The sequence below is a fragment of the Rheinheimera lutimaris genome (assembly GCF_013283795.1).
Lineage (GTDB): Bacteria > Pseudomonadota > Gammaproteobacteria > Enterobacterales > Alteromonadaceae > Alishewanella > Alishewanella lutimaris.
In genome coordinates, this window is sequence record NZ_JABSOD010000010.1 from 1 (window position 1) to 115,343 (window position 115,343).

At 50.6% G+C, this 115,343-nt stretch carries 98 protein-coding genes, 1 other RNA gene and 1 riboswitch (1 of these 100 running past the window's edge); of the genes, 67 read left to right on the forward strand and 32 right to left on the reverse strand.

Annotated elements, in window-relative coordinates:
* Positions 1–820: 820 nt before the first annotated feature.
* From HRH59_RS11350 to HRH59_RS11380, 7 genes are all read left to right on the forward strand, one after another.
* Positions 821–1,108 (forward strand): hypothetical protein, encoded by a 288-nt coding sequence (locus HRH59_RS11350; RefSeq protein WP_173501383.1) that lies wholly within the window; start codon positions 821–823, stop codon positions 1,106–1,108.
* A gap of 2 nt (positions 1,109–1,110) precedes the next feature.
* A complete protein-coding gene (locus HRH59_RS11355) occupies positions 1,111–1,581 on the forward strand; it encodes a hypothetical protein (RefSeq protein ID WP_173501384.1) in 471 nt (156 codons plus the stop codon).
* A 256-nt stretch (positions 1,582–1,837) separates the two neighbouring features.
* Positions 1,838–2,233 (forward strand): VOC family protein, encoded by a 396-nt coding sequence (locus HRH59_RS11360; protein ID WP_173501385.1) that lies wholly within the window; start codon positions 1,838–1,840, stop codon positions 2,231–2,233.
* Between the two features lie 487 nt (positions 2,234–2,720).
* A complete protein-coding gene (locus tag HRH59_RS11365) occupies positions 2,721–4,706 on the forward strand; it encodes a DUF1129 domain-containing protein (protein ID WP_173501386.1) in 1,986 nt (661 codons plus the stop codon).
* Entirely contained in the window at positions 4,693–5,283 is a 591-nt protein-coding gene (locus HRH59_RS11370; protein ID WP_173501387.1) for a hypothetical protein, read from the forward strand. Before HRH59_RS11365 ends, HRH59_RS11370 begins: the two co-directional genes overlap by 14 nt.
* Positions 5,284–5,727: 444 nt before the next feature.
* Positions 5,728–6,705: a DUF1852 domain-containing protein gene (locus HRH59_RS11375; RefSeq protein WP_173501388.1), complete on the forward strand. Its 978-nt coding sequence runs from the start codon at positions 5,728–5,730 to the stop codon at positions 6,703–6,705.
* Positions 6,706–6,727: 22 nt separating this feature from the next.
* A complete protein-coding gene (locus HRH59_RS11380) occupies positions 6,728–7,777 on the forward strand; it encodes a methionine synthase (protein ID WP_173501389.1) in 1,050 nt (349 codons plus the stop codon).
* A gap of 48 nt (positions 7,778–7,825) precedes the next feature.
* Here the strand turns inward: HRH59_RS11380 and HRH59_RS11385 are convergent, their stop codons facing one another.
* A complete protein-coding gene (locus HRH59_RS11385) occupies positions 7,826–8,257 on the reverse strand; it encodes a hypothetical protein (protein WP_173501390.1) in 432 nt (143 codons plus the stop codon).
* Positions 8,258–8,719: 462 nt separating this feature from the next.
* Between HRH59_RS11385 and HRH59_RS11390 the strand changes: the two genes are divergently transcribed.
* Positions 8,720–9,184 carry a hypothetical protein gene (locus HRH59_RS11390; protein ID WP_173501391.1) on the forward strand — a complete coding sequence of 155 codons (465 nt, stop codon included), beginning with the start codon at positions 8,720–8,722 and terminating at the stop codon, positions 9,182–9,184.
* 91 nt (positions 9,185–9,275) lie between these two features.
* Here HRH59_RS11390 and HRH59_RS11395 read toward each other — a convergent pair whose 3' ends face one another.
* Positions 9,276–9,791 carry a hypothetical protein gene (locus HRH59_RS11395; RefSeq protein WP_173501392.1) on the reverse strand — a complete coding sequence of 172 codons (516 nt, stop codon included), beginning with the start codon at positions 9,789–9,791 and terminating at the stop codon, positions 9,276–9,278.
* A 320-nt stretch (positions 9,792–10,111) separates the two neighbouring features.
* On the opposite strand from HRH59_RS11395, the gene HRH59_RS11400 reads away from it, so the two are divergent.
* From HRH59_RS11400 to HRH59_RS19465, 3 genes are all read left to right on the forward strand, one after another.
* A complete protein-coding gene (locus tag HRH59_RS11400; protein ID WP_173501393.1) occupies positions 10,112–12,907 on the forward strand; it encodes a TonB-dependent receptor in 2,796 nt (931 codons plus the stop codon).
* Between the two features lie 69 nt (positions 12,908–12,976).
* On the forward strand, positions 12,977–14,959 hold the full coding sequence (locus tag HRH59_RS11405; protein ID WP_173501394.1) for a metallophosphoesterase family protein: 1,983 nt from the start codon (positions 12,977–12,979) through the stop codon (positions 14,957–14,959).
* A 196-nt stretch (positions 14,960–15,155) separates the two neighbouring features.
* Positions 15,156–16,451 (forward strand): methyl-accepting chemotaxis protein, encoded by a 1,296-nt coding sequence (locus HRH59_RS19465; protein ID WP_173501395.1) that lies wholly within the window; start codon positions 15,156–15,158, stop codon positions 16,449–16,451.
* Here the strand turns inward: HRH59_RS19465 and HRH59_RS11415 are convergent.
* Complete coding sequence (locus tag HRH59_RS11415) at positions 16,445–17,491, reverse strand: oxidoreductase (RefSeq protein ID WP_173501396.1); 1,047 nt, start codon at positions 17,489–17,491, stop codon at positions 16,445–16,447. The genes HRH59_RS19465 and HRH59_RS11415 overlap by 7 nt on opposite strands.
* Before the next feature lie 119 nt (positions 17,492–17,610).
* Between HRH59_RS11415 and HRH59_RS11420 the strand changes: the two genes are divergently transcribed.
* From HRH59_RS11420 to HRH59_RS11430, 3 genes are all read left to right on the forward strand, one after another.
* A complete protein-coding gene (locus HRH59_RS11420; protein WP_456239049.1) occupies positions 17,611–17,853 on the forward strand; it encodes a ParD-like family protein in 243 nt (80 codons plus the stop codon).
* On the forward strand, positions 17,834–18,619 hold the full coding sequence (map, locus tag HRH59_RS11425) for a type I methionyl aminopeptidase (protein ID WP_173501397.1): 786 nt from the start codon (positions 17,834–17,836) through the stop codon (positions 18,617–18,619). The genes HRH59_RS11420 and map overlap by 20 nt, the downstream gene beginning before the upstream one ends.
* A 108-nt stretch (positions 18,620–18,727) precedes the next feature.
* Positions 18,728–19,729 (forward strand): SMP-30/gluconolactonase/LRE family protein, encoded by a 1,002-nt coding sequence (locus HRH59_RS11430; RefSeq protein ID WP_173501398.1) that lies wholly within the window; start codon positions 18,728–18,730, stop codon positions 19,727–19,729.
* Positions 19,730–19,774: 45 nt separating this feature from the next.
* On the opposite strand, the gene HRH59_RS11435 is transcribed toward HRH59_RS11430, so the two are convergent.
* The 3 genes from HRH59_RS11435 to HRH59_RS11445 form a co-directional block, all read right to left on the reverse strand.
* On the reverse strand, positions 19,775–20,746 hold the full coding sequence (locus tag HRH59_RS11435; protein WP_173501399.1) for a GGDEF domain-containing protein: 972 nt from the start codon (positions 20,744–20,746) through the stop codon (positions 19,775–19,777).
* 151 nt (positions 20,747–20,897) lie between these two features.
* Entirely contained in the window at positions 20,898–23,981 is a 3,084-nt protein-coding gene (locus HRH59_RS11440; RefSeq protein WP_173501400.1) for an efflux RND transporter permease subunit, read from the reverse strand.
* A 13-nt stretch (positions 23,982–23,994) separates the two neighbouring features.
* The gene (locus HRH59_RS11445; protein WP_173501401.1) at positions 23,995–25,182 is read right to left on the reverse strand and encodes an efflux RND transporter periplasmic adaptor subunit; all 1,188 of its coding nucleotides are present in this window, start codon (positions 25,180–25,182) and stop codon (positions 23,995–23,997) included.
* A gap of 171 nt (positions 25,183–25,353) precedes the next feature.
* Between HRH59_RS11445 and HRH59_RS11450 the strand changes: the two genes are divergently transcribed.
* The 6 genes from HRH59_RS11450 to HRH59_RS11475 all read left to right on the forward strand — a co-directional run bounded on the left by HRH59_RS11450 (position 25,354) and on the right by HRH59_RS11475 (position 31,302).
* On the forward strand, positions 25,354–26,163 hold the full coding sequence (locus HRH59_RS11450) for a MipA/OmpV family protein (RefSeq protein ID WP_173501402.1): 810 nt from the start codon (positions 25,354–25,356) through the stop codon (positions 26,161–26,163).
* Positions 26,163–26,849 carry a response regulator transcription factor gene (locus HRH59_RS11455; RefSeq protein ID WP_173501403.1) on the forward strand — a complete coding sequence of 229 codons (687 nt, stop codon included), beginning with the start codon at positions 26,163–26,165 and terminating at the stop codon, positions 26,847–26,849. The genes HRH59_RS11450 and HRH59_RS11455 overlap by 1 nt, the downstream gene beginning before the upstream one ends.
* On the forward strand, positions 26,818–28,188 hold the full coding sequence (locus HRH59_RS11460; protein WP_173501404.1) for an ATP-binding protein: 1,371 nt from the start codon (positions 26,818–26,820) through the stop codon (positions 28,186–28,188). Before HRH59_RS11455 ends, HRH59_RS11460 begins: the two co-directional genes overlap by 32 nt.
* Before the next feature lie 246 nt (positions 28,189–28,434).
* A complete protein-coding gene (locus tag HRH59_RS11465) occupies positions 28,435–29,328 on the forward strand; it encodes a sce7726 family protein (protein ID WP_173501405.1) in 894 nt (297 codons plus the stop codon).
* 7 nt (positions 29,329–29,335) lie between these two features.
* Positions 29,336–30,280 carry a sce7725 family protein gene (locus HRH59_RS11470; RefSeq protein ID WP_173501406.1) on the forward strand — a complete coding sequence of 315 codons (945 nt, stop codon included), beginning with the start codon at positions 29,336–29,338 and terminating at the stop codon, positions 30,278–30,280.
* An 8-nt stretch (positions 30,281–30,288) separates the two neighbouring features.
* Positions 30,289–31,302 carry an RES family NAD+ phosphorylase gene (locus HRH59_RS11475; RefSeq protein WP_178089552.1) on the forward strand — a complete coding sequence of 338 codons (1,014 nt, stop codon included), beginning with the start codon at positions 30,289–30,291 and terminating at the stop codon, positions 31,300–31,302.
* Between the two features lie 38 nt (positions 31,303–31,340).
* Here HRH59_RS11475 and HRH59_RS11480 read toward each other — a convergent pair whose 3' ends face one another.
* The 3 genes from HRH59_RS11480 to HRH59_RS11490 all read right to left on the reverse strand — a co-directional run bounded on the left by HRH59_RS11480 (position 31,341) and on the right by HRH59_RS11490 (position 35,343).
* On the reverse strand, positions 31,341–33,308 hold the full coding sequence (locus HRH59_RS11480; protein ID WP_173501407.1) for an alkaline phosphatase D family protein: 1,968 nt from the start codon (positions 33,306–33,308) through the stop codon (positions 31,341–31,343).
* Complete coding sequence (gorA, locus tag HRH59_RS11485) at positions 33,308–34,663, reverse strand: glutathione-disulfide reductase (protein ID WP_173501408.1); 1,356 nt, start codon at positions 34,661–34,663, stop codon at positions 33,308–33,310. The genes HRH59_RS11480 and gorA overlap by 1 nt, the downstream gene beginning before the upstream one ends.
* Before the next feature lie 104 nt (positions 34,664–34,767).
* Positions 34,768–35,343, reverse strand: a complete 576-nt coding sequence (locus HRH59_RS11490) for a hypothetical protein (RefSeq protein WP_173501409.1) — start codon at positions 35,341–35,343, stop codon at positions 34,768–34,770.
* A 171-nt stretch (positions 35,344–35,514) separates the two neighbouring features.
* Between HRH59_RS11490 and prlC the strand changes: the two genes are divergently transcribed.
* The 5 genes from prlC to HRH59_RS11515 all read left to right on the forward strand — a co-directional run bounded on the left by prlC (position 35,515) and on the right by HRH59_RS11515 (position 40,213).
* Positions 35,515–37,563, forward strand: a complete 2,049-nt coding sequence (gene prlC, locus HRH59_RS11495) for an oligopeptidase A (protein ID WP_173501410.1) — start codon at positions 35,515–35,517, stop codon at positions 37,561–37,563.
* Positions 37,564–37,663: 100 nt separating this feature from the next.
* A complete protein-coding gene (locus HRH59_RS11500; RefSeq protein WP_173501411.1) occupies positions 37,664–38,161 on the forward strand; it encodes a hypothetical protein in 498 nt (165 codons plus the stop codon).
* Positions 38,162–38,249: 88 nt separating this feature from the next.
* Positions 38,250–38,951 (forward strand): DNA-3-methyladenine glycosylase I, encoded by a 702-nt coding sequence (locus HRH59_RS11505; RefSeq protein WP_173501412.1) that lies wholly within the window; start codon positions 38,250–38,252, stop codon positions 38,949–38,951.
* On the forward strand, positions 38,951–39,700 hold the full coding sequence (locus HRH59_RS11510; protein WP_173501413.1) for a class I SAM-dependent methyltransferase: 750 nt from the start codon (positions 38,951–38,953) through the stop codon (positions 39,698–39,700). Before HRH59_RS11505 ends, HRH59_RS11510 begins: the two co-directional genes overlap by 1 nt.
* Before the next feature lie 39 nt (positions 39,701–39,739).
* Positions 39,740–40,213 (forward strand): peroxiredoxin, encoded by a 474-nt coding sequence (locus tag HRH59_RS11515; protein ID WP_173501414.1) that lies wholly within the window; start codon positions 39,740–39,742, stop codon positions 40,211–40,213.
* Positions 40,214–40,262: 49 nt separating this feature from the next.
* On the opposite strand, the gene HRH59_RS11520 is transcribed toward HRH59_RS11515, so the two are convergent.
* Together HRH59_RS11520 and HRH59_RS11525 are read right to left on the reverse strand one after the other, a co-directional pair.
* Positions 40,263–41,159: a glycosyltransferase family 2 protein gene (locus tag HRH59_RS11520; protein WP_173501415.1), complete on the reverse strand. Its 897-nt coding sequence runs from the start codon at positions 41,157–41,159 to the stop codon at positions 40,263–40,265.
* A gap of 19 nt (positions 41,160–41,178) precedes the next feature.
* Positions 41,179–42,090, reverse strand: a complete 912-nt coding sequence (locus HRH59_RS11525) for a glycosyltransferase family A protein (RefSeq protein WP_173501416.1) — start codon at positions 42,088–42,090, stop codon at positions 41,179–41,181.
* A gap of 208 nt (positions 42,091–42,298) precedes the next feature.
* Between HRH59_RS11525 and waaA the strand changes: the two genes are divergently transcribed.
* The 5 genes from waaA to HRH59_RS11550 all read left to right on the forward strand — a co-directional run bounded on the left by waaA (position 42,299) and on the right by HRH59_RS11550 (position 49,302).
* Entirely contained in the window at positions 42,299–44,305 is a 2,007-nt protein-coding gene (gene waaA / locus HRH59_RS11530) for a lipid IV(A) 3-deoxy-D-manno-octulosonic acid transferase (RefSeq protein ID WP_173501417.1), read from the forward strand.
* A 167-nt stretch (positions 44,306–44,472) separates the two neighbouring features.
* Positions 44,473–46,605 carry an SEL1-like repeat protein gene (locus HRH59_RS11535; RefSeq protein WP_231702476.1) on the forward strand — a complete coding sequence of 711 codons (2,133 nt, stop codon included), beginning with the start codon at positions 44,473–44,475 and terminating at the stop codon, positions 46,603–46,605.
* 181 nt (positions 46,606–46,786) lie between these two features.
* Positions 46,787–47,968 (forward strand): BaiN/RdsA family NAD(P)/FAD-dependent oxidoreductase, encoded by a 1,182-nt coding sequence (locus tag HRH59_RS11540; protein WP_173501419.1) that lies wholly within the window; start codon positions 46,787–46,789, stop codon positions 47,966–47,968.
* A 13-nt stretch (positions 47,969–47,981) separates the two neighbouring features.
* Complete coding sequence (locus HRH59_RS11545; RefSeq protein WP_173501420.1) at positions 47,982–48,290, forward strand: hypothetical protein; 309 nt, start codon at positions 47,982–47,984, stop codon at positions 48,288–48,290.
* Between the two features lie 40 nt (positions 48,291–48,330).
* Positions 48,331–49,302 carry a DUF4862 family protein gene (locus HRH59_RS11550; RefSeq protein WP_173501421.1) on the forward strand — a complete coding sequence of 324 codons (972 nt, stop codon included), beginning with the start codon at positions 48,331–48,333 and terminating at the stop codon, positions 49,300–49,302.
* Positions 49,303–49,311: 9 nt separating this feature from the next.
* Here HRH59_RS11550 and HRH59_RS11555 read toward each other — a convergent pair whose 3' ends face one another.
* Together HRH59_RS11555 and HRH59_RS11560 are read right to left on the reverse strand one after the other, a co-directional pair.
* Entirely contained in the window at positions 49,312–50,679 is a 1,368-nt protein-coding gene (locus tag HRH59_RS11555) for a TrkH family potassium uptake protein (RefSeq protein ID WP_173501422.1), read from the reverse strand.
* The gene (locus HRH59_RS11560; RefSeq protein ID WP_173501423.1) at positions 50,676–51,332 is read right to left on the reverse strand and encodes a potassium channel family protein; all 657 of its coding nucleotides are present in this window, start codon (positions 51,330–51,332) and stop codon (positions 50,676–50,678) included. The genes HRH59_RS11555 and HRH59_RS11560 overlap by 4 nt, the downstream gene beginning before the upstream one ends.
* Positions 51,333–51,469: 137 nt before the next feature.
* Here HRH59_RS11560 and HRH59_RS11565 point away from each other — a divergent pair, with 137 nt between their 5' ends.
* The 3 genes from HRH59_RS11565 to HRH59_RS11575 are packed head-to-tail and all read left to right on the forward strand — an operon-like array spanning position 51,470 to position 54,761.
* A complete protein-coding gene (locus HRH59_RS11565) occupies positions 51,470–52,999 on the forward strand; it encodes a TrkH family potassium uptake protein (protein ID WP_231702477.1) in 1,530 nt (509 codons plus the stop codon).
* A gap of 12 nt (positions 53,000–53,011) precedes the next feature.
* Positions 53,012–54,070, forward strand: a complete 1,059-nt coding sequence (locus HRH59_RS11570; protein WP_173501424.1) for a sensor histidine kinase — start codon at positions 53,012–53,014, stop codon at positions 54,068–54,070.
* A 4-nt stretch (positions 54,071–54,074) separates the two neighbouring features.
* Complete coding sequence (locus tag HRH59_RS11575) at positions 54,075–54,761, forward strand: response regulator transcription factor (RefSeq protein WP_173501382.1); 687 nt, start codon at positions 54,075–54,077, stop codon at positions 54,759–54,761.
* A 4-nt stretch (positions 54,762–54,765) separates the two neighbouring features.
* Here HRH59_RS11575 and HRH59_RS11580 read toward each other — a convergent pair whose 3' ends face one another.
* Entirely contained in the window at positions 54,766–56,847 is a 2,082-nt protein-coding gene (locus tag HRH59_RS11580; protein ID WP_173501425.1) for a S9 family peptidase, read from the reverse strand.
* A gap of 254 nt (positions 56,848–57,101) precedes the next feature.
* Between HRH59_RS11580 and HRH59_RS11585 the strand changes: the two genes are divergently transcribed.
* The 6 genes from HRH59_RS11585 to HRH59_RS11610 all read left to right on the forward strand — a co-directional run bounded on the left by HRH59_RS11585 (position 57,102) and on the right by HRH59_RS11610 (position 62,567).
* A complete protein-coding gene (locus tag HRH59_RS11585) occupies positions 57,102–57,659 on the forward strand; it encodes an NAD/FAD-utilizing enzyme (RefSeq protein WP_173501426.1) in 558 nt (185 codons plus the stop codon).
* 70 nt (positions 57,660–57,729) lie between these two features.
* Entirely contained in the window at positions 57,730–59,124 is a 1,395-nt protein-coding gene (gene coxB / locus HRH59_RS11590) for a cytochrome c oxidase subunit II (protein ID WP_173501427.1), read from the forward strand.
* On the forward strand, positions 59,121–60,887 hold the full coding sequence (locus HRH59_RS11595; protein ID WP_173501428.1) for a cytochrome c oxidase subunit I: 1,767 nt from the start codon (positions 59,121–59,123) through the stop codon (positions 60,885–60,887). The genes coxB and HRH59_RS11595 overlap by 4 nt, the downstream gene beginning before the upstream one ends.
* Positions 60,884–61,549 carry a cytochrome c oxidase subunit 3 gene (locus tag HRH59_RS11600; protein ID WP_173501429.1) on the forward strand — a complete coding sequence of 222 codons (666 nt, stop codon included), beginning with the start codon at positions 60,884–60,886 and terminating at the stop codon, positions 61,547–61,549. Before HRH59_RS11595 ends, HRH59_RS11600 begins: the two co-directional genes overlap by 4 nt.
* 8 nt (positions 61,550–61,557) lie before the next feature.
* The gene (locus tag HRH59_RS11605) at positions 61,558–62,235 is read left to right on the forward strand and encodes a heme-copper oxidase subunit III family protein (RefSeq protein WP_173501430.1); all 678 of its coding nucleotides are present in this window, start codon (positions 61,558–61,560) and stop codon (positions 62,233–62,235) included.
* 8 nt (positions 62,236–62,243) lie between these two features.
* Positions 62,244–62,567: a cytochrome C oxidase subunit IV family protein gene (locus HRH59_RS11610; RefSeq protein ID WP_173501431.1), complete on the forward strand. Its 324-nt coding sequence runs from the start codon at positions 62,244–62,246 to the stop codon at positions 62,565–62,567.
* A gap of 1 nt (position 62,568) precedes the next feature.
* On the opposite strand, the gene HRH59_RS11615 is transcribed toward HRH59_RS11610, so the two are convergent.
* From HRH59_RS11615 to HRH59_RS11630, 4 genes are all read right to left on the reverse strand, one after another.
* Positions 62,569–63,129, reverse strand: coding sequence for a CBS domain-containing protein (locus HRH59_RS11615; protein WP_173501432.1), 561 nt, complete (start codon positions 63,127–63,129; stop codon positions 62,569–62,571).
* 87 nt (positions 63,130–63,216) lie between these two features.
* Positions 63,217–63,534 (reverse strand): hypothetical protein, encoded by a 318-nt coding sequence (locus tag HRH59_RS11620; RefSeq protein WP_173501433.1) that lies wholly within the window; start codon positions 63,532–63,534, stop codon positions 63,217–63,219.
* Positions 63,535–63,788: 254 nt separating this feature from the next.
* A complete protein-coding gene (gene cydB, locus HRH59_RS11625; RefSeq protein ID WP_173501434.1) occupies positions 63,789–64,832 on the reverse strand; it encodes a cytochrome d ubiquinol oxidase subunit II in 1,044 nt (347 codons plus the stop codon).
* Complete coding sequence (locus HRH59_RS11630) at positions 64,832–66,238, reverse strand: cytochrome ubiquinol oxidase subunit I (RefSeq protein WP_173501435.1); 1,407 nt, start codon at positions 66,236–66,238, stop codon at positions 64,832–64,834. Before HRH59_RS11630 ends, cydB begins: the two co-directional genes overlap by 1 nt.
* A 279-nt stretch (positions 66,239–66,517) precedes the next feature.
* Between HRH59_RS11630 and HRH59_RS11635 the strand changes: the two genes are divergently transcribed.
* From HRH59_RS11635 to HRH59_RS11650, 4 genes are all read left to right on the forward strand, one after another.
* On the forward strand, positions 66,518–68,416 hold the full coding sequence (locus tag HRH59_RS11635; protein ID WP_173501436.1) for a sensor histidine kinase: 1,899 nt from the start codon (positions 66,518–66,520) through the stop codon (positions 68,414–68,416).
* Positions 68,409–69,791: a sigma-54-dependent transcriptional regulator gene (locus HRH59_RS11640; RefSeq protein ID WP_173501437.1), complete on the forward strand. Its 1,383-nt coding sequence runs from the start codon at positions 68,409–68,411 to the stop codon at positions 69,789–69,791. The genes HRH59_RS11635 and HRH59_RS11640 overlap by 8 nt, the downstream gene beginning before the upstream one ends.
* An 83-nt stretch (positions 69,792–69,874) precedes the next feature.
* Positions 69,875–71,233 (forward strand): sensor domain-containing diguanylate cyclase, encoded by a 1,359-nt coding sequence (locus HRH59_RS11645; RefSeq protein WP_218573504.1) that lies wholly within the window; start codon positions 69,875–69,877, stop codon positions 71,231–71,233.
* A gap of 41 nt (positions 71,234–71,274) precedes the next feature.
* Positions 71,275–72,297 carry a zinc-binding alcohol dehydrogenase family protein gene (locus HRH59_RS11650; protein ID WP_173501438.1) on the forward strand — a complete coding sequence of 341 codons (1,023 nt, stop codon included), beginning with the start codon at positions 71,275–71,277 and terminating at the stop codon, positions 72,295–72,297.
* A 45-nt stretch (positions 72,298–72,342) separates the two neighbouring features.
* On the opposite strand, the gene HRH59_RS11655 is transcribed toward HRH59_RS11650, so the two are convergent.
* The 7 genes from HRH59_RS11655 to HRH59_RS11685 form a co-directional block, all read right to left on the reverse strand.
* Positions 72,343–73,488 (reverse strand): transglycosylase SLT domain-containing protein, encoded by a 1,146-nt coding sequence (locus HRH59_RS11655; RefSeq protein WP_173501439.1) that lies wholly within the window; start codon positions 73,486–73,488, stop codon positions 72,343–72,345.
* Positions 73,485–74,060 carry an LPP20 family lipoprotein gene (locus HRH59_RS11660; protein WP_173501440.1) on the reverse strand — a complete coding sequence of 192 codons (576 nt, stop codon included), beginning with the start codon at positions 74,058–74,060 and terminating at the stop codon, positions 73,485–73,487. Before HRH59_RS11660 ends, HRH59_RS11655 begins: the two co-directional genes overlap by 4 nt.
* A 10-nt stretch (positions 74,061–74,070) precedes the next feature.
* Positions 74,071–75,108, reverse strand: coding sequence for a hypothetical protein (locus HRH59_RS11665; protein WP_173501441.1), 1,038 nt, complete (start codon positions 75,106–75,108; stop codon positions 74,071–74,073).
* Positions 75,109–75,136: 28 nt separating this feature from the next.
* A complete protein-coding gene (locus tag HRH59_RS11670) occupies positions 75,137–76,063 on the reverse strand; it encodes an LPP20 family lipoprotein (RefSeq protein WP_173501442.1) in 927 nt (308 codons plus the stop codon).
* 5 nt (positions 76,064–76,068) lie between these two features.
* A complete protein-coding gene (locus HRH59_RS11675; protein WP_173501443.1) occupies positions 76,069–76,752 on the reverse strand; it encodes an ETEC_3214 domain-containing protein in 684 nt (227 codons plus the stop codon).
* Positions 76,753–77,043: 291 nt separating this feature from the next.
* Entirely contained in the window at positions 77,044–77,649 is a 606-nt protein-coding gene (locus HRH59_RS11680; RefSeq protein ID WP_173501444.1) for a YkgJ family cysteine cluster protein, read from the reverse strand.
* Positions 77,650–77,774: 125 nt separating this feature from the next.
* Entirely contained in the window at positions 77,775–80,624 is a 2,850-nt protein-coding gene (locus HRH59_RS11685; protein WP_178089553.1) for an EAL domain-containing protein, read from the reverse strand.
* A 254-nt stretch (positions 80,625–80,878) separates the two neighbouring features.
* On the opposite strand from HRH59_RS11685, the gene HRH59_RS11690 reads away from it, so the two are divergent.
* Positions 80,879–81,184 (forward strand): c-type cytochrome, encoded by a 306-nt coding sequence (locus HRH59_RS11690; protein ID WP_173501446.1) that lies wholly within the window; start codon positions 80,879–80,881, stop codon positions 81,182–81,184.
* On the opposite strand, the gene recQ is transcribed toward HRH59_RS11690, so the two are convergent.
* Entirely contained in the window at positions 81,154–82,977 is a 1,824-nt protein-coding gene (recQ, locus tag HRH59_RS11695; RefSeq protein WP_173501447.1) for a DNA helicase RecQ, read from the reverse strand. The genes HRH59_RS11690 and recQ overlap by 31 nt on opposite strands.
* Positions 82,978–83,147: 170 nt before the next feature.
* Between recQ and rarD the strand changes: the two genes are divergently transcribed.
* Positions 83,148–84,056, forward strand: coding sequence for an EamA family transporter RarD (gene rarD / locus HRH59_RS11700; RefSeq protein ID WP_173501448.1), 909 nt, complete (start codon positions 83,148–83,150; stop codon positions 84,054–84,056).
* A gap of 37 nt (positions 84,057–84,093) precedes the next feature.
* Positions 84,094–84,771, forward strand: a complete 678-nt coding sequence (locus HRH59_RS11705) for a DUF599 domain-containing protein (RefSeq protein WP_173501449.1) — start codon at positions 84,094–84,096, stop codon at positions 84,769–84,771.
* Positions 84,772–84,828: 57 nt separating this feature from the next.
* Here HRH59_RS11705 and HRH59_RS11710 read toward each other — a convergent pair whose 3' ends face one another.
* Genes HRH59_RS11710 through HRH59_RS11725 form a run of 4 tightly spaced genes read right to left on the reverse strand, consistent with a single transcriptional unit; the run spans position 84,829 to position 88,192 of the window.
* Positions 84,829–85,404, reverse strand: a complete 576-nt coding sequence (locus tag HRH59_RS11710) for a BON domain-containing protein (RefSeq protein ID WP_173501450.1) — start codon at positions 85,402–85,404, stop codon at positions 84,829–84,831.
* Positions 85,401–85,982 (reverse strand): SIS domain-containing protein, encoded by a 582-nt coding sequence (locus tag HRH59_RS11715; protein WP_173501451.1) that lies wholly within the window; start codon positions 85,980–85,982, stop codon positions 85,401–85,403. Before HRH59_RS11715 ends, HRH59_RS11710 begins: the two co-directional genes overlap by 4 nt.
* A gap of 21 nt (positions 85,983–86,003) precedes the next feature.
* The gene (locus HRH59_RS11720) at positions 86,004–86,351 is read right to left on the reverse strand and encodes a YraN family protein (protein ID WP_173501452.1); all 348 of its coding nucleotides are present in this window, start codon (positions 86,349–86,351) and stop codon (positions 86,004–86,006) included.
* Between the two features lie 8 nt (positions 86,352–86,359).
* On the reverse strand, positions 86,360–88,192 hold the full coding sequence (locus HRH59_RS11725) for a penicillin-binding protein activator (protein WP_331460174.1): 1,833 nt from the start codon (positions 88,190–88,192) through the stop codon (positions 86,360–86,362).
* An 86-nt stretch (positions 88,193–88,278) separates the two neighbouring features.
* Here HRH59_RS11725 and rsmI point away from each other — a divergent pair, with 86 nt between their 5' ends.
* The 3 genes from rsmI to HRH59_RS11740 all read left to right on the forward strand — a co-directional run bounded on the left by rsmI (position 88,279) and on the right by HRH59_RS11740 (position 91,420).
* Positions 88,279–89,130: a 16S rRNA (cytidine(1402)-2'-O)-methyltransferase gene (gene rsmI / locus HRH59_RS11730; RefSeq protein WP_173501454.1), complete on the forward strand. Its 852-nt coding sequence runs from the start codon at positions 88,279–88,281 to the stop codon at positions 89,128–89,130.
* 20 nt (positions 89,131–89,150) lie between these two features.
* Positions 89,151–89,519: RNase P RNA component class A (gene rnpB, locus HRH59_RS11735), an RNA gene on the forward strand.
* Positions 89,520–89,740: 221 nt separating this feature from the next.
* Positions 89,741–89,836, forward strand: a riboswitch (cyclic di-GMP riboswitch).
* Between the two features lie 177 nt (positions 89,837–90,013).
* On the forward strand, positions 90,014–91,420 hold the full coding sequence (locus HRH59_RS11740; RefSeq protein ID WP_173501455.1) for a hypothetical protein: 1,407 nt from the start codon (positions 90,014–90,016) through the stop codon (positions 91,418–91,420).
* 103 nt (positions 91,421–91,523) lie between these two features.
* On the opposite strand, the gene HRH59_RS11745 is transcribed toward HRH59_RS11740, so the two are convergent.
* Positions 91,524–94,553, reverse strand: a complete 3,030-nt coding sequence (locus HRH59_RS11745; protein WP_173501456.1) for a TonB-dependent receptor — start codon at positions 94,551–94,553, stop codon at positions 91,524–91,526.
* A gap of 357 nt (positions 94,554–94,910) precedes the next feature.
* Between HRH59_RS11745 and HRH59_RS11750 the strand changes: the two genes are divergently transcribed.
* Together HRH59_RS11750 and HRH59_RS11755 are read left to right on the forward strand one after the other, a co-directional pair.
* Positions 94,911–96,182 (forward strand): NlpC/P60 family protein, encoded by a 1,272-nt coding sequence (locus tag HRH59_RS11750; protein WP_231702478.1) that lies wholly within the window; start codon positions 94,911–94,913, stop codon positions 96,180–96,182.
* Positions 96,183–96,193: 11 nt separating this feature from the next.
* Entirely contained in the window at positions 96,194–97,288 is a 1,095-nt protein-coding gene (locus HRH59_RS11755) for a dipeptide epimerase (protein WP_173501458.1), read from the forward strand.
* A 45-nt stretch (positions 97,289–97,333) separates the two neighbouring features.
* Here the strand turns inward: HRH59_RS11755 and HRH59_RS11760 are convergent, their stop codons facing one another.
* Complete coding sequence (locus HRH59_RS11760) at positions 97,334–98,179, reverse strand: MurR/RpiR family transcriptional regulator (RefSeq protein WP_173501459.1); 846 nt, start codon at positions 98,177–98,179, stop codon at positions 97,334–97,336.
* A gap of 372 nt (positions 98,180–98,551) precedes the next feature.
* On the opposite strand from HRH59_RS11760, the gene mraZ reads away from it, so the two are divergent.
* From mraZ to lpxC, 16 genes are all read left to right on the forward strand, one after another.
* Positions 98,552–99,016, forward strand: coding sequence for a division/cell wall cluster transcriptional repressor MraZ (mraZ, locus tag HRH59_RS11765; RefSeq protein ID WP_173501460.1), 465 nt, complete (start codon positions 98,552–98,554; stop codon positions 99,014–99,016).
* On the forward strand, positions 99,017–99,961 hold the full coding sequence (gene rsmH / locus HRH59_RS11770; RefSeq protein ID WP_173501461.1) for a 16S rRNA (cytosine(1402)-N(4))-methyltransferase RsmH: 945 nt from the start codon (positions 99,017–99,019) through the stop codon (positions 99,959–99,961).
* Positions 99,954–100,262 (forward strand): cell division protein FtsL, encoded by a 309-nt coding sequence (gene ftsL, locus HRH59_RS11775; RefSeq protein WP_173501462.1) that lies wholly within the window; start codon positions 99,954–99,956, stop codon positions 100,260–100,262. Before rsmH ends, ftsL begins: the two co-directional genes overlap by 8 nt.
* The gene (locus HRH59_RS11780) at positions 100,259–102,010 is read left to right on the forward strand and encodes a penicillin-binding transpeptidase domain-containing protein (RefSeq protein WP_173501463.1); all 1,752 of its coding nucleotides are present in this window, start codon (positions 100,259–100,261) and stop codon (positions 102,008–102,010) included. The genes ftsL and HRH59_RS11780 overlap by 4 nt, the downstream gene beginning before the upstream one ends.
* A complete protein-coding gene (locus HRH59_RS11785) occupies positions 102,000–103,457 on the forward strand; it encodes a UDP-N-acetylmuramoyl-L-alanyl-D-glutamate--2,6-diaminopimelate ligase (protein WP_173501464.1) in 1,458 nt (485 codons plus the stop codon). The genes HRH59_RS11780 and HRH59_RS11785 overlap by 11 nt, the downstream gene beginning before the upstream one ends.
* Entirely contained in the window at positions 103,454–104,830 is a 1,377-nt protein-coding gene (locus HRH59_RS11790; RefSeq protein WP_173501465.1) for a UDP-N-acetylmuramoyl-tripeptide--D-alanyl-D-alanine ligase, read from the forward strand. The genes HRH59_RS11785 and HRH59_RS11790 overlap by 4 nt, the downstream gene beginning before the upstream one ends.
* A complete protein-coding gene (gene mraY / locus HRH59_RS11795; protein ID WP_173501466.1) occupies positions 104,824–105,906 on the forward strand; it encodes a phospho-N-acetylmuramoyl-pentapeptide-transferase in 1,083 nt (360 codons plus the stop codon). Before HRH59_RS11790 ends, mraY begins: the two co-directional genes overlap by 7 nt.
* A 3-nt stretch (positions 105,907–105,909) precedes the next feature.
* On the forward strand, positions 105,910–107,232 hold the full coding sequence (murD, locus tag HRH59_RS11800) for a UDP-N-acetylmuramoyl-L-alanine--D-glutamate ligase (RefSeq protein ID WP_173501467.1): 1,323 nt from the start codon (positions 105,910–105,912) through the stop codon (positions 107,230–107,232).
* A complete protein-coding gene (gene ftsW, locus HRH59_RS11805; protein WP_173501468.1) occupies positions 107,229–108,428 on the forward strand; it encodes a putative lipid II flippase FtsW in 1,200 nt (399 codons plus the stop codon). Before murD ends, ftsW begins: the two co-directional genes overlap by 4 nt.
* On the forward strand, positions 108,421–109,521 hold the full coding sequence (gene murG, locus HRH59_RS11810) for an undecaprenyldiphospho-muramoylpentapeptide beta-N-acetylglucosaminyltransferase (RefSeq protein ID WP_173501469.1): 1,101 nt from the start codon (positions 108,421–108,423) through the stop codon (positions 109,519–109,521). Before ftsW ends, murG begins: the two co-directional genes overlap by 8 nt.
* Positions 109,518–110,987 carry a UDP-N-acetylmuramate--L-alanine ligase gene (murC, locus tag HRH59_RS11815; protein ID WP_173501470.1) on the forward strand — a complete coding sequence of 490 codons (1,470 nt, stop codon included), beginning with the start codon at positions 109,518–109,520 and terminating at the stop codon, positions 110,985–110,987. Before murG ends, murC begins: the two co-directional genes overlap by 4 nt.
* Positions 110,984–111,913, forward strand: coding sequence for a D-alanine--D-alanine ligase (locus tag HRH59_RS11820; RefSeq protein ID WP_173501471.1), 930 nt, complete (start codon positions 110,984–110,986; stop codon positions 111,911–111,913). Before murC ends, HRH59_RS11820 begins: the two co-directional genes overlap by 4 nt.
* Positions 111,914–111,915: 2 nt before the next feature.
* Positions 111,916–112,668 (forward strand): cell division protein FtsQ/DivIB, encoded by a 753-nt coding sequence (locus HRH59_RS11825; protein WP_173501472.1) that lies wholly within the window; start codon positions 111,916–111,918, stop codon positions 112,666–112,668.
* The gene (gene ftsA, locus HRH59_RS11830; protein ID WP_173501473.1) at positions 112,665–113,900 is read left to right on the forward strand and encodes a cell division protein FtsA; all 1,236 of its coding nucleotides are present in this window, start codon (positions 112,665–112,667) and stop codon (positions 113,898–113,900) included. Before HRH59_RS11825 ends, ftsA begins: the two co-directional genes overlap by 4 nt.
* Positions 113,901–113,930: 30 nt before the next feature.
* Complete coding sequence (gene ftsZ / locus HRH59_RS11835; RefSeq protein WP_173501474.1) at positions 113,931–115,103, forward strand: cell division protein FtsZ; 1,173 nt, start codon at positions 113,931–113,933, stop codon at positions 115,101–115,103.
* A gap of 154 nt (positions 115,104–115,257) precedes the next feature.
* Positions 115,258–115,343, forward strand: partial view of a UDP-3-O-acyl-N-acetylglucosamine deacetylase gene (gene lpxC, locus HRH59_RS11840; RefSeq protein ID WP_173501500.1) — the 5' portion only. The gene runs 826 nt beyond the window's last position; the window shows 86 of its 912 coding nt (coding positions 1–86); the start codon lies at positions 115,258–115,260; the stop codon falls past the right edge of the window.

The following is a 115,343-nucleotide window of genomic DNA, read 5'->3' on the forward strand; positions in this document are numbered from 1 at the left end:
ACCTAAAATGGTGTCCGGTTTTATTAGACCACTACAGTTCCACCCTGCTTATTGCCTGCTTTTCGTAATTGTAAGGTGTAATAGCTTGCGGGCACCTGAAAGTACCTGAGCGTAAACAAATCCGACAGTCGGCGCTGTGCCAAAAGCGGACATTCCAATCGTCACGCACAACTCCTATTAGTTCTCCAGTAAACGAGAGGAATCTCTATTTAATAGTTATAGTATGGGGGGGGCAGGCTCTTTGAATGAATCATAAGCTTATGAAAATTATGATTATATTGATAAGTGATAATTATTAAATTCGCAATTTAGGGGTGTTGGTTGAAAATAAGTAAATTATAACTATCCTTTATTGGTCCATGTTTCATGGATGACGACGAGAGATGTATTAAGTTCAGTTCCTATGCCATTTTTTTTATTCATTTTTATAGTGATGCGCCTGAAAAATGAGGTTTTGAACGAATAACCTATTAAACAATATTTTGTGGTGTGGATATGAAAGTTATTTGATATTTTGGTGCTGTGGGGGGCTGTAGATTTAGGTTTATTTAAGGATGTTGTAAGGTTTGGTTGGGCTTCGGTAGGGGTGGTGGTGCGGTATTTTTTTTCAATTAATTAGAAGGTTAGTGATAATTTAAAGTTTTTTATCAGCTTGATTTTAATCGTTTTGAATGTGGAGGTTGGAGAGTGTTGAGTGGCATGAATCGTTGTGGAAATAAATATTATTGATATAAAGGCTTTTTAGGTCATAAATTTATGGTTTTCTTAAAAGCCGGTAGTGAGAAATTGGCTTTCCGTACAGGCATGTAGGAGTTCTATAATGGATATTGTATCAAGAGATCCGCCTATAGCTGGCAAATCATTTCATTTTACCGTCGAAGGCGGTGTTGGAATAACTAAAATAAGAGTCTTTGTAGATTCGAGCCTAGAGCTTCAGCATGATTGTGATGACCCTCCTTGTCATGAAATGACAAAGATTCCGCCAAGGACATGTGGGGCAACTCTAAAGATTATCGCGACTGACTCAGATGGAAATAAAACTGAGTTTGAGCATCAAATTGTTGATTTAGATTTGGGTGCTGGTGGCATAATGGAGATGGGCAACTAAACATGTATAATTTCTTAACAGATTTAAATGCCCTGAATCCAGAAACACTAAAATTTCTGGCAACCGTAGTAAAGTCGATTGCAAGTTTAATCGGAATCGTTATTACAGCTTTTCTTGGAAAATTTTTGGCAGGTGTATGGCTCAGTGCAAGAGATCGACAGGATAAAGAAGTAGAGTGGAGAAATCATGCCATTGAACTCACAAAATTAGACCTTGACCGAAAAATCAAAATTAGACCTGAAGGATCTACAAAACCTTTAAGGCCGAGTATCTTAGATTTTCTTGCTAATTATCGAGATCTTCAGGAACTTGGAGAGAAATCACCTAAAGAGCTTTATCTCAAAATTGAGAGAAGTCGCATCATAAAGCCAACTGCAGCAAATTCGTCTCCAGAAGCTATAAGTCAAACCAGAAAGACGCCAGCGAAGCTGGCGCCTCTACTTGAGGCGTTAAAGTCCACTTTTCGCTTATAGTTGCCCTAAGCGTCGCCCAACCCGACAGCTAAGTGCCAGAAGCGGACATGCTTAACCGCCTGCCGGTGCTTGTTAAACGGAATGAGCCGTTTTTTCAGATTCTGCAAGTATCATCTAAACATATAAGTTCTAACTGATCTAAAACGCCTGTCGATCTTTGCCTTCACCATCCGACTAACTACCGTGAATCAATCACTGCTATCTTTACTGCTGCATCAGCTGGCTGACAGGGTATTGCCAATTTTAGGAGAACACGATGAAATTTAACCCGGTAGTACACTTTGAAATTTACGTAGAAAACATGGAACGCGCCAAAGCGTTTTATCAAGCGGTATTCGATGTAAAGCTTGAACATATGCCATCACCGACGCCGGAGGTTGAGATGGAAATGTGGTTCTTCCCGATGGATAAAGAAAACGGCATGAGTTATTACGGTGCCGGCGGTAGCTTGGTAAAAATGAGCGGTTTTACCCCGGGCGGTGGTGGCACCCTGGTGTATTTTGGCTGCGAGGATTGTGCGGTACAGGCTGAGCGCGCAGTAGCCAATGGCGGCAGCATACAGCAGGCGAAAATGTCGATTGGTGAACACGGCTTTTGCGCCGTGGTGCGTGACTCTGAAGGTAACTTAATTGGTCTGCATTCGATGACATAAGTTAGCCAACGCATTTACATACCCTCCGCCCCCTTTTACTTAGGGGGCAATTCCGCTACGTTTTACACTGCTGGCAGCAGCCTCGAACTCAGAACCTTATATAATGTTCATAAGCACCTCCAAACATCATGCCTATATTATCCGTACATAATGAAGATTTTTCTAACTAAAAACTCGGTTAGTTCGATTTGTGCTTAATTTTATGGATAGTGAACTTTGGCAGAAATACAACAAGTGCGCCTTGCAAAGTGTATTTATTGCAATTTAAATGTATGTACTTTATCACGTGCTGACTTCTCAAAGTTTGCTGAGGTAAAAGCTGTGTCAGTTTTAGTCTGTGATGTAGTAAAGAGTCGTTTCGCAAGAGAAACGTACGCTTTGTTCATTGCAGCTCGCGAGACAGAAGCTGTAACTTTTAGATTAAGAGGTCAAAAAGCATTCGTGATTTTGCCTTAGGGTAAGGACGTTGCTGCAAAAGGAGGTTCTAATGCTAGGTACTACCGGCCATAACCATGCCCCGCCGCCCAAAGGGCTGTGTCGCGTGGACAATGCGAACTCGGCTTATTCCCCTTTGGGGAATTGGTTTGCAACAATCAAGTACAACCTACCCCTCTTAAGTTACTGCACCAAAAGCCTCTTGCTGATTATTTGCCTGGCACTTCTGGCTTTTTCGTTGCCCGCCTCATCCCACTGGTTGGAAGATTTAGTTACGGCTACTACAAAATCAAAGTCAGTTGTTAGCAAAACCCAAAGTGCAATTGATGATTTTGTAAAGCTGCAACAGTTCGGCGAAAAGTATCTTGCTGGCCGCCGTTACCTTTATATCGATAATGCTCAACTTGTTATAGATACCGCAGGGCAAAAGCACAGTATTCCGTTCGATGCCATAAAGCAAAATAACTTTCGGGCGTTGATGCCACTGTTTAGCAGTAGTGCCGAAGTAGTTGTGCCTATAGACAACCTTAAATATGGTGTAATCGAAAGCCTTGCAAAAAATTTGCTGTTGCGCAATACGCCGGTTAAGGTTATCCGGCAGGATAGTAGCTTGGGGCAGCTTAAGCTATATGATGCTGTATCAAAAGTTGGGCTGACGGTAGAGATTTTTCCTGCTGTGTTGATTGATGTGCAAGCGATAAAAATCAATATGGACAGGGTGCTTTATCGTAATATTGGATCAGGGAAAAGTCGGGTCGTTTCTATTTTTGATAAGGATGAAGTTTTTATCCTGCCACAGATGGATGCAAGTCTTGGTATGTTGCACCAGTCAACTACCACACTCAGTCATGCCGGTATTATTGATCTGGTAGAAAGCCAAAAGCGCAAGGCTATTTTTTTGATTGGGCATGTAGAGGATGGTCATATAGTAACCCGCAATGCAGAACAGGGCATTACGCAATCCATTCCTATTGCCGAATTAATGGTTGCTGCCAAACGTGCTGAATCTGAACTAATATTGCTCGGCTGCGAGACAGCCGCGATAGCAAACGGCAGCGGTTACATTAGCCATGTTAATGCCTTGGATATTGCCGGCGCATTAAAAGAGGCTTTACAGCAGGAAAGTTTGGGTATGGCTTTGTCGTCCCTTGGGATAAAAACCGGAAACCTGTTTTATATTCCTCAGCAGATTAACTTTGCGTCTGATGGGCAGATTTTTATAGAAAAAGCCTACATCCAAGGCGAAAAACTGGTGAAGAAATCTGCTGCTACAGGAACAACACTTTCACCCAAGTTATACGCTCTGGATAGCAAGATATCCCAAGAGCTGGATAGTCGGGTTATTCCATTTTTGCCCAGTGCCGTATTTACTTCGATAGTGCTTAATCTGGTGTCCATAGCTATATTAATTGTGCCAACTCTGATGTTCCTGCAGGCCAATATTTTGGATGTGCTTTGCGATATTAAAACATTTAAAAAGCCGGTAAGACGATTGATTTGGCTAATGCGCAGTCTGTTTTTTTTAGTATTTTTTTCGCCCTTTGCATCTGGCTTGATTATGCTGTCGATACTGGCTTTTTTTGCTGCGCCAATGACCACCTTAATATTATCGCCAACCGCTTTAATTTTTTGCATTGCCCTGTTGCGGAAACTCTATAGCAAACCTATTTTCCCTGACGGTTTTTTGGGTACTTGGTTAAAGTGCCTGACGATTACCTTGGTAAATATACCTGTGTGGGTGGTAAGTACTTACATTCCCGGGGGGCAGGGCCCATTTTTTCTTAACGATTCGCCAACAATTTATGCTGCAAGCCTGGCAATAAGTGCTATTTACTATGCCGCTGTTTACTTTTTGTTGTTTCACAAAATAGAGAGAGTGCAAAAGAGCGAATATGCGCCGCTGTTATCACGTTTGCTGCTATTACCCCTGACAGTTTTAGACCGGTTGATGTTGGGTGTATTAAAGAAGATTAACTGTTTCACGGAGCCAAATCCCAAGGCCACAGAAAACCCCGGAGCAAAGCATGCAGAATATTGAAACACTGGTTAACTTTTTGGCAAGCGCCAACCCTGATGCACTCCAGCGTATGCGCCAAGCTTTTCCTGAGGCCTTAACCAGCCTAACTCCGGGCAAAATGCTTGGCGCAGAGGTTGCGCCAGAAGCAGAAAACACTATGTTGCAAGCGCTATTTAAAGAAACCTTATCAACCGCCAAACAAACCTTGGAGCCATTGCTGTTCCAGGTAATGCGACGCACTAAATCAATTCGGCGGGTTAGGTTGGCTGGCGGGGTGGTTTCATCCGCTTTATCGGCCGGCCTTATTGCGGCCTTGGCAAAAGGGTGGACACATGAGGCATTAATTATCGCCGCAATTACCTTCCTTTCATCCATGTTAACTTTAACCGCCCAGTATTACGAAGATTCCTTGGGCGGCAATAATTCCCTCAACAACACCCGCATTACACTCAACAGCTTGCAGCGCCAACTCGCTGAAGCTGAAGGCCATTACCAACTAAGCTGCGCTCTAAACGACTTTGTCGGCTTGGTTGATATGGTTAAAAGTCTCAGCAAATTGTTAGTGGAGTTGCAAGTGATTAGGAATAATTATGTTTAGGTTTGTGAGTTCAGGCCATGTAATTAGTCGAAACCGCGATACAAAATTGCTGAATTGGCCCTAATATCATAGACATTCCACAGCAGGCGAAAATGTCTATTGGTGAGCATGGTTTTTGCGCCGTGGTGCGTGACTCTGAGGGCAATTTAATTGGCCTGCATTCGATGGCGTGATCTACACGCTATCTGCGCAAGTGCATACCAGGCGCCCCCTTTTGCTTAGGGGGCGTCACTGCTGCAAGGTTTTACACTGCTGACAGCTGCCTCTGCTATCCCGCCAGCGCGCTGTTAAGCGTTCGATACGCATTAACTATGAATTTATGTCATGGGTTAATGAAATAATATCATTTTTATTCATGCAGTCTTGGGCGTATAACTTACACATGGCTTAACGTCTGGACGTCTGGGTGTTTTGGCGGCAGATTGGCAAAAAGGATAGCACAGCATGAAAAACAACGATTTTAGTTTTAGCATTAAGCGCATTCGGTTTGATGAGCATTATCAGCCGGCGGACAGTACCCGTATCACCACCAACTTCGCTAACCTGGCACGCGGCGAGTGCCGCCAGCAGAATTTGCGTAATGCTTTAACGATGATAAACAACCGTTTTAATGCGTTGGCGCAATGGGACAACCCCAAAGGCGATCGTTACTCTGTTGAGCTGGATATAGTGTCGGTGGCTGTGGATATTGCCGGCAATGGCGCCGGCTTCCCGTCGATTGAAGTATTAAAAACCCATATTGTTGATCATAAAACCAACGAGCGCATTGAAGGCATTGTTGGCAATAATTTTTCCTCCTATGTGCGGGATTATGATTTCAGCGTATTACTGCGCGAGCATAATAAGCAGCAGGCGCAATTTAGCATCCCGGATAATTTTGGCGAGCTGCATGGCAAGCTGTTCAAATATTTTGTTAACTCAGATGCTTATAAGCAACACTTTAAAAAGCCGCCGGTTATTTGCCTGAGTGTGTCGGATAACAAGGTTTATCAGCGCACGGAAAACCAGCATCCGGTATTGGGGGTGGAGTACCTGGCAAACGAGTCGTCGTTAACCGAGCAGTACTTTAACAAGATGGGCTTACAGGTGCGTTATTTTATGCCGGCAAACAGCGTGGCGCCGTTGGCCTTCCATTTTATCGGTGACTTACTGAATGATTACAGCAACCTTGAGCTGATCAGCACCATCAGCACCATGGAAACCTTTCAAAAAATTTACCGGCCGGAGATTTATAACGCCAATGCGGTTGCCGGCATAAGCTATAAACCGGATTTAAAAAATCAGGATCATTCCATTACGCAAATTGTGTATGACCGCGAAGAGCGCAGCACGTTAGCCATAGCCCAGGGCCGGTTTGCTGAAGAGCACTTTATTAAACCGCACCGGGCTATTTTGGAACAATGGTCGGCTAACTACGCTTAATAACCCGGATAAAATACTATTTATGAACAAGCATTTACTACAAAAAGTACTATTGCCGACATCAACCGCCGGCAGTTTACCTAAACCGTCCTGGCTGGCAGAGCCGGAAACACTATGGTCACCGTGGAAATTACAGGGTGAAGAGCTGATTAGCGGCAAACAGGATGCGCTGCGGTTGTCATTGCAACAGCAACAACTGGCCGGCATTGATATTGTCAGTGACGGCGAGCAAAGCCGGCAGCACTTTGTCACCACCTTTATTGAGCACTTAAGCGGGGTCGATTTTAACCAGCGCAAAACGGTCAGAATTCGTAACCGTTATGATGCCAGTGTACCAACAGTGATTGGCCCGGTGTCGCGGCCAAAGCCGGTGTTTGTTGAAGATGCCAAATTTTTACGCGGACAAACTACGCAACCAATAAAGTGGGCCTTGCCTGGCCCGATGACAATGATAGACACTCTGTATGATGACCACTATAAAAGCCGTGAAAAACTGGCCTGGGAATTTGCCAAAATACTGAACCAGGAAGCAAAAGAGTTGGAAGCCGCAGGGGTGGATATTATTCAGTTTGATGAGCCGGCCTTTAACGTGTTTTTTGACGAGGTTAACGACTGGGGCATTAAGTGTTTAGAGCGCGCCATCGAAGGACTTAAATGCGAAACGGTAGTACATATTTGCTATGGCTATGGCATTAAAGCTAATACCGATTGGAAAAAGACCCTGGGGTCCGAGTGGCGGCAATACGAAGCCGTATTCCCTAAACTGCAACAATCCAATATCGATATTATCTCCCTGGAGTGTCATAACTCGCGGGTACCGATGGAGCTGCTTGCGCTGCTGCGCGGTAAAAAAGTGATGGTAGGCGCCATTGATGTGGCAAGCAATAGCATCGAAACTGCAGAGGAAGTGGCGGCTACGCTGAGAAAAGCGCTGCAGTATGTCGATGCAGACAAGCTTTACCCCTGTACTAACTGCGGTATGGCGCCGTTATCGCGCCAGGTTGCCAGCGGCAAGCTGAATGCCCTGGTGGCAGGGGCAGAGATTGTGCGAAATGAACTGGCCGCCGGATAACTGCTGCAAACCCGGGCGTTGGCTGGCTAAAATGAACACGCAGCCGGCTTAAAGCCGGCTAAGCTGATCTAATGTTTGCAGTGCTTGTGTGTAGTCTCCGGCGTCAAACCAAAATTCGGGCAGCTGGCCGTAGGTTTTTAAATACACATCGTTGATATGAAATTGCCAATGTACCCAGTTAGCCTGTTGGGTGGTTTTTACGCAAATTGTTGAACACTCCCACTGCCCACAGGCACACGCCATCAAGGTAATGAAACCAGCATGATGACAACTGTTTTGCCAATCCTTTAGCAGCAGTTCTTGTACTAATGCACTATTGATAAAAACGTCACCTAAGGTTCTGCTGTTGTTTCTTTTTGCAGCCTCTTGCAGCAATTCTTCAATGGAAACGTCATTGATATAAACAGCCAATACAGTTTCCGCTTTAGCTTTTTTATGTCGTGAAGGCCGTGACTCCCAACAGAGTTTCAACTGGTCCATGCTGCTCGCCTTAACAATTGTTTTGCTTAGAATATCGTTGATGCTGTGACACCAAGATACAAAATGCCAGCTATTTCGGTTTGTGGATATTTTTCGTAGTATATTTGCTTAGCAAACTTAAATTAACAGTGTTGCGGGAGGCTGCTATAAAAAAGAAAGCGCGCCGGATAAGAACGCTAACAATAAATAAACATTACGTTCAGTTTGCTTATTTCCACCAAATTTATTGCGAAAATGCGCCGCTTATAGCGGCGGCTGCTTTGCATAGTTTGTGTAAACGTAGCGCTCGGGGCACAGAGCTGGCGGCGTATATAGCAACGCAAACTGAGAGAAATGAACACAGCCTGCTGCCTGATTGGTCAGAGTATATGCAGCAGGTAATGAAGCACTTTAGTCGATTTCAGGATGAATCCGGTCTGGAATGAGTGATTTTTAATAAAGTTTACAATAAGGGAACAAACTATGTCGGCAATGAAAGCTGTCGTGATTCGAATTGTACTTGGTGTCGTTGCATTGTGGGTGGTTGTAGAATTACTTAGTTGGAGTGAGTCGGGAAAAAAGACCAGTGTTGGTTTTTATTTGCCGTATGAATTGTTTTACTACACTGAAGGTAACGAAACTGAAGCAACGGCAACTAAATTTGAAGTACACGCCCGGCCTACATCTGCGCTTCGGGCTGAAGGTTTGCGTGACTGTATTGTGCAGCTTAGTAAGCAACACTACCGGGCGCTTTCTCAACAGGCGCCACATAGCGATAATGCAGACGTAAGATACTTACTGGTAGCGGTGTATTGGGATAAGTTAACCAGGCAGCCTGTCTGCGACACTGGTTATGACAATGTGACGTTAGTTGAGCAAAAAGCCGCGTCGTCTTTCGAGCAGGCCAACAAAGTGCTGATGTCGAAACTTGTTGCGACCAGGCTTTAATAAGCTCAGGCCAGGCTATTGATAACAAAGCACGGGGTTGGCTACGGCAGGCGGCAAACCTGCCGGTTGCGGTTTACTTTGTATAGCGGACCTATAAAAACAGCTTCGGCTCTTTGTCGGTTGCCGCCGTTAGCTGGTATTGCTGTGCGGCATTAATGCTTTGCTGTTCGCGCTCTTTAGCTTCGCGGTTGCGGTTGGCCTCCGCTATTAAGCCTTCCAGCGCTTTACCGAGTTTTTCCAATTTAGCTTCCAATACGGCTATTTTGCCGTCGCGCTCCGGGCTTTGCGGTTGCCGCTTCAGAGCGTCAATTTCTGCTTCTGCTTCGGCTATCTTTTCTTTTATCTCATCATATTTTTGTTTATCCAGCCCAATGCGGTTAGCCAGCATTTGCTCCATTAATTGGCTTAAAAATGCCTGTTGTTGTTTGCTGGTTTCATCCTGTTGTTGCTGTTGCTTTGGCGCTTGCTGCGCAGCCGGTGTTGCCGCAGGTGTGGCAATGGCGGCAATATCTTGCCGCTGTGTGCCGCTATCGGCAACGTCGGTTTCGGGTTTTAACAGCTGATACTGCAGCTGGTAGTTATTAATACTAAGGCCTGACACTGTCATAGGATGCGCTCCGCTGTGAGTAGAATTTTGCCTGTACCTGACTTGTACCCGAGCAAAGCAGAAACTGTGCCAACCCCGTAGCCGGTTACCCCGGCCTGCTGCTGTCGTAAATCATTAATCTTGCTGTAAAAAAAGCATCACATAGCTGCTGTAGTGTGGCCGCGTTCCTGATAGCAGGACGCAGTGCCACGTTACTGAGCGAAGGTTGAGGGCGGTGGCGCAGGAGCATTAATACTAAATCCGATAATAACCGTGCGCGCTACGCCGGGTTGCTGTAACAGCGGCCGGGTGGGCGATAGCTATTAGCAGTGGGTAAACACATGCAGTCCTCTATTAAACACAACGACATCAGCAAATTACACCAAACAACAATAAGCCGTGCCGTACAGCAAATACTGCTGGGCAGCGCACTGGCCGTTGCCGCAGCACCGCTGCTGGCGCAAACAGCAGATAACACTACAGAACAAGCGGTGGAGGTGATTTCGGTAACCGGCAGTTACAGCCGCAGCCTGGAGCAGGCAGTCGATTTGAAAAAGTCCAATATCGGCTTTTCTGATTCTGTTGTTGCTACCGATGTAGCCGATTTTCCTGAGCAAAATCTGGCCGAAGCGCTGCAGCGTATGCCGGGCGTTACCATAGAGCGCAACAAGGGCCTGGGCAGTAAGATTAATGTGCGCAGTTTGCCAAGTGAATTTACTCATGTGTCTATCAACAACCTGGCGACAGCCTCGGGCAGTGGTGGCCGCGATGTTGAATTTGATATTTTTGCCTCAGAAATTATTCAAAGCGTAACGGTGCAAAAGTCACCAACGGCAGCGGATGAAGAAGGCGGTATTGCCGGCTCGGTAATGATCTCTACCGCGCGGCCGTTTGATTACAACGAGCGCAAATTGATAGTGTCAGCCGAAGGGGCGCATAACTCGATTTCTGAAGAAATTGACCCTAAGTTCTCCTTTTTAGCCAGCGACACCTTTGGAGATTGGGGCGCTTTGGTATCGTTCTCTAAAGCCGGCCGCACTAACAGAACCGACTCGAACTCCGGCATTAACTTCCGGCCGATGGGGCGTTTTTTGGAAGCGACAGGGCCACGCTCTGATCAAGCTGCTGCCGTGCTGGAACGTGATGCCGGTGTAGTGGTGAGCGACCGCAGCGATAAAGACGCAACCAACCGGATTATTTTTCAGGATAAAGTTGGCGACCGTTTGTACCTGAACGACCAGGATAAGTGGGGCGCGACTGCATCGCTGCAGTATAAACCCGGCAATGATTTCAGCCTGACCTTTGATGCAATGAAAGGCGGCTATGATGTCACCGAAGATGAATACGATGCCGCAGCGTATACGGCGTCCAGCCGCAGTACGCTGGAAACGATTCACGATTATGACGACACGACGTTGGCGCAGTACGGCATTATTGTGCTGACGGATGTGTCTTACACTGCTACCCAGCACGAGTTTTTAAGCAAACAGCGGATTAACAACACCGATTACTCGCAGTACAGCCTGGCGCTGGATTGGCAAACCCATGGTTGGGATATCAACGGCCTGGTCGGTTTTTCCGGTGCAGAAAAATCTCAGGATTACGCCAATCTGAAACATGTAGCCTATGCGCCGTCACGTTCGCGCTGGACTGCTAACGGCGGCGAAACAGTGGTTAGCGCTAACCCGGCCAGTATTGATATGTACAACTCGCCGGACAGCTACCTGTTTGAAGCATATGAGACTGAGCTGGAGCAGGTTAGCGACGATAAATATGCCGCCCAACTCGACTTTAAAAAAGCCCTGCAGCTGGACTTTATGCCGGCACTGAGCAGTGTGCAGTTTGGTGTGCGTTATACCGATAAATCGAAAAAACGCCAGTTTGGCGCTGCTAAAATTCAGGGACCGGCTGCCGGTGATGCCTCCTGGGTTAATAACCGCACCCTGGCCGACAGTGAGCTGCAATGGGTAACCGATATAGTCCCCGGCGGTGCCTATAAAGCCAAAGATCTGAACTGGATGCAGGTATCAAACGATTACGCCCGCAGCACCTTCCGTTATGCCGGTTTTAGCACGCCGTTTAACGAAGGCGATTACTACCGTGTAGACGAAGAAGCGCTAAGCCTGTATGCCATGGCAAACCTGGATTTTGACCTGGCCGGCAAACCGGTAACCCTGAATGCCGGAGTACGGGCCGTAGATACTTCTGTGCTGTCATTTGGTTATCACCAGGTGCAGAACGAAGATGGCTCTAATGGCTACACCGATACGCCGATCTCAAAAGAAGGCAGCTACACCGATGTGCTGCCGAGCCTGAATATGACGGTAGAGATTTTGGATGATGTGCTGTTTCGCGCTGCAGCGTCTGAAACCTTGATGCGCCCGGCTCTGACCAATATTGCCTATAAGCGCTCAGTCAGTTGGAATGAGTTCCGCTTTACCGACGGCAACCCGGATTTGCAGCCTACCTATGCAAAACAATGGGAAGCCGGAGTGGAATGGTATCTGCAAAACGGCGGTATTCTGGCAGCATCTTACTTCTGGAAAGATATCGAAGGCGTGGTACGGCAAGAGCTGACCGGTGTGGTTGAAAATGTAGAAAAACGCAACGCCAACGGTACCTTGGACGGTTACTATGATTTCGATGTTTATCAGCCGGTTAATGCCGATGGTTCTTATAAAGTCACCGGATTAGAGTTGATAGCGCAACTGCCGCTTAACATGCTGCATCCGCTGTTAGACGGCTTTGGTGTTAATGCCAACTACACCATGCTGGATAACTCTTTAACCGGTTCATCCGGCTTGGATATCCCTACACCACCGGAAGGTTTGGCTGACAGCACGTACAACTTTACACTGTATTATGAGAATGACCGTTTCGATGCGCGTATTTCTTATAACTACAAAGATAAGTATGTTGAAGTAATTGAACGTAACTTATATCCGGTATATCGCGATGCCTATGGCCAAACCGATATCGCCATTGGTTATAACCTGACCGACAATATTAAACTGAGCTTAAAAGGTATTAATATTACCGACGAAGCCACTACCGGTTATACCTTAACACCGCAATTCCCGGTAATGAACGAGTTCTCCGGACGCCGCATCAGCTTAGGCATCCGCGCAGACTTCTAAAACCACGCTGGCCGGTACTGCAGTTTACGCTGCAGTGCCGGCTGTTTTATTGGCGCAAAAGGTTCGTTTATGTCACTTAATCCACGCTTTAGCACTATGCTGGCGCTGTTACTGAGCTTCAGCAGCCTGGCCGCTGCTCCTGTTTCAGAGCACAACGCAGCGCAGCCGCTGCAAATTGCTTTTATGCCGGATATTCATTTTCATGATATTTACGCCAATTTTAACGATAACGCTTTTGCCGGTTTACCTAACAGCCTAAGCGGTAAAAATGCCACTATTCGCACTATGGCGGCACAGCTTCAATCGACGCGATTATTTAACGAAAACTACTTTGCCTTGCTGGCCGCACTGGACGACGCTGCCGCGCGTGGCGTTAAGCTGATAGCGCTGCCCGGCGATTTCAGTGACGACGGCCAACCGCTGCATGTGCGCGGCCTGGCGAAGATTTTGCAGCATTACAGCGACAGTTACGGCATGCAGTTTTTTGCCGCCCCAGGTAACCACGACCCGGTAAGGCCCTTTAGCCGCCCGGCCGGTAAAAGCGATTATTCAGGTGCAGGCGGTTACCCACAGCCGATTTACAGCCAGGGCACTGCAGCGTGCGCTGCTAAAGTACCGGCAGTACAAAGCCATACTCCACTGCGGACTATTTGCAGCGAAGAAGTAAAAGAGCTGGGCTATAAAGAGATTATGGCGCAGTTGGCGCCGTTTGGTTTTCAACCGCAGCCGGACTATCTGTATTGGGAAACACCCTACAGCAACTACAGCGAACTTAATTACAACGTCAAATTAGCCGGCGAACAAGCCACTTACCAACAGCGCCAATACGAAATATGCCGCCAGGGTACCGGCGGGCGCTATAAACAGCCCGGTTACAGCCAGTGCAGCATGGTGCCCGACAGCAGTTACTTAGTGGAGCCGGTGGCTGGTGTCTGGTTGCTGGCGATAGATGCTAATGTGTATATACCCCGGGCAACCGGCGATGGCTACGCCGGGGCCGGTAATGCCGGTTATAACAAAATGTTCAGCCATAAAACTCAGGTAACAGACTGGATAGCGCAGGTGGTGCAACGCGCTGAAAAAGCCGGTAAAACCTTAATTGCCTTTAGCCACTATCCGATGACAGAGTTTTACAACGGCCAATCGGATGCGATAGCCGCGCAATTTGGCGCCGACAGTTTTCAGTTGGCGCGCCGTCCGGCCGATAGCGTGAGTAACTTGCTGGCCGCTACCGGCTTAAAGCTGCATATTGGCGGCCATATGCATATTAATGACACCGGCATCAGCAAAAGCCCGGATGGCAAAGTGTTGGTGAATGTGCAGGCACCGTCGCTGGCTGCCTATGTACCGGCCTACAAGCTGGTAACCCTGCAATCCGGAGCTCAGGTTACAGTGCAAACCGTGGTATTAAACGATATTCCGCGCTATAACGAGCTGTTTGAGCATTATCAGCAGGAACATAACACTCTTAAAGAGCAAGCCGCGCCGCTGTGGAATAAGGCGATTTTAACGGCAAAAAACTACCGTGAATTTACCAACTGGCACCTGAGTGAACTAACGCGGCAGCGCTTTTTACCGCAAGACTGGCCGGCGCCACTGCGCGAAGCTCTGCTGGCCTTAGATGGCCGGCAAATGTTGCTGTTATCACAACTGCAAAATTTACCGCCGTTAGCCCAACTGCCGGTTGAGCTGGCCACCATGCAACAAAGCCCGGATTGGCAGCAGGCGTTACAGGCCGCCGATACCCAGGCACGCGATGCCGGCTTTAGCCTGCAGCAGTTTGCCGGCTGGAGTGGCTTTGATTTAGCGCTGGATTTTTACCGGCTGCGTAATGCCGGCAGCCTGGCGCTACAGGATATCAGCCCGCAGCGGTTGGCACAGTATCAGCTGCTTACCCGTTTGCTGGCAGCGAAAGCTGCAACCGACAGCAGCGGCTTCGCACAGCAGTTTGGCAGCCTGTTTCAACTGTTACAGGCTTTTAGTCACGGCGAACACGATATGCACTTTATGCTGGATTTAACCAACGGCAGCCTTAGCGGGCTTAGTCAATAATTAAACTACGTATATTAAATCTGCTTAAACACTCCGGTGGGATACCCGCCGGTTTTAGCCTTTTTGTTTTTCCTGCTGATCAAAAGTGAAGGTGGCACCGTATTGGTTGCTCACCGCTTACCAATACCATGTTGTTTCTATTTCAACCCAAATTCGATGGTTTGTATCAGAACACGCTGCTTAAATCGGGAAAATCATGTTTAACAAACAGTTAAAAGTTCAGTTGTTGTCTGCAAAAACGGATTTGGCATATAAAACCGCAGTAATCGCTGCCGTACGCAATAGTGTTGCTCTGGTCGAATTTAGCGCCGACGGCGTTATTCAGGATGCTAATCCATTGTTTCTTAATGTTGTGGGTTATCCGCTTGAGCAGATCAAAGGGCAGCATCATTCGATGTTTTGTGAAAGCGCTTATGCCAACAGTGGTGAATACCGGGCATTTTGGCAGTCTTTAAGCCGTGGCGAGGCTAAACAGGGTACCTTTTTGCGTAAAACCAACGGCGCAAAGAAAATATGGCTGGAGGCCACCTATTTCCCGGTGCGGGACGATAGTGGCAAAGTGTGCTCAGTGATGAAAATCGCTTACGATGTGACCCGGCAAACACTGGCTGCTGACGAGCAAAAAGCGATTTATGCCTCGATAGATCAAGCAATGGCGGTGATTGAATTTACACCAGACGGCACTATTGTCAACGCCAATAAAAATTTTCTGCAGTCTATGGGCTATACACTGGAGAAAATTCAACATAAACATCACCGGATTTTTTGTGATGACAGCTTCTACCGGAATAACCCTGACTTCTGGAGTAAACTGGCGCAGGGCAAAGTCAGTTCCGGTAAGTTTAAACGGGTTGATGCCCGCGGCAATGAAGTATGGCTGGAGGCAACCTACAACCCGATATTGGACGCGCATGGCAAAGTACACAAGGTTATTAAGTTTGCTACGTTGATCACCAACCGGGTTGTACAGGCTGAGAAAACCCGCGAAGCTGCACGCATAGCCCATGAAACCGCGACAGAAACTTTTAATGTGGCAGAGCAGGGCAAATTGCATATTGCCTCGTCTACTGCGCTGGCGGCAGAAATTTCCGCCACCGTGCTGCAAACCGATAGCGTGATCCAAAGTCTGAACGAACAAGCGAATGAAATTGCCAATATGGTGAGCATCATCCGCAGCGTAGCAGAGCAAACTAATCTGCTGGCATTAAATGCTGCGATTGAAGCCGCCAGAGCCGGCGAAGCAGGCCGCGGTTTTGCCGTGGTAGCTGATGAGGTCAGGCAACTGGCATCCAGAACCAGCCAGGCAACCAGCGATATCTCCAGTGTTGTCAGCAGAAACCTTGAAGTGACGCAAAATGTGCTGCAGGCCATTAATTCCATCGACGGTTTAAGTAAACAAAACAGCGATAAAATTAACCAGTTGTCGGCGATCATCGACGATATTGAACACGGTGCACAGCGGGTAGTTGAATCGGTATCTGCAATTCAATAAGTAGCCATGACCGGCAATGTTTTACCTATCGTTGCTGAATGCTCAGCCAGCTCAAGCAGTTGCATTACGCTGCAGGATTGCTGCGGTGGTACCGGGTTTGCGCCTTTGCCATTTATAGCCGAAACGATGGCGGCATAATAATGCTGATAACAGCCCATTGCCGGGCTATAGGGCGTTACTTGCTCGTGTTGGTACAGTAAGCCGGGTTGCGGCTCAATGCCCCAGCCGGTATCGGCAGGTGTTAAGCCTTGTTTTAACTGCTCTTCCTGAATATCTAAACCAAACTTTTGCCAGCTGCCATGTTGTGCCTGCAGCGTAAAGCGCGCCGATGGCGCGGCAGCCAACATAGACGCGCCCAGGGTGACGCCAAAGTGGCCGTAATCCAGCAGCACCGAAAACCAGTCTGTTGCTGTGGCATCCGGACGCAGTATTTTTAAGCTGGCGGTAATGCTGTGTGGCAGGCCAAATAACACCAGGCTTTGGTCCAGCAGGTGCGGGCCTAAATCAAACCATAAACCGGCGCCCGGCCCGGCTTGTTCGCGCCAACGCGGCCGCACCTGTGGCCGGAAGCGGTCAAAGCGTGATTCTAAATGCGCCACCTGGCCCAATCGCCCACTACGTAACAACTGCTGCAGGGCAAGAAAATCGGCATCAAAGCGGCGGTTATGAAATACCGATAGCAGTAATTTTTGCTCTGTTGCCAGCGCCGTTAACGCTTTAGCTTCGTTAAAGGTCAGCGCAAAGGGTTTATCGATCACTACATGCTTACCGGCGCGCAATGCCAACTCTGCCAGCGGGGCATGGCTGTCGTTCGGGCTGGCGATCACGACTAAATCAATATCTGCCAGTTGCACCGCAGCGCTGTAGTCAGCCAGCACAGTAACATCGGCGCCCAGCTGTTGTTTAACCTTCGCGGTTTGCGATGAAGCAACATGGCTCAGCTTAATACCCTTGGTTGCCAGCAATAACGGTGTGTGAAAAGTTTGGCCGGCATAACCATAACCGACTAACAGGGTGCGTAGCTCTGACGCTATTGGCATATTAAATCCGCTTTTTAGACCGCAGCTGCTACTTTGCGAAAATAACCGTCGCAGTGCAACTGTAATTGCAGCTACAACTTTACCAAAATATACGTTTTATATATAATTCGTATATTGCAATGTTGCAGCAGCGGAGTATCAGCTTGGGTATCGTTAAAATTGCCGATGAACTACATGAAGAAATTCGTAAAGCCAGTGGCGCTATGTCGCGCTCTATTAATGCCCAGGCCGAATTCTGGCTGAAAATGGGCATGTTGGCCGAGTTACACCCCACACACACTTATCAGCAGTTGGTACAGATGCTGCTGCAGCAGGCAGAATTTAAACTGGCCGGAGGCAGCGATGAGCGGCGTTCAGCTTAAAACCAGCGCGGAGCTTGCGCTGCAGCGTGAAGCCGGGCGTTTATTAGCGCAGGTGTTTGCTATGCTGGACGATAAAATAGTTGCCGGTATGTCGACCTTACAAATTAACGATTTGGCCGAGCGCTATATAATCGATGAGCTGCAGGCACGGCCGGCCAGCAAAGGTCAGTACGGTTTTGCTTATGTGTTAAATACCTCGGTTAATGATGTGGTGTGCCACGGCGTGCCATCCGCTACGCAACTGCTGAAACAGGGCGATATTGTAAATGTTGATATTACTCTGGAAAAACATGGCTTTATCGCAGACTCCAGCAAAATGTATAGCATAGGTGAGCTTAGCTTTGCAGCGCGGCAGTTAGTTGATGATTGCTACCGTGCGCTGTGGTTGGGCATTCAGGCCGTAAAACCCGGTGCCCGGCTGGGTGATATCGGCTTTGCTATTGAGCAGTTTGCCCGCAGCAAAGGCTACAGTGTGGTACGGGAGTACTGCGGCCACGGCATTGGCCGCGAAATGCATGAAGAGCCACAGGTACTGCATTACGGCGCTGCCGGCAGCGGTATGCTGCTTAAACCCGGTATGGTGTTTACCATAGAGCCGATGCTGAACCAGGGCAGTGCCAAAGTGAAAACCAAAAAAGACGGCTGGACAGTGGTCACCCGCGATAAAAAATTGTCGGCACAGTGGGAGCACACCATTGCGGTAACCGACAGCGGCGTTGAGGTGCTGACTCTGCGCACGGAAGAGCAAGCGCAGCTTTTGGCATAACAGATCTGGTTACAGCAAGAAACATAAGCGCCGTAGCGAAATTGCGTATTTATTCAAACGGGTACTAATGTTAGCCTGTAAGTACTTTTCCTGTTCTGGCAGACTTTTATGCGTTTATCAGCTTTTATACTGTGTTTATTGGTTACCCCGGCCGTGGCTGCTAACCCGCCCTGGCCGGCACAGCCGGTGTCAGCAGTTGACACTGCAATGCAGCAAGTGGTGTCGACAGATGCCAGTCTGGAGCAACTGGCAGATGGCTTTCGCTGGGCCGAAGGGCCGGTAGCTGAGCCTGGTAGCGGCGATATACTGTTTTCTGATGTGCCGGAAAATAAAGTCTATCGCTGGAATGAACAACAAGGCTTAACGGTGTATCTTCAGCCGTCCGGTTATACCGGGCTGTACCCACAGAATAATCTGCAGGAAGGCGCCAACGGCCTGATGTTTAATGCCGATAATAAGCTGGTACTGGCACAGCACGGTGATCGGCGTCTGGCAGTGTTGCAGGACGCCTCCGGCAAATTACCGCGTTATCAGACATTGGCCAGCCATTATCAGGGCAAGCTGTTAAACAGCCCGAATGATGTGGTGCAGCATAACAGCGGTGCTTATTATTTTACTGATCCACCATACGGTTTAAAGGGCGGTGACGATTCCGCGCAAAAACAGCAAAGCGTAAATGGCGTATACCGGATTGCCTCAGATGGCATGGTCACGCTATTGGCTGACAACTTAACCCGGCCCAATGGTCTGGCGTTTTCACCGGACGAGCAATGGCTATATGTCGCCAACTCAGACCCTGCCGCGGCTCAATGGTGGCGTTATGCCGTTAACAATGATGGTAGTTTGGCTAAAGGTGAGTTGTTTTTTGATGCCACAGCGGCGACCAAAACCGCCAGCGGTTTACCCGATGGCTTAAAAGTACTGCCATCCGGCATATTGCTTGCCACCGGGCCGGGTGGCGTTTGGGTAATATCGCCACAGGGAGAGCATCTGGGCACTATTCAGACCGGTGTGGCAGCGGCAAATGTGGCATTAAGCGCTGACAATAGCTGGCTGTATATTACTGCCAGTAGTTATCTGCTGCGGATAAAGCTGCAGCCCGGCAAATGATAATCTTGCTTTACGGCACGGTATTTAACTGCGGTTGCAGCGGCTTCAGTCCGGTGCCTGATACACACAATTGCGGCCATTGGATTTTGCCTGATACAGGGCTTCATCGGCACGCTGGATCAGGCTGTGCAAATCGTCAGTGCTGAGACATTGGGCCACCCCTAAGCTGGCGGTGCAGCTTGGTATTGAAGGGTTTTCGGTGGTTTGCTGTTCCAACGCCAGGCGAACGCGCTCAGCAAGAGCGTAAGCGCTGTTTATATCGGTGTCGGGTAAAATAACCAGAAACTCCTCGCCACCGATACGGCCGATAAAATCGGTTATTCTCAGTTGTTGTTTAAAGTTTTCGGCGGCGCTTTTTAAGGCGCGATCGCCGGCCTGATGGCCAAAATTATCGTTTACCGCTTTAAAGTGGTCTAAATCCAGCATCATAATACTCAGTGCAGAACCCTGGCGCTCTGCGCGGGCAATTTCCAGCCCGAGCAGTCGCATAATTTCGCGCCGGTTAAAAAGCTCTGTCAGCTCATCCGTGGTGGCCATTTTCTCCAGTTGCGCTGTGCGTTTTTGTACCTCAGCTTCCAGCCGCTGGTTTGATGCTGCCAGTTCATGCTCTGCCCGCATAAGCTCGACGATTTTAGCCTCCATAGCATGTTTACCGGGCAAACTTATCGCCTGCGGCAGCAAGTACCACAGTAGTATCGCTGTCAGCATAGAGATAATGCCGGTCATCGACTTAATAATGCCGTGAATATAATAATAGCCATGCCAGACATTGATAATGCCGAGAATATGCGTGGCGCCGCAGAAGAAAATAAAACCGGCAAACAGCAGAAATATCCAGTCAAAACGCAGGTCATCCCTGGCTCTGACCAGCTTTATCAGGGCCAGCGGGATCAACATATAGGCGATAAATGTCAGTGTATCGCCACCCACATGCAGTAGCAGTAAATCGGTACGCCATAGTAAACAATGCCCATGCGGCATAAAGTCGCCGTTCAGTAACTCATTGATAAACGCCATTTCTTCTAATCCTGTTTACGGTTGCAGCTGAACATTAGCTTAGTCAACATGGGGCAAAGATGTTGTAAGAACTGAAACAAAGATACCGCAGGTACAGCCGTAAGCGCTACTGGGCTGATACAACGCGATCAGCCCCGTTCATGCTGCAGCCTTAGTGGTTAAGTGGTGAAAAGCGGCGTAAGCGCGGTTTCAGCCACTGCACGGCATCATCTACAACGAGGTACACCACCGGAATTACCAGCAGGCTGAGAAAGGTTGAGGTGATAAGGCCACCAATTACCACTATCGCCATCGGCGCGCGAAAGCTCGGGTCGCCACCCATACCTAAGGCGATAGGCAGCATGCCGGCGCCCATGGCAAGCGTGGTCATGACGATAGGCCTTGCCCGTTTGCGACAGGCATCGATAGTGGCCTCCCAACGGTTTAGCCGGTGCTCACGCCTGGCAATAATGATGTAATCAATCAGCAGAATAGAGTTTTTGGTGGCGATGCCCATTAGCATAATTAAGCCAATCATCGCCGGCAACGACAGCGCAGAGTTGGTTAAAAACAGTGCCAAAAAGGCGCCCGGTACGGAGAGAATCAGCGCGGCAAGAATGGTGAGCGGCTGAACAAAGTCTTTTAGCAGCAGTACCAACACCATATAAATACAAAACACCCCGGTTAACATTGCGATAGCGAAGCCGCTGGCCAGCTCGCCCATCATTTCAGCATCGCCCAGGGTAGTTTGCGACACGCCGGGCGGCAGAGACTGCAGCCCGGGCAGTGCCATCACGGCCTGTTCAACCAAACCCAGTGGCAGGTTATTCAGCTCTACGTCGAAGTTGATATTGCGCATCCGGTCAAAGCGGGCGATTTCTGCCGGGCCGCTGCTTATTTCCAAGCTGGCGACATTTTCCAGCGCGACCGGGCCGCGCGCACCCGGCACCGGCAGGCGTTTAAAGGTGTCAAAATCTTCGCGGGCGATATCGCTCAATCGCACCACTACCGGCACCTGGCGTTCACTCAGATTCAGTTTTGCCAGGTCCTGATCATAGTCGCCGGCAGTGGCAACCCGCAGCGTATCAGCAATGGCAGACGAGGTAACGCCAAGGTCGGCGGCACGGGAAAAATCCGGCTTGATCAATAGCTCCGGCCGCACCAGGCTGGCGCTGGAGGTAACGGCACCTATGCCCGGAATTGCCCGTAACTCGCGCTCAACCTGCAGCGCATGTTGTTGCAATATACGGCTGTCTTCGCCGGCCAGCACCAAACGGTAGTTTTCGCTGTCACCCATACCCACTTTAATTCTGGCGCCGGGCAGGGTGCTTAAGGTGTCGCGTAATTGCTGTTCAATTTGTTGTTTGGCAAAACCGGCGCGCTGATTGCGGTGGCTTAGAGTTAGCGTAAGTACCGCCGAGCGCACACTGGCTGCCGCGCTGCCGCCGTCATCTGATGCACCGGAGTTGCCACTACCGATAGCGGTATAAACTTGCTTTACATGCTGATGTTGTTGCACCAGGTGGCGTGCCTGTTCGGCCAGTGCCACTGTGTCCTGCAGCTTAGTACCCGGCTGCAGTGTAAGCGTAACCTGGGTTTGTTGATCGTCGTTTGCCGGCATAAAGGCGCCTGGCAGAGTCATTGCCAGCATAATGCCGCCAACAAAGAATATGGTGGCAGCACTCAGCGTTATACTTTTGTGCTGTAAACACCAGGTCACCAGATTAAGGTAGTAGCGGATCCAGCCGGGTTCGGCTTTAAGCTTATGCTTCTGCACAGGTGCGCGCAGCAGGTAGGCGGCCATCATTGGCGTAAGCAGCCGGGCTACCAGCAAGGAGAACAGCACCGCTATGGCTGCTGTCCAGCCAAACTGCACAAAGAACTTGCCGATTACGCCGCTCATAAAAGCGGTGGGCAGGAATACCGCTATCAAGGTAAAGGTGGTGGCAACTACTGCCAGGCCAATTTCATCGGCGGCCTCCATGGCCGCCTGAAACGGCGTTTTACCCATCAGCAGGTGGCGCTCGATGTTTTCTATTTCAACGATAGCATCATCTACCAGCACACCAATCACCAGCGAAAGCGACAGCAGCGTAACGGTATTAAGCGAAAAGCCCATCAGATGGATCACTAAAAAGGTGGGAATGATCGACAGTGGCAGTGCCACCGCGGAGATAAAAGTAGCCCGCCAGTCGCGCAGAAACAGAAACACCACTAACACTGCCAGCAAGGCGCCTTCATACAATAGCTGCATGGAACCGGCATAATTTTCTGCTACCGGATCAATCAGGTTAAATACTTCGGTTATGCTGATATCCGGCTGCTGTACTTGCAGCTGTTGCAGAGCTGCCCTTACCCCCGCAGCCACTTCAAGCTCGCCATAACCGATAGCGCGGGTTATCTCAAAACCCACCACCGGCTCGCCGTTCAGAAAAGCGGCAGAACGTTGCTCTGCCACAGTGTCTGAAACGCTGGCTATCTGATCCAACCGGATATGCCGGCCATCGGTTAAGGTGATGTCCATAGCGGCAAATTCTTCTGCCGATTGTACGGTAGCAAGGGTTCTTACTGATTGTTCCATGCCGCCAAAGTGGGCGCGGCCACCGGCGGCTTCCTGCTGCACCAGCCGTAGCTGGCGGGAGATATCGGCGGCAGTAGTATTAAATGCCAGCAGGGCGGCAAAATCCAATTCAACGTGTATTTCACGGTTAACGCCACCCACTCTGCTAATAGCACCCACACCTTTAACGGCCAGCAATGTTTTGCTGATATCGTTATCGACACACCACGACAAGGCTTCATTATCCATTTGGGCTGAGCTGAGGCTGTAAGTCAGAATAGGTGAGCCGGACAATTCTTCTTTTTTTATTACCGGATCGCGCAAGTCTGCCGGCAGATCAGCCCGGATGCGCGACACGGCATCACGCACATCATCAACGGCTTGTTGTATCGGGCGCTCCAGACGAAACTCAACCGAAATGCTGGCTTCGCCATCGGTCAGATTGCTGTAAATGTGTTTAACGCCTTGCACTGTGGCAAGTGAACTTTCTATTTTGCGTACCACATCGGTTTCAAGCTGCGAGGGCGAAGCACCCGGCAATTCGACTGCTACGGTAACTGTGGGTAAATCCAGATCAGGCAGATCCTGCACTTTCATGGCGCGAAAACTAATAATTCCGGCAAAAGTCAGCAGAATAAACAGCAAGATAGCCGGTGTAGGGTTGCGTATGGCCCAGGTAGAGATATTCAAATTCATTTTATAATCCTGCTTACATCACGTCGTCTGACTGAACAGCCAAAGCTGCTGGCGTCCCGGCTGGTTTGGCTGTTGTTGCCGAAGGCTGAGCACCTTGTTGGGGCGGCACAATCTGCACTAAATCACCATCGCCAAGAAAAGCGCCGCCCGTTAGCACCACCTGGTCAGCTGCTGTTATACCGCCGCTGATTTCTACCAAATCCGCAGTGCGCCGTCCGGTGCTGACTTTGATTTGTCTGACTTTGCCATCCTCGCCAACCTGCATCACATAGCTAAAGCCATCGCGCAGCAGTACGGCAGTTTGCGGTAGAGTCAGTACTTTTGTTGTGCCAAGTTCAAACCGGCCACGGGCAAAACTACCGGCACGGAGACTGTTGTCCAAAGGCAAGTCGACATAAACCAAGGCATTGCGGCTTTGGGTGTCCACCACCGGCGCGACCATTCGCAACGAACCGATAATGGTTTCACCACCGACCGGCGTAACGTAAACAACCTGGCCCGGTTGCAGCTTGGGCAGATCTTGGGCTGACACCTCAGCCCGCCATTCCAACCGGCCGCCCCTGATCAGCCGGAACAGCTGCTGGCCTGGCGGCAGCACGGCGCCAACGGTCGCGTCTCTGGCGGAAATAATGCCGTTGTCCGGTGCCAGCACCCGGGTTTGCTCAAGGCGTAAGTGTTGGCTGTGCAGGCTGGCTTGGGCTGAGTTAAGCCGGGCCCGTGCGGTTTTTTCCGCCGTACTGTATTGCTGAATTTGTCGTGCCGACAGGGCACCGCTGGCTTGCAGCTCTGCAGCGCGTTTTACGTCGTCTGTTGCTTCGGTCAGTAAGGCCTCAGCTTCAGCTACTGCAGCCTGGCTTTGCGCCAGCTCAGAGCGCACCGTGTCAGCGTCAAAGCTGGCCAGCAGCTGGCCAGCTTTGACGATGTCACCGACATTCACCAGCACCTGGTCAAGCCTTAAACCATTGGTTTCATTGCCAATGCTGGCTTCCTGCCAGGCGCTGATATTGCCACTGGCCGACAGCGTCAGAGGTAGCACGACTCTTTGCGGCCTGGTGAGGCTAACGCTAAGCGTAGGCCTGGCTGCTGCAACTGCAGTGTTATCTGCTGCTGCGTCAGTGCTGTCTGCGGCGATGATTATGGCGGTGGTAACGGCCACCACAAATACTGTGGCAAGTAATACAACCTGGTGAGACCTCTTCATTTTCTGCTTCCTTAATTCTACCTTGCATCAGTGCTACTGTCGGTTAAATTGCCTTTCCGCAAACTTACTGAGGCAAAAACAGCAAAAAAATGTGTTGGTAAGTTTTAGGTAAGTCAGGCGATGGATGATGGCAGTTCTTTTACATCAATATCATTTGAAAGGAACTGCTCTATGCGCTCGTATATCTCAACCCTGCCTTTTATTGAAGCGACAGCAACACGCTCGCTGGCAGCATTTATGCTGCTTGCTGGATTACCTCTCACTGTTGCGGCGCAGCAGCCGGATGATGATACGTCGTCATGGGGTTTGGGCGTGGCGGTAATCAGTAGCCAGAAAGCCTATGCCGGTATTGATCGTGACAATAGGCTGTTGCCGATACTGAGTTATGAAAACCGTTACATCCGATTGAGAGGGCCTGAGCTGGCGGTTAAATTGCCGGGTTATCAGTTCAGTGAGTCGAATAACGTGAATTTCAGTATTATCGGCAAATACGATTTTACCGATTACAAACAAAGTGATGCGCCAATCCTTAATGGTATGGCAGACAGAGATGGTGGTTTCCGCGCCGGCTTTAAAGCAGAATGGCAAAACAGTATTGCCGATATCAGCGCTGAATATGTTACTGAAGTGTCCGGCGACAGTGAGGGCAGCGAAGTTAATCTTACGATAGAGAAAACCTGGCATTTTGCTCAGCACTATATGTTTACACCCCGTATAGCCTTAAGCTGGCAGGACAAAAAACATATAGATTACTACTATGGTGTACGTAGCAATGAAGTGACCGCAGAGCGGGCGTTTTATCAGGGGGAAGCAGGAATGAACATTGAGACAGGTGCACGTGTCGGCTATATGTTTAAGCAACGACATATTATTTTTCTGGATGTCAGCCTGACCCGCTTAGCGGCAGAAATAAAAGACAGCCCTTTGGTTGACCGCTCCACTGAGAATCGTGTCTTTCTCGGTTATAGCTACCGCTTCTGATGAACCGTATCCTGTTACTTGAAGATCACGAGCGCTTAGCCCGGCTGATATGTGAGGGGCTGGCACCCGCCGGTATTGTTGCTGACGTGTTCAGCCGTATTGATCACGCTTGGGAAGCACTGCAACAGGTGCCTTATCAGGCGCTGGTAATTGACCGCGGCGTACCGGATGGCGATGGCCTGTCGCTGTTGCGCCGGTTACGCGATAGTGACAATACGGTTCCCTGTTTGGTACTGACGGCGCGCACCGCACTGAATGATCGGGTTGAAGGCCTGGATGCCGGTGCCGATGACTATTTGGCCAAACCTTTTGCCATGGAAGAAATGGTGGCGCGGGTGCGGGCGTTGCTGCGCCGCCCTGCAGAGGTGCGTGCGCTGGATCCGCAGTGCGGCGATTTAACCCTGCGCCCGGCAGACAGCCTGATGTGTTGCGGCGGTAAAAGCGAGATCCTGGCGCCGGCAGAGCTGCAAATTATGCTGTTACTGGTGCGCAGATGCAATGAATCGGTGCGCCACAGTGCGCTTGAAGCTGCTGGCTGGGGTTTTAGTGAGGCAGTAACCCCCAACGCGCTGGATGTGGCATTGCACCGCATCCGGCGAAAATTACAGGCCATTGGCTCGCAGCTGCGGATAGTTAATATAAGAGGGATAGGCTATGCGCTTAAAGCTAGCGGACCAGCTAAATAGTATTAGTGTCAAAGTGCTGCTGGCTTTTATTGTCGGCATGGTGCTGAGTGTCAGCCTTATTGCATTGGTTTTGCTGGTTGCCTTGGGATTTCAAAAAAACATATTGTCAGAAAACGATATCAACGATTTTTCCGGCGAATTAGCCGAATCGCTGCAATTTAATGCTGCAGGCGTGCCGGTTCGTATTGCAGATGAAGAATATCTCTGGCTATTCGAAAGTTTGTACAGCGAGATAGCGTTTCGGGTGGTGGACCAATCCGGAAAAGTTGCACTTTCATCCACTGCCGGCCCCGAATTCTGGTCTGCGGTGGATCTTAAGCAGCCAATAAAAGCGGGCCCGTTCGAGTTTATCCAAAATGGCATTATGATGGACGCTGCCAATGGAATGAGGGTGCATGATGAGCGGGTATGGTTTATTCAGGTCGCCGTCAGCAGGCGGTTTATGTTTTTCGCACACCATACTTTTGCCTTACGTTTTATTGAAGACGGGCTGATTTTATTATCTTTAGTGCTGTTTGTTATCTTTGGCGCCTGTGCGCATTTTACCCTCCGACATACCCTTAAGCCACTGCGGCAGCTATCTGAGTCGGCGGCGTTAATATCGCCGCGCTCTTTGCAAGCCAGATTAAAAGATGACGATATTCCTGCTGAAATAGTGCCTTTGGTAAAGAGTTTCAACACTGTGCTTGACCGCGTAGAACATGGTTACCGTGTACAGCAGGAATTTCTGGCCACTGCTGCACACGAGTTAAAAACCCCGTTGGCGTTAATCAGCGCCCAACTGGAGCTGATGCCATCAACAGAGCAGCGCAACTGGCTGCTGCATGATGTGCGTTATATGTCGCGCCAGGTGCAGCAGTTATTGCTGCTGGCAGAGGCCAGTGAGCAGCAGAACTACCGGTTTATAACGCTCGACGTCACTGAGATTGCGGCAGAGGTTGTCGCCTATTTACAGCGTATGGCAGATAACCAACAAGTGACATTGCGGCTGGAGCGGCATATAGCCAGCCTGATACTGCCGGCCGATAAAGGCGCTTTATTTACCCTGCTGAAAAACCTGCTGGAAAATGCCATTCAGCATGCGCCGGCAGATAGCACTGTGGCGGTAGATGTGTTCGCCGACAATATCAGCGTGCGCGACCAGGGCACCGGGGTAAGTGAAGCGCAGTTACCACAGTTGTTTAACCGCTTCTGGCGCGCAGAAGCACGCCGCGATAGCGGCGCCGGGTTGGGGCTGACCATTTGCCGCGAAATTGCGCTGGCGCATGGCTGGGTGTTATCAGCCCACAGAATGCAGCCCGGGCTGCAGTTTCGGCTGCAGCTGGTTGCTGATAAATAGCTGAGTATCCAAACTCTGCAGTTCTCTAAACTTTATGCATATTGCAGTCGGCAGCTAGTAGTTATGGAGTAATTTCAACACATCGGATTAACCCTGCAATTTCAGGATAAATCCATTGGCTATTTGCTGTACGAGGCCATATAGTCTTAACTTCGTAGTTGGCTGGGTTAGCAGTTTTACTGTGTTACAATTTACCTATTCAGCAAAGTAGCGCTGCAGGTGAGGATGACCTGATGATGGTAGGATATGTTTAATTCGTTAGATACACAGCACATTGCAGCAGCCTCCAGACTGTTTGCTTCTTCAGTTCTACAGGAGCTTGCGGTTAAAGGCCGTTCCGGGCTGTTTTCTCGTTTAGCAAAAGAATCGTCTTTAGCTGATTTTTTGGATAAATCAGCTTCTGTTCGGGATGTTTATGAGTCTGCTTTCAAAATTCTAAAGAAAGAAAAGTTCAGAAATGAATATTCTTATAAAGCTGCGATAACCCAGAAGGTTTTGCTAGGCGTACATAATTTAAATTCGGCGGCAATGCTCACCGAGTTTCGGGTAGGAAAATGCAAAGCAGATGTTGCTATTCTGAACGGCACATCGACTGTATACGAAATAAAATCGGAACGTGATTCGCTGATTCGGTTGATGTCTCAGGTCGACGAATACCGCAAGTTCTTCGCCAGGGTAAATGTAGTTGTCGGACAAAATCACCTTGATGCCGTACAGAACTTGCTGCCAGAGGATGTTGGCATAATGGTATTGAATCAGCGCTTTAAGATATCGACAATCAGAGAAGCTGAAGAGAATGTTGAAAGGGTAGAACCCTTGGTTGTTTTTGAATCAATCAGGATTAATGAATCTGTAAAAATTCTTCAGTTACTTGGTATTGACGTTCCTGATGTACCAAACACTCAGATGTATGGTGCTTTAAAGAGTATGTTTTCAGTTTTGAGTTCCACAGACGTTCATAGCAGCATGATTACGGTTTTGAAGAGTACGCGAAGTTTGAAACCATTGTCAGATTTGATAGCAAAAACGCCCAGTGCGTTACATACTGCTATTTTGACAACGCCAATTCGCCGGATGGATCACGCAAGGCTGGTTAATGCGATTGATACGCCGATAACTGAAGCACTTAAATGGACTTAACATATCAATGTATTATCCCTATTTCCGCGGCAAGCAATATGACTTAATTACAATAAGAGAAAATGCGGACTTGTTAGCTCAATCTGGTTTTACTCCGATTGTTGAGCCGGTGAAAGAAGCTTTAAGTGGCTTAAAACGTACGCTCGAATCGGTAAAAGAGGCCAATGGTGAGATTGTATTAATTGTTAATCCTCCAAATGGTGATCACTCAGATGATAGTTCCGCTATTCATACTCTGCTTACCAACGACTTCTCAGATTACGATAAGTTACTAGCTGGGATTTATCTGTCAGAGGAGACAACTCTGGCAGAAATCGCAGAAATCTGTAACTCGCATAGAAACAGGCGTATCGCGTTTATCCACGCTGGGTTTTCGGAGGCCAAAGGTTTGCTGGGTCTAATTGCTGAACAAGCATATGATTCTGAACACATCTTCTTAGAACAATTCTGTGGCAAGCTTTATCGGAAGCACTTCTCAGAATTTAAACGAGTTTTACTAAGGGATGGTTTTAAAAAGCGTCAGGCTAACAGGCTACATCCTGATGTTGAGTTTTTTTCCGATATACATATCACTTACACTGACGAAGGAATGCAAGGGTTTGGTGATTTTCTGATTGTTGGTGAGGAATTTTCGGAATCAGGTGGTCCAGCGTATTCTGTTGCTATTCACATAACATTTATTGACCCATCAAGGGACAATGAAATGCATGTCCACCATTTCAAATCTGTGCGCTATGACACTCCAACAGATCCAGCGGGAAAATTCCAAGAGGCCCTTGATAAGTTATTTTATGAACTTGAAAAGAGTCCTCGTTTACTATTTCAGAGCGCAGCAATTAGTGAGTTTATGCAACTTAGAGGTCGAGGACACTTCCCCGGGCTTGGGTACGTTAAAAAGCTTTCGATGCAGCACCACATTGAGTTGATAGCCGACTTTATAAAAAATAACTAAGGATAGTTATGCTTTGTTGTCCGGAATGTTTTGATGATAGGACTATACGCATTGAGTGGGAGCACTCAGGGAATACTGGATGCTGTTATTTCTGCGGAGCAACAGATCAAAACTTAATTCATCCCGAAGCACTAAAATCAAAGTTTGAAATATTAAGTGACGCTTACTTTCCTGATGATTCTGGAAAGCTGCTAGTTGAGTGGTTTAAGTCAGATTGGGGGCTTTTTTCTAATCCTAGAATGGATATTGCAAACGCTTCTCGATTGTTGGCTGAAATATTAGACGATGGAGATATAGTCAGGAGGCGGTTTGCCCCGATAAAAAGTTTGACTAGCTTTTCTTCAGTTCAAGGTTGGTATCAGCTTAAAGAAGAATTAAAACACACTAATCGTTTTTTTCTGTCTAGCCAGTTTGATTTCAATACCATAAAAAAGCTAATTTCATTGTTAGAAATTGAAGTAGATAATTTATCGCGGGATTGGTTTCGGTCAAGGATTCAAATAGATACAGCTCCATTTCCTCCTGAGCAGATGCTCGCTCCGCCAGCAAAACTGGCTTCTCATGGCCGTGCAAATCCTGCCGGTATACCGTACTTATATATCGCTTCTGATGAAGAAACTGCAGCCTCAGAGTTAAGACCTCATACTGGCGATTTGATGACTATAGCTAAATTATCCATACCTAGTCAGCTTAAGTTAGTCGACCTTCGAGATCCAAGAAAGACTATTTCTCCGTTTGAGTTAGAAGACATTTCAGAGCTGCGTAATGCTGTGGAAGTGTTAGTTAAACTAGGTGAAGAATTAACAAGGCCAGTTCTGCGACACTCGGCTGCTTATGATTACGTACCAAGTCAATTTTTGTGTGAGTTCATAAAAAATTGTGGTTTTGATGGAGTGTGCTATCGCAGTTCAGTCGGTAACGGTTTTAACGTTGCGCTATTTAAACCAGATTGTGCAGCTGTTACACAATTATCTTCTTTTGTGACCCATCGTGTCGTAGTCGAGATGACAGCAGTACATTAAAAATGAGAGAAACTTTCTATTGTACAAATTCCGTGCAGCTACTCCCAGCGCGCATCGCCTTCGCTGATATTAAAGGCAATATGTTTGCCGGTAACGGTGAGTTGTACTGCGCGCTTGGGTGAGCCGTCAGGGTTCAGTTCTACCAGGCCGATGCCGGATTGATTCAGCAAGCGCTCGCCGGCTTTGGCGTTGTCGGGTTTGTGCGGCACTATTTTCATGCGCCGGCGCTTGGTAAACCAGTTTAAGGGTGAACGTGGTGAGTACAGCCAACGGTTTAGCCGGTCCAGTACATCCAGCAACCGGGTGGGGAACTGATTTTTCAGGCCACTGCTGGTAATTTGCCAGATATCCGGCCCGCCTTGCCGGCCACGCAGATTTACTTCATAGACAAATGAATAATGTACATCGCCGGACAAGATAACAAAGTGCTTTGGTGTTTTCGGGTGGCGGAATAAGTTCATCAGCGCATAGGCCGTGCCGCGGTGCGCCATCCAGTTTTCTGCATCGACTAACAGTGGTTTACCCACAAAGGTAAACAGCTTTTGGATACCTTCAATTAATTTTACGCCGAACACCGGTGCCGGTGATACCAGCACCACTGCATCATGCCCGATAAGATCTTGCTGCAGTTCGGTAATAGCTTCCCAATCGAGCAGGCCTGAAGGTTTGCCAATATTCACCTCAGAGCGCCAGCGCCGGGTGCGGGTGTCCAGTACCAGCAGCGGTGGCTCGGTTGGCCATTGATAATGCCAATGGTTAAAACGCAATAAAGCTGTGATCAGTTGCTGATGCTGGGTTGAACCACTATTGGCCAGCGCCAGCTGTGCCTGGTGCAGTAAATCCGGACTAAAGCGTTGTGGCGTATTGCCCCAGCCCTGACACAACAGATAGCTGATTAAGGCATTGCCGATGATGCGACGGGAGAAATCATGCTCATAGGCGGTTTGCTCCCATTCTGCTGTTAAATTCCAGTCATCGGTTACGTCATGATCGTCAAAGATCATGGCGCCCGGCAAGTGCGCCAATACCCGCCTTACTTTGCCAAGACCAGCGGCAAACTGTTGAATAGTTTGCTCATGCCGTTGGTATGTTTGCCGCTGCTCTTCAGTGAGCCCGGCCATTAGCTCGTCGCTCAGCGCAGTAGCGTCCGTAAGCCAGGGCGCGGGAGACCAGACCAGCAAATACATACCCAGCATCTCGGCCAGGCTGATTAAATGATTACGGGCATTGTCGGCGGTAAATACCGGTTTTTTAACGCCTTTAAATACCTGGGTTAGCATTGCCTGGCTGGCGTCAGATTTGGGCAGTAGCGTATCGCGGTGGTAATAGTACGGGTTGCTGCTGTGCAATTCGGCAGACTGACTCACTATAGAGCAGGGTAAGTCTTCATCGCTGAAATCCAGCTGGTTAATAAGCCGGTGAATAGCGCGCAGCATGGGGGCGGCGACATCATCGGCGTAAATTTGATCGCCACTGTGTAATAACAGCGCCGGCCAGTGCTCTGGCGCGTGTTGTTGCAGGTATAAATCGGCTGCCAACAGGCCATCATCGGCGGGGAAGTGCGGCTTGCGGCAGGAGCCATGTAATAACCGCGTTAGTTTGGTCTGAATAACAAAGCCCGGGGTGTTGCGCCCGGCATAGACTATATCCGGCGCCCATTGTTGCCAGCCCAGCCAGTCAGGCTGCGGGCCGGCAGATTTATCCGCCAGCTGTAAGTCATAACCAATCCAGCAGCCGGTGGGCAGGGCCTGTTGCAGCGGAATATGGATCAGCTGCAAAAACAGTTTGCCGGCACAGCGCACGCTTTGGGTGTACTGCTGCATTTGCAGCGCAGTAAACTGCCGGGTTTCGCCCTGATCCGGCAGCAGGCTTAGCTGCAACTGTACCGGTTTACTGGTGGCCAGCCACAGCGTAAAGCTGTCTGGCGTGACGGCGCGCAGCAGCGGGCCGGCCAATACTAATGGCAGTAAGTTTGCTTGCGCTGTATCCGTTTGTAATGCCGGCATCAGCGCAGGGTAACAAACTCTTCGGCGCTGGTTGGGTGCAGCGCAACAGTGGCATCAAAATCAGCCTTGGTGGCGCCCATTTTTATCGCGACAGCAAAGCCCTGCAGCACTTCGTCCATGCCCTCACCGATACCGTGCAAACCAACGACTTTTTCATCTTTGCCTGCGCACACCAGCTTAAAGCGGCTAAGTGCCCTGTGGCTGGTTATGGCGTTATACATAGCAGCAAAGTTTGAACGGTATATCTTAACGTTGTCATCGCCAAATTGCTGCCGGGCTTCGGCTTCAGTTAAGCCGATAGTACCAATGGGCGGGTGGCTGAATACCACAGTGGGAATAAGCGAGTAGTCCATATGCGCGTCGCTCAGTGCCGGGTTAAACAAGCGCTCGGCTAACAGGCGGGCGGCTTTCACCGCGACCGGCGTCAGCTGGGCTTCGCCGGTAATATCGCCTACCGCATAAATGCCGTTGACGTTGGTATTCTGGTATTTGTCGGTGCGTATATAGCCGTCTTTATCGGTGGCCACGCCTGCGGCCGGCAGGTTAAGTTTATCAGTAGCCGGCTCGCGGCCGATGGCCCAGATCAGGCAGTCGACACCAGTAAACACTGTACCGTTATCGCAGTGTACGCTTAAGCTGCCGTCACTGACTTTTTCTACCTTAATAACATTACTTTGGCTGTGTAAATTCAGTTTATCCTGTGCCATGCGCTCAAGCAGCATGTCGGTAATGTCGCTGTCAAAGTTGCGCAACGGCCGGTCTTTACGTACCAGCAGGTGCGTATCTGTGCCCAGAGCATGCAGCACACCGGCAATTTCCACAGCAATGTAGCCGGCGCCGATTACCAGCGCTTTTTTCGGCTGTGCTGTTAAGGCAAAAAAGCCGTCGGAGTCGATGCCGTGCTCGCTGCCCGGAATATCCGGCCTGGTAGGGCGGCCGCCGACGGCGACAGTAATATGGTCGGCGGTGATACGCTCGCCGTTTACTTCAACGGTATGGGCATCGACAAAGCGGGCAAAGCCTTCGATGTAGGTGACGCCGTTATTGTCAAAACCCTTGTGATAACTGTTATGAATGCGTTGGATGTAAGCTTCGCGGTTTTGCACTAAAGTGGCCCAGCTAAAGCTGTTTTGCGTAACGTTAAAGCCATAATCTGTGCTGTATTTTAATGCCTCGGCAATATGGGCGCCGTACCACATCACTTTTTTTGGCACGCAGCCAACATTGACACAGGTGCCGCCTACAGCGTTGGCTTCAATTACCGCAGCTGTGGCACCACGCTGAGCGGCGCGGTTAGCGCCGGCGATACCGCCGCTGCCGGCGCCGATAGCAAGATAGTTAAAATGACGAGACATCAAAGAATTCCGCGAATCAGAGTGTACTGCGGTTATAAGGGTGCCGGCTGCATTTTACAACCCCCTGCAGCCGGGCATTGCCGGTCGCAAGGGTAAGCCGACAGTTACAGCTTTTTCAGATCAATGGCGTTGGCCAGTTGCAACATGGTACTTTGCGCCGCTTTGTCACCGTTTAAGGTGATCATGGCGCCGCCTGGTGTCATAAACTGTAATTCCAGGCTGTCACCGTCGAGCTTCTGCACCGCCTGAATGCCCTGAATTTTGGTAAGCTTGCCGCCGGACATCGCAATCATCGACGGGTTACTTAACATCATTGAAAAAGCCTGCAGCATCGGCGAGTCCATCATCAGTTGCATTTCAATACGGTGCGCGTCGTTGTAATAGTTGCGTGATGCGCTGATCCCGCCACCAAACATGGCTGCGGCGGCAACCTCGCTGTCAGCATCTTCTGCTTGCCAGCCGGCCGGCGGCGGCGGAAACGCTTGCTTAACCTGCTCACCTTTTTGCTGGCGCATTAATGTGCCGGCATAATCTAACTGTGCTATGGCCTGTGATAACTCACCGGCTTTATAGTGTTTTGTGGCGGCGTTTATGGCGTCGTTTATTTCGCTATCGCTGGCGGCAAGGTTCAGGCTGGCCAGCAGCAGGGTGGCGATGGTAGTTTTTTGTAACATGCTCATATAAGTTCATTCCTTTGATTAATAAAACCGGCAAAGAGTATAGCCAGGCTTTATTTCAGCTGCCAATACTGCCGACACTGCTAATACAGACAGTTGCGCCGGTTTTGGCATTGACAACAGCACGCTTAGCCCCAACATTAAACCTATTCTTATTCTGACCAAAGGTATGTTATGTCAGCCAGCAGCAATGTTTTATTATCTTTTCCGGCGTTACCGCCGTTTTCGCACATTACACCAGAGCAGGTAAAACCTGCAGTAGAACATGCCATCGCTCAGGCCCGTGCAGCGGTAGAGCGGGCGGTAGCGGCCGCTGATGTAAGCTGGGACAGCCTGATAGCGCAGCCGGAGCAAGATGGTGACCGCTTGGGTAAGTTGTGGTCACCGGTGTCGCATATGAACTCGGTGGTTAATACCCCGGAACTGCGTGAGGCGTACGAGAGTTGCCTGCCGTTATTGTCGGATTTCAGCACCTGGCTGGGCCAGCATGAAGGCTTGTATCAAAAGTACCAACAACTGGCACAAAGCTCACAGTACGCCGGCTTAAGCGCGGCGCAGCAAAAAGTGATTCAAAACGCATTGCGTGATTTTAAGCTGTCGGGCATTGGCTTGTCGGCAGAGAAAAAGCAGCGCTATGGCGAAATTCAAAGCCGGCTATCGGATTTAGGCTCGCAGTTCTCCAATAACACCCTGGACGCTACTCAGGCCTGGTTTAAGCATATTACCAATGAAGCCGACTTAGCCGGCTTGCCGGATGACGCCAAACTGGCCGCGGCTGAAGAAGCCACAAGTCGTGAACTGAGTGGTTGGGTGTTCACACTGGAATTCCCCAGCTATATCGCAGTGATGACTTACGCCGATAACCGTGAACTGCGTGAAGAGTTGTACAGCGCGTATTGCACGCGGGCGTCGGATCAGGGCCCGACAGCCGGTAAGTTTGATAACAGCGCCATTATTGAAGAAACTCTGGCGCTGAAACACGAGCTGGCGCAATTGTTGGACTTTAACAACGCCGCCGAAGAGTCACTGGCTACCAAGATGGCACAAAGCCCGGCGCAGGTGCTGGATTTTCTGCACGATTTAGCCCGCCGCGCCAAGCCGCAGGCCGAGCAGGACTTAGCCGAGCTCAGCGCTTTTGCCAAAAGCGAATACGCTGTGAACGAGCTTGCAGCCTGGGATGTAACCTATTACGCCGAAAAGCTGAAACAAGCCAAATATGCCATTTCTGACGAGCAGCTACGGCCGTATTTCCCTGAGCATAAAGTGGTTGTCGGTTTGTTCAGCGTACTGCACAAACTGTTTGGCGTGACGGTTAAGCAACGTGACGGTGTAGACGTATGGCACAGTGACGTTAAGTTTTACGATATATTTGGTGCACAGGGCGAGCTACGCGGTAGCTTTTACCTGGATTTATATGCGCGGGCGAAAAAGCGCGGCGGTGCCTGGATGGATGACTGTCAGGGCCGGCGTATTTTAGCCGATGGCAGTGTGCAAACGCCGGTCGCCTATTTAACCTGTAACTTTAATAAACCGGTGGGCGGCAAGCCGGCGTTGTTTACCCATGATGAAGTGGTTACCTTATTCCATGAGTTTGGTCATGGTATCCACCATATGCTGACCAAGGTGGATGCGGCGGCAGTGGCCGGCATTAACGGCGTAGCCTGGGATGCGGTAGAGCTGCCCAGTCAGTTTTTGGAAAACTGGTGCTGGCAGGCAGAGGCACTGGCGATTATCTCCGGCCACTATGAAACCGGCGAGCCCTTGCCGCAGGATTTGCTGGATAAAATGCTGGCGGCGAAAAACTTCCAGTCGGCGATGTTTTTAGTACGCCAGCTCGAGTTTGCCCTGTTTGATTTCCGCCTGCATGCCGAGTACGACCCGGCGCTGGGTGGCCGCGTACAGCAAATGCTGGATGAGGTGCGCAGCGAAGTGTCAGTAATTATTCCGCCGCGGTTTAACCGGTTTCAGCATGGTTTTGGCCATATTTTTGCCGGCGGTTATGCCGCCGGTTATTACAGCTACCTGTGGGCTGAAGTATTATCGGCCGATGCCTTTGGCCGCTTTGAAGAAGAAGGTATTTTTAATGCCGACACCGGGCGCGATTTTTTACGCTGGATTTTAGAGCGTGGCGGCAGTGCCGAGCCAATGGAGCTTTTTAAAGGCTTTCGTGGCCGTGAGCCATCAAATGAAGCCTTATTGCGGCATATGGGCATTGCCGGCTGAGTACGGCAATAAACAGCGGCAAAGGTTAATTTAAGCTTAACAATTCATTGCCAATTCAGGCAGGCTCTGCCAGGCTGAACTGCAAAAGCGGAGGCTGCATATGTACAGTAAGAGTTTGATAGTTATCATGGTAACGCTGGGGTTGGCAGGATGTCAGCAAGGTCAGGCAGGTAGTGCTGACACGGCTGAACGTATGCCACCTAAGCCTTTAATTGAACCGATAGATCCGGCATCAAACCCGGCAGCTGCGGTAAAAGCGAGGAAACAGCAAATGGCACAGCAGGTAGATTTAAAAGCAATGCACGCTGATGTTATGGCGCTGATTGGCGAGGCGCGGGCAGATAATGTGGCGCAGTGTCGCGTGGTTGGTTTTGGCAGTAAACCCTGCGGTGGGCCGGCACGTTATATTGCCGTGTCGGTTAAAGACGGCAATGAAGGCGAAATTATGGCTAAAATCGGCCAATATAATGCGGCGGCCAAAGCCGAAAACGAACGTTTGGGTTTAATGTCAGACTGTGCCGTGGTGCCCAAACCGACAGTGACGTTAAAAGACGGCGTCTGTACCTTGCAAGACAGCGGCGACAGCGCAGCGTTTTAAGCAGTTAATGCACGCCGGGCTCTGGTATTGATGTTGAGGCAGCAGTTACACTGTTGCCTTATTTTTTTGCTGAAGGATAAGGTTAATTGTGAGTACTGCTGAGCCGTTTGCACGTATTTATCAGCGTGCCTGTAAGCGCAAAGGTGGCGCCGCGGCGCTGGAAGCCTTGTTAGGGCAAAGTGCCGGCAGCGACGAGATTGCTGCTATAGCGGATAACTTGCTGCTGGGCGAGTTAACGAAAAAAGTATTTCAGTCCGGTTTTGTCTGGCGCGTGGTACGGCAAAAATGGCCCGGCTTTTGTGAGGTATTTTTTGATTTCAGTATCGAAAAAATCCTGCTGATGAGCGACGAGATGCTCGAAGCCAAAGCCCGCGACGAGCGCATTATCCGCAACGCCGCTAAAGTGTTTACTATCCGTCATAATGCCATGATGATTGACGATATTGCCGCTAAACACGGCAGCTTTGCCCGTTTTATAGCTGATTGGCCAACAAGCGATATTATTGGCTTATGGGCTTATCTGAAGCAATATGGTGCCCGCTTGGGTGGTAACACCGGGCCTTATGCTTTAAGAGCGATAGGCAAAGATACCTTTATTCTCAGCACCGATGTCGAGGCTTACCTTAGAGCCACCAAAGTATTTGACGGCGGTATCAACAGTAAACGCAGCCTGGCGCAAATTCAGCAGCAATTTAATCTGTGGCAGCAGCAGTCGGGCCGCAGCCTGGCGCACATCAGCCAGATTATTGCCCTAAGCTCAGGTGAGAACTTTGTCGGAATGCAGCAGTAATGTCGCTGAATTTATTAAGCAGCCCGAGGCTTAGCGCTGATTATGCCGCCAGCCTCTGTCAGCAATTTGGTTTAAACCTGGTTACTGCAGCCGGCGGTTGGCATCTGGCCTGGCAAGATGATGCTCTGGTGCTGCGTCATAGCGATTTACCCAAACAGGGCGATATCTGTGTTGATTTTGCCGGCGGCGCGGCCAGTCACCGGCGTCAATACGGTGGCGGTAAAAGCGAAGCCATTGCCAAAGCCTGTGGCCTGCATAAAAAGCGTGATCTAACCATCCTTGACGCTACCGCCGGCCTGGGCCGCGATGCCTTTGTGCTGGCAAGTTTAGGCGCCACTGTTACCATGGTAGAGCGTAACCCTGCGGTTGCTGCGTTGCTGTATGATGGTTTGCGCCGCGGTAAACAGAGCGCTGAACTTAGCTGGTTGGCTGAACGTATGAAGTTAGTACACAGCGTCGCGTTAGACGCTTTGCAGCAACAGCCTGCGGTAGATGTGGTGTATTTAGACCCGATGTTTCCACCGCGCGATAAAAGCGCGTTGGTTAAAAAAGAAATGCGCGCCTTTCATGATGTGGTAGGCAGCGACGATGATGCCGACGCGTTATTGGCCCCTGCGCTTAAGCTGGCGCAAAAACGGGTAGTGGTAAAAAGACCCGGTTATGCCGGATTTTTAGCCGGCGTAGCGCCGACAATGGCGGTAACGGGCAAGAATAACCGATTTGATGTGTATATTAATGCAGCAATTTAATGCTATTTTGATAAGAATTTATTTAACAGGGGAAGCACCATGATCAAAACCGGCGACAAGTTACCTGAGGTGAGTTTTTCACAACTAACCAAAGAAGGCGTAATGAACCCAACCACGAGTCAGGTTTTTGCTAATAAAAAAGTCGTACTGTTTGCCGTGCCGGGCGCGTTTACACCGACCTGTTCAGCAGCGCATTTACCGGGCTACATTACGCTGGCTGACCAAATAAAAGCCAAGGGCGTCGATAGCATTGTGTGTACTGCAGTGAATGATGCTTTTGTGATGAGTGCCTGGGCAAAAAGCCAGAATGCCGAAGAGATCGTGTTTTTAGCTGACGGCGGCGCGGCCTTTCATAAAGCTATCGGCCTGACCATGGAAACCGGTGATTTTGGCGGTGTGCGCTCACAGCGCTACGCGATGATTGTCGACAATGGCGTAGTCACTTTACTAAATGTTGAAGCACCAAAAACCTTTGAGGTCAGCAAAGCCGAAGTGATTTTAGCGGCGTTGTAATGCATTTGCAGTATGCCGCTATCGTTAGCGGCATACTGCATTTTCAGACTCAGCGGCAGCTGACTATTTTCCAGCCATCTGCACGATATTTATCTACGATAGCGCTGCGGGTGCCCCGGTGATCCTGAGTTTGGTATGTGGCTACTTTTAACCGGCCAACGGCCTTGCCAAAATCCGGCCGGCAGCACCATAAAGATTGATCAGCTTCCGGGTGTGGTGGTACCAGAGTTTTAATACCGCCATGTTTGAGTGCCATATAAGATAAATGAATATCTTCGCCGTTGTCCCAGTACTCCGGCTCTTCAATCCACATATACCGCACATAGCTTTTACGCATAAACCAGGCGTGGCCAACTAAATCAACCTCAGTGACGTCGCTGTTTTGTGCGCCATTCCAGCCGGCTTTATTTTTGCTGGAATAACCACCTTCAGCAGGCAGTAAGACGCCGGAGCCACCGAGAATGCCATCGTGGCCGGCTTCGATAGTATTTAAGCAGTTTTCAAACCAGCGTGGTTGCGGCAGGATATCATCATCAAAAAAGGCAACAAATTCAGTACGTACCAGACTTGCCAGCGCAAAACGGCCCCAAAACAGGAAGTTAGTATTTGACACAACTACCCGGTCGGCCAGAGCAGAAACATCCAGTAACTGATCTTCGCTGCGGTTTGACCATACCCAGATCTCATCCGGTGGTACAGTTTGATTGCGCAGCGCAGTAATTTGCTCTGCCAGATATTCGGCGCGCCTATAAGCGGTAAGAATAACGGTAATGCCGCCTTTTTTAGCCTTTGGCATAGGCGCAGCATCGCGGTTAAATACAATGGTATCAGCCGGCGCTGCCAGTTTACGTTTTACCGCACCGCTGAGTTTTACCCGCCAAAAGCCCAGCACCCGGGTTGACCACCACCAGCGTATACTTTGCGCAATTGTTTTTTTACGTGCCATAAGGGTCTCTGTTTCGTTGTTACTTGTTAATCAGTGCCGACTTAATGCGACGAATAGTTTTGCGTACCACAGATATTTTACTGTTTTCTTTGTAGCGGCCTTTTTCAGCGTGGCGAATAAGCAGCAGGTTCGGCAGTGCTATCGGCGTGCCCTGAGTGCCTAACAACCAGCGCACAGCGCGGTCTTCGTAGGTTTTGGTCCAGTGATATTTTGGTTTCTGATATACCGCTAAATCATCACAATAGCCGCACTGGCGCGCCACATCACCGTGAATAATTTGAATAGCGCCGGTGGCACGGTCAAATTTGCGCGGTTTAAACTTGGTTTTATCTACTTCCAGCAACGTGGTTTTATCTTTACCGGCTGATATCATCGGATCAGCTTCGGTCAGCAGCGGCGTTACCAACAGGGTATCGGGGAATAGTAAAATGTCCTGGCGGCCTTTAAGCAGTTGCTCCAGCGTATCCAAACAGCCCTCATGAAACACCATGTCGCAATCGGCAAACCAGATCCAATCTGCCTTAGTGTGCTTTGACGCATGGTTGCGGCCGATGGCACGACGCATCAGCAACGGGGTTGGCAACTCCTGGAAATTCCACTCAACATTGGGTACTTCAATGGTTTGAAAATGCTTTAACAGCTTCGCGGTTTCGACGTCTTCGGCTGAATAAAACACGGTAAGCCGGACTTGCATATGGGTTGGCGGATACTTTACCAGCGAGCTTAGCTGATACACAAAAAAGCGCGCATAGTTCCAGCAGTGACTGACAATTTCCAGTTTTATATCGTCGTTAAATACCCGCAGGCTGGCTTTGTCGGGCTGGTTTTTAATAAAAGCGGTTGCCGGAAAGTAGCCTGAGGCTGCAATACGCAGCAAAAATTCTTTTACGCCATCCAGCATTGCGGGTTGCTGGTGTTGTGGTAACGCCATAAATAAGCTCCTGGGATCCCGGGGTAATTCCGCCCGACTACGGCAGTGATCTGCCAACAAATATGGCGAGCAGATTAGCATTTAAAGCTGTTTTGAAACAGAATCTTTTGGTAACACTGCGCTAATTTTGGCATTATGGCGGCCATTACACCGCGCCAAATAAGGTGCCAGGGTGCTCTAACCTGAGCGTTAATCGCAGGAAACGCTAATGCCGCAGCTGTTTTTCCGTTGTTGTTACAACATTTTTATTTACCTGATTATGCTACCTGCGTTGGGCTATTTTTTGCTGCGTTCCCGCAAGGACCCTGCATACCGCCAACGTATGGCAGAGCGTTTTGCCTTACAGCAGGTACCGGCGGCGGCTATGGGGGGCATAGTGGTGCATGCAGTATCAATGGGCGAGGTTGTCGCCGCAACACCACTGATTAAAGCCTTGCAACAGCAATATCCGCAATTAACGCTGACGGTAACCTGCACTACACCAACCGGCTCTGCGCGCATTGTCAGTACTTTTGCTGACAGCGTGTACCACTGCTATTTACCGCTGGATACACCCGGCGCCGTGCGGCGTTTTTTGCATAAACTGCAACCGCAGGCAGTTGTTGTGCTGGAAACTGAGCTATGGCCGAATTTACTGCAGCAATGCCGCCGGGCACTTATCCCCACCATAGTGGTAAACGCACGGTTATCGGCGCGCTCTGCCCGCGGCTATCATCGTTTTTATGCCTTCAGCCGCCTGGCACTGGACAATATCAGCCTGCTGCTGGCCCAAGACAGCGCAACGGCACGGCGTTTTAAGGCGCTTGGCTGCAAGGCGCAACTTAGCGTGGCCGGCAATTTAAAATACGATATGACCGTGCCGGCGCATACTGACAGCCTGGTGGCGCAGTTCCGGCCGCAGCTGACCGGACGTAAGGTGTGGGTAGCCGGCAGTACGCATGCCGGTGAAGATGAGCAACTTATCAGTGCGTATCAGCAGTTAAGCGTCGAATTTCCTGATTTATTGTTGATACTGGTGCCGCGTCATCCCGAGCGTTTCGCAGCAGTAGCGCAGTTGTTAAGTGATGCCGGGCTTAACACCGTGCGTCGCAGCGAGCAGCGCGAAGTAACAGCAGATTGCCGTGTGTTATTGGGTGACAGCATGGGTGAGTTGCTGGCCTGGTATCAACTGGCGGATGTGGTGTTTATCGGCGGCAGTTTAATTGCACGCGGCGGTCATAACCCGCTGGAGGCAATGTGTTTTGCCAAACCGCTGCAAACCGGGCCGCATGTGTTTAATTTTGCGCAGGCTTATCAGTGGCTGCAGCAGGCAGATGCGGTAAATTGGGTTACCGATGCCGCCTCGTTGGTAAGCAACACCGCTATGTTGTTGCGTTTGCCGCAACAGGCGGCAGAGCAGGGCGTGGCAGCGCTGGCACTGTATCAGCGTCATGGCGGTGCCTGTGCGCGTATCAGTAACGTAATCAGCGATTATCTGACTTCAGACAGCGGCAATTTTCGTGTGCGCCGGGCAGCCAATGTTGTGCAGTGGTACGATGCACAGGTATTTCATCAGCCGGAACAGTTAAGTTTTACTGCTGCACATTGGCAGCAGCAACAAGCGGTTATCGGCCAGTCACGTGGTCGCAATATTGCCTGGTTTATCCGTCACAACGCTACTGAGTTGGTTATGCGGCATTACTACCGTGGTGGGCTTATCGGCAAGTTGGTAAATGACAATTTCAGCTACCAAAGTGTGCTGGCCAGCCGCGCCATGCAGGAATTTAACCTGCTGCGCTATATGCAGCGCTGCGGTCTGCCGGTGCCCCGGCCATTGGCTGCGCAATATGTACGCCATGGATTGTTTTACCGTGCCGATATTATGATCGCTCTGATTAAAGACAGCCGTGATTTGGCCACTATGTTGGCTGCCGGTACTGCACTTAACGCCGCACAGTGGCATCAGGTCGGTGTGGTTATCGCCCGGTTTCATCAGCAGGGTGTGTATCACTCAGACTTAAATTGCCACAATATTTTGCTCGACAGCAGCGGGCAGGTTTGGCTGATTGATTTTGATAAGTGCGCCATACGTCAACATGGCGACTGGATGCAGCAAAATTTGGCGCGCTTGCAGCGTTCCTTGCAAAAGGAGCAGGGGTTGCACGCGAACTTTAGCTGGCAGCAGCATGACTGGCAGGCCTTGCTGCAAGGCTATAATCAGCAGATTAACGGTTAAAATAGGCACTTTATCGCGGTTTTTGGCCTTTTATTCACCCTGAGTTCACTTTTTATCTCTGTTCTGCGCTTGGTGTAAGTCACTTTCTTTGATATAACAACTGTCAGTGAAAGGGGGCATCTATGCGGCTAAACAAAATAATAATAAGCTTAATGGCAGTCAGCTGTATGCTGTCGGCAGAACCGCAACAAAAAATTGCAGCAGCAAAAGCGGCATATCAGCAGGGCGATCATGCCAAAGCGGCCGAGTTATGGCAAAACCTGGCGCTGGAAGGCAATGCCACTGCGCAGTTTGAGCTGGCAAAATTATACTCTCTTGGCCATGGCGTAGAACAAGATGCGTTGCAAGCCGCCTATTGGTTGGAACAAGCAGCATCTGCCAGCACAGATTTTGCCGAGTCAGCCAAAGCGCAGCGTGATATCGCCAATGGTGTAACGCAGTTAAAAGCGCAGCAACAAGCTGCTGAAACCGCGGCTGCGGTGCCAGTTAAACCTGCGGCCGCTAGGGTTACGCCGGCAGTAGCCGTTGTTACGCCAACCACAGTGCCAAATACCCCACCACCCTCCGTTGCTACCGTTACTGTAGCTGCTGCAGCAAAAACAGCGCCAGCGCAAAAAAAATCGGGTCCGGAGCTGCCGGTTAAAGCCCTTGCTGATGCTCGTTTCGATACTGGCCTACGTGCTTTTGAGCGGCAAAATTATGCTGAGGCATTTAGCCATTGGTATCCGCTGGCAGAGACCGGCCTGGTCGATGCACAGTTTAATCTGGCGGCGATGTATGCTAACGGTTACGGCATCAACAGTGATCAATTAGCTGCAGCGCGCTGGTTTAGCGCGGCTGCAGAGCAAGGCATGGCGCAAGCGCAGTATCAACTGGCGGTAGCGCACGCTAATGGTAAAGGTGTGGCACAGGATGATGCGTTAGCGGTGTACTGGTACCAGAAAGCGGCAGAGCAGCAATACAGCCTGGCGCAATACAACCTGGGCTTTATGTATGCCAATGGCAGGGGTGTAACTCAGGATGATACCAGTGCCTTGCTTTGGTACGAGCGTTCGGCAGAGCAGGGGGACGTAGATGCACAGTTTATTGTCGCCGGCCGCTATCAGGATGGCCGTGGTGCTAAAGTTGATGTTAATAAAGCCATAGGCTGGTATCAACGTGCGTTGGCACAAAACCACAGCCGTGCTGCATTTCAATTGGCGCAGTTTTATTTACAGGGCTTAGGTGTTGCAAAAAATGAAAGCCGGGCCTTTGATTTATTCAGCCGCGCTGCTTCGCAAGGGGTGGCAGAAGCTCAGCGTGAAGTCGGTATCAGCTATTCTCTTGGCCGCGGTGTACGTAATAATGACAGTAAAGCGGTAGAACTATTGCAGCAAGCTTGTGACCAGCAGGATATGACGGCGTGCTACTACCTTGGCGTACATGTTACAGAAGGCCGCGGCATTAAGGCCGATGCAGCCCGTGGTATGCAGTTATTTTTGCAAGCTGCCAAAGCCGGCAATGCAGAGACACAATTCCGGTTGGGGCAAATGCTAAGCCAGGGCCAGGGAGTGGCAGTGGATGAAGTTGCCGCTTATAACTGGTTTTTGCAGGCGGCAAAGCAGGGGCACGCCCAGGCGCAATACCTGACCGGCTTGCGGCTGGCCAATGGCACCGGGGTCACACAAAATGATGCTGAAGCAGTAAAATGGTACCGGTTGGCGGCAGCGCAAGGTGTGTTGTATGCACAGTATAATTTGGGCTTTATGTACGGTGCTGGTCGCGGCGTGCCGCAAGACGATGCACAGGCGCTGATTTGGTATATCAAAGTGGCAGAGCAGGGCGATGCTGATGCGCAGTTTAACCTTGGCTTGCGGTTTGAAACCGGTCGCGGTGCGCGTCAGGATGATAACCAGGCGGTAGTGTGGTATCAAAAAGCTGCAGCGCAGAACCATCAGCGGGCTATTGCGCATCTGGGGTATATGTACGAAAAAGGTTATGGCGTAAGTTTGAATGAGCGTAAAGCCTTTGAATTGTATCAGCAGTCGCTGGATGCCAAAGTGCCGCGCGCGTTAACGGCGCTGGGGTTGTTTTATAAAAACGGCCGCCAGGTAAAAGCTGACGATAAAAAAGCAGTAGAGTTATTTGCTCAGGCGGCAGAGCAGGGCTATGCCAATGCGCAGTATAACCTGGGGTGGATGTACGAATATGGCCGCGGCGTCAGCAAAGATCTGGTCAAGGCACGTGACCTGTATCAACTGGCAGCCGCGCAAAGTGAGCCTTTAGCGCAGGCTCAGCTAAGCCGGCTATTGAATCCGTAATATTAAATTAAGAGTGTTGACTATAAGTGACACCGCTATATCTGGAGTCTCTTTATTGTCAAAGCCGGGTTGCAGCCGGGAATCGCACGTTGTATCGCTTTATAGCTGTTGGCATAGATTGCATCCGCCGCCCGAGTCGCCGACAATAGCGGCCTTTGCGTCAATCAGGTAAGCAAGCGTTATGCAGCAGTGGGATGTGATAGTTATAGGTGCCGGCGCGGCGGGCTTAATGTGCGCGATAGAAGCCGGTAAGCGTGGCCGCAGTGTGCTGGTGTTGGATAACGGCAAGCGCGTTGGTCGCAAAATTCTGATGTCGGGCGGTGGCCGCTGTAATTTCACCAATATGTATGCTGCGCCGGAGAATTTTCTGTCGCAAAACAAACATTTCTGTAAATCGGCATTAAGCCGTTACACGCAGTGGGATTTTATCGCCCTGGTGCAAAAGCATGCTATTGCCTATCACGAGAAAACCCTCGGTCAGCTGTTTTGTGATGATTCTGCCAAAGATATTGTCGATATGCTGCTTAGCGAGGCCAAAGCCGCCAATGTGCAAATTGCCCTGCAGCAAAATATCAGCGATGTCAGCTTTGCTGACGGCCAATATACGGTAATTACGCCGGAGCTAAGCCGCCGCTGTCACAGTGTGGTGGTGGCCAGCGGCGGTTTAAGCCTGCCGAATTTAGGCGCTACCGCTTTTGGTTTTCAGCTGGCCGAACAATTTGGTTTAAAGGTGCTGCCACTGCGTGCGGCGCTGGTGCCGCTCACCTGGCAGCCAAGCGATAAAGCCGTGTTTGAAGAAATCAGCGGTGTATCTCTGCCGGTTACGGCAGAAGCCAACGGCACGATGTTCCCTGAAGATATGCTGTTTACCCATCGCGGCTTAAGCGGGCCGGCGATACTGCAAATTTCCAGCTATTGGCAGCCGGGCGATGAGGTGCTGGTGAATATGGCACCGCAAACTGACTTGGTAGAATTTCTGACGGCACAACAGCAAGCACACCCGGAGCAGGAAGTGAAAACTGCGCTGGGCAAATTGCTGCCAAAACGGCTGGTAGAAAAATTGCTGGAGCTTAACGTATTTGCTAACCAGCCGCTTAAAGCGTTGAACCCGAAAAGCATTAAGCAGATTGCCGACAGCCTGCATGGCTATATCTTTAAACCCAATGGCACTGAGGGGTACCGCACGGCAGAAGTGACCATTGGCGGGGTAGACACTGACTATTTATCCTCAAAAACCATGGAAGCCAAACAGCAACCCGGCTTGTACTTTATCGGCGAAGTGGTAGACGTAACCGGTTGGCTCGGTGGCTATAATTTCCAGTGGGCCTGGGCCAGCGGCTGGGTGGCGGGGCAGTATTGTTAAGGTATGTATCAGCATGAAAAAACTCTCCAAAGTACAACTTAAACAACAAGCTGCGGTATTGGATGCGGTCACCAAGCTGGAGCAGCAGGCATTGCTGGATTTGCCCGGCGTAGTGCAGTGCTGGTTTAGCCTGGAATATGAAGCCTTCCCGGTGTCGCTGCTGGTGCGGCTGCAGTTTACTGAGCAGGCGCAACTGGATGCTGCACAGCCACAGTTGCTGGCGTGGCAAAAGCGCTTAAGCGGCTTACTGCTGAAAAAGGGTATAGTGCTGAAAGATATGCGCAAGCACCTGGTGTTTACCTTAAACAGCCCTGATGAATAGCCAGCCCTGACGAATAAGCGTAAAACAGGATAAAAAAACTATGAAATACACTCTTGGCGCTTATGCCGCTTCACCGAATCACAGCGGTTGGGATGCTGCGCTTGAAACGGCGTTTTATAACGAATTAAAAGCGCTGCCTAATGTAAAAGGTCTGGAGCATCCGTTTTTAGGCCGCTTACATCAGCACGATGACGATTGGTTTTTGGCAAATGTCGCCCCGGACTGGGATTATGTGTTTACCTGTATTCCCGGCATTATGAATGCACTGGGGCAAAACCCGTTGTTTGGTATTGCCTCGGATGACGAAGCCGGACGCCTGGCTGCGCTGGATTTTATGCAGCAAGCCTGTGCCGCCATTGGCAAGCTCAATGCCCATTTGGGCCGGGCGGCAGTCACCGCGATTCAAATTCAAACCGCACCGGCACGGCATAAAGCGTCATCTTCTAGGGCGGCGCTTATGGCCTCACTAAACACTATGCTGCAGTGGGACTGGCAAGGGGCGAAAATAGTGATTGAACACTGTGACGCCCTGGTTGACAGTCATGCTCCTTCCAAAGGTTTTTTAACCCTGGGCGATGAGCTTGAGGTAATAACGCAGTTAAATACACAGCTAAACACCAAGCAGCACTTAGGCATGGTAATTAACTGGGGCCGCTCGGTATTTGAAACCCGCCGTGTTGAGGGGGCGTTGGAACATATTCAGGCGGCGCAGGCCGCCGGGGTGTTAAGCGGAGTGATGTTCTCCGGCGTATCGGATCAGGACAGTGAATACGGTGCCTGGCGCGACAGCCATCAGCCACCAAAGCAAAGTGCGCTGGTGCAGCATGGTGAACCCGGCAGTTGGATGACAGAGCAGGCGATGCATAACTGCCTGGCCGCCTGCAATGACCCGCAAGCATTACCGGTGTTGGGGGCGAAAATCGGTATCCGGCCACACAGCGCCGCTATCGCGCAGCGTATCAGTATTGTCCGTGATACGCTGGCGATACTGGATCGCTATTTTAGCCATTAACTCTGTTGCTTAGCCCACTTGAATTTTGGTGTCGGCATAGCGGATTTTGCGCTGCTTGGGTGTGGCAAGAAGATAAGCCAGCGTTAACGGGCCCAGCCGGCCGGCGATCATCAGAAAGATGATGACCAACTGGCCGCTGCTGCTGAGGTTGGCTGTTAAACCCCGCGATAATCCCACGGTACTGAGCGCTGATACGGCTTCAAAAGCAATGTCGAGAAAAGGTGCTTTTTCCAACGCGGTTAAGATAAAGATACTGATAAAAATCAGTGACATCGATACCAGCGCCAACGCCAGTGCTTTTAATACCTGCGCGGCCGGCACGCTGCGTTGTAATAAGCTTACCTCGTCCCTGCGGCGTAAAAACGCATAGGTGGCCATAATAAGTACCACAAAGGTGCCAATTTTAATGCCGCTGGCGGTGCTGAGAGAGCCGCCGCCGATGAACATTAGCAGCAGTGTCAGCACATTGCTGGCGTCGGTCATCTGGCTGTAATCCAGAGTATTAAAACCGGCAGTGCGCGGCGTAACTGCCTGAAACCATGCGGCTAAGGCCTGGTCTTTCACCGGCAGGTTAGCCAGCGTAGCTGGGTTGTTTGCTTCCAGCAGCCAGATCAGGCAAAAAGCCAGCAGGTTTATAATAACTGTGGCCAGCAGCACTATGCGGGTGTTGGTGCTGAGTAAGCGCCAACGTCGCTGCTTGTTAATATCAATCATCACGGTAAAGCCGATGCCTCCGACAATAAACAAGCCTGTGATGATCAGGTTTACGGCTATATCGCTGGCATACGGCATCAGGCTGGCACTGCTAAGCGCAAAACCAGCGTTATTAAAGGCAGAGATAGTATAAAAAAAGCTATGATACAGCGCGGTGCTAAAGCCCAACTCATCCCACCAGACCCGGGTAAGTAGTGTTATACCGACCAATTCAATTAACAGTGAGTACAGCAATACAGCTTTGGCAGTTTGTGCCACTTGCGCCAGGCTGGTTTGGTTCATCGCCTCCTGCGCAATTTTTTGTTGAGTGAGGCCAATTTTGGCACCCAAGCTAATGGCAGCTACTACGGCAAAGGTCATAAACCCCAAGCCGCCGGCCTGGATTAACAGTGCAATAACCACTTGGCCAAACAGAGTGAATTGGGTTCCGGTATCTACCACCACCAGGCCGGTAACGGTAACTGCAGATGTGGCGGTAAATAGTGCCTGCAGCATACTGATGGGAGTGGTGGTAGCCAAAGGCAGTAATAACAGCGCTGTACCGGCAATAATAAGCGCCAGAAAGCCAAGTGTAAGTAATGCTGGCGGGCTTAAGTTGACAGTAGCGCGTGCCAGAGGAGCCGTCCGGACATACGGCATGTGCTGTGGTAACCAGTTTTTCATGCTGTCAGCTTCGGTGCCAGTGACTTCAGAATATCCAGCGAGCCGGCCAGCACCAATCTATCTTGGTGTTCCAGCACAAAGTCGCTTGCCAGCGGCGAGAACAGCTTATCACGGCGTTTTACCAGCACGGCTTTAACAAAGGCGTTAGCGTCAGCCAGTAAGGCGGCTACGGTGATGCCTTGCAGGCGTTGAGTAATATCTATTTCAACCAGGTATTGGTTATTGCCCAGCGCCAGGTATTGGTTCACCATCGGATAATTCAGCGCTTGAGCTACTTTAACGCCCATTTCTTCTTCCGGATGAATAATGCGGCTTACCCCTAAGCGCGATAAAATCATATGGTGTGCTTTAGAGGTCGCTTTTACCCAAATTTGCTCAATGCCCATATTTTTTAAATGCAGCACGCATAAAATACTGGCTTCAAGGTCCTCGCCAATAGCCACCAGTACCGCGTCGCAGCGCTGAATATCCAACTCCTGCAGGGCCTGTTCATCGGTTACATCGGCTATTACTGCATGGCTTAGCTGATCTGCCAGCCTATTGATAAATTTTGTATTGTTATCTACCCCGATCACTTGATGCCCAAGTCGCATCAATTCTATTGAGGCGGCTGCACCAAACCGACCCAAACCAAACACTGCAAACTGCGCCATTGCTATAAATCCATGCTGCAAAAGCCGATATTAAAGACCTAACCGGCTGCTAAGTCAGCCGGTAGCCGTTAATCTTTATAAAATCTTTATATTGCACTACTGAATCTTTAGAAAAGCTTTATAACCCCGCCGGCCCAATGGCGTTACGCTTGCGCTATTCATTTCTGCTGCGGTATATCGTGATGTCCGGCTATTCTTTTGTGCTTGGCGATACCGAGGTTCAAAACAAGCATTTTTTTTATCGCGTCACAGGGTATCTGCTTATTTTTCTCAGTGTGGCGCAGTTTGTCACCATGGCAATAAGCTTTGTGCTGCACGACCGTGCGTTCTGGAACTTTCTGTTGGCGGGCACGGTAACCCTGAGTGTTGGCGGTGTGCTGGTGGTGCGCTCGGGCGGTGCGGTAAAGTTGAAGAAGCGGTATCTGTTTTTACTCACCACTTTGTGTTGGTTATCGGTGTGTGTGTTCTCTGCTTTACCGCTCTATCTTAGTGTACCCGGGCTTAGTGTAACTGACGCCTGGTTTGAAACGGTGTCGGCCATTACTACCACCGGCTCTACAGTGTTAAGTGGCCTGGATACGATGCCAAAGGCTGTGTTGTTGTGGCGGGCGATACTGCAGTGGATTGGCGGCATTGGTATTATTGTTATGGCGATAGCGATACTGCCGGCACTTAAAATAGGCGGTATGAAGCTGTTTAAAACCGAAAGCTCGGATATTTCAGAGAAAATACTGCCGCGCAGCAGCAGTTTATCCGGCTCCATTTTAATGGTGTATCTGGCGATCAGTGTGGCGGCGGCTGTCAGCTATTATGCCGGTGGTATGTCACTGTTTGATGCTGTTACCCATGCCATGACATCGGCCGCCACCGGTGGTTTTGCTAATTACGATGCGTCCTTTGGTCATTTTAACGATAAACCCTGGTTACTTTGGTTCAGCAGCGTTTGGATGGCGTTGGCAGCGCTGCCTTTTGTACTGTTTGTTGGTATGGTACGCGGCGATAAGTGGGCGTTGCTGCGCGACCCGCAGGTAAAAGCCTTTATCGCTATAGTACTGGTAGCTGCCGTGCTGCTGTCCGGTTACCAAATGGTACATGATGAGCGCGATTGGTTTTCGGCGCTAACCCATAGTTTGTTTAATGTGGTGTCGGTGATCACCACCTGTGGCTATGCCTCGGAGGATTACACCTTGTGGGGTAGCATGGCAGTGGTGCTGTTTTTCTATCTGACATTCAGCGGCGGTTGCTCAGGCTCGACATCCGGTGGCTTGAAAATTTTCCGCACGCAATTATCCGGTTATATGCTGCTGAAACAGCTGAACCTGCTAATTCACCCTAATGCGGTACGGACACAGCAATACGGCGGTAAAAAAGTCGATGACAGCCTGCTAAGTGCGGTATTGGCGTTTGCCTTTGTGTATTTTGCTACCATAGCGGCATTAGCGCTGGTGTTATCCATGTATAATCTGGATTTTGTTACTGCGTTAACCGGCGCTGCTACTGCGGTAGGTAATGTTGGTCCCGGGCTGGGCGAAGTAATTGGTCCGGCCGGCAACTTTGCGTCCTTACCTGATGGTGCTAAATGGTGGCTGACGTTTGGCATGCTGTTGGGCCGGCTGGAAATTTTAACCATGTTGTTACTGTTTACGCCAATGTACTGGCGTTACTAAGGCTGCTAAACGATGAAACTGAGCCACGCCGGGCATTTTTCTATCTGGCTGCTGTTGTTATTGGCATTGGTCGTCCCGGTAATGCTGGCGCTACTACTATTGCCGGCCAGGGCACTGCTTAATACTACCGATGTGGCCATGCTGCAGTTATTGTGGGTAACCTGGGTGGCGCAACAGGCAGGCCAGCGCTGGGCAGTTATTACTACTGTTAGCAGCGTGCTGCTGCTGAACTGGTTTTTTGTTGAGCCCTATAACACGCTGTACATTAACCATATCGATTATCTTATTACCTTTATTGTTATGTTGTTATTGGGCAGCTTCATCGGCCGTTTGTCCGGTCGGCTTCGTGTTGAATTGGCGCGGGCAAAAAAGCATATGCGCCAGCGCCAACTGCTGGCCGGTAAGAATCGTCAGGCCAGGTTTCAGGCCGAGCTGGAGCACAGCCGCGCTATGCTGCTGCGCTCCATTTCGCATGATCTGCGCACACCGTTGGCGACCATTATGGGTGCATCCAGCATGCTGGCCGACAGCGAACTGACGCTGAGTAACGAAGAGATACGCGAGCAGGCCGGCAATATTTATCGTCAAAGCGGCTTGTTGAGCGAGCATTTTGACAAGGTGATGGAGTTAAGCCGGGTGCAGCAGCCACAGCGTACCTTAGCCCGGGCCGACCTCGATGTCGCTGATGTGGTATCGGCCGCCATCAGCCGCCGCGTGCAGTTACTCAGCCATCAGCCTTTACAAATCCAGCTTAGCAATAATACTCATTGCCTGGCCGACAGTACCCTGCTGGAAATTGCGCTTGCCAATATGCTGGAAAACGCCGTACGTCATGGTGCTGCGCCGGTATCGGTAAGTTTTAATCAGGACAATGGCTACTATCATTTACGCGTCAGCAATGCTATCGCCAGCCATAGCAGGGCGCAGCGCGACAGCGGCACCGGGCTGGGTACCGCTATTTGCAAAGCCGTTATGCAGTTGCACGGAGGGCAGTTCAGTTTGCAGAGCAACAATAACCAGACCATGCTGGCGCAGCTGCGCTGGCCGGCAACAACCGATACCGCGGAGTAAAACAGTGGCTGAAACCATACTGGTATTAGAGGATGACCCGGCGATGCAAAGCTTTCTCAGTACCTTACTGAAAAGCCATCAGCATAAAGTGCTGAGTTTTACTGCCGGTTTGCCGGCTTTGCAATGTTTGGTGACTGAGCCGGCGGAGCTTATTTTGCTTGATTTGGGCTTGAGCGATATGGATGGTCAGGAGTGGCTGCAACAGTTGCGTGGCTGGTGCGACACACCGGTGATCGTGATATCTGCCCGGCACAGCGAGCAGGATAAGGTTCAGGCGCTGGATAACGGCGCCAATGATTATGTAACCAAGCCGTTTAGTGCTGCTGAGCTAATGGCGCGTATCAGGGCGAATTTGCGCAAGACAGCCGACGTGCGGCAGGTATTTGCTTTTGGTGAGGTACAGCTGGACCCTGTAAGCCGCACGGTACAGCGCAGCGGGCAAGCGGTACATCTGACTAAAACTGAATATGACATCCTGTTACTGCTGATGCAGCATGCAGACAAGGTATTGACACACAACCAGATCCTTACCCGGGTATGGGGCAAAGCTTACATTGACCGGCCGGAATATGTACGGGTGCATATGGCACAGTTACGGCAAAAGTTAGAAGCAAATCCGGCAGCGCCGGCGTTTTTAAAAACAGAATCCGGTGTCGGCTATCGGTTAACCCTGGCCGCCACCGGAGTGTAACTACTTAGTTTGACGGTGTGCGGTATTTCTCAAACCACGCCAGCATATACTCGACTTTTTCAATCATCCGGCCCGGGCGATTTGATATACCGTGTGGTGAACCCGGAATGCGTACCAGCGCAGTATCAATCCGGCGCAGTTTAAGTGCCTGATAAAACTGCTCTGATTCAGAAATCGGTGTACGTCTGTCCTGCTCACCGGTAATTAAAATGGTCGGGGTTCGCACGTTGCCAACCAAACTCAGCGGTGAGCGTTGCCAGTAATGCTCGACGTTTTCCCATGGTACCCCCGGGAACTGATGAAACGTTTGATATGTGTAAGAGTCGCCGGTCAGCACCTTGCTTAACCAGTTAATAATCGGTTTTACCACCGCAGCGGCTTTGTAGCGGTTGGTCAGGCCGATAGCGTAAGCGGTAGCAATGCCGCCGGCCGAACCACCGCCGATAAACAGGTTGTTTTCGTCGACAAAACCCAATTTCAGCATCGCGTTTACACCACTGTCGTGGTCGGCGTAATCTTCCGGTGAACTGTATTTATTGTGCAGCAACATGGCAAAACGCTCACCGTAAGAAGAACTGCCGCGATGGTTATCATAAAACACCACATAACCTTCTTTGGCATAGCGCTGCATTTCGGCACTCCACTGCGGGCCGTAAGCTAAATGCGGGCCGCCGTGAATTTCCAGCAAAAGCGGGTATTTTTTTGTTGGATCAAAATCCGGCGGTGTCATGTACCAGCCCTGGATTTCTTCGCCATCAAATGACGATTTGTACGTAATCTCATGTACCTGCGCCAGCTTTTTGTGGCCAAGCAAATCCTCGTTCAATGCAGTAAGTACTGTGCTTTTACCTTTTTGCAGCACAGCGACGTCGCTTGGGCGTTGGCTGCTGCCGTGGGTATAGGCAATGATGCCATTGTCAGATACGCTGTACTGACCGCTTAAATAAGGCTGCGGTTGCGACACACCGCCCAGGCTGGCAGTAAGGTCGGTAATTTTGCCTTTGTTGCTAAGGGTTGCCAGTTTGCGTTGGCCACGGTCGTCATACTGCACCACAAAGCTTGAGTTGCTCAGCCAGTTCGGGTTTTGAATGCTGCGGTCAAAATCGGCCGCAATATCGCTGATAGTATTGTTGCTAAGCGAAAGCACTTTTAATTTGCTGTTACTGTAGGGTACCAGCGCATTGCTTTGCCATAAAAATGCCAGTTGCTTACCGTCGGGTGAAAACACCGGTGCCGACTCATCGCCTGGCATAGTCGTTAACGCGCTTAAGGCGCCGCTGGTTAAGTCCAGCCGGTACAGGTTGCTGTCGCGTGGCTGATACTCCCATTCCGCGTCCAAATTAGCAGAAAATACCAGTGCTTTGCTGTCCGGGGTAAAGCTTAAATCACTACCATAATGGAAATCGCCGGCGGTTAGCTGGCGCTCAGTACCGCCGCTGGCCGGTAAAACAAAGATTTGACGGAACTGTGGCTTTAAAAAGCCCTGGCCATCGGCTTGATAGCGCACGCGATCCAGCACCACCGCTGGTTCAGACCATTTAGCCCCGGCCGGTTTTTTAACCTTTTTTACCCGTTGCTTTACATCCGCTTCGCTGGCATCGACATTCATGGTAAAGGCCAGTTGTTTACCATCCGGCGCCCATGTCAGGTTAGACGGGCTTTGCCGCAATGTGGATAACTGTGCAGTTTTGTTTTCGGCCAGATAATGCAGGTGAATTTGCCGTGAGCCACTCATATCTGAGATAAACGCCAGCTGTTGGCTATCGGCCGACCAGCGTGGTTGGCTGTAGTTAAACTTGTCGGCAAACAACGGTAACTCACGGCCGGTTTTTACATCCAGTAACCACAGGCGGGTGCGGGTGCTGTCGGTCATAATGTCGTTGCTGGCCCGCACATAAACAATTTTGCTGCCATCGGGCGATATTTGTACGTCACTGGCGTATTCCAGCGCAAAAATATCTTCAGCTTCAAAATAAGCGCTGCCGGCGTTCGGCATCGGTGCCGCTGCCCGGCTGATTGGTTCTTCAGCGCACAGCGGTGTGCTGCTAAGCAGTGTTGCCAATATGGCAACAGTAAAAGTTCGCATAGAGTCCACCCGGATAAAAGATTAATACATTTTGCGCCTCAACCTAACCCGAACCGGGCGCTACAGCAAACCCAATAGCGGTAGGGAGCCGGTTTTCAGCGGCATAACGATAACGCAGTAAGCTGAACAAAAACAATGAACAGGCTAAAAAGTGTACAGTTTTGTTAATTGCTGCCTATACTTTGCTATTGAAACCCGCGGCCAATTTTGGTGCGCAGCTTACAACAGCAGGTTTCTTTTTGGAGGACCGGGCAATGTTAAGACGTTATTTTATCAGTGATGACCTGGACGATTTGGCCGTAATTGAACAGGAGCTGGAAGCACAGGGTATAGCGACGCCGCAAATACATGTGTTAAGCGAAAATGATGCTGAAGTCGGGTTACATCATTTACATGAAGTAGCCCCCGTGCTGAAAAGCGATGTTGTGCATGCCACTGAAGTAGGGGCTGTTATTGGTGCCGTTGGGGCAGTGTTGGTGTTGGCGTTGGCGTGGTTTATGGGCTGGACCGATACTTCAGCCGGCTGGATCCCGTTTATCTTCCTTGCCATAGTGGTGCTGGGCTTTTGTACCTGGGAGGGCGGTTTTATTGGTATTCAGCAGCCTAATGTTAACTTTAAGCGTTTTCAGGAACTGCTGCATCAGGGTAAGCATGTGTTGTTTATCGACATTGAGCCTGAGCAGGAAGTTGTGATGAAAAAAGTGCTGGGTAAACATCCGCGGTTGCAAAGTGCCGGTGACGGGGATGCAACACCGGGTTGGGTGGTACGCAGCCAGCAATTTTTCCGCCGCTTTGTTAAAGCCATGCCTTAGCCGGCATGGCCGCTTAACCAGCTTATCGTAAGCAGTACCCGTTCATTTTTCAGGTTAAGGATCACCGGGTATGGCCATTATTATTGTCCTTGTGCTGTTAGTGCTGGGCTCTGTTGTATTTCATTTTATCAGCCCTTGGTGGTTTACGCCGATAGCCTCAAATTGGCAGTCGATAGATACCACTATCAATATTACCTTCTGGGTTACCGGTTTTGTTTTTGTCGCGGTGAACTTGTTTTTAGCCTATGCCGTGTTTCGCTACCGCTTTAATACAAACCGCAAAGCGGATTATCAGCCGGAAAATAAAAAGCTGGAAAGCTGGCTAACAGTGTTTACCACGGTTGGTATTGTCGCCATGTTGGCGCCGGGGCTTTATGTCTGGGGTCAGTTTGTTGAGGTACCGGCCGATGCCACCGAAGTAGAAGCGGTCGGCCAGCAATGGCATTGGAGTTTTCGTTTGCCGGGTGAAGATAACATATTGGGCGAAGTTGACCCGCGCCTAATCAGCGACAGCAACCCGTTCGGCATTAATCCGGCCGACCCTGCCGGGCAAGACGATATCCTGGTGCAAAGTAACGAGTTGGTATTACCGCTTAATAAGCCGGTCAAAGTGCTGCTGCGCTCTAAAGACGTGCTGCATAATTTCGCTGTGCCGCAGTTTCGCGTAAAAATGGATTTAGTGCCGGGCATGGTGACGTACCTGTGGTTTACGCCTACGCGGCAAGGCCGCTTCGATATTATGTGTGAAGAGCTGTGCGGCGTGGCGCATTTTGCCATGCGCGGCAAAGTGCGGGTAATCGCAGAGCCGGAATACCAAAAGTGGCTGGCAGCACAGCCCACCTTTTTGCAAAGCCAAAACCGTTATGCCGGTGATGCACAGCTGGGCCGGACAATGTATCAGGTGTGTGCCGCTTGTCATGGCGCAGCAGGCGAGGGCAATACACAGTTAAATGCTCCGGCGCTGGCCGGCCAGAGTCGCTGGTATTTAAAACGCCAGTTGCAGCATTATCAGCAGGGCGTCCGCGGCAGTAGTGAAGGTGATCTATACGGCGCGCAAATGGTGGCGATGGCCAATATGCTGCAGGATGAGCAAACTCAGGCCAATGTGCTGAGCTTTATTGACAGCCTGCCAGCGCCGAAAATAAAACGCGCAGACGGTGATTTGCAACGCGGCCGCGCCTTATACCGCAATTGCAGCTATTGCCATGGTAGCCGCGCACAGGGCATGTATGCCATGAACGCCCCGGCATTAACCGCGCTTGATGCAAGCTATTTACGCCGGCAACTGGACTACTTTAAACAGGGGGTGCGCGGTAGCCATAACAGCGACTTTTATGGTGCCCAAATGCAACTGATGGCGCAGTCGCTGCACTCAGAGCAGGATTATGCCGCTGTTATCGCCTATATCGCTTCACTGTCTGACAGCGCCGGCAGTGAAAACGCAACGCTAAGGAGTGCGCCATGAGCCATATTGCGGTTACGGATCAGCCGGACGAATCGAAACATCCGCACAGCTTTATCACTAAATATGTCTGGAGCCAGGACCACAAAGTGATAGCCATCCAGTATGGCATCACCGCCATTTTTGTTGGTCTTATTGCGTTGGCATTGTCGGCGTTAATGCGTTTACAGCTGGGTTTTCCGGATACGTTTTCGTTTATCGACCCGGCAGCCTATCTGCAGTTCGTTACTATGCACGGCATGATAATGGTGATTTACCTGTTAACCGCATTGTTGCTCGGTGGCTTTGGTAACTACCTGATCCCACTGATGATTGGCGCCAGAGATATGGTTTTCCCGTACCTGAATATGCTCAGTTACTGGACTTACCTGCTGTCGGTTGTCGTGCTTCTGGCCAGTTTTTTTGTGGTTGGCGGCCCCACCGGTGCCGGCTGGACGCTGTATCCGCCGCAAGCTATTTTACCGGGCACTCCGGGCGCAGATGCCGGCATAGTGTTAATGCTGCTGTCGCTGGCGATTTTTATCGTCGCCTTCACCATGGGCGGGCTGAATTATGTCACCACCATTTTGCAGGCCCGCACCAGAGGCATGACGTTAATGCGCATGCCGCTGACTATTTGGGGCATTTTTATCGCTACCATTTTAGGTTTGCTGGCGTTTCCGGCACTGTTGGTCAGCGCCATTATGATGCTGCTGGATAAAGTGGCCGGTACCAGCTTTTTTATGCCGGCGTTGTTATCACTGGGCGAGCAACTGGATTACAGCGGCGGCAGTCCGATTTTATTTCAGCATCTGTTTTGGTTTTTTGGTCACCCTGAAGTGTACATCGTGGCTTTACCGGCCTTTGGTATGGTGTCAGATGTGCTGGCCACCCATGCGCGCAAAAATATCTTTGGTTATCGCATGATGGTATGGGCCATAGTGGCGATTGGTGGCTTGAGTTTTGTGGTGTGGGCGCATCATATGTACGTTAGCGGTATGAACCCGTATTTCGGCTTTTTCTTCGCCACCACTACCCTGATTATCGCCGTACCTACCGCGCTTAAAGTGTACAACTGGGTGCTGACTTTATGGCGCGGCAATATTCATCTCACTACACCGATGTTATTTGCCATCGGCTTTATTTTTACTTTTGTGCATGGTGGTTTAACCGGCTTGTTCCTTGGCAATGTGGTGGTGGATTTGCCGTTGTCAGATACCTATTTTGTCGTGGCGCACTTTCATATGGTAATGGGGGTGTCGCCAATCATGGTGTTGTTCGCCGCTATTTATCATTGGTTTCCTAAAGTGACCGGGCGCTTTTTACACGAAGGCTGGGGTAAATTTCATTTTTGGGCCACGTTTCTCGGCACCTATGCCGTGTATTTGCCAATGCATTATCTGGGGTTTCTGGGGGTTCCGCGGCGTTACTTTGCCATCAGCGGCAGCGACTTTATCCCCGAGTCGGCGCAGTCGCTTAATGCCGGCATTACTGTGTCGGCCATTATAGTGGGTGTAGTACAACTGGTATTTATTGCCAACCTGATATGGAGTTTACGCAACGGTAAGCCGGCCGGCAGTAATCCATGGCAAGCGACTACGCTGGAATGGCAAACCGAGCATACGCGGCCAGGGCACGGTAACTGGGGCAAAACGGTACCGGTAGTGTATCGCTGGGCTTATGATTACAGTGTGCCGGGTGTAAAAGCCGATTTTATTCCGCAAAACGTGCCGAATGAGCAGTTGGAGTTTACTGACGAGCAGTTATACCGGGAGTCTCAACAATGAGTGTAATCAGCCGATTGCGGGAAAAACCCTGGCTGGCTCACGCTGCCGGCATGGATCCGGCGTTACAGGCAACGCCTGAACGCTGGCCACAGCGCACCGCTTTGTTGTTTATGCTGGCTATCAGTACCGTGCTGTTTTTTCTGTTTACCATTACTTTTTTAGGCCGCACTCAGCTGCCGGATTTTCAGGCGCTGGCGGGTGAGCCGTGGCAACCGCTAACCAATCCTGCGCTGCTGTGGCTCAATACCTTATGGCTGTTGCTCAGCAGTGCGGCTATGCAGTTGGCACTATGGCAGTCAAGGCGGTTGCGGCAAAAAGTCAGCCCCTGGTTGGCGCTGGCCACCTTGCTGCTGTTGCTGTTTTTAGCCGGACAATGGCAGCTGTGGCAGCAGTTATTGGCACAAGGCTATGCGCTGCGGACTAATCCGGCTAACAGTTACTTTTACTTGTTTACCGCCGTGCATGGTTTGCATTTACTTGCCGGGGTGCTGGCGCTGGCTAAAGTATGGTGGCAGCGCCGTACGCCTGTGCAATTTAGCCGCAGTTTGCAGCTATGCACCACCTATTGGCATTTTTTGTTTGTGGTGTGGTTGTTGCTGTTTGCGCTGTTAACCAGCTCAGCCGATACCTACAACACCCTTGCTGCTTTGTGCGGCTTTTGAGGTGAAACATGACACCTGACAGCAACAACATTAGCAACGCCGGGAGCGGTTGGCCATCGGTGATTAGCGATTGGAGCGCAGATAAAGAAGCCTTCCGTATGCCGTGGGGCAAGCTGATGATGTGGATTTTTCTGCTGGGTGATACTTTTATCTTCAGTATATTTCTGGTTGGCTATATGAATGTGCGGATGTCGACCACCGTTGCATGGCCCAATACCAGCGAGGTGTTTGCCTTAACGGTAGCCGGCCAGCATATTCCGTTGTTATTAATCGCCATTATGACTTTTGTCTTGATCACCAGCAGCGGCACTATGGCTATGGCCGTGAACTATGCCTATCGTGGGGCACGCAAAGCCACATTCTGGTTAATGGTTGTAACCGCGATACTGGGGGCCTTGTTTGTAGCGATGCAGGCTTTTGAGTGGAGCAAACTGATTTCCGATGGTGTGCGGCCCTGGGGTAATCCGATGGGGGCAGCTCAGTTTGGCGCGGCGTTTTTTATGATCACCGGTTTTCATGGCCTGCATGTCAGTGCCGGCGTAATTTACCTGTTGGTGATTGCCAACCGGGTACGTAAAGGATACTACGAAAAGAAAGGCTATGACATCGTCGAAATTGCCGGCTTGTATTGGCACTTTGTTGACCTGGTGTGGGTGTTTATTTTCGCCTTCTTCTACTTATGGTGAGGTGCGTTATGGCACAGAGTGTAAATCAGCAGCACCCAATCAGCCTGTATTTAAAAATCTGGGGCTGGTTGTTTGTGCTTAGCAGTATGTCGTATATGGTGGATTATCTGCAATTACAGGGCGGCTTGCGTTGGGGCCTGATTTTGCTGTTTATGCTGCTCAAAGCCGGCTTAATTGTCAGCATTTTTATGCATGTGGCGTGGGAGCGCCCGGCGGTAAAGTTGCTGTTGTTCTTACCGCCGTTGGCAATTTTGATACTGATAGCGTTAATGGCTATTGAGGCTAATTACACTTTTTTATCCCGGCTGGTGTTTTTCAGCCAACCGGGATAGCTCAGGCGGTCAAGCTGTCAAAAATGTGTAAAAAAGTGGGGGCTTGTTGAATATGTAGCTGCATTTTTAAACGCCGTGCAATATCCTGGGCACTGATCACACCACGAATTTGGTGTGACTCACGATCTACCACTACACAATGTTGCTCACCGCTGGATTGCAGCGTGTTTACTACGTCGGCAATACTGCAGTGTTTCAGCTGTTGATAAGCCAGTGCTTTAATACGCTCACGCGGGCGCATTAAATCTGCCACTTTAATATCATCACGACTGTCACCAAAGGCAACCCGACGCATAATGGCTTGATCAGAAAGCTGCTCCAGGTGAAGCAGGCCCACCATTTCACCGTCATTATCTACGACCAGTTTTAGTTTGGCTTGTTCCTGCTGCATCATTTCCAGCGCATCGCGCGCTGAGCTGGTGCTGCTGATCATATTCGGCTGGCTGTGTTTAAAGTCGGTTACGACATGTAGTGCAGGTGAACTTAAGGTGGTGCCGTCAAAGTCGTCCGGTTGCACTAAATGATCAATGGCTTCTACAGGGTATAATGCTAATGTTTTCATGGTCTTTCCTCGGGTGCCGGTACGCAGAGGCCATACCGGTTTTGATAATAAATAATGAGTGTGAGCAGCAGTGCTACTCTGCAAAACTTAAAGTGAGGAAGTTACCGGTGGAGCACGCGCCTGCAATGACAGCAGGAAATAGCGTGAAGAAAGTGTCTTCCCGCCGTTGTAACTGTTTAGGTACAGTGGCAGGCTGTATTTAAATGCAATAGTGGGCAGGGCGGGGTGTTGTTCTTCGCCGGCATCTTGTTCGGTATTAAACGTCGTTTGGTGCAATACCGGAGTGATAGCCTGTAGCTGGGTTTCTGCCATTGGAGATAAGCGTTTATCGTGCACCGCGAAAGCTTGCGGCATACACAATAAGCTTAAATACAACAATATGGCAAAACTACTTAGCCAGCGCATAAACCCTCGTTACCTTAAAACATGGCAGCGTATAACACACTGCGTCAAATGATAATGAGCGCTTGTACCGCCCCCCGCAAGGGGGCTGCTGTAAAAACAGCCGTTAAATGCGATTAACAGCAGGTTTTGGCCGACATTTTGCGGTTATATACCCGCCAGCAGCGATTTTAGCAGCAGTGCTACCAGCGTTAGGCTGCATAAACCGGCCAGATACAATAGTACAAACCAGACAATTTTTGGCAGCGGGCGCTTCATCAGTAGCCCTCCTCAAAGTCTTCTACCTTACCGCGGAAGATATGATAACCCCACAGTGTGTAGGCAAGGATTAGCGGTACGAAAATCAGCACACCCGGTAACATAAAGCTTAAGCTGGCATCTGGTGCGGCTGCGGTGTAAAAACTCAGTTGCCGTGGCAACAGGTAAGGGAACAAACCAACCACCAGCCCGGCAAAAGCCAGTAAAAACAAGCTGGCAGCCAACCAGAAAGGCCTGCTTTCATGGCGGCGGTTGATATCGTTGTCGGCGGCAAACTGGCGCTGTACGCGGCCTAAATCGCGAAACAATAAGCGGGCGGCCAACAGCGCCAAAAGCGGCAGCAGCATTAATAGCAAAGTGTGTGTGCCGCCAAACCAGCGCTGGCGTATCTCCGGTTGCAGCCACAATGTCCACAGGCTAACCAGCAGCATCGACAGCATAACAAACAACAGCAGGCGCTGGCCGTAACGGGCAGCTTTTTGCTGAATGTCGCCACGGCTTTTCATTGTCAGATAAGTGCAGGCCAGCAGCGCATAACCGGCCATAACGGCAAGCCCGGTAAACAGGCTGAACGGTGTTACCCACTGTAAACTGGACAGCGTGATACTGTTGCTGTCGACCCCCTGTACCAACACGCCCAGCATTAAACCCTGGCAAAAGGCGGCCAGGCTGGAACCGATAGCAAAAGCGCGGTTCCACCACTGGCGTGAGGTGTTAGATTTAAAGCGGTATTCAAAGGCGACACCACGGAAAATTAAGCCGATTAACATCAGCATAATCGGCAGGTATAACAATGATGCAATAGCGGCATAGGCCGGCGGAAAGGCGCCAAACAGGATAACGCCGCCAAATACCAGCCAGGTTTCGTTGCCGTCCCAGACATGAGAAATAGAGCGCATCAGGTGGTCGTGCTCGGCATCGGTGTTAAACCACGGATACAAAATGCCGATGCCTAAATCAAAGCCATCCAGCAGCACATACATCAGAATAGCAAAGCCCAATAGCAGGAAGTAAAACAGCGGTAAACCCAATTGTAATTCCATCAGTTTTGCTCCTGTCCCGGTTTAATCTGTTTGGCTAATGCCACTGCATAGCCTGCAGCTTTTACGCCGATAAGTTGTTGCTGCAGTTGCTCAGTGGAAGGCGGGCCTTTACGGATTAATTTGCGCATAAAATACAGATAGACGCCAAATAATAAACTGTACGTCAGCACAAACAGCGTAAGAGAAAACAGCACCCGCTCGGCCGGCAGCGGCGATACTACATCCATAGTGCGTACCAAGCCCTGCACCAGCCAGGGCTGGCGGCCCGTTTCCACCACATACCAGCCGGCCAGTACCGCCAGTACACCAGTGGGTGCCAGATAGCTGCAGGTGGTCAAAAACCAGCGACTTTGATACAGCTTGCCACGCCAACGCAGATAAGCGCCGGTTAAGGCGACCAGAATCATCAGTACGCCGATGCCCACCATCACGCGAAATGAGAAAAACACCATGGCGACATTCGGCCGTTCATCCGCCGGTACGGCTTTTAACCCCATCAGTTCGCCATCCGGGTCGTGAGTTAAAATCAGGCTGGCCAGTTTGGGAATAGCAATTTCAAAATGGTTTTTTTCTGCCGCCTGGTCCGGAATAGCAAACAGCAGCAGCGGTGCGCCGGCTTCACGTTCCGGCCAAATGCCTTCCATAGCGGCTAGCTTAACCGGCTGATGTTCCTTAACATTCAGGCCGTGCAGGTCACCCACGTAGGCTTGTAGCGGAGTTAAAATCAGTGCCAGCCACAAGGTCATCGACAAGCCTTTGCGGGCCATGGTTTTGTGTTCGGTATGCAGCAATTGCCATGCACTGGTTGCCAGCACTACAAAGGTGGCAGTGATAAAGGCCGCTAACAGCATATGGCTGAAACGGTAGGGCATGGACGGGTTAAATATTACTTCCCACCAGCTGCTGACATGGAATACGCCGTCAACAATAATATGTCCGGCCGGGGTATGCATCCAGGAGTTAGCGGCGATGATCCAAAATGCTGAGATCCAGGTGCCGACAGCTACTACCACTGTCGCGAAGAAATGCAGTTTGGGCCCCACCCGTTGCCAGCCAAACAGCATAATACCGAGAAAGCCGGCTTCAAGAAAAAACGCTGTTAATACTTCATAGGCCATTAGCGGCCCCAGTACCGCGCCGGTAATGCGGGAGAATTCTGAGAAGTTGGTGCCGAACTCATACGACAACACTATGCCGGATACCACCCCCATACCAAAGGTAATGGCAAATGGCTTGATCCAGAACTTGGCGAGTTGCAGATACACCGGTTTACCGGTTTTTAACCACAGGCCTTCCCAAATGGCAATTAAGGTCGCCAGACCAATGGTGATAGACGGGAAAATAATATGAAAGCTAACGGTAAAAGCAAACTGTAAGCGTGATAACAGTGCGGTATCCAACTCCATATCAGCGTCTCCGTTGTTGTAAATAACACCAGGCGGCAGGTGCCAGCGCGGTGGCAATCATCAGGCCCAGGGCCAGTACTTCAGTTATTAACACGCTGCTATTCATAAAGCTCTCTCACTGCTGTTCAAACTAACGCCTGTTAAGCTATAGCAAAATACTGACCAGGTTTACAGGTTAAAGTTATCTGTATGATATTCATCGTTTTATATTTTTAACTTGAGCTTGTTGTAAACAAGGTTTACGATTGTGGTCTGACTTGTGCGTAAACAGAGTTTACAGTGGAATTATCATTACTGTTTGAGATCAGCATGTTACTTACCAGCGCCTGCGCCGTGTTGCTGGCCGGCTGGTTATTGTGGCAGGGGCAGCGCCAGCGCGCTATGCCGGCATTGGCCGGTTTTGCCGCCATGATGGCGCTGTGGTGTGCCGGGCATATTGCCATAGTGCAGCAATGGCCGGTGTTGGGCATAGCGTTAGTGTTGGCTAATCCTTTGATGCCCATGTTTTTTTTACATTTTGCGGTGCAGTTTGTCGCCGATGGTAGCAAGCCACTGCCGGCGTGGTTGCAACGGGGCAAGCTGCTGCCGGTATTGTACGGCGTAACCGGCAGTATCATTCTGCTGAGTTGGCTTGGCGGCGGTGGTAAGGTGATTAGCAGCAGCGGTTTCAGTGCATTTTTTGTGTTTCAGGGCATTGGCTGGCTGAATTTGCTCTACACCGTGCTGCTGGGTATCGCCGCGCATCTCATATTGTGGCAGGGCTGGCGCATACACAGCGGCAATAAACGCCGCTCTATAGTGGCGATGTTTCTGGCCGGCGGCTGGGGCTTGTTGCTGGCGACCAGTTTTGTCTTTCCGTCGCTGGGACTGAACTGGTACCCGTATCCGATGCTGTTGCTGCCCAGTTATTTACTGCTGCTGGTGTACGGTGTGGTGCGGTATCAGGTGCTGGCTATTAATGCTTTTGCCAATAAAGCGCTGTTGTGGCTGGGTATGCTGCTGTTAGTGTTGGCGTTGATGGCGCTGGTCAGTGCCTTGCTGGGCCAGTTGGGCATGCAGGCACTGTCTGCAGTGCCGGCCAGTCAGCTTTGGTTGTATTCTGCGTTGTTGTTGTTGCTGTCTGCTGCTTGTTATCAGCCCTTGTCACAATTAGCGCGGCGGTTGATTTACCCAGGCGGACAGCTGGATGAGAGCTTGCTGGCACATTGGCGTGCAGAATTACAGCAAGCACAAAGCTGGCAAGAGTTAGCGCTGCGGGCCGGTAATTTGCTGTCCGCCAGATTGCGCCGCGAGGTGAGTGTGCAACTGCCGGCAGCCGGCGACACCGCCACCGGTTTACATATTTTGTGCCGGCGTGATAGCAGTGGCTGGCAGTATCAGTTAACCGGGTGGGACGACGTGACACCAGGCTACCGCTTACAGGGAGAGGTGTTTGCCGCTTTACTACTCAGCAGTTGCCGCATTTTAGAGCAATCGTTAAAGTTGGCTGACGCCGAGCGCAAGCGACTGGATCAGCAACACCTGGTTGAGTTGGGTGCCTTGTCGGCCGCTATGGCACACGAGCTGCGTAACCCGCTGAATATTATTGCGATGGCCGCCGCCACTACGCCGGCAGAAACACGCGGCCATATCCAACAACAACTGAAACGGGCCGATCGCCTGATTGCTGATTTGCTCAGCTATTCCGGACAATTACAGTTGCAGTGCAGCCGGTTGCCGTTAAAGCCCTTGTTGCAAACTATTCTGAGCCAGCAGGACTGGCAAGGTGTGCAATGCCAGCTTAAGGTGCCGGATGGCCTGACACTATACGCCGACAGTTACCGCGTACAACAGGTACTGATAAACCTGACCGACAATGCGCTGGCATTTTGCCGCAACCAGGCACAAGCGCAGATCTGTATTGAAACACAGCACGACAACGGCGACATTTTGCTGTACGTGCATAACAACGGCCCCGCCATTATGCCGCAGCAGCATAACAGCTTGTTTCAACCTTTTGTCAGTAAGCGTGCCGGTGGCAGTGGCCTGGGCCTGGCCATAGTGCGGCGTATTATGCAGGCGCATGGTGGCGACGTTTGCCACCGCACAGATCTGGGTTGGCCGGTAAGTTTTGAACTGAAATTTAAGCAACAACCCTCAGCGCTGAGTACTCAAATACAGGACAACATAAATGACTAACGGCAGAATTTTACTGGTGGACGACGAGCCGGCATTTCGTCAGTTGGCGCAAAGCTGGCTCAGCCAGAGTGGTTATCAGGTAGAAACTGCAGCCGACCTTGCTGCGGCGCGCCTGCAGCTTAGCCGCTTTGACGCTGATTTAATTTTGTTAGATTTATCTTTGCCACCGTTATTCGACCCACAGCATACACTGCAGGCATTAGCCGAATTCAGCCGCCGGCCGGTGATTATTCTTACCGGCCATGCTGAGCGCCAGTTGGCGCTGGATGCTATCGCACTGGGCGCCTGGGATTTTATTGCCAAACCGGTCGACCCGGATTTACTGGCGGTGGTGATAAAGCGCGCGCTGAATAAGCATCAGTTAGATACCGAATTACAACAACTGAAGCAGCAACAACAAACCGATACCGGCTTGCAGCGTTTAATCGGTGTGTCGCCGGCTATGACGGCCATGCGCAGCCTGATCCAACGTATTGCCCCCACCGATGTACGGGTGCTGGTTACCGGGCCGTCGGGTACCGGTAAAGAAGTGGTATCGCGGGCACTGCATGACCTGAGCCGGCGCGCCGGCGCGCCTTTTGTTTCGGTGCACTGTGGTGCTATACCTGCTGAGCTGCTGGAGAGCGAGCTGTTCGGTTATGTTAAAGGCGCCTTTACCGGCGCCGACAAAGACCGGCCGGGTTTATTAAAACTGGCCGACAACGGCACCTTGTTTCTCGATGAAATTGGTGAAATGCCGCTGCCCATGCAGGTAAAGCTGTTACGGGTGCTGCAAGAGGGCACGTATTTTCCGGTAGGGGGGCGTGAGCAGCATAAAATTGATGTACGGCTTATTTCTGCTACCAATGCCAACTTGCCGCAGCTGGTGCAAAAAGGCCTGTTTCGCGAAGACTTATACTACCGCATCAAAGGCATCACCCTGGACACTGTGGCGCTGGCAGAACGGCGCCAGGACATACCGCTGCTACTGCAGTTCTTTCTGGAGCAGCTGCAGCGCCAACATGGCCAATTGCTTAAACTGGACAGCACAGCGCTAAGCTGGTTTTTACAACGTGACTGGCCCGGCAATATCCGCGAGCTGAAAAACACGCTTGAGAGCGTGGCAGCAGTGGCGCAGGGCGGCGTGATCAGCATGGCAGATATCAGCCTATTGCACCCGGAAGCGGTGGCTGCGGCTACTGCGGTACCAGAGGCGGTGACAGAGTCGTTGTTATTAGACCCTGCAGTACAACAACTGGAGATTCGCTTGATAACACGGGCGATGCAGCAAACCGGCGGTAATAAAACCCGCGCCGCATCGCTGTTGGGGTTGTCCAGACAAGGCTTGTTAAAAAAGTTGCAACGATACCAGCTCACTTATGCACAAATGCCCTAACCACAGCGCTATCTGCTGTCACAAGGCAGTGATGAAGCGCTATACTCAATTTAGCCGTAGTAACCATAATACAGGGAACAGTAGTGGCAGATTTATTTGACCGCGGCGAGTACAGAGTGCATACCAAACTGGCATTGGCGATAGCGGCAATAATGTTGTTTGCTGCCTTACTGTTGCACCGGCAGTTGGCTTTGCCGTTGCCGGAAATTAAACCTTTTCTACCCATGTATGCCAGCTGCATTATTTTACTTGAGGGCCTTACCGGCTACCTGTTGCTGTCGCAGTTTATCAGCAGCCGGCAATGGCATCTGGGCATTTTGGCATCGGCTTATTTATTGCTTATTCCGCTGGTTGCCATCCAGCTGCTGGTGTTCCCGGGCGTGTTTTCCGCCAGTGGTTTATTAAATGCCGGCCAGCAAAGTGCAGTCTGGATCTGGGTGTTTTGGCATGGTGGTTTTCCGGCGCTGATTTTGTTGGCTTTATTGGTTGAGCGCGGAGCAAAACAGCGCACTGTGCCTGTTGCCGATGTCCGGTTATGGACGCTTAACTTTGCTTTGCTGCCGTTGTTGCTGGGTATAGCGTTGGCGCTACTGGCGACCTGGTTCAGCCATAACCTGCCGGTGTTGATCAGCAGCCACAGTTATCAGCAGTTAGTGCACAGCCCTTTCGCGATACTGGTGTGGCTGGTTAATATTGCAGCGTTGTTGTGGATGTTGCAACGCAGCCGCAAGGGTGGTGTGATGCATATTTGGCTCAGTCTGGCGCTGTTTGCCAGCTTACTGGATGTTACTTTGACGTTACTGGCCGGTGCGCGTTACAGTGTCGGTTGGTATGCCGCCAGAGTCAGCAGCACAGTATCAGCGACGGTATTGCTCGGTGTATTGTTATGGGAAATTAATAAGCTGTATATTAATACCCAAAGAGCGAATGAACTGCTGTACGAGCAATCGATGCAAGATGGCCTGACCGGCGTATTTAACCGGCGCTTTCTTGATCAACGCTTAGGTAAAGAGCTGCAGTTGGCCGCGCAGCGGCAAGTGCCGGTCGCCGTATTGTTGTTGGATGTCGACCATTTTAAGCGTTTTAATGACCACTATGGCCATGCCGCGGGCGATGCCTGTCTGCGTATGGTGGCGGCAACGATACAGGGCAGTTTAAAGCGGCCGGCAGATTTTGTTGCCAGGTATGGTGGTGAAGAGTTTGCTGTTGTTCTGCCGGACACCGATAGCAGTGGTGCGCTTAAAGTAGCGCAGCGTTTATGTCGCAGAATCAGTGCCATACGCTTGCAACATGCGGCTGATACTGTCAGTGTTACCGTAAGTATCGGGCAGGCATTATGGCAGCCCGGCAGCGGTGAACGTGCGGCAGATGTGATGGCGCGTTCCGATAAAGCACTGTATTGTGCCAAAGATACCGGGCGAAACCGGGTCGTTGTGCTGTAGCCGTTTTCAGCACAAGAATATAAATAATTAAGGGCAAGACAATGAAAGCAGTAGGCTATCAAACCTCATTACCGGCTACAGATCCGCAGGCATTATTGGACATAGAGCTGCCTGAGCCGGTGGCGACAGGGCGCGATATTCTGGTGCGGGTGCAGGCCGTTTCGGTGAACCCGGTGGATACCAAAGTGCGTCAACGGTCGCAACCTGAACCGGGCCAATACAAGGTGCTGGGCTGGGATGCTGCCGGCGAAGTGGTGGCAGTTGGTGAAGACGTTACTGCGTTTAAAGCCGGTGACAAAGTATTCTATGCCGGTTCGTTAACCCGACCCGGCAGCAACAGTGAGCTGCAATTAGTCGATGAGCGCATCGTAGCACTGATGCCGGACAACCTCAGCTTTGCTGAAGCGGCTGCATTGCCGTTAACCGCGATTACCGCCTGGGAGTTGCTATTCGACCGGTTGGAAATACAACAAGCCAGTTTAAAGCATCCGCGACCGGTATTATTGGTTACCGGTGCTGCCGGCGGTGTCGGCTCGGTTCTGCTACAGTTAGCCCGTAAGCTGACCACGGTAACCGTAATCGCCACGGCGTCCAGGCCTGAAACACGGCAATGGGTAACTGAGCTGGGTGCACACTATGTGCTGGATCACAGCCAGCCATTATTACCGCAGCTAAAAGCACTGGATCTAAGCTGTGTCAGCCACGTTGCCAGCCTTACCCATACTGAGCAGCATTATGCTGAAATGGTAGAAATGCTGGCGCCACAGGGCAAGTTGGCGCTGATTGATGATCCGGCCGGTGGTATTGATATTATGCCACTGAAGCAAAAGAGTATTTCGCTGCACTGGGAGTTTATGTTTACCCGCGCTATGTTTGGCACACCGGATATGAATGCGCAGCACCAGTTGCTAACCGATTTAGCACGGCTGATTCAGCAGGGGCAAATTAAAACTACCTTAAAACACACGGCCGGCAGCATTAACGCTGCTAACCTGCGCGCTGCGCATCAGTTGCTGGAAAGCGGCAAGGCGATTGGTAAGGTGGTATTGGAAGGTTGGCAGTAAAGGCGTAACAGAGTTTCGGGGGCGATTTAACGGCCCCCTGTTATATTACATTTGATATTGCGGTATTGCGGCGGTTACTTTCTGCAAGTATTTGCGTGTTTCTTCGTAAGGTAATTCGTTAACCAGGCGCTGATAAACTTGTTCCGGCGTAAGCTCATTAATGATATTTACCGCTTCAGCTATTCGTTTTTCACCTTTTGGGTGGAATACAGAGGCGACATTCCCTGCACCGGTGTTGTAAGCGGCGATAGCACAGTACAATCTGCTGGTTGGGTGTTTAATTTCTGCCAGGTAGGTGCTGTCAAGAATGCTGAGATAAGCGCTGCCAAACTTAATATTATCGTCAGTTTTAAAGAGTTGCTCTGCACTGGGTGCTTGTTTACGCTTAAATATCCTGGTATTGACGTCTTTACCTGCGCTTTCAGGCACAATTTGCATTAAGCCAAAAGCCGGTACCGGTGATTGCGCCAGTGGATTAAAGCTGGATTCAACCTGCATAATCGCCAGTAGTACCGCCCGGTCCAAATTATACAATTTGGCTTGCTGCTGCGCTATTGGCTGATACTGCTGTGCCCGGCGTTGATAAATGTTTTTGCCATCCAGGCGGATGGTAACGCGTTTTACCCGTTTACTGCTGGCGTCATTGCTGACAGTGTTATCAGAGTTTTGCTCAGCAACGGCGGTTCTGGTAGCGGTAACACTGACATTTTCAACCTTAGTGTCATGCACAGGCAGAAGCTGGCCGGTTTGTAGTTCCGGCATCAGCGCCTGCGCCAGGGTTCGGGTGTCCTGAATGCTCACCCCTTGCAGTAGCGGATCGTCAGAACTAATTTGCCCAATGCTGCGGTTGACCAACTGCAGCGCTTGTTGCTGCAGTTGGTCGGTACTGCTGCTATTTTCATCCGCAAGCACTTCTATCCGAATTTCCTGTAAACCGAAATCAATGACCGTCTTTTGGCTGAGATCATCAGAATAGGTCACATAAGTGTCCTGATCTGATAACTCACTGCCGCTACCCCATTGCTGCTCTACTTTCTGTTTAAAAGCCTGATAGCGCTGCAGGTAAGCTGCACTGAATGATTCGTAGCGCTGCAGGTGCTGCGCTTTCCACGTCTCGTAGTCTGCTTGTTGGGCGTTACTCATGCCGCAGCCAAGTAGCAAAATCCAGAACGGCCATTGTTTTGATTTCACTTTATTTTCTCCGCTACATCATCCAGTGCAGTATCTGCCTCCTGCAGCAGGAATTTTCGGTATAGCTCGGGGTTCTCCTGATCAACAGTCTGGCTCAGCAACTTGTCCAGGTTTTCTTTGTAGGCTGCATCATTAATACCTACCAGCACATATAAACCGCCGGTTGGGCTGATCTGAGTGCGATAGGTACGGCTAAATACCAGTTCCATGGCGGTAACGCTTTTTTGTATCCGCTGTATGGTATCGGTCGACAAAGCTTGTTGATTTGTCAGTTGCTCATCTGTCACTCTGGATAAGCGTGCTTTAACATCTGAACTGAAGGACGCCGCAAGGCGGTTTCTGGCCTCTGCTTCGGCCACATCTTTCATCATACCCGGGCCGGAAGCCAGTTTGGCAGAATATCCCACTGCTTGCATAACCACGCCTTCAGCCGGTTGGTCACAAATCCAACTGGGCGCATTTGTAGTTGGTGCATCCGGATAGGTACAACTGTCGTAACTGATCTTCTTATCGGTGGAGGCACAAGCGCTTAGTAACAGCGCCGAACACGCTACTGCAATATAATTTTTCATACCGGGGTCCTTAGAATAATGTCATGCTTTTATGGCAGCTACCCAGCAAGGAGTAGTAACCCTCCGGACAGCGGTCATGCTCTATTTTTACTACATCGCCCAACATCAGCTTATTAATTTCGTCTGCTTTTTTAACAAGGACATAAGAGCCATTGCCATCAATAGTATTGGTGACCTCGCCGCTGGTTAGCAACACTTCTTCAACTGTTTGTTCCTTTGTAAGCGGATTAGTGCGCATTTCACGGCGATAGAAATTCACCTTCATACCCTCTTTGGCGCCTTTAATGCTGCTTAGCGTGGTGCGGAACAAGGCCTTGTTTTGATCGCCCGGCACCTGACGTCTTTCAATCACGTAGTAAGGCGGCACCAACTCGTTTAGTAATTTAAATTGATTTTCCACAATGGCAGTATTAGTGGCACCGGCAATCAAACCTTCAGCACTGGCCGTTGAGATAGGGCAATTGCTGTTGTTGGTTTCAGTGCTGCTGGTAGCTGAGCCCTCGAAGTCATAGGTGCCAATCGGGATCATGTCCGGTAAACGATAAGCCCGCACGTGCATTTTAGTCTTGCCTTTGAAGTCACACTCGGCCGGCGACGTATGGCGCTCACCATCTTTATCTGTCCAACTGCGGCGTTCACTAAAAGAGCTGCTCAGATCGGCGTTAACGACTTTAACCATAACGGCGATGTCAGCAGCTTGTAAGCCTGATGTGCGGTATTTACCGGTTTTTTCTGCAACCAGCAATTCACTGCGCATTTTTGCGGCTATATCGCGTTCAATTACGGTATTACCGGCTTTGAGTAATGCTTGCTCCAGGCTGGCATAGCCGTTAGCTGCGGCAATGGCGTGTAGTTGTTCACTCATCTCAAATGGCAACAGCACCACTTTTTGCTCTTGCTTCAGTTCATCTGCAGTAGGTGCCATCGGCGCCATAGGAATGTTAACAACAGCTGCCGAGCTTACCTGCGGTGCGCCACCATTAAGTCCACAGCCAGCCAGTAACGACGCTGCAAGTGCAGCAACAGCGAATTTTTGTTTTGTAGTCATCAATGATGTCCTTATTTACGGTAAAAAGTTATAACGGCAACTGCAGCAGTTGCCACAAACCACGTTGTTGGATCTGATTAATAATGCTGCTAAGGCTACCGGCATCAGCAGATTTATAGCTGGAAACAGAGGTAACCTGAGCGCTGAGTTCCTGGCTGGCAAGTAGCATATTTTGTTGTTGCAGCTTGATAAGCACGGTCGTATCGCTGACAAATTCGCCAAACATAGTGTCGTGTTCTGCGCTGTGCTCATAGCTCAGTGTTAACTGACAATTTATCCGGCACAGCGACAGACCCGGCAGGTTTAGTTGTTGCTGAAGGGCCTGAGTCAGTTTCGGCTGAGAGCCTTGAACAGCAATACTCAGTGGCTGTGTAGTCAGTAACTGCATCAGTTGATGATGCAAATCAGCCTCGGGCCGCGTACCGTCCAGTGCAAACAGCTGCAGGCTGAGGTTTCGCGTTGTTGCGGCTGCATTCAGTGCCTGGCTTACCTCAAGCCATTGGCTAAAATCAGCAATTTTATTGCGCACCACCAACGGTTGTAATTTGTTACGCTGCTGGCTTAGTTGCATGCGCCACATGTCAGCCAGCTTGAGGCGGTCCAGCTCAATTAATGCAAAAACGCTATTGCCTTGTTGCCTGCTTTTTAACAGCTGAAAGTGGCTGAGTTCAGTGTTATTTGTTGCGCTGTTGATCTGGCGCCGTACCGTATCATTATAAGCAACACCGGTGTCTTGCGTTATTCTTTGCAATGATGCTGATACCTGTGTACTCAGTTTACCGGAGATATCGGCCAGGGCCTGTTGCTGCGCCAACGCTAATGTCTGCCCCTGACCTAAACCGTAGAGTGCACTGTCAGTATCTGCCGGTGGCTGTTGCCACCAGTCTGTAGCATTAGCGCAGGCAATCTGCACCAGCATCAGTGTGCCAAGCAATCCGGGTTTTAGTGCATGCATAGCAGTTAGTCTCCTTGCTGAAAGTACGCTTTATATTCATAGCGTGTAAGCAGCATATCTGCTGCTTGCTCCAGGGTAATTTCGCCCAGAGCATAAACGTTGGGAATCAATTTAGTGCGCAGGGCTGTGCTCTGTTGCAGTAAGGTGTCATCGTCATACTCTTGTAGCAGCAGCTCATTCAGTTGTTGTAATGCGGTTTGGTGTTGCTCAGTAGCCGCACCGTACTCAACAAAGCCCAGCTGACGCTCGAAGAATAAGCCTTCCCGCCCAAGCGTCTGCGGTTCAAGATAGTAGCGTAAATTGGTGGTATCTGTACTGAAACTGCCGGCAAAAGGCTGATAGTCAGCCAGCGGCTGCTGGCCAAGCAGAGTGTCTGAAAAAGCGACAAGCGGCATAAAACCGGGTTGTAAGCTGACAATTTGATAGCCGATCACCCGCTGCTCGCGAACCGCCAATGCTAACAAGAATTTAGGGTCGTGATAGTAACGATATTCTAAGTCAGTCGCAGGCTGTTTTACTTTGATCAGACGTGCGTCGCCAAAAACGGTTTCAAGGTAAGTTAAGTTAGCACCAACTCTTACCTGTCTGAGTTTTTCCAACTCCACTTCATCAGTAAAGTGCGTTATAAAACCTTCGTAACCGCTAACCAACATATCTTTTGTGTCAGCCCACTGGCCGAGAGAAATCATAATTGCGGCTATGGTGAAAATAAGTGACTGAGATTTTTTTAACAGAGAATATCTAGTTAGATCAATCACATGTTATCCTTATGGCATCGTATGTGAAACTTTACAATGCCGACATTATTAACATGTTTGAATTGGGTTGGGAACTGAAAATAATAAAAAACCAGGCAAAATACACTGTTGTTTTGCCTGGTTTTTTTATTCTTCATTTCTTATCTAATTGAAATTTATATATTAAATTTTAATTTTCAATAAGTATGAACTTAAGCTGAATGCTTTTATTTTGTTCGCTGATCAGGCAATTTGCTGATCGTCATTCAGGCCGGAATACCAGGCTTTAAACAGCACTTTTTCCAGTGCCTGTTGTAGGGCAGCATTAATGGGTAAGTGTTGCTTGCCCAATTCATAATCCAGCTCGTTTACCTGCTCTTTGGCCATAATCATCATTGGCGGTGGGTCAGATTCCAGCGCAATTAACGTATCCTGATAGGCCAATGCCTGGTCGGTTTTAATTACCTTGCACACCGATAACGAGGTTTTACCTAGTTTATCCCGATAGCCTGCAGCGCCGAACAGGCGGCAAATAGCCGGGCGCTGCTGATAGACGCTGCACTGGCCTTGTTTGCCGTCAAACGACAGCTTTTGATAAAAAAAACAGCCCTGGGGCTCTGTTAACTCTTCGAGTTGTGTCAGTGTTTGTTCTGCTTTACCTTGATCAAACAAGTGTAATGCCAGCGGCAACATTTCCAGCACCGTCGCTTCTATCGTCGGTTGCAAACAGCACTCACCACAACCACTGCGGCAGTTTAAGCCCCGCTGTTGTTGGTAAGCTGAAAACGTTGTCGCTATTTCGCCATACACAGCCTCAACACGACGCGATAATTCACGCAGCCGTTGCATTAAAGACTCCGAACGAAATAAGTATAAATTTGGGTTTGCCTGTTAAGGAGCGACGATATGTCGCAGCGGCATTGTACTGAGTTGGTTATTCTGTCAGCAATAGGGGCGTGAAAATATATTTTACTTCAGGTAAGCAGGCTATGTAGTGGCATAGGGCGGGCGATAGCGTAACCCTGTGCATAATCAACACCCATAATTTCCAGCGCAGCCAGAGTTTCGTTGCTTTCCACGCAGGTGGCAATGGTTAGCATATCCATAGCTTTAGCGACTTCGTAAATAGACTTAACGATAGCTTTGTCGTAGTGGTCATCGAGTAAATCACGGACAAAGTGGCCGTCAATTTTTACAAAATCGGCCGGAAAATGTTTCAGGTAGCTGTAAGAGGAAAAACCACTGCCAAAATCATCCAGTGCTATACGGCAACCCAGCGCACGAAAATGTTCTATAAAAGCCAGGGTGTTTTGCAGGTTAACAATAGCGGCGCTTTCGGTGATCTCAAAGCAAATTTGCTGATAAGGAATGTTAAAGCCGCTGAACAGTTGTTGTACATCTGCTTTAAAGGTTGGATCCAGCAACGAGCTGCCGGAAACATTAATACTACACAAGGCCAATCGCTGCATGTGGTCCGGATGCTGCTGCAACCAGCGGAAGTAACAGCGGATCACCCAGCGGTCAATTTGTGGCATCAGACCGTAGCGCTCGGCTGAACTTAAAAAACTGGCCGGTACTATCAAATGATTCTCATCGCCTTGCAAACGCAGCAGCAGCTCATAGTGTAAGCCCCCGCTGTTGTTATTCAGGGCGCGCACCGGCTGTTGGTACAGTACAAACTTGTCGTCTTTCATTGCCTGACGTAACTGTGCTACCCATTGCACTTCGGCGTGATGCTGCTGCGTACTCTGATCGTCAGTGTCGAACAGCTGAATACGGTTGCGGCCTTTGTCTTTAGCAATCGAGCACGCTGCATCGGCTTTTTTCAGTACGTTGTCGGCCTGGTCGTCAGAACTGATTTCGGCAATACCGATACTGACGCTGGCATGATAAACACTGTCTTGCCAGATAAAGCGAAACTCACGCATGGCATCCAGGATCCGATAGCCCAGCGCAAAGGCTTCGTTAGCATTTTTGCCCGGCAGCAAAATGCCAAATTCGTCGCTGTCCAACCGGGCCAGTGGCCCACTATGTCCGGTAAGGCGTTTTAGCAACTCGCTGATTTGTTTAAGCAAGACGTCGCCGGCACTGTGGCTGCAACTGCTATTAATCACTTTAAACTGATCAATGTCGATATAGAGTACAGCACCCTTATTACCACCGTGGCCGTCGCATAACGTCTGCAATTGCTGGTCAAAATAAAAGCGGTTGTACAAGGCGGTTAAACTGTCGTGATTGGCCAGGTAAGCCAGTTGTTCATGTGCCAGCTTTTGTCCGGTAATATCGATGACTGAGCCATGTACAAAGGCGTCACTGCCATTCACTGAGCGCGCCAGCCGCACCGACATCAGCGCCCAAAACGGACTGTTGTCAGCACGCAGACCACGAATTTCGAAGCTCTTTTCACTACCCAATTCAAGTTGGCGCAACATATATTGCCGCTCGGCCGGGTCAGCATAAAAACGCGCCATGCCGGTGCCGCTGATAGCTTGTTCCAGTGCATCACGATCCGGATAGCCGAGGATCTCCAACAAGGCGCGGTTGGCGTTAAGTAATCGGCCATCGGGCGTAGTGGTAAACATGCCCTCAACCGCATTATGAAAAATATCGTAATATTGCTGCATAGAAGCAGCATGTGGCAGTGCCGGTTCATTGGGCAAACGACTGCCTTGCAGGTTAAAGCTGGTTAAAGCTAAACACAACAACACTAACGAAAACAAAATATACAGCCAGTTGATATCGGCCTGTAAATAGCCTGCCTGGTTTAATGTCAGCAATAATGCACTACAAAGCGTCAGTACGCAGGCCCATACAAAGGTACGGGCACGGGCATGACCGGCCAGACTGAAACTTAATGCGATCAGGAAATTGCTCAACAACACCCAGCACAAGGCAAAGAACAACAGATATAGTCTGGTTTGGCCGCCGGCAAACAGCGGGCTGAATAGTAACAATAAGGCAGAAAAACTACTGATATAGCTGCACCAACGCCACCAATGGCTGGCATAGCTTTGCAGGGCATGGCTGGTAAACAGGTTTAAGCACAGCAGGGCCGCGCCCACGGCAATGTATAAAATCGCCTGATTAACTTCCGGATATTCCGGCCACAATGTGGCAAAAGCCATACCGTTTAAAATAGCTACTGCCAGGGCAAAGCTGAGAAAAAATCCGCTGTAATAGGCATAGTGTTTGGCTTTGCTGTGTAAAAACAGCACCAGGTTGTACAACGCCAGCAGTAACAAAAAGCCCTGTAGTAAGCCATCCAGCATGGCGTTTTGTTGCATAGTGGCAACAAAGTGATCATGCCGCCACAACCTGACGTCGCCCGGCACTACTGCTGCATCCTGTACCTTGATATAAATGTCGGTTTCTTCGCCAGGTAGCAGCGCCAGGTTTACGGCGAAACTGCGGTATGGCAGGGCGCGTTCGCTGAACGGGTAGCTGTTGCCCGAGCGGCTAAGCAGGTTATAGTCTTTGCTGCTACGCTGCAGTTGGTATATTTCTATTTTATCTGCCAGCGGAAAATCATACTCCAACACGGTATGCAGCGGCCTGCTGCCGTTGTTATACAATCTTGCAAACAGCCACACCGCCTGGTCCTCTTCAAACATTAAACTTTGTGCCGGCGTTACCAGGGTAAAGCTGTGATGGTGCACCGGATCTGCCAGTAAGTCGTCCAGTGTCATAGTTGCCGGCGTAACCAGAGCATACAGCTGGCGGAGCCTTTGCTGCTCAGCTATCGGGCTTTGCAACGGGTTTACTTCAGCGTGGAAGGCATGCACAACAGCGGAGAATAAGCCAAGCAGCAGTATCATAATATGCATGACGCTTCTCACGGTTACGACACTCCCCGGGCTGGTGGTTATTGCTGGACGGTATTATTGCTAGTTAGTATTGTTAATGTTTTAGCGGCAGAACATTAACATATAGCAGCTTGTGGTGTCAGCAGAAAATCAAACTTTGCCCTGGCTTTGGCGTATGAACAAATGAATAGCCATTTATATGGCTTGAGCATTCAGCTACTTAGGTTATAACTTAACAGTACAAAAACGATAACAGAAATGACAACGGAGAACCTATGAAACACTGGATAGCGGGCGCCGCCCTGATGTTGACAGCTGCTGCCACTCAGGCGGCAGATCTGCAAGCGGGCAAAGCAAAATCGGCAGTATGTGCTGCTTGCCATGGCGCCAACGGTATTTCGATAATTCCGGATTACCCTAATCTGGCAGGGCAAAAGGTTAAGTACCTGCAAAGCAGTATTAAAGCTTATCGCGATGGAGAGCGGAAAAACCCGATTATGTCACCGATGGCATCAGGTTTGTCCGATGCCGATATTGCTAATATTGCCGCTTATTTTGCCAGCTTACCGGCCGGCGGCTGAGCCTCTTCACTCAGATAGTCACTGATGGCGTCGATAAAGTCGGCGCCGTAGCGACTAAGCTTGGTTTGCCCGACACCGGATATTGCCAACAGGCTGCGGTTGTCGGTAGGCAGTTGTTGGCACATTTCTATCAGGCTGGCATCGCTGAATACCACAAAGGGTGCCACGTCATCACGCGCGGCAATATGCTTACGCAGCGCTTTTAATTTGGCAAATAAAGCGCGGTCGTATTGTTGTTTGCTTAGGCGCTGCGGTTCACGTTTTACACTTTGCAATCTGGGCACTGCCAGCGACAAAGCGGTTTCGCCGCGCAGTACCGGCCGCGCTGCCGGTTGCAGTTTTAACACCGAATGCGCGGTAATATCCTGCTGCAGCAAACCAAAGTGAATTAATTGACGCAATATGCTCAGCCAATAGTCATGGCTGAACTCTTTACCCAAGCCCCAGGTTGACAGCTTATCGTGCTGCAATTCGACAATTTTTTGGTTTTGGCCGCCGCGCAATACATCAATAACATGGTGCATACCGAAGCTTTGGCCAACACGGTAGACACAGGACAACGCCTTTTGTGCCAACTCGGTACCGTCAAACTGCTGTGGCGGTTGCAAACAAATGTCGCAGTTACCGCAGCGTTGTTGCCGCGCTTCGCCAAAATAGTTAAGCAATACCTGACGCCGGCAGATTTGCGCTTCGGCAAAGGCCGCCATGGCTAAAAAGCGCTGCCAGGCCACTTCAGCGCGCTGCGGGTTTTCTTCGGCTTCCAGCCAGCGTTTCATGCGGGCGATATCGGCCGGGTCAAATAACAAAATGGCTTCTGCCGCTACGCCGTCGCGACCGGCACGTCCGGTTTCCTGATAATAGGCTTCAATGGTGCGCGGCAGCTCAAAATGCACCACATAGCGGATATTCGATTTATTAACGCCCATACCAAAGGCCACCGTGGCGACTATCAGTTGATAATCGTCGCGTTTAAAGGCGTCCTGTACGGCGTTGCGCTGTTCGCTGCTCAGCCCGGCATGATACGCTGCGGCATTAAAACCGCGCTGTTTCAGTTGTTCGGTAAGTTCATCTACTTTACGCCGCGAGCTGCAATACACTATGCCGCTGGCACCGTCCTGTTGTTGCAAGTAAGCGGTGAGTTGTTCTACCGGGCGAAATTTTTCCTGTACGGTGTAGCGGATGTTGGGCCTGTCAAAGCTGCCAAGGTGAATATACGGTTGCTGCAGGGTAAGTTGTTGCAGGATGTCCTGTCGCGTTGCTGCATCTGCAGTAGCGGTAAGCGCCATTACCGGCACCCCGGCAAAGCGCTGTTTCAGCAGTGCCAATGCCATATAGTCGGGGCGGAAATCGTGGCCCCATTGTGAAATACAATGGGCTTCGTCAATGGCAAATAAACTGACTCCGACATCTTGCAGCCGGTCAAGAAAGTTAGGTTGTAACAAGCGTTCGGGCGCGACATACAGTAGTTTTAACTCGCCGCGGCGCAGCCTGGCAAATACCTGCAGCACTTCTTCGCGGCTTAAACTGCTGTTGATAAACTCGGCAGCAATACCATTGGCTTTAAGTGCGTCTACCTGATCTTTCATCAGCGACATCAGCGGCGATACCACTATGGTAACCTGCGGTAACAACAAGGCGGGTAACTGGTAGCACAGTGATTTACCGCCACCGGTGGGCATTAATACGAAGCTGTCCCGGCCCTGCAACGCAGCCAGGATAACATCTGACTGGCCGTCACGGAATTCACTGTAACCAAAGGCTTGTTTGAGCAGGGGCAGCAGATCGTCTATCACTTAATACCATTGGGTCACGAAAACAAGCCGACATTCTAATAGTAAACGCGGCACGCAGAAACAATAAATTCCGGCTATTTAGTTGGCTGACCGGTTTTTGCCGTTAAGTGTCCTGCGCTTAAGCTTGCAACAGGCGTATAATAGTGGCTCATTTACGGGAGCCTGCCTGCATGTCGTTAAGCCGCGAACAAAAACTGGGTGGTATTTTTGCTGCCAGTGCTTACAGTTTATGGGGCGTGGCCCCGCTGTATTTTAAACAAATTGATTTTATTCCCGCCGCTGAAATCCTTATTCATCGAATTGTCTGGTCGTTTCTATTGCTGTTTATCGTGCTGCTGGCGCTAAGGCAGGGCGCTAAAGCGCTGGCAATACTGCGCCAGCCGAAAATGCTTTGCTGGTTATTGCTGTCAGCACTATTGCTGGGCGGTAACTGGGGGCTGTTTATCTGGGCGGTAAACAATAACCATATGCTGGATGCCAGTTTAGGTTACTACATTAATCCGCTGCTTAACGTGCTGCTGGGCATGTTGTTTCTGGGGGAGCGGCTGCGCAAACTGCAATGGGGCGCAGTGGCGCTGGCTACCAGCGGCGTGTTGGTGCAGTTGATCAGCTTTGGATCTTTACCCTGGATAGCGCTGACCTTGGCCGGCTCATTTGCCATTTACGGTTTAATGCGCAAAAAGCTGGCGGTTGATGCGATTACCGGGTTGTTTTATGAGTCGCTGTTACTGTTGCCATTGGCGCTGTGGTACTGGTGGCAATATGCTGACAGCAGTGCGGCAAACCTGCTGCACAACAGCTGGCAGCTAAACAGCTACTTGATCGCGGCGGCGTTGGTTACCACTATACCTTTATTGTGTTTTATTGCCGGAGCACGGCGCTTGCAGCTATCGACCATGGGATTTTTCCAGTATATCGGTCCAAGCTTAATGTTTGTGTTTGGTGTCTGGTTGTATCATGAACCTTTTGCTGCAGAGCGCTTTGTTACCTTTGGTTTAATTTGGTTAGCGCTGTTATTGTACACCGCAGATGCATGGCAGTTTAACCGGCGGCGCCATCTGCAGGCGCGGTTAAAATAATCAACACCCGATACTGGCGTAACAACGGAGCACCTGAATGGAAAATACCATTGATTTAATTGCTGTTATTTGGTTTTTTGGCTTATGGGTAGGCTATACGCTGTTTGCCAAACGCCGCGCCAAAGTGGTCAGTTGCTTGTCGTTCGAATTACGGCGTAAACGCAATGACTGGATGCAAAAAATGCTGTTGCGTGATAACAAAATGGCCGATGTCGGGCTTATCTCTACCCTGGAGCGTAATGTTACCTTCTTTGCCTCCAGTACCTTGTTAATATTGGCCGGCTTACTTACGGTAATGACGGCTGCAGATAAGCTGAGCATGATGCTGACCAACCTGGTGCCCTGGGCCAGCTACAGCGAAAGTTCGGTGCAACTGAAGCTGTTACTGCTGAGTTTTATCTATGTGTTTGCTTTTTTCCAGTTTACCTGGTCGCTGCGCCAATACGGCTTTTGCGGCGTGCTGATTGGCGCAGCACCGGACGGTCGTGGTATGACGTCAGAAGAACAACAACTGTATGCCAACCGCGCCGCTAAGGTAATAGACCAGGCCGGTCACTCCTTTAACTATGGCCTGCGCGCTATTTACTTTTCATTGTCGGCACTGACCTGGTTTATCGACCCGGTGCTGTTTATGGTGGCTTCGGTGGTGGTGATGCTGGTAATGAAGCAACGCGAGTTTCACTCTAAGGTGCTAAAAGCGCTGCAGGAATGCTGAATACTCCTGACGCGTAAAAAAGGGCAGCCATGGCTGCCCTGTTACTTGAAGTACGGCTTAGTTTTGCCGGGGTTCGAAAGCCCGCACCACGCGCGCTACACCGTCAACATGGCGGGCGATATCTACCGCTTTGGCGGCTTCCTGGTCGGTAACCAGGCCCATTAGAAACACTTCGGCATTTTCGGTTACCACTTTTATATTCAGCCCGCTGACTTCTTCATCAGCCAGCAGCTGGGTTTTAACCTTGGTAGAAATCCAGCTGTCGCGGGTGCGGGTGGTCATGCCGGTGTTATTACCCAGCCTTATCTGGTTTTGCACGTCGCGCACGCCATCAATTTTTGCCACTAAAGCACCAGCCTGCTGGCGTATTTGTTCAGTGCGGGTTTGCCCTGTCAGTAACATTACGCCGTTATAGCTGGTCACGTTAATATTGCTGCCTTCTGCGGTAGCCGGGTGGTCGGCCAGCGCGCGTACGGCTTTTAATACCACGTTCTTATCATCAATTTGCGCGCCCAGGGTGCGACGGTCGTTGGCCGAGGTAACTGCGGTAGCGCCGCCGGCTACCACCGCTGCCGCGCAGCCTTGCAGTAACGCCAGTAGGGTGCAGGCGCAAAGTAGTTTTACCGTGTTCATATATCTCCTTGTTGCGGGAACAACGTCATATCGATTAATTCGCACAGGCTGTGCAGTAAGAAGGTGTAGCATTCAAATATACGGGCACGGCGATGGGCCGGCACTTTTAATTCGACATCTTGTTGATTAAGTAAGCCTGACAGCTCACCGCTGCTGTCTACTGTCAGAGCAATAATTTTCATATCGTTAGTTAATGCTGCTTCGACCGCTTTAATTAACGCCGGTTCACTGCCGCTAAGCGAGATCACCAACAATACATCGTTATTTTGTCCCAGCGCTTTAATTTGCCTGGCCAGATAATCCTGCTGATGGCTGTGCTGCAGGCTGTTATTGTGCGGCTGCAGCGCCAGCGCCGGTAAACAGGGGCGCTCGGTTTCAAACTGGTCCAGCAGCAACTGAGCGAAATGACCGGCCAGGGCTGCTGTGGCACCTTCGCCACAGCAAATGACTTTTCCGCCGCTAACCAGATTGTTTACGATAACAAAGGCCGCGTTTTCCAGCGGGCCGGCCAGGCTTTCGCCGGTGGCTATCATGGTTTGAATATTTTCGCTGAACAGCTGACGGATATGCTCTTGCATCAGGGTTTCCTGTGTTTGTTACTACTGCGTAATTGCATTTTTCAGCCATTGGTAACGGTAAGGTGGCTGGCCTTCAATGGCGACAACATCCAGCCGGCAGGCCTGGTCGCTAAGCCGGTGTTGCTGTAAATACCAGCGACTGCTTCGCAACAGCTTTTGCTGTTTGGCGGCCGTGACGGCAGCTATTGCGCCACCAAAGGCGCTGCTGGCGCGGTATTTTACTTCCACAAATACCAGGCTGGCACCGTCGCGCATCACCAAATCGATTTCTCCGGCTTTACATTGGTAGTTGTATTGCAACAGCTGCAGACCCTGCTGCTGCAAATACTCTGCGGCGAGTTGTTCATACAACTGACCAAGCTTGTTCATACCCCGGCTTATGGCTCTTGTATCGGCAGCAGGCGATTATTGCGATAGCTGGCCCAGCTCAGCCGGCGTACTATGCTGCCGTTGCTTTCCAGACGTAACTGGCCAGTGAGCCCCGGGAACACCGTAGCTGGCAGTTGCTGCTGCTGGCGCAAGCTACCGACTAAATTGTAGGCGTCATAGCCCATGGCAAACAGCCGTTGCAGGGTTTCGTCCTGCTCCGGAAACAGTTGCTGGTAGGTGCTGCGCAGGGCCACACTGTTTTGCTCACCCAGCATCCACGGCATTTCGGTAAAGGTTAAGCCGTTTAGGTCGCGTAAGTCGGTACTGTCCAGCCCGGTACTGTGGCTGCGGGAGCTGGCATAAACCGGCAGGCGTGGTGCGGTTTGGCTAACGGAGACATCAATAAAGGGTTTAAATAACCGCGTTTGTACCGGGTCGGCGATCAGATAAATAGCATCAATATCCAGCCGGCTGTGCGGATCGGCTTCCAGCTTGGGCGTTATCAGGCTGCTGATTTGCTTTACCCGCTCGCGGCTGCGGTCGGTTTCCAGCACACGGCTGATTAAGCTTTCCAGTTCTTCTTTGCTGTTAAAACGATGCTGTTCCGGCGCGCTGTTGCCAAGCTCCTGCCAATGGGCGGCAAAGCGTTGCTGCATCCGGACACTGATATTATTGGCTGAACTTATCACTACGGGGCGGCGATAGTTTTTCTGCTGAAACAACGCAGCCATTTGCGCGGCTTCATCTTCCATACTCAGGGCAAAGTAAAATTGCTCTGGTTTTACGCTGTAATTGCTATCGCGAGTGTTTAAAAATAATGTAGGCCAACGCCACTCTGTCAGGCGGTTGACCGCATCGACCTGATCTTTTAGCAGTGGTCCGATAACAAAACTTGCCTGGGCCTGTTCAATTTGGCGTTGTAGTTCATCACCCGGCAACTGGCTGTCAATAAATACCAGGCCGGTGGTGGAGCTGTTGCCTGCGGCCGCTAAAATACCGTATTGCACTGCCTGAGCATGCTGGCGAAACTGCCCCTGTAGCGGCAGCAATACGGCGATGCGCTGTGGCTGATACGGTGTAAGGCTCAGTAACTGTTGCACCGCCTGCGGCAATTGCTCTGCCCGTGGTAGCATAGGATAACGGCGCTGCCAATCGGTAAAGGCCTGTTGCAGTGCCTGTGGTTGGCCTATATAGCGCCGGCTTAACGTCGCCAGGTTAAGCCAGCCATTGGTGGTTTGGCCGGCCCCAACACGTAAGGTTTCCAGTTGGCCGTCACTTAATGCCGATAAATTTTGCCATAACATATCACTGTGCTGCGGGTAACGCTGCACAGCATCGGCTTGCTGAGCCAGTTGCAGCAGGCTGCGGCTGGCCGCCAGATAACGCTGTTGTTGGGTCAGGTACTGGCTGCTCAGCCAGAGAAACTCAGTTATGTCGGTCGGGTCTATATCAGACAGAGCGGTATTATCCAGCAGTTGCAGCAGGCTGTTTTGCTGCTCAGTAGCCAGATACGCCTGCAGCAGCACTAACTTATTTTGCCGTTGGATCAGCGGATAAGGGCTTTGCTTCAGGTTTTCGCTTATCGCGAGCGCCAGCAGGTAGTCTTGTTCGACAATGGCCTGGCGTGCCGCTTTCAGTAAATGATAATGTTGCGGCTCGGCCTGATAATTAGCCGCCAGGCGGAACAACTGGCGGGCCGGTATGGCCTGTGCCGGTTGTTCGGTGCGGTCTGCACCGGCAGGCTGGCCGCTAAGGGGCGGTTTTACCGGGCCTTGGGCACAGCCGGCAAGCACCGTACACAGGCCGATAAATAACAGAGGCTTTAATTTGCTGGAAGTCACAATGCGCAGTACCATAGCGAAACAATGGTCTTATCTTACTGAGACTGCCGGTTAAGCTCAAACAAATAGCGTACATTAATCATCAAATGGCAAAAGAAAACGGTTTTTTATATGTAGTGGCCACCCCGATTGGTAATTTGGACGATATCAGCCAGCGTGCGATCAGTACCTTGCAGCAGGTCGATTGGATAGCGGCAGAAGACACCCGCCACACCGGGCGCTTGTTGTCGCATCTGGGCATTAATGCCAAAACGCTGGCGTTGCATGACCATAACGAGAAACAGCGCGCCGCCGGCATTATTCAAAAGTGTCTGGCCGGTGAGCATGTGGCGCTGGTATCCGATGCCGGTACGCCGCTGATAAGTGACCCTGGCTACAGCTTAGTGCGCCAGTGCCGCGACGCCGGTGTGCGGGTAATTCCTGTCCCCGGCCCTTGTGCGTTAATTACCGCCTTGTGTGCTGCCGGCTTACCCACTGATAAATTCCATTTTATCGGCTTTTTGCTGCCAAAAAGCCAGCAGCGGCAAAACCAACTGGCAGACATTCCGGCCGGTGTCGGCACTATTATTTGTTACGACACCGCACGGCGCATCAAAGATACGCTACAGGATGTCACTGCAGTGTTTGGCCCTGAGCGCGAATTAGTGCTGGCTAAAGAGCTGACCAAAACCTTTGAGCATCTGGAATACGGCACTGCGGCACAGATCATCGCCTGGTTAGAGGCTGATCCGCAGCGCTGCCAGGGTGAAATGGTGTTGATGATAGCGCCCACCCCCAAGGCCGAAAGTGAGCTGAGTGACGCTGAACTCAACACCCTTAAATTGCTGCTAACCGAGCTGCCACTGAAAAAGGCCGCCGCCTTAACCGCACAAATTCATGGCGGCAAAAAAAACGCCCTGTATAAAGTGGCACTGCAATTATCTGGTGAAACAGAATAAAACCGGTATAATTGCGCCCGTGAGTTGGCCAAGACAATCGCTGCCTGCGCAAGCAGGGGGAGGAAAGTCCGGGCTCCACAGGGCAGGGTGCCAGGTAACGCCTGGGGGGCGTGAGCCTACGACCAGTGCAACAGAGAGCAAACCGCCGATGGCCCACGCAAGTGGGATCAGGTAAGGGTGAAAGGGTGCGGTAAGAGCGCACCGCGCGGCTGGCAACAGTTCGTGGCACGGTAAACTCCACCCGGAGCAAGATCAAATAGGCCCCCTTTGGCGCGGCCCGCGTTGGGGGCGGGTAGATTGCTTGAGGCTTAAGGCGACTTAAGTCCTAGAGGAATGATTGTCACTCTGGCAACAGAGCACAGAACCCGGCTTAACGGCCGGCTCACACCAAACACCACAAGAAACCGCAGCTGTAACAGGCTGCGGTTTTTGTTTTATTACCGTCATATTTGCTGTTTCCGCTGTCGGAAAAGTTATCAACACTTAGCACTTGATTTGTAAAGCTTGTTGCAAAATTGACTAAAAAACAACTTGTGAGTTTGTAATTATTTGTATATCTTGCAGTCGTTCAGCTTGCGTTAATGCAAAAGCGTTTTCGTCTCAAGCTAAGACAATTAAAAGGCAAACTGTACCGAAAGGTCAGGACGCAAAGCCGCTGGTCTAATAACGTTCGTTACGAATGTTAATGATGGCAGTGGTTGCATTAGCTTAGTCACATCTGTTTGATGTCAATCATAGCGGTACTGTTACCGTTGTCTGATTATGTCTATCTATGCCGTCTGTCTTTATTCGTCGCGTGGCGCAGCTGCTGCGACTTCTTCATTTTATTTGCCATTGATGCCAAAGCGCATCGGGTGATGTTTTTATACGGAGAGTAATAAAGATGTTGAAAAAGAACTTAGCCCTGAGCGTAGTTTATGCGTTAACCCTGGCTGGCTTAACAGCTTGTGGTGGTGGCTCTGACAGTGGTACAGAAGCGCCGGTCGCAGTGTCACCCCCGACACCAACGCCAACACCGGAAGACGTATTGCCTGAGTTTGCCTCGGCAACTTATGTACGTGAGAATATGGGGCAGCTTACGGAAGTGGTATTGCTTGGCGAAGACTTGTACTACGTTAGCTTTTCTGAAGAAGGCAATCTGCTGGGGCATTTTACCCAAATTAATGAACATATTGTGGATGGTAAAATTGTCGAAGCAGCCGGCTTTTACAAAATGTTTGTTGATACAGCGTTAAAAGCCGGACAATTCAGTGCTGAGCTTACGGTAAGCAATAACATCGTAGACAGTATGACAAGCCTGACGCTGGAAAGTACAAGTGGCCCGGGTAGTGAAATGGTAATAAGCGGTGGGATCTTGAGAACAGTGATCAATATCGTTGATATCAGTGCTATGAACGATGACTGGGTAGCGGCGGACTTCAGCGAATTTAATATTGATGCCGGTTTAAACCTGACTGCGGTTGATAAAGATAACTGTAAAATCAGCGGCCCCCTGACTTTGCAGGATAACAACGTTTTTGCTGCGTCATTAAGCTATTCTGAGTGTGATGCGGCTGGCCAGTACGAGGGCGTGTTATGGTCTTACAGCTTTGATGGTGTAACTTATCTGAAGTGGTTTGCTTTAGACAATGAAAACAATACTGTTACCGGTCTGCTTGATGATTTTACCTCACAACAAGACTCACTGGCACTTACCGGTGAATTGCAACCAGTGTTTTATGCCGGCTCGTTAGGCAGCACTTTAATTAGCAAAGGTAACAAAGTTTACTATAACGGTGGTGATGTCGGTGGCCAATATGTGTTTACATATCCGGCGCCCGCCACAGTATCAGTGTTGGAAGCTGAGGGCGAAGGTTTAACCTGGCCGACAAATACTGCAGTGGGCGCGTCGCTGACCATGCCGGTACCAAAAAGTAAAAACCATAGGCTTAGCGGTGAAATACTGTTATCTAATGATAATGAAGAGTCGTTCTCTGGGTTGCAAGCGGTGGCGCAGTCGTCTTTGCTTGCAACTGTAACCGGTAGCTGGGACGAAATGATTATTGCTGAAGATGGTACAGTAAGCGGCAATATAGCAGGTTGTGTTATCAGCAGTGGTGCGGTAACAAATTATGTGGCATCCATTGCTGATATGCAGCTTACTTTAACCGGTTGTGGTAGCGCCGGTGATTTTACTGGTGTAGCAGTTGGTGCTATAGCAAGCAACGGCGAGGCAATTTTCCTGAATTTGTTCAGGGAGTCAGGTGGTTCAGTAGTGAACAATATAAATGGTTCATTACTGCGTGACTAAAGGCTGTTTAGTTTAAAAAGCCGTGGTAGTTAACTACCACGGCTTTTTTTATGCAGGAAGATCGCAGCTGTTGCAAGCTGGAAAATCATCCGGAACTGTAGTGCTAGAAATCGAAACCGACAGATAACTGCAGGCGCCGCGGGTTGTAGTATTTACGAGGTTCGCCAAAAGTAGAACTCGACAGAATAGGGTCTATCGCATATCCGGTTTGACGATCAAACACGTTGAATAAGTCAGCGCGGAACTTCAGTACGTATTTATCTGCAAAAGTAAAGTTCTGGTTGTAGCTTAAATCTAACTGCCAATGGCTTGAACTTCGGCGGCTACCAGCGCTTTCTGCGTACTTACTTGTACTGCTTGAGGTTCCATAATAGCTGCCGTCCCAGATTTCCCATGGTTGGCCCGATTGAAACACAAAATAAGCCCCCAAATTTGCTTCCCAATCAGTTGTATAGTAACCAAATGCTTTAAACAGGTGCGGCTTATCGCCGGATAATGTGCCGTATCTGTTATCCCATGGCATCAAGCCCGGACCATCACCATAGTTAGATGACCCTATAAAGGTGTTGGTATCACCTGCATTGGTAGTGGTGGTATTGTCTTGATCAAAGTTGCCGTAATAATGGCTCCAGACATAAGACGCATTGAAATAAGTGCGGTCACCAAAATATTCAGCTTCCAAACTTACTTCCCAGTATTTCGTTTGGCCTTGATCTACTTCCGCAACAACATAGGTACCGGCTGATGGACTGCCAATACCGTCATAGCGTTCAGCTAAGTCAGGGATATAAAGGCCTTTTTCAGCAATATACGCTGGCACTTCACCATTGCCGTAAGTACCACGTAATCTGGCATTGTTTGGCATATCTTCCCAAAAATGTGAACCATAGCGATAGCGCGTGTGGCCGCGTAGCTGCAACCGTTCTGTAATAGCTCTGGTAGTACCAAGGGTAATTTCATCAATACGGTGTGGCTTCATATTATCGGCAAATAATTTACCTGAAGAACCGTTGGCTGCACCAGATTCCAGATAATTACCATTTTCATCAAAATAGACTCTTAATATTTGCTGGGTATTACGATCCCAGGATGCTGCGCGTGCCAGTGAACTGGCTTCAGGATTATAGCTGGCATAATTGGCGAATACGGAGTTCTGGCCGTCGTACTTCCAGTCGATACCTAAGCGCGGCTGAATCATATCCTTCCAGTCAACCGTGTGCATTTTATACTTTTCACCCATGGCAATTTCCCAGCCGGAACCATTGGCGGAGTTAGCGCGTAAACCCTGACCATATAACGTATCTTTACTGATCAACACACCAATGTTGTAGGTAAAGTCACCGTGCTCGATAGTATCGTTTATTTCTAAGTTCCATGATTCTGAGAAGGAGTGAATGGCTGAAACGGCACGGCCCGACTCATCAATGAAACTCATTTGTTGCGTGGTAGCAATATAATAAACAGAGGTAGGGTCAAGATCTGCAACCGCGCTTTCTAACGTCAGGTTTCTACCTCCGTGATAACTGATAGAGCCCCAACCGTTTGAGAGGCGGCTTAGTTCCTCTTCAGCTTCAGAGTATTTCAGGCCTATATGAATTGAGTGGACCAGTACATCCCCAATAATTTCATGATCCAGTGCTAACTCAAAGCTGTCGCGGAAGAAATTTTGGTTATTGTATTGAGAATAGGCGCCAACACCTCCGCCGCCTGTCAAAATGCCGTTTTCAGTGTAGCCATAGCGGTTAATCAACGCCTGAGCACCGGCATTATAGACTGCGGCATCAGGCTCGCCGGCAGTCAGCAGATCTGGTACGTTGAAATATCCCATTTGTTCCAGGTTGGAGATATCAAGAGATGCACCGACTTCAGGAATGACGGTGAGTTCGACATCCGGCTTGCCACTGGTTTTATAGTCAAATTTATTAATATTAAAACTTAATGTGGTGTAGTCCCCTAAAATATAAGAACCGTCAAAGGTGAAGATTTTCTGTGTAGCTTGCTCACCGGTTGAAACTGAATCAGCTTCGAATTCGCCGATATTGCTGCCGGTCTCAACGCGGTCAGAATCGCGGTAACTCAGGTTGAGCAATAAATCATCAGTTGGTGCCCAGGTTAACTTACCAAAATATTCATCTCGATCGCTTTTATATGCTTTGGTTGGTCCATAAGCGGTAGTTTTATTAGATCCTTTCTCTTCAGGCCCATAATAGGAGCCATAGAAAAACAATTGGTCCTGAATTAATGGCCCGCTAACGGCAGCAGTGATCCAGGTTTTGTCGGTATCTTGCTCTACGCCTTCATCAGGAGATGCTGCAAAGTTTTTATTTTCAACTTTGTACTCGACACTCCCCTTAAATTCATTGGTACCGGATTTTGATTTGGTATTGATAGCAAAGCCGCCTGAACGGTTGAAGCCAACTGCTTTAGCCCCCCCCCGTTCCATTGAAACCATCTCTATATCGTGGGTTGATGGTTCTGAGGCAAGATTACCGAATAATGGCATTGAGACATCCACACCATCGAAGCCATACTTATTGTGCGCCCCTGAGCCGCCTGCTGATGGGCCTAAAGTGCCGTTTTCAGTGTATTGCACGCCCGGAATAATTTTCAACATATCGCGGAATGACTGACCGATAGGCAAAGCTTCAACAACATCTGAACCTAAAGAGTTGCTCAAAGAGGAATTGCCTTGCTGGGCGAAAAAAGGGGAGCCAACGATTTGTATCACTTCGACGCCGGAAGTTGACGCTTCAAAGGCAACATTTACGGTAGATGTTTGGTCAAGCAGTACATCTACTTCCATAGTTTTTACACTGCCATTCGCCGCCGTAATGGTTAGGGTGTAACGCCCCGGTACCAGCATGGGTAAATTGAAGCTACCATCTTCACGGGTTTGCACTGTGCGTGCTTTCGGCATCACCGGGCTGGATGCTACAACGGTAATTCCTGATGCAGCACTTGTTTGTTCAGTAATAACCTTACCTCTGATACCGCCTGCTTGCTGAGCCAGAGCCGGAGCGCAAGCCAGCATGCCGGCAAGTACAAAAGCAGATACTGTTCTCTGGGGGCTAAAAGCGCGCTGCGTTGCGCAGGCTAAGCGGCTTTTTGCCAAGGTATGCTGTTGTGATTTCATCACTATCTCTCCTGGAGTTGCGTTATTCTGTTTTTTTGGCTATCCGTTACCCGGGTCTGATTGCCCGTTTTTTCTGAAAATGCAAAACGTTTAATTTCTGCACAAAATTAACATAGCAATATTTAATTCCTTTTGAAAATAATTTATGCTTAATTTTGAAAATAATTGGAATATTTCATTCCAAGGCGCTATGTTGGCTTACAGAGCGTTGGCGTTAACGTCTTAAAAGCAAGAGCTTAGGAAGGGACAGGCATGAAGAAAATACTGTGGTTGCTGTGCTGTTGCTGGCATGTAGTTTTAGCGACTGAAACCACAATACAGTTTAGGTCTGATGTGCCCCTGTTGTCGCCGGAACAGATGAACCCCCGGTTTTGGCAGACCAAATTAGCCGCGCCGCAGCAACTGTTGTTAACGCCGGCACAAATAGCGCAGCGTAATAGCGAAACCTTCGCCTTACAAAGCGAGATGCAGTCTCTGCAAAGTCTGCCGGCGCATTACAGCAAAGCTGAGCTTGGCGCTATTATACAAAGCGTAAGTAAGGTGCCAACGGCGGCGCGGTTTTATCTTGATGGCAGCCAATTAACCGCGCAGCACTGGCAGCATTATCAGAGCTTAACGGCATTAGACCACATGCAGGCGGTTAACCCGTTACGCTTTGGGTTGGTGGTAAAACGCAGTGCGTTACGCGCCTTTCCAACCCGTGACAGAATAGTGAACGAGCAGGGCAACCCCGACCTGGACCGCTTTGCTGAAACGGCGCTGTTCCCGGCCGATGCAGTGGCCTTGTTGCATAGCAGCCGCGATAACCAGTGGTTGTTGGTACGCAGTTTTAACTATACCGGCTGGCTGCAAGCCGCTGATGTGGCAATAGGCAGCAAACAGCAGGTACTGGCGTACACGCAGCAACAGCCGTTTATTGTGATAACCGGCGCCAAGGTGCACACCGCGTTTAACCCGCAGTTGGCGGCAGTGTCTGAACTGCAACTGGATATGGGCGTGCGCTTGCCGCTGCTAAGTGCTGCTGAGGCCGGGTTTAACGTGCACGGCCAAAACCCGGTAGCCAGTCATATAGTACAGTTACCGCTGCGGTTGGCTGACGGCAGTCTGAGTTTTACTCCGGCGTTATTGCCGCTCAGTGCCGATGTACAGCAGGGCTATTTGCCGTTTACGCCGTATAATATTCTGGCGCAGGCGTTTAAGTTTTTAGGTGAGCGCTATGGCTGGGGGCATGACTATAACGGCCGTGACTGTACCGGGTTTATCTCCGAGATTTTCCGCAGTTTCGGCTTGCTGATGCCACGCAATTCCGGCCAGCAGGGCAATGGTGGCTATGGCCGTAATATCCGCTTCAGTGCCGACAGCAGTGTGGCCGATAAACAGGCCGCGCTGGCGAAATTGCAGGTGGGCGACTTGCTGTATTTTCCCGGCCATGTCGCATTATACCTTGGCACAGTAAACGGCCAGCCTTTTATGATCCATGATGTTAATACACTGCTGTATCCGCGCAGCGATGGCACTATTTACCGCGGTACCCTCAATGGGGTAGCGGTAACGCCGCTGCTGCCGTTATATGCAACAGAACAACAATCCTATTTTGATGCCATGTACGCCATCAAATCATTGCGATAACAGAGGTAACGATGAAAATAACAGATATCCGGCTGGGAATGTTACGGGTGCCTCTGAAAACGGCGTTTAAGACGGCGCTGCGTACGGTTAACAGCACCGAAGATGTGGTGATTATTGTGGAGACTGACAGCGGTAACACCGGTTACGGCGCTGCACCGGCCACCGCGGTGATCACCGGTGATATTCACGGTTCTATTATTGAGGCTATCCGTACGGTAATAAAACCCAGGCTGCTGGGGCAGGATATTGCCGATTTAAACCATATTATCCGCCTGATCCAGGGCAGTATTATGAAAAACTACAGCGCTAAAGCTGCGGTAGAAATGGCGGTATATGATTTATTTGCGCAGTTGTACAAGGCGCCGTTATACAAAATACTCGGTGGCGGTGTGCCGAAAATCACCACCGATCTGACGATCAGCGTTGACTACATCGACAAGATGGTTGCCGACTCGCTCAGCGCGATAGACCGTGGCTTTGAAACCTTAAAGGTAAAAGTAGGTAAAGATATTGGTGTTGATATCGAGCGGGTAAAAGCGATTTATGCTGCGGTAGAAGGTAAAGCATTGATCCGGCTGGATGCAAACCAGGGCTGGACCGCTAAAGAAGCTGTCTATGCACTGCATAAGTTAGAAGATGCCGGTGTGCGGCTGGAGCTGGTAGAACAACCGGTAAAAGCCTACGACCTGGAAGGTTTAAAATACATTACCGAGCGGGTGCATACGCCGGTGATGGCGGACGAAAGCAGCTTTGGCCCACGCGAGGTTATCGAGCTGATAAAAATGCGCGCGGCCGACATTATTAATATTAAGCTGATGAAAACCGGCGGTATTGCCAATGCGATTAAAATTGCCGATATCTGCTCGTTTTACGATATGCAATGCATGATTGGTTGCATGCTGGAAGGTAGCATTAGTGTGGCGGCTGCCGTGCATGTGGCGGTGGCCAAGTCTGATGTTATTACCAAGATTGACCTGGATGGCCCGTCGTTGTGTGCCTTTGATCCGGTAACCAGCAGTGTAAGCTTTAATGATGCCGACATTACGATTGCTGATGCGCCCGGCCTGGGTATTACGGCAATTGAAGGCCTGGAAATGCTGGCCTGAGATTCCGCGCGTTAGCCTTCAACGTGCTGAGGGCTATTTCTCCGCTCAGGGCTGTTCCAGTAAATTCAGTAGCTTAGCGCTTTCTTCTAACTGATGATCGTTATTTTGCCGCTGGCACAACAGCAAATACAAAATATGACACAGGTGCTGCTGCGCCAATTGCACCAAAATAGCGTTAATTCTGACATTTTCATCGCCGCTCAGTGCAAACAGCGCTATGTCGGCGGCCAGGCTAAGGGCGTTGGTTTTATAACCGGTTAAGCTGATAATGCGGATCTGCCGCTGTTTGGCATATTTTGCTAACTTCAGTAAGTCGGTATTATGGCCGGATTCTGACACCAGCAGCAGTATGCTGTTATGGCTTAAGGTGCTGGCCAGCTGCAGCGCAATAGCCGGGTCGCTGTGCAGCAGGGCCAGCTTACCCAGCTGTAGTAAACGGAATTGCATATCGTGCGCCACTATGCCGGACTTACCGAAGCCGGCTATCAATACTTTGTCAGCCTGTGCCAACAAGTCGGCACTGTCTTGTAACGCTTTTTCACTGTTAACTTCCAGAATGCCACGCAGGTGGCTTTGCAGGCTGAATTGCAGCTGCTCTACCAGATTAACCAGGCCGTTTTGTGTCGGGTTGGGTTCGTTGTTGTCTCGGTTTAAAGTGGTCGCGGTGATCACCGCTTCATTTACCGCCAGTTTTAAATCCGGGTAACCTTTATAGCCGAGCTTCTGACAAAATTTCACGACGCTGGATTGGCTGGTACCCACCGCATCGGCCAGTTGCTGCGAGGAATAGTCCCGTAGCAAATGGGCGTTATCCAGGATAAAATCCGCCAGCTTACGCTCGATAATCGACATCTGCTCCAGCATGCCGCGTATTTTCAGTAAACACACCATAAAGCCAGATCCTTGTATTGCTTAAAGCGGGTGTAAGAATTTGTTATTAGTATACCAGTGCAGTATTGAATAATTTATTCTGCGTTGGCAAGTAAGCGCAGAAAAAAGCAGCAGAATATCCGGCACTGTACATAAAAACAGGGCAATTCTGCAGCAGTTTTGATCTGCCTCCACTTTTTCCCACCAAAATCATCATCTTTGCTGCAGCGCTTATTTTTACTGAGATCGTAATCGATCGATCATGCCGTTTTTACCTTGACAATGGCTAAACCTGCACCCTAAACTGTATCGTTGTGGGGATTTGTGGGTAAAAGTGGATCATTTGGCTTTACCTGCGAACTAAAGCTTAAAAATCAGTTGCACAGGAAGCGTATGTTTCGTGGCTCATTTACGTTGACATTAGACGAGAAAGGACGGTTAGCGCTACCTGCGCGCTACCGCGAATTTCTGCTGTCTGATTGTCAGGGCCATTTGATTTGCACCATCGATTTGCATGATCCCTGTTTATTGCTTTATCCGCTGGCTGAGTGGGAAGAAATAGAAGAAAAACTCAAGCGCTTGTCCAGCTTAAACCCGCAGGAACGCCGCTTACAGCGCGTACTGTTGGGTAACGCCACCGATTGCGACATGGATAAAAGCGGCCGTATTTTACTGCCGGCTCCGCTGCGGCAACATGCCGGGTTGAGCAAGAATATCCGTCTGGTTGGTCAGTTAAATAAATTTGAAATCTGGGATGAAGCCGCCTGGCATGAGCGTTTAGCTGCAGATATTGCGCTGGAACAGGCTCAGGCCGGTGATGTGGAATTGTCAGAACGATTACAGGACTTTGCACTGTAAATGAATGCACCGGCACATATCTCCGTTTTGTTGCAAGAAGCACTGGACGGTTTGGCAATACAGCCCGACGGTTGTTACCTTGACGGTACCTTTGGCCGTGGCGGGCACAGCCGTGCTATTTTATCCCTGCTTGGCCCGAAGGGCCGTTTATATGCTATAGATCGCGACCCCACCGCGATAGCTGCTGCTGCGCCTTTACAGGCAGATCCCCGCTTTCATATCACCCACAGCCCCTTCGCCGCCCTGGCGTCTATTGCTGAACAGTTGCATATCAACGGTGCGCTGGACGGTATTTTGCTTGATCTTGGTGTGTCGTCGCCACAATTAGACGATGCTGACCGCGGCTTTAGCTTTATGCGTGACGGCCCGCTGGATATGCGTATGGACCCAAGCTCGGGTATCAGTGCTGCCGACTGGCTGGCACAGGCTGATGTCGAAGATATCAGCTTTGTACTACGCGAATACGGCGAAGAAAAGTTTGCCTGGCGCATTGCTCAGGCCATAGTGGCTGCACGGGTTGAAACCAACATTACCCGTACCGCCCAGTTGGCCGCGTTAATCAGCGCCAGTGTGCCGAAAAGTAATAAAGAGAAAAAACACCCTGCAACACGCAGCTTTCAGGCTATCCGTATTTACATTAACAGCGAGCTGGAGCAGGTAAATCAGGCTTTACATGCCGCTATGCAGGTATTAAAACCCGGTGGCCGTTTGGTGGTGATCAGCTTCCACTCACTGGAAGATCGGCTGGTTAAGCAGTTTATGCGCCGTTATTCCAAAGGTGAGCCAATACCACGCGGTATACCGCTGACTGCTGCGCAGATGAACCAGCGCACAGAATTAAAACTGGTTGGCAAAGCCATTATGCCGTCAGAGCAGGAACTGCAAGAAAACCCCCGTGCCCGCAGTGCTGTGCTGCGCATTGCTCAGAGGCAGCAGCATGAATAATATCAGCCTGCATCGCTTAATCGTCAGTGACTGGCGCCGGCAGAAATGGCTGGCGCTGCTGCTGTTGGCGTGTATGGCGTCGGCACTGACAGTGGTGCATTTTGCCCACCTGAACCGGCAACTGACAATAGCGCAGGATGGCTTGTACCAACAGCGTGACCAATTAGATATTGAATGGCGCAACTTGCTGTTGGAGCAGCGGGCATTGTCAGAGCACAGCCGGGTAGAAGATATTGCCCGTTCGCGCCTGCAAATGGTGCGTCCTGCCGGTGAGCAGGATATTGCGGTGACTGTCCGGTGAGCCGCCAGCGTAAAGCACCTCAAGCAAAAGCCAGAACAGTGCCGTCGGTACTGAGCTGGCGTTTTGCTTTTGTATTACTGACGCTGTCCGCGGTGTTTGGCGCACTGATGGTGCGGGCTGCCTGGTTGCAGGTGGTCGAGCCGGATATGTTAGTCAGCCAGGGCGATATGCGCAGCCTGCGTGTTGAAGCCGATAGCGTGCTGCGTGGCATGATTTTAGATCGTAACGGCGAAGAACTGGCAGTTAGTGTGCCGGTAGAGGCTATTTGGGCTGATCCTAAAATAGTGATAGAGCGCCATGCCGCAGCCGATGAGCGTCGCTGGCATGCCCTGGCGGATATTTTGCAAATGACGCCGGCGCAGTTGTTGCAAAAAGTGGGTGACAACCCGCAGCGGCGCTTTATTTATCTGCAGCGTCAGGTTAATCCGGCAGTAGTGGACTACGTCAAAAAACTAAATGTACCCGGCATTTACTTCCGCCAGGAGTCGCGTCGCTATTATCCGGCAGCTGAAGTTACCGCGCAGCTGATTGGTTTTACCAATGTTGACGATAGCGGTGTAGAGGGCATTGAAAAGCGTTACAACGACCTGCTGACCGGCTCTGCCGGGCGCAAGGTATTTCGCAAAGATGCTAAAGGCCGCGAAATTGAAGTGATAGAGCGCTCAGAAGCGCAGCAACCGGGTAATTTACAGCTTAGCATTGATCAGCGTATTCAATCAGTGACGTACCGTGAATTGAAAAAAGCCGTGTTGTCGCACGGTGCGACCTCCGGTTCGGCCATCGTGGTGGATGTACACACCGGCGAAGTGCTGGCTATGGTAAACAGCCCGTCGTTTAATCCTAATAACCGTGGCAATGCGCCGGCGTATTTGTTCCGCAACCGCGCCATTACCGACACCTTTGAACCGGGTTCAACCATGAAGCCGCTGGCGGTGCTCAGTGCGTTGGAATTTGGCAGTGCCAACCTCAACACGCAGGTTGATACGGCGCCGGGTTATATCCGCATTGGCGGCAGTTGGGTGCGCGATGCCAATAATTATAAAACACTCGGCCTTACCGGCATTATTCAAAAATCGAGCAATGTCGGCGTAAGCAAACTGGTATTAGATATGCCGGTAGAACACGTCATTAGCCTGTACGGCAATATGGGGCTTGGCATTGATACCGGGCTTGGTTTAAACGGCGAAAGCAGCGGTATGTTAAGCCACCGCCGGCGCTGGTCTGAGCATGAGAGAGCCGCGATGTCGTTTGGTTACGGTTTGTCGGTTACCGCTGCGCAATTGGCTAAAGTGTATGCGACCATCGCTAATGGTGGTATCAGCCGGCCACTGACTATTTTAAAAACCGAGCAACCGTACGTCGGTGAGCAAGTGCTGGCAAAACAGCATGCGCTGGCAATGTTGGAAATGATGGAAGCCAACATTATGCCGGGCGGCACCGCCACCCGCGCTCAGGTAGAAGGTTATCGTGTTGGCGGCAAAACCGGCACTTCGCGCAAGGCCATAGCCGGTGGTTATGGTGAAGATTATGTGGCCTCCTTTGCCGGCGTAGGCCCGGTGTCAAATCCGCGTTTAGTGTGTGTGGTGGTGATTAATGAACCGGCCGGCGATTTTTACCACGGCGGCGAAATAGCCGCCCCGGTGTTTGCCAATATTATGGGCGCCGCGATGCAGTTACTTAACTTATCGCCGGATGCCGCAACTCAGCCCAGACTCTCAGCCGTAACGGGAGGCACCAATGCCGGTTAACTCAGTAACCTGGTTAGCAAACTACAGCACCGCAGTTCCGCAGTGTGAGTTACACAGTATTCAGCTGGACAGCCGCAAGGTTGGCCCGGGCGATGTGTTTGTTGCCATTGCCGGCGTGGCGCAGCATGGTAAAGATTATATCGACCGTGCTTTTGCCGGCGGCGCGGCACTGGTATTAACCGACAGCGGTGCTTACACCGATAACCGAATAGTAGTGCTGCCTGAATTAGTGCAGATACTGCCGGCGTTAGTGGCGGATTTTTATCAGCATCCGGCTCGGGTGCTGCAGTTGGTTGGTGTTACCGGTACTAACGGCAAATCCAGTATTACGTTTTTTATCAATCAGTTACTTGAGCAGTTGACGGTTAAAGGTGCTGTAATCGGTACTTTGGGTTATGGCTACTATCAACAGTTGACTGCCTTACCCAATACTACGCCGCATTTTGTCGACATTCAGCGCATTTTAGCCGCTTGTGTTAGGCAGCAGGTGCAGCTGGTAGCGATGGAGGTGTCATCGCATGCTTTGGTGCAGCAGCGTGTTGCCGGTATCCAGTTTGACGTGGCGGTGTTTACTAACCTGACGCGCGATCACCTGGATTATCACGGCAGCATGGCGGAATACGCTGCAGCCAAGGCGTTATTGTTCCGCGCCGGAGTAAGCCGCGCTGCGGTTATTAATGTGTCTGATGACTACGGCCGGAAGTTGGCAGCGCAATGTGAAGTGCCGGTGTGGGCTTATGGTAAAGCAGAGCATTGCCATGGTTTTGCCAGATACCTGGCCTATTCCGATGTGGTTGCCACCACTAACGGTTATCAGTTGCAGCTGAGCTCGCATGCCGGCGATTACAGTCTGCATTTGCCCTTGTTGGGTGAGTTTAATATTCAGAATGTGCTGGCAGCTATGCTGGCGCTGATGGTGCAGGGCTATGACCTGACCAGTCTGGTTAATGCCTGCAACCGTTTACAGGCTGTGCCAGGCCGGATGGAGCAGTTTGTGTTTGCGCAGCAATTTACCGCGGTGATTGACTATGCACACACCCCGGACGCACTGCAACAGGCACTGCAATCATTACGCTTGCACTGCACTTCACGGCTGTGGTGTGTGTTTGGTTGCGGCGGCGACCGCGACCGTGGTAAGCGGCCGTTAATGGGGCAACTGGCAGAATTGTTTGCCGATCACGTGATCATTACCGCCGACAATCCGCGCAGTGAAGATGTGATGGCAATTTGCGAAGAAATTGCCGCCGGTATGAGCCCGGATGCCAGCTATCAGATTGAGCCTGATCGCCAGGCTGCCATCAAGTTGGCACTGGTTAGCGCCCAGCCGGGTGACGTGGTGCTGGTTGCCGGTAAAGGCCATGAAACTATTCAGATTATTGGCAGCGAGCAGCGGCAATACGATGAGCGCGCCTATCTTCGTCAACTGGTTACGGAGATGTCTCTATGATTACATTAAGCTGTGTTGAAATTACCGCCATGGTTAACGGCACTATGACCGGGCCCGATGTTGCCATTACCTCGGTCAGCACCGATAGCCGCGTTATCAGCGCCGGTGAGCTGTTTATTGCATTAAAAGGGCCTAACTTTGACGGTTCGGTGTTTGTTGCCGAGGTAAAAGCCAAAGGCGCAGCGGCGGTAGTGGTAGAGCACCCGGTAGATACCGATATTACGCAAATTATTGTGCCGGACAGCCGGCTGGCTCTGGGGCAACTGGCAGCCGCGTTAAAAGCGCGCTTAGCGCCAAAAACCATCGCGGTTACCGGCAGTGCCGGTAAAACCACCGTAAAAGAAATGATTGCGGCCATTTTAAGCCGTCGCGGTAAGGTGTTATCGACGCAGGGCAATTTTAACAATGACATTGGCGTGCCACTGACGATGCTGCGCCTGACCGAACAACATGATTTTGCGGTGTTAGAGCTCGGTGCCAATCATCAGGGCGAAATTGCTTATACCACTTCATTGGCCAAGCCGGATGTGGCGCTTATTACTAATGTGGCCGCGTCGCATTTGGAAGGGTTTGGCGATTTGTATGGCGTGGCCCGTGCCAAGGGCGAAATTTTTAACGGCTTACCGGCACAAGGCCTGGCGATATTGCCGGCCGACAGTGATTACCGTGATTACTGGCTGCGCCGGTTGGACGATAAACACATAATGCAGTTTTCTGCTACCGCACCGGCTGACTATTATGCTGATGGCATAGTATTGGATAACCAGGGCTGTGCCGGCTTTGAGTTGCATTGTCCCGCTGGCAAAAAGTTTGTTCAACTGACTATTCCGGGTAAACACAACGTTGCTAATGCGCTGACTGCTGCAGCGGCCTGTATTGCCGTCGGTGCCGATTTGGCCGATGTACAACTGGGGTTGGCACAAATGCAGGCGGTAAAAGGCCGGACTAATGTAAAAATGGTCACGGCGCAGCTGCGGCTGATTGACGACACTTACAATGCCAATGTCGAGTCGGTTAAGGCGGCAATTGATTTGTTAGCGTCGTATTCCGGTTACCGCGTGTTAATTCTCGGCGACATGGCGGAACTGGGTGCAGATGCGCGGTTATACCATGAAGAGATCGGTTTATACGCAAAAAAATCGGCTATTAATCTGTTGTTCACCCTTGGCGTGTTATCACAGAGCGCCAGTGACTTGTTCAATGGACAAGGCGCTCATTTCAGTTCGCGTCAGGCATTATTACAGCGTCTGATGCCGATAATATCGGAACAACAGGAAGTCACCCTGCTAGTGAAAGGTTCGCGCAGCGCGAAGATGGAGTTAGTTGTGCAGGACTTGCTCGAAAGATGTCAGCAGGAGAGTAGCCCATGCTAGTTTGGTTAGCCGAGTATTTAACCCAATACTTCAGTTTCTTTAATGTATTCAGTTATCTTACCTTCCGTTCGATCCTGGGTATTTTAACCTCATTGTTATTAAGCCTGTATCTGGGCCCAAAATTAATTGCCGCTTTACAACGCATGCAAATTGGCCAGGTGGTACGTGGCGATGGCCCGGAAAGCCATTTCTCTAAAAAAGGCACGCCGACTATGGGCGGTTTGCTGATTTTAGGCTCGGTGCTGCTGAGTACCTTGCTGTGGGCTAACCTGGAAAACAAATACGTTTGGGTCGTATTGTTTGTGCTGGTCAGCTTTGGCTGGATTGGTTTTGTCGATGATTACCGCAAGGTGATCCGCAAAGATCCCAAAGGCTTAATTGCGCGCTGGAAATACTTCTGGCAGTCGTTGTTTGCTATCGCTACCGCGGCATTTCTGTATTTTACGGCGGAGCGTCCGGCAGAAACCGCGCTGTTAGTGCCGTTCTTTAAAGATGTGGTGCCGCAGCTGGGCTTGTTATTTTTAGCGCTGAGTTACTTTGTTATTGTCGGTACCAGCAATGCGGTAAACCTGACGGATGGCCTGGACGGTCTGGCCATAGTGCCCACCATTATGGTGGCGGCGGCATTTGCCATTATTGCTTATGCCAGCGGCAACGTTAATTTCTCCGGTTATCTGAATATTCCTTATTTGCCGCATGCCAGCGAGTTGGTGGTGGTATGTGCTGCGCTTATCGGCGCCGGCCTGGGCTTTTTATGGTTTAACACTTACCCTGCGCAGGTGTTTATGGGCGACGTGGGTTCACTGGCGCTGGGCGCGGTGTTGGGTGTTATTGCCATTTTGGTGCGCCAGGAAATCGTGCTGTTTATTATGGGCGGTGTGTTTGTGATGGAAACGCTGTCAGTTATTTTGCAGGTGGGGTCATACAAACTGCGGGGGCAGCGCATTTTCCGCATGGCGCCAATTCATCATCATTACGAGCTGAAAGGCTGGCCGGAACCGCGCGTAATTGTAAGGTTTTGGATCTTATCCATCATGTTTGTGTTGGTGGGCTTAGCCACCCTTAAGTTGAGATAACTAATGCAAAGTTTAGCGAAAAAACGCATAGCTGTAGTAGGGCTGGGCCTGTCGGGTCTGGCCACAGTGCGTTTTTTACTGAGCAAAGGCATTAAACCTGTGCTGATGGACAGCCGCAGTAAACCGGCCGGCATAGAGCAGATTGCAGCAGAAAAAGTCGACGGTATCTATTTAGGTGAACTGGACGCTAACCGGCTGGCAAAAATGGACATTATCGTACTGAGCCCGGGCTTATCGCCTAACCATCCTGCCATCCGTTTCGCTGTGGCTCAGGGCGCAGCGCTGCTGGGTGATGTTGAATTGTTCGCCCGCTTTAATACACGGCCGGTGGTGGCCATTACCGGGTCTAACGGTAAATCTACCGTAACCATGTTGGTAGAGGCCATGCTGAAGTGCAGTGGTATTAAAGCACTGGCTGCCGGCAATATCGGCCTGCCGGTGCTGGATGCGTTAGCACAAACCGATACGGCAGTTTATGTGTTAGAGCTGTCCAGTTTTCAGTTGGATACCACCAGCAGCCTGCACAGCGTTGCTGCCTGTATTTTGAATATCAGCGCTGATCATTTAGACCGTTATGCCGATATGGCAGCCTATGCGGCGTCTAAGCAACGGGTGTATCAACACACCCAACTGGCGGTATTTAACCTGGACGACGCAGCTACCACGCCGGAGCAGGCAGAGCATACGCTGGGCATTAAGTTAGCCGACTCGGGCTATGGTATTACGCAGTATAACGGCCAGCGCTGGTTAAATGTTGCCGCAGAGCCGTTGTTGCCGGTGAGTGAAATGACGTTGTTTGGCGCTCACAATGAATTTAATGCCTTGGTGGCCTGTGCATTGGCACTGGCAGCCGGTGCCAGTCGTGAGGGGTTAATCCGTGCACTGCGCCAATTTGTGTCGTTACCGCATCGCTGTAGCTTAGTGGCAGAAAAAAATGCAGTGCGCTGGGTTAACGACTCTAAAGCCACCAATATCGGCGCTACCCTGGCGGCGATTGCCGGTTTACGGCCGGGCGTCAGCGGTAAACTGATCCTGATTGCCGGCGGCGATGCTAAGGGCGCCGATGTGCGTGAGCTTAATGCGGTGCTGCAGCGTGACGTACAGCAATTGATCACCCTGGGACAGGACGGCCCGGCTATAGCGGCGTTAACTGATAACAGTATTCAGGTAAAAACTCTGCAAGATGCGGTAAAAGTGGCCGCTAAGTTGGCGCAGCCGGGCGATATGGTATTGCTCTCTCCGGCTTGTGCCAGCCTCGATATGTTTAACAGTTATGCCGAGCGCGGCGAGCTGTTCGCGGCAGCAGTAAGGGCGGAGGTGCTATGAAGCAGTTAGCCCTGAGCTTTTGGCAAAACCCGTTACAGGGCTTAAGCGGTTGGTGGCGAGCAGATGACGGCGCCGCCTACGACAAGTTATTTCTTACCCTGTTGCTACTTATTTTGGCGATTGGCGTGGTCATGGTCACCAGTGCTTCGGTGCCGGTGGCGGCCAGGTTATTTGGCAATGAGCTGCATTTTACCATCCGCCACCTGGTGTACCTGGCGTTAGGGTTTTCTGCGGCGTTAGTGGTCATTAATATTCCGGTTCAATGGTGGCACAACAGCAATATGTTGCTGCTGTTTGCTGCGCTGGCGCTGTTGGTAGCAGTGTTATTGTTCGGCCGCAATGTAAACGGCAGTACGCGTTGGTTATCTATCGGCCCTATCGGACTGCAAGCGGCAGAGCCGGCCAAATTGTTCTTCTTTGTCTATCTGGCCAGTTACCTGGTGCGGCGCCACGAAGAGGTGCGGGAAAACTTAAAAGGCTTCCTGAAACCGCTACTGGTGTTATTTGCTTTTGCTGTATTGCTGCTGATGCAACCGGACCTGGGTACCGTCATTGTGATGTTTGCCACCGCTGTGGCGCTGCTGTTTTTAGCCGGTGCCAAATTATGGCAATTTTTTGCGCTGATTTTTACCGGCCTGATGGCAATAGGCGTGTTAATTGTCTACAGCGAATACCGTTGGAAACGGGTAACGGCGTTTCTCGACCCCTGGGCAGATCCGTTTGGCAGTGGTTATCAGTTAACGCAATCACTAATGGCGTTTGGCCGCGGTGGTTGGTTTGGCCAGGGCTTGGGTAACAGTATTCAAAAGCTGGAGTACCTGCCGGAAGCTCACACTGACTTTATCCTGGCGGTTATTGCCGAAGAAACCGGCTTTGCCGGGGTGGCGCTGTTGCTGGCGTTAATATTTCTGCTGGTGTACCGCGCATTATGGATTGGCCACCGCGCGCTGACAAAAAGCATGAGTTTTCATGGCTTTTTGGCATATGCCCTGGCTATCTGGATTGGCTTTCAATCGGCTGTAAACATTGGCGTAGCCACCGGCGCCTTGCCGACTAAGGGCTTAACTCTGCCATTTGTCAGCTCCGGTGGCAGTAGTTTAATTATTATGCTGGCGGCAGCGGCCCTGTTGCTGCGAATCGACTTTGAAGTGCGACTCAGCGGTAAACAAGCCATTAGCGGAGGCCGGCATGACTAAACCGCGCATTCTGATTATGGCCGGCGGCACCGGCGGGCATATTTTTCCGGCACGGGCAGTGGCAACTGCACTGAGCGATGCCGGTTGGCAAATACATTGGTTAGGTACAGCGACACGGATGGAAGCAACGCTGGTGCCGCAGTTTGGTTGGCCGTTTCATGCTATTGATGTGGCCGGACTGCGTGGCAAAGGCATGTTTTCGTTGTTAAAAGCGCCGTGGATGTTGCTTAAGTCGGTATGGCAGGCGCGCCGGGTAATCAATACGGTACAACCTGACCTGGTGCTGGGTTTTGGCGGTTATGCCAGTGGCCCTGGCGGTGTAGCGGCCTGGCTTAAGCGGCGGCCGTTGTTTATTCATGAACAAAATGCCGTTGCCGGCAGCACCAACCGTTTGCTGGCAAAGCTGGCAGAAAAGGTATTGGTAGCATTTCCGGCGGCATTTGCCGGCCACGACAAACAGGTGGTAGTGGGTAACCCTGTGCGGGCGGAAATTATCGATGCCGCGGCCGGGCATAACTTTGCCGGTAGCTTAAAAGTATTGGTGGTAGGCGGCAGCCTGGGGGCTAAAGCGCTAAATGACACCTTGCCCGGCATCTTTGCCAAAGCGGCGCAGTTTGGTGCGCTGGAAATACGCCATCAAACCGGTAAAGCGGCAGAGTTGCCGACAATGCAGGCTTATCAGGCATTGGCGTGTGACAATTTACAGGCAGATGTCAGTGCCTTTATTGATGATATGGCAGCGGCATACGCTGCGGCGGACGTGGTTATTTGCCGTGCCGGGGCATCAACGGTCAGTGAACTGGCCTGCGCCGGAGTTGCAGCACTATTTGTGCCCTTACCCGGCGCCATTGACGATCACCAAACCGTTAATGCACTTTGGTTAACACAACAGGGCGCTGCTTTGCAGCTGGCGCAAGCCGGGTTAAATGAACATAAGCTGTTGCCGCTGTTACAGCAGTGGCTGCAGAGTAAAACCACATTACAGCATATGGCCGCCAAAGCGCGGGCCTGTGCGTTAGACCAGGCGACAGCGCAGGTAGTGACGCTGTGTCAGCAGGCAGTAGGTCAGACAGTAACAGGACAGCAGTTATGATTAGTACACCGCAACAGAAAAAACTGGCCATGCGCCGCGTAGAGCGTATTCACTTTGTCGGTATCGGCGGTGCAGGCATGGGTGGTATTGCCGAAGTGTTGGTAAACGAAGGTTATAATGTGTCGGGCTCTGATATTGCGCCCAACGCTGTAACCGAGCGTTTAATTGGCCTGGGTGCGAAAGTACATTTTGGCCACAATGCAGCTTATATTGCCGGTGCCAGTGTAGTAGTGGTATCCAGTGCCATTAATACCGCTAACCCGGAAGTGGCCGCCGCCCGTGAGCTACGCATCCCGGTAGTACGTCGCGCTGAAATGCTTGGCGAGCTGATGCGTTTTCGCCACGGTATCGCCGTAGCCGGCACGCACGGCAAAACCACCACCACCAGTTTACTGGCTTCTGTTTTTGCTGAGGCCGGTGCCGATCCGACATTTGTTATCGGTGGTTTACTTAATTCTGCCGGTTCTAATGCGCGGCTTGGCGCAGGGCGTTATCTGATTGCCGAAGCAGACGAAAGTGACGCCTCTTTCCTGCACCTGCAGCCGCTGGCCAGTGTGATCACTAACATTGAAGCCGATCATATGGATACCTACGAGGGTGACTTTGAGAAGCTTAAAGCAACCTATCTGGAGTTTTGTCATAACCTGCCGTTTTACGGTGTGGCCGTGGTGTGTATTGACGACCCGGTGCTGCGCGCGCTGATCCCACAAATTGGCCGTACAGTGCTGACTTATGGCTTTAGCGACGATGCCGATTTTGTCATTAGTGAATTTCAGCAAAGCGGCACCCAAAGCCGGTTTGTTATTACCGATAACAGCAGCAATGACAATCGCGGTAATCAGCGTGAAGTGGTGCTGAATTTGCCGGGGAAACATAATGCGCTCAATGCTACGGCAGCCTTTGCTCTGGCGCTGGATGAAGGTATCAGTGAGCAGGCGATACTTGCAGCGCTGCGTAAATTCGAAGGTATCGGCCGCCGTTTTCAGCAATATGGCGAATTTGAAACCGGTAACGGCAAAGTATTGTTGCTGGACGACTATGGCCATCACCCGACCGAAGTGGCAGTAACCATTGCCGCGGTGCGGGCAGCCTGGCCACAGCGGCGTTTGGTAATGGCGTATCAGCCGCACCGCTACAGCCGCACCCGTGATCTGTATGACGACTTTACCCGCGTGCTGTCCGGGGTAGATAAATTACTGCTGCTGGAGGTTTATCCTGCCGGTGAAGCCGCCATTGCCGGCGCCGACAGCCGCAGCTTATGCCGCTCTATCCGCACCCGCGGCGCACTGGACCCGATATACGTAGCAGAGCCGGCAGAGCTGGCCCCTGCGCTGGCCAATGTGCTGCAGGATGGTGACGTACTGCTGACACAGGGAGCTGGCAATATCGGTAGCTTGGTAAAACAGCTGGCCGCCATGCAACTTAATATTGCCAAACTAAAAGCCGGCGCAGGAGAAAAAGTATGAGCAACCAGCTAACTGCCTTGGGTAAAGTTGCAGTGATGTTTGGCGGCGTATCGGCTGAGCGTGAGGTGTCACTGCGCTCCGGTAATGCGGTGTTAACAGCCCTGCTGGACGCCGGTGTGGATGCGGTGGCCTTTGATCCGCAAACACAGTCGTTAGCCTCGCTGGCGGATCTCGGCGCGCAACGGGTATTTATTGTATTGCATGGTCGCGGCGGTGAAGACGGCACTATGCAGGGCGCACTGCAACAGTTGGGGCTGCCATATACCGGCAGTGGCGTGCTGGGCTCGGCACTGGCAATGGACAAAATTCGCTGTAAGTGGTTGTTTCAGGCTCAGAAATTGCCCACCGCACCCTTTGCCGTGGTGCACAGCAACGACACCGATTTTGCCGGTTTGCTGGCAACGTTAGGCGGCAAGGTAATGGTTAAGCCGGCCAATGAAGGCTCCAGTATTGGTATGAGCGCAGCAAGCACGGCAGCAGAGTTAGAGCAGGCCATTCGCGCGGCGCTTAAATACGACAGCGAAATTTTGGTAGAACGCTGGATTAACGGCCGTGAATTTACCGTAGCCATTTTAAATGGTCAGGTATTGCCGGTAGTGGAGATGCGCACGCCGCGTGCCTTTTATGACTACGAAGCCAAATATCAGGCTAACAGCACCGAGTATTTGTGCCCGGCGCCACTTAGCGCAGAGCAAACCGCGGCCATGCAAGACACGGCACTAAAAGCTTTTAATGCTGTAGGGGCAAGTGGTTGGGGCCGGGTAGACATTATGCTCGACCAAAGCGGACAGCACTTTTTACTGGAAGTGAACACTGTGCCCGGCATGACAGAAAAGTCGCTGGTGCCTATGGCGGCAAAAGCGGCCGGTTTAAGTTTCAGCCAGTTAGTGCTGGCTATTTTAACCCAGACACAAGGCGGTAATTAAGCATGCAACTACGCTGGCCTGCACTGCAATTTAAACAACGCCCGGCATTTTACGCCGGTGTGGTGTTTTTTATTGTGGCTGTGCTGGCGTTGCTGTGGGGTGGTGTAAAAATAGCAGATTGGGTGCAGGGGCAGCAAAGTGCGCCGGTGCGCCAGGTGCGGTTGTACGGTGATTTTAACCATATAAATGCCGCACAGTTGCAGCAAACATTGCAACAACAATACGTGGGTAACTTTTTTAGCGTGAATGTGGATCAGGTGCAGCAGTTCCTGTTGCAGCAACCCTGGGTGTATCAGGTGGCCGTGCGCAAACAATGGCCTGACGCCCTGGTTGTGGTTGTAACAGAACAACAGCCGGTAGCCGTGTGGAATCAGCAGCAATTACTCAACCAACAGGGGGATGTTTTTGATGCCCCCTTACAGCAGCTGAAAACGGAACTACCACAGCTAACCGGCCCGCAAGGCAGCCAGCAGGATGCCCTGACTATGTTCCGCCATATGCAGGGCTTATTGGCCCTGCATAAATTTAATGCCGTAGCGCTGGGCTTAACCGAGCGTTTTTCCTGGCAGCTAAACCTGAGCAATGGCGTAGCGTTGCAGCTGGGACGTGACGATACGTTAAAGCGGTTGCAGCGCTTTATAGAGCTGTATCCGGTGATTAGTAAACATAAAACCGACGCCGTAGCCGAAGTCGATTTACGCTACGACACCGGCATAGCAGTGCGCTACAGCGCTGAACAAAAGAGAAAAGCATGACTAAGTCGTTAGAACGGGACCTGATTGTCGGCCTGGATATAGGCACCGCACGCATTAAAGCGGTAGTTGGCGAGATCACTACAGATGACCGGCTGAGCATTGTCGGTGTGGGTACGCATGTGTCGCGTGGCATGGACAAAGGCGGTGTTAACGATCTGAACCTGGTGGTACAGGCGGTGCAACGTGCTATAGACGAAGCCGAGTTGATGGCCGACTGTCGTGTGTCGTCGGTGTATTTAGGCATCACCGGCAAGCATATCCGCTGTCAGAATGAAAGCGGCATGGTACCGATTAACGATACAGAAGTGACAGCGGAAGACGTGGCTAATGTGGTACACGCCGCCAAATCAGTACCTATTTCTGCCGAGCGGCGCATGTTGCACGTATTGCCGCAGGAGTTTTCGGTAGATATGCAGGAAGGCATAAAAAGTCCGGTAGGCATGTCGGGCGTGCGGATGGAAGCCAAAGCACACATTATTACCTGCGCTAACGATATGGCAAAGAATATTGAAAAGTGCGTTGAGCGTTGCGGTTTACACGTGGACCAGCTGATATTCAGCGCGCTGGCGTCCAGCTTTGCCGTGTTAACGGATGACGAAAAAGAGCTGGGTGTCTGTGTGGTAGATATGGGTGGCGGCACTATTGATCTGGCTATTTACACCAATGGTGCGCTGCGCCACACCGCGGTTATTCCGGTGGCCGGTAATCAGGTCACCAGTGATATCGCCAAGATTTTCCGCACACCGATAAGCCATGCCGAAGAAATTAAAGTGCAATATGCCTGTGCGCTGCGCAGCATGGTCGGTAAAGAAGAAAGTATTGAAGTGCCAAGTGTCGGCGGCCGTCCGGCACGTTCAATGTCGCGGCATACCCTGGCCGAAGTGGTTGAGCCGCGTTATCAGGAATTGTTTGAACTGGTGCTGGAAGAAATCCGCAGCAGTGGCCTGGAAGAGCAAATTGCAGCCGGAGTGGTGCTTACCGGTGGCACCGCCAAGATGGAAGGCGCGGTAGAGTTTGCCGAAGATATTTTCCAAATGCCGGTACGCGTAGGTGCGCCTATGCATGTCACGGGCTTAAAAGAATATGTGCAAGACCCGGCGTATGCCAGTGTAGTGGGCTTGTTGTTATACGGTAAAGATGCGCGCACGCAGCAAAAGAAAAATGCTGACGTGCGGGATTCAGTGAGCAGTTTCGTCAAACGGATCAGCAGCTGGTTTAAAGGCGAATTTTAAGTTAGTAAGCGTAGAAACGGAGAGAGAGCTATGTTTGAGTTAATGGAAAACCACAGCGAAGAAGCTGTTATTAAAGTAATAGGTGTTGGCGGTGGCGGCGGTAATGCTGTCGAGTATATGGTTGCCAGCAATATCGAAGGTGTAGAGTTTGTTGCGGCTAATACCGACGCCCAGGCACTGCGCAATTCTTCGGCTAACATTACGCTGCAGTTAGGCGCACATGTTACCAAGGGTTTAGGCGCCGGGGCTAACCCGGAAATCGGCCGACGCTCTGCGGAAGAAGATCGTGAGACGATCAAGAAAACCCTGCAGGGTGCGGATATGATTTTTATCGCCGCCGGCATGGGTGGTGGTACCGGTACCGGGGCAGCGCCAATCGTTGCCGAAGTGGCGCGTGAACTGGGTATCTTAACGGTAGCAGTGGTTACTAAGCCGTTCCCGTTTGAAGGCAAAAAGCGCACCGCTTATGCTGACGAAGGTATTCTGGAGCTGAGCAAACACGTTGACTCGCTGATCACTATCCCGAACGACAAGTTGTTAAAAGTTCTGGGCAAAGGCACCAGCCTGCTGGACGCGTTTAAAGCCGCCAACAACGTGCTGTTAGGTGCAGTGCAGGGTATTGCTGAACTGATTACCCGGCCTGGTTTGATCAACGTCGACTTTGCCGACGTACGTACTGTAATGTCAGAAATGGGCACCGCCATGATGGGCAGCGGTCGCGCCAGTGGTCCGGACCGGGCAGAAGAAGCGGCAGAGCAGGCGATATCCAGCCCGTTGCTGGAAGATATTGATTTATCCGGTGCTAAGGGTATTCTGGTTAACATTACTGCCGGTTTGGATATCAGCATTGAAGAATTTGAAATTGTCGGTAATGCGGTAAAAGCGTTCGCTTCAGAAAATGCCACTGTGGTAGTGGGGGCAGTAATCGACCCTAATATGCAAGACGAACTGCGTGTTACTGTAGTGGCAACCGGTATCGGTGCTGACCGTCGTCCGGACATCAGCCTGGTGCATGGTAGCCGTCCGGTAGAAGCGCAAAAACCGTTTTACGGTACTCAGGGTGGCGCTGCATTACAGCCGCAACATGAGACGCAAACAGTGAAGCAAGAGCAAGCCGCGGTAAGCAGCAAGCCACAGCCTGAAAGCAAAGCGAATATTGATATTTTCGATATTCCGGCGTTTTTACGCAAACAAGCCGACTAACGCTATACATAGTTGGCTAGTGGCAGCGCTTTTACCCGGCTTAAAGCCGTCAGCAGGATTAAGCTGCTGTTCAGTGTAATTTGGCATAATTGCCACGTTATGCTATGCTTCGCCGCCATTTTGACATTGCTTATTAATTGAGCAGGGAAACATGATGATTAAACAACGTACCATCGGCAAAACAGTCAGCTCCATTGGAGTGGGATTGCACAAAGGCGAAAAGGTTACGCTTACTCTCCG

What these genes read in the sequence shown, in the direction of transcription:
- HRH59_RS11350 (WP_173501383.1), top strand. Translation starts at nt 821, where the DNA reads ATGGATATTGTATCAAGAGATCCGCCTATAGCTGGCAAATCATTTCAT.
- HRH59_RS11355 (WP_173501384.1), top strand. Translation starts at nt 1,111, where the DNA reads ATGTATAATTTCTTAACAGATTTAAATGCCCTGAATCCAGAAACACTA.
- HRH59_RS11360 (WP_173501385.1), top strand. Translation starts at nt 1,838, where the DNA reads ATGAAATTTAACCCGGTAGTACACTTTGAAATTTACGTAGAAAACATG.
- HRH59_RS11365 (WP_173501386.1), top strand. Translation starts at nt 2,721, where the DNA reads ATGCTAGGTACTACCGGCCATAACCATGCCCCGCCGCCCAAAGGGCTG.
- HRH59_RS11370 (WP_173501387.1), top strand. Translation starts at nt 4,693, where the DNA reads ATGCAGAATATTGAAACACTGGTTAACTTTTTGGCAAGCGCCAACCCT.
- HRH59_RS11375 (WP_173501388.1), top strand. Translation starts at nt 5,728, where the DNA reads ATGAAAAACAACGATTTTAGTTTTAGCATTAAGCGCATTCGGTTTGAT.
- HRH59_RS11380 (WP_173501389.1), top strand. Translation starts at nt 6,728, where the DNA reads ATGAACAAGCATTTACTACAAAAAGTACTATTGCCGACATCAACCGCC.
- HRH59_RS11385 (WP_173501390.1), bottom strand. Translation starts at nt 8,257, where the DNA reads ATGGACCAGTTGAAACTCTGTTGGGAGTCACGGCCTTCACGACATAAA.
- HRH59_RS11390 (WP_173501391.1), top strand. Translation starts at nt 8,720, where the DNA reads ATGTCGGCAATGAAAGCTGTCGTGATTCGAATTGTACTTGGTGTCGTT.
- HRH59_RS11395 (WP_173501392.1), bottom strand. Translation starts at nt 9,791, where the DNA reads ATGACAGTGTCAGGCCTTAGTATTAATAACTACCAGCTGCAGTATCAG.
- HRH59_RS11400 (WP_173501393.1), top strand. Translation starts at nt 10,112, where the DNA reads ATGCAGTCCTCTATTAAACACAACGACATCAGCAAATTACACCAAACA.
- HRH59_RS11405 (WP_173501394.1), top strand. Translation starts at nt 12,977, where the DNA reads ATGTCACTTAATCCACGCTTTAGCACTATGCTGGCGCTGTTACTGAGC.
- HRH59_RS19465 (WP_173501395.1), top strand. Translation starts at nt 15,156, where the DNA reads ATGTTTAACAAACAGTTAAAAGTTCAGTTGTTGTCTGCAAAAACGGAT.
- HRH59_RS11415 (WP_173501396.1), bottom strand. Translation starts at nt 17,491, where the DNA reads ATGCCAATAGCGTCAGAGCTACGCACCCTGTTAGTCGGTTATGGTTAT.
- HRH59_RS11420 (WP_456239049.1), top strand. Translation starts at nt 17,611, where the DNA reads ATGTTGCAGCAGCGGAGTATCAGCTTGGGTATCGTTAAAATTGCCGAT.
- map (WP_173501397.1), top strand. Translation starts at nt 17,834, where the DNA reads ATGAGCGGCGTTCAGCTTAAAACCAGCGCGGAGCTTGCGCTGCAGCGT.
- HRH59_RS11430 (WP_173501398.1), top strand. Translation starts at nt 18,728, where the DNA reads ATGCGTTTATCAGCTTTTATACTGTGTTTATTGGTTACCCCGGCCGTG.
- HRH59_RS11435 (WP_173501399.1), bottom strand. Translation starts at nt 20,746, where the DNA reads ATGGCGTTTATCAATGAGTTACTGAACGGCGACTTTATGCCGCATGGG.
- HRH59_RS11440 (WP_173501400.1), bottom strand. Translation starts at nt 23,981, where the DNA reads ATGAATTTGAATATCTCTACCTGGGCCATACGCAACCCTACACCGGCT.
- HRH59_RS11445 (WP_173501401.1), bottom strand. Translation starts at nt 25,182, where the DNA reads ATGAAGAGGTCTCACCAGGTTGTATTACTTGCCACAGTATTTGTGGTG.
- HRH59_RS11450 (WP_173501402.1), top strand. Translation starts at nt 25,354, where the DNA reads ATGCGCTCGTATATCTCAACCCTGCCTTTTATTGAAGCGACAGCAACA.
- HRH59_RS11455 (WP_173501403.1), top strand. Translation starts at nt 26,163, where the DNA reads ATGAACCGTATCCTGTTACTTGAAGATCACGAGCGCTTAGCCCGGCTG.
- HRH59_RS11460 (WP_173501404.1), top strand. Translation starts at nt 26,818, where the DNA reads ATGCGCTTAAAGCTAGCGGACCAGCTAAATAGTATTAGTGTCAAAGTG.
- HRH59_RS11465 (WP_173501405.1), top strand. Translation starts at nt 28,435, where the DNA reads ATGTTTAATTCGTTAGATACACAGCACATTGCAGCAGCCTCCAGACTG.
- HRH59_RS11470 (WP_173501406.1), top strand. Translation starts at nt 29,336, where the DNA reads ATGTATTATCCCTATTTCCGCGGCAAGCAATATGACTTAATTACAATA.
- HRH59_RS11475 (WP_178089552.1), top strand. Translation starts at nt 30,289, where the DNA reads ATGCTTTGTTGTCCGGAATGTTTTGATGATAGGACTATACGCATTGAG.
- HRH59_RS11480 (WP_173501407.1), bottom strand. Translation starts at nt 33,308, where the DNA reads ATGCCGGCATTACAAACGGATACAGCGCAAGCAAACTTACTGCCATTA.
- gorA (WP_173501408.1), bottom strand. Translation starts at nt 34,663, where the DNA reads ATGTCTCGTCATTTTAACTATCTTGCTATCGGCGCCGGCAGCGGCGGT.
- HRH59_RS11490 (WP_173501409.1), bottom strand. Translation starts at nt 35,343, where the DNA reads ATGAGCATGTTACAAAAAACTACCATCGCCACCCTGCTGCTGGCCAGC.
- prlC (WP_173501410.1), top strand. Translation starts at nt 35,515, where the DNA reads ATGTCAGCCAGCAGCAATGTTTTATTATCTTTTCCGGCGTTACCGCCG.
- HRH59_RS11500 (WP_173501411.1), top strand. Translation starts at nt 37,664, where the DNA reads ATGTACAGTAAGAGTTTGATAGTTATCATGGTAACGCTGGGGTTGGCA.
- HRH59_RS11510 (WP_173501413.1), top strand. Translation starts at nt 38,951, where the DNA reads ATGTCGCTGAATTTATTAAGCAGCCCGAGGCTTAGCGCTGATTATGCC.
- HRH59_RS11515 (WP_173501414.1), top strand. Translation starts at nt 39,740, where the DNA reads ATGATCAAAACCGGCGACAAGTTACCTGAGGTGAGTTTTTCACAACTA.
- HRH59_RS11520 (WP_173501415.1), bottom strand. Translation starts at nt 41,159, where the DNA reads ATGGCACGTAAAAAAACAATTGCGCAAAGTATACGCTGGTGGTGGTCA.
- HRH59_RS11525 (WP_173501416.1), bottom strand. Translation starts at nt 42,090, where the DNA reads ATGGCGTTACCACAACACCAGCAACCCGCAATGCTGGATGGCGTAAAA.
- waaA (WP_173501417.1), top strand. Translation starts at nt 42,299, where the DNA reads ATGCCGCAGCTGTTTTTCCGTTGTTGTTACAACATTTTTATTTACCTG.
- HRH59_RS11535 (WP_231702476.1), top strand. Translation starts at nt 44,473, where the DNA reads ATGCTGTCGGCAGAACCGCAACAAAAAATTGCAGCAGCAAAAGCGGCA.
- HRH59_RS11540 (WP_173501419.1), top strand. Translation starts at nt 46,787, where the DNA reads ATGCAGCAGTGGGATGTGATAGTTATAGGTGCCGGCGCGGCGGGCTTA.
- HRH59_RS11545 (WP_173501420.1), top strand. Translation starts at nt 47,982, where the DNA reads ATGAAAAAACTCTCCAAAGTACAACTTAAACAACAAGCTGCGGTATTG.
- HRH59_RS11550 (WP_173501421.1), top strand. Translation starts at nt 48,331, where the DNA reads ATGAAATACACTCTTGGCGCTTATGCCGCTTCACCGAATCACAGCGGT.
- HRH59_RS11555 (WP_173501422.1), bottom strand. Translation starts at nt 50,679, where the DNA reads ATGAAAAACTGGTTACCACAGCACATGCCGTATGTCCGGACGGCTCCT.
- HRH59_RS11560 (WP_173501423.1), bottom strand. Translation starts at nt 51,332, where the DNA reads ATGGCGCAGTTTGCAGTGTTTGGTTTGGGTCGGTTTGGTGCAGCCGCC.
- HRH59_RS11565 (WP_231702477.1), top strand. Translation starts at nt 51,470, where the DNA reads ATGGCGTTACGCTTGCGCTATTCATTTCTGCTGCGGTATATCGTGATG.
- HRH59_RS11570 (WP_173501424.1), top strand. Translation starts at nt 53,012, where the DNA reads ATGAAACTGAGCCACGCCGGGCATTTTTCTATCTGGCTGCTGTTGTTA.
- HRH59_RS11580 (WP_173501425.1), bottom strand. Translation starts at nt 56,847, where the DNA reads ATGCGAACTTTTACTGTTGCCATATTGGCAACACTGCTTAGCAGCACA.
- HRH59_RS11585 (WP_173501426.1), top strand. Translation starts at nt 57,102, where the DNA reads ATGTTAAGACGTTATTTTATCAGTGATGACCTGGACGATTTGGCCGTA.
- coxB (WP_173501427.1), top strand. Translation starts at nt 57,730, where the DNA reads ATGGCCATTATTATTGTCCTTGTGCTGTTAGTGCTGGGCTCTGTTGTA.
- HRH59_RS11595 (WP_173501428.1), top strand. Translation starts at nt 59,121, where the DNA reads ATGAGCCATATTGCGGTTACGGATCAGCCGGACGAATCGAAACATCCG.
- HRH59_RS11600 (WP_173501429.1), top strand. Translation starts at nt 60,884, where the DNA reads ATGAGTGTAATCAGCCGATTGCGGGAAAAACCCTGGCTGGCTCACGCT.
- HRH59_RS11605 (WP_173501430.1), top strand. Translation starts at nt 61,558, where the DNA reads ATGACACCTGACAGCAACAACATTAGCAACGCCGGGAGCGGTTGGCCA.
- HRH59_RS11610 (WP_173501431.1), top strand. Translation starts at nt 62,244, where the DNA reads ATGGCACAGAGTGTAAATCAGCAGCACCCAATCAGCCTGTATTTAAAA.
- HRH59_RS11615 (WP_173501432.1), bottom strand. Translation starts at nt 63,129, where the DNA reads ATGAAAACATTAGCATTATACCCTGTAGAAGCCATTGATCATTTAGTG.
- HRH59_RS11620 (WP_173501433.1), bottom strand. Translation starts at nt 63,534, where the DNA reads ATGCGCTGGCTAAGTAGTTTTGCCATATTGTTGTATTTAAGCTTATTG.
- cydB (WP_173501434.1), bottom strand. Translation starts at nt 64,832, where the DNA reads ATGGAATTACAATTGGGTTTACCGCTGTTTTACTTCCTGCTATTGGGC.
- HRH59_RS11630 (WP_173501435.1), bottom strand. Translation starts at nt 66,238, where the DNA reads ATGGAGTTGGATACCGCACTGTTATCACGCTTACAGTTTGCTTTTACC.
- HRH59_RS11640 (WP_173501437.1), top strand. Translation starts at nt 68,409, where the DNA reads ATGACTAACGGCAGAATTTTACTGGTGGACGACGAGCCGGCATTTCGT.
- HRH59_RS11650 (WP_173501438.1), top strand. Translation starts at nt 71,275, where the DNA reads ATGAAAGCAGTAGGCTATCAAACCTCATTACCGGCTACAGATCCGCAG.
- HRH59_RS11660 (WP_173501440.1), bottom strand. Translation starts at nt 74,060, where the DNA reads ATGAAAAATTATATTGCAGTAGCGTGTTCGGCGCTGTTACTAAGCGCT.
- HRH59_RS11665 (WP_173501441.1), bottom strand. Translation starts at nt 75,108, where the DNA reads ATGACTACAAAACAAAAATTCGCTGTTGCTGCACTTGCAGCGTCGTTA.
- HRH59_RS11670 (WP_173501442.1), bottom strand. Translation starts at nt 76,063, where the DNA reads ATGCATGCACTAAAACCCGGATTGCTTGGCACACTGATGCTGGTGCAG.
- HRH59_RS11675 (WP_173501443.1), bottom strand. Translation starts at nt 76,752, where the DNA reads ATGATTTCTCTCGGCCAGTGGGCTGACACAAAAGATATGTTGGTTAGC.
- HRH59_RS11680 (WP_173501444.1), bottom strand. Translation starts at nt 77,649, where the DNA reads ATGCAACGGCTGCGTGAATTATCGCGTCGTGTTGAGGCTGTGTATGGC.
- HRH59_RS11685 (WP_178089553.1), bottom strand. Translation starts at nt 80,624, where the DNA reads ATGCATATTATGATACTGCTGCTTGGCTTATTCTCCGCTGTTGTGCAT.
- HRH59_RS11690 (WP_173501446.1), top strand. Translation starts at nt 80,879, where the DNA reads ATGAAACACTGGATAGCGGGCGCCGCCCTGATGTTGACAGCTGCTGCC.
- rarD (WP_173501448.1), top strand. Translation starts at nt 83,148, where the DNA reads ATGTCGTTAAGCCGCGAACAAAAACTGGGTGGTATTTTTGCTGCCAGT.
- HRH59_RS11705 (WP_173501449.1), top strand. Translation starts at nt 84,094, where the DNA reads ATGGAAAATACCATTGATTTAATTGCTGTTATTTGGTTTTTTGGCTTA.
- HRH59_RS11710 (WP_173501450.1), bottom strand. Translation starts at nt 85,404, where the DNA reads ATGAACACGGTAAAACTACTTTGCGCCTGCACCCTACTGGCGTTACTG.
- HRH59_RS11715 (WP_173501451.1), bottom strand. Translation starts at nt 85,982, where the DNA reads ATGCAAGAGCATATCCGTCAGCTGTTCAGCGAAAATATTCAAACCATG.
- HRH59_RS11720 (WP_173501452.1), bottom strand. Translation starts at nt 86,351, where the DNA reads ATGAACAAGCTTGGTCAGTTGTATGAACAACTCGCCGCAGAGTATTTG.
- rsmI (WP_173501454.1), top strand. Translation starts at nt 88,279, where the DNA reads ATGGCAAAAGAAAACGGTTTTTTATATGTAGTGGCCACCCCGATTGGT.
- HRH59_RS11740 (WP_173501455.1), top strand. Translation starts at nt 90,014, where the DNA reads ATGTTGAAAAAGAACTTAGCCCTGAGCGTAGTTTATGCGTTAACCCTG.
- HRH59_RS11745 (WP_173501456.1), bottom strand. Translation starts at nt 94,553, where the DNA reads ATGAAATCACAACAGCATACCTTGGCAAAAAGCCGCTTAGCCTGCGCA.
- HRH59_RS11750 (WP_231702478.1), top strand. Translation starts at nt 94,911, where the DNA reads ATGAACCCCCGGTTTTGGCAGACCAAATTAGCCGCGCCGCAGCAACTG.
- HRH59_RS11755 (WP_173501458.1), top strand. Translation starts at nt 96,194, where the DNA reads ATGAAAATAACAGATATCCGGCTGGGAATGTTACGGGTGCCTCTGAAA.
- HRH59_RS11760 (WP_173501459.1), bottom strand. Translation starts at nt 98,179, where the DNA reads ATGGTGTGTTTACTGAAAATACGCGGCATGCTGGAGCAGATGTCGATT.
- mraZ (WP_173501460.1), top strand. Translation starts at nt 98,552, where the DNA reads ATGTTTCGTGGCTCATTTACGTTGACATTAGACGAGAAAGGACGGTTA.
- rsmH (WP_173501461.1), top strand. Translation starts at nt 99,017, where the DNA reads ATGAATGCACCGGCACATATCTCCGTTTTGTTGCAAGAAGCACTGGAC.
- ftsL (WP_173501462.1), top strand. Translation starts at nt 99,954, where the DNA reads ATGAATAATATCAGCCTGCATCGCTTAATCGTCAGTGACTGGCGCCGG.
- HRH59_RS11785 (WP_173501464.1), top strand. Translation starts at nt 102,000, where the DNA reads ATGCCGGTTAACTCAGTAACCTGGTTAGCAAACTACAGCACCGCAGTT.
- HRH59_RS11790 (WP_173501465.1), top strand. Translation starts at nt 103,454, where the DNA reads ATGATTACATTAAGCTGTGTTGAAATTACCGCCATGGTTAACGGCACT.
- mraY (WP_173501466.1), top strand. Translation starts at nt 104,824, where the DNA reads ATGCTAGTTTGGTTAGCCGAGTATTTAACCCAATACTTCAGTTTCTTT.
- murD (WP_173501467.1), top strand. Translation starts at nt 105,910, where the DNA reads ATGCAAAGTTTAGCGAAAAAACGCATAGCTGTAGTAGGGCTGGGCCTG.
- ftsW (WP_173501468.1), top strand. Translation starts at nt 107,229, where the DNA reads ATGAAGCAGTTAGCCCTGAGCTTTTGGCAAAACCCGTTACAGGGCTTA.
- murG (WP_173501469.1), top strand. Translation starts at nt 108,421, where the DNA reads ATGACTAAACCGCGCATTCTGATTATGGCCGGCGGCACCGGCGGGCAT.
- murC (WP_173501470.1), top strand. Translation starts at nt 109,518, where the DNA reads ATGATTAGTACACCGCAACAGAAAAAACTGGCCATGCGCCGCGTAGAG.
- HRH59_RS11820 (WP_173501471.1), top strand. Translation starts at nt 110,984, where the DNA reads ATGAGCAACCAGCTAACTGCCTTGGGTAAAGTTGCAGTGATGTTTGGC.
- HRH59_RS11825 (WP_173501472.1), top strand. Translation starts at nt 111,916, where the DNA reads ATGCAACTACGCTGGCCTGCACTGCAATTTAAACAACGCCCGGCATTT.
- ftsA (WP_173501473.1), top strand. Translation starts at nt 112,665, where the DNA reads ATGACTAAGTCGTTAGAACGGGACCTGATTGTCGGCCTGGATATAGGC.
- ftsZ (WP_173501474.1), top strand. Translation starts at nt 113,931, where the DNA reads ATGTTTGAGTTAATGGAAAACCACAGCGAAGAAGCTGTTATTAAAGTA.